The 104,717-nt window shown below is 72.4% G+C and carries 102 protein-coding genes and 4 tRNA genes (1 of these 106 running past the window's edge); 59 read left to right on the plus strand and 47 right to left on the minus strand.

Annotated features, from left to right (window positions below; genetic code table 11):
- From QUV83_RS06630 to QUV83_RS06655, 6 genes are all read right to left on the minus strand, one after another.
- A protein-coding gene (locus tag QUV83_RS06630; RefSeq protein WP_289563404.1) for an ABC transporter substrate-binding protein crosses the window boundary here: on the minus strand, nucleotides 1-53 show its 5' end (the start). It extends 1,459 nt beyond the left edge of the window; the window shows 53 of its 1,512 coding nt (coding positions 1-53); its start codon is at nucleotides 51-53; the stop codon falls past the left edge of the window.
- A gap of 331 nt (nucleotides 54-384) precedes the next feature.
- Nucleotides 385-1,407, minus strand: coding sequence for a DUF2804 domain-containing protein (locus QUV83_RS06635; RefSeq protein WP_289563405.1), 1,023 nt, complete (start codon nucleotides 1,405-1,407; stop codon nucleotides 385-387).
- A gap of 55 nt (nucleotides 1,408-1,462) precedes the next feature.
- Nucleotides 1,463-2,119, minus strand: a complete 657-nt coding sequence (locus QUV83_RS06640; RefSeq protein WP_289563406.1) for a LysE family translocator — start codon at nucleotides 2,117-2,119, stop codon at nucleotides 1,463-1,465.
- A gap of 43 nt (nucleotides 2,120-2,162) precedes the next feature.
- Nucleotides 2,163-2,873, minus strand: a complete 711-nt coding sequence (locus QUV83_RS06645; RefSeq protein WP_289563407.1) for a DUF2599 domain-containing protein — start codon at nucleotides 2,871-2,873, stop codon at nucleotides 2,163-2,165.
- Between the two features lie 248 nt (nucleotides 2,874-3,121).
- Nucleotides 3,122-3,805, minus strand: coding sequence for an ABC transporter ATP-binding protein (locus QUV83_RS06650; protein WP_289563408.1), 684 nt, complete (start codon nucleotides 3,803-3,805; stop codon nucleotides 3,122-3,124).
- Nucleotides 3,802-4,884 (minus strand): ABC transporter permease, encoded by a 1,083-nt coding sequence (locus tag QUV83_RS06655; protein WP_289563409.1) that lies wholly within the window; start codon nucleotides 4,882-4,884, stop codon nucleotides 3,802-3,804. Before QUV83_RS06655 ends, QUV83_RS06650 begins: the two co-directional genes overlap by 4 nt.
- Nucleotides 4,885-5,072: 188 nt before the next feature.
- Between QUV83_RS06655 and QUV83_RS06660 the strand changes: the two genes are divergently transcribed.
- Nucleotides 5,073-6,263: a sensor histidine kinase gene (locus tag QUV83_RS06660; protein ID WP_289563410.1), complete on the plus strand. Its 1,191-nt coding sequence runs from the start codon at nucleotides 5,073-5,075 to the stop codon at nucleotides 6,261-6,263.
- Nucleotides 6,260-6,892 carry a response regulator gene (locus QUV83_RS06665; protein WP_289563411.1) on the plus strand — a complete coding sequence of 211 codons (633 nt, stop codon included), beginning with the start codon at nucleotides 6,260-6,262 and terminating at the stop codon, nucleotides 6,890-6,892. The genes QUV83_RS06660 and QUV83_RS06665 overlap by 4 nt, the downstream gene beginning before the upstream one ends.
- Here the strand turns inward: QUV83_RS06665 and QUV83_RS06670 are convergent.
- Nucleotides 6,879-7,847 carry a DMT family transporter gene (locus QUV83_RS06670; protein ID WP_289563412.1) on the minus strand — a complete coding sequence of 323 codons (969 nt, stop codon included), beginning with the start codon at nucleotides 7,845-7,847 and terminating at the stop codon, nucleotides 6,879-6,881. The genes QUV83_RS06665 and QUV83_RS06670 overlap by 14 nt on opposite strands.
- A 281-nt stretch (nucleotides 7,848-8,128) precedes the next feature.
- Here QUV83_RS06670 and purL point away from each other — a divergent pair, with 281 nt between their 5' ends.
- The 3 genes from purL (at nucleotide 8,129) to QUV83_RS06685 (ending at nucleotide 13,606) form a co-directional block, all read left to right on the plus strand.
- Nucleotides 8,129-10,540, plus strand: coding sequence for a phosphoribosylformylglycinamidine synthase subunit PurL (gene purL, locus QUV83_RS06675; protein ID WP_289563413.1), 2,412 nt, complete (start codon nucleotides 8,129-8,131; stop codon nucleotides 10,538-10,540).
- A gap of 133 nt (nucleotides 10,541-10,673) precedes the next feature.
- The gene (gene gdhA / locus QUV83_RS06680; protein ID WP_436231892.1) at nucleotides 10,674-12,020 is read left to right on the plus strand and encodes an NADP-specific glutamate dehydrogenase; all 1,347 of its coding nucleotides are present in this window, start codon (nucleotides 10,674-10,676) and stop codon (nucleotides 12,018-12,020) included.
- Nucleotides 12,021-12,241: 221 nt separating this feature from the next.
- Nucleotides 12,242-13,606, plus strand: a complete 1,365-nt coding sequence (locus tag QUV83_RS06685; RefSeq protein ID WP_289563414.1) for a glycoside hydrolase family 6 protein — start codon at nucleotides 12,242-12,244, stop codon at nucleotides 13,604-13,606.
- Nucleotides 13,607-13,728: 122 nt separating this feature from the next.
- On the opposite strand, the gene QUV83_RS06690 is transcribed toward QUV83_RS06685, so the two are convergent.
- Nucleotides 13,729-14,304: a DoxX family protein gene (locus QUV83_RS06690; protein WP_289563415.1), complete on the minus strand. Its 576-nt coding sequence runs from the start codon at nucleotides 14,302-14,304 to the stop codon at nucleotides 13,729-13,731.
- Nucleotides 14,305-14,440: 136 nt separating this feature from the next.
- Here QUV83_RS06690 and QUV83_RS06695 point away from each other — a divergent pair, with 136 nt between their 5' ends.
- The 6 genes from QUV83_RS06695 to purM all read left to right on the plus strand — a co-directional run bounded on the left by QUV83_RS06695 (nucleotide 14,441) and on the right by purM (nucleotide 27,074).
- Nucleotides 14,441-14,821, plus strand: a complete 381-nt coding sequence (locus tag QUV83_RS06695; protein WP_289563416.1) for a sterol carrier family protein — start codon at nucleotides 14,441-14,443, stop codon at nucleotides 14,819-14,821.
- A gap of 176 nt (nucleotides 14,822-14,997) precedes the next feature.
- Nucleotides 14,998-19,131, plus strand: a complete 4,134-nt coding sequence (locus QUV83_RS06700) for an ExeM/NucH family extracellular endonuclease (protein ID WP_289563417.1) — start codon at nucleotides 14,998-15,000, stop codon at nucleotides 19,129-19,131.
- A 114-nt stretch (nucleotides 19,132-19,245) separates the two neighbouring features.
- Nucleotides 19,246-19,644: a histidine kinase gene (locus QUV83_RS06705; RefSeq protein WP_289563418.1), complete on the plus strand. Its 399-nt coding sequence runs from the start codon at nucleotides 19,246-19,248 to the stop codon at nucleotides 19,642-19,644.
- Between the two features lie 351 nt (nucleotides 19,645-19,995).
- Entirely contained in the window at nucleotides 19,996-24,225 is a 4,230-nt protein-coding gene (locus tag QUV83_RS06710; protein ID WP_289563419.1) for an endo-1,4-beta-xylanase, read from the plus strand.
- A 177-nt stretch (nucleotides 24,226-24,402) separates the two neighbouring features.
- Nucleotides 24,403-25,950, plus strand: coding sequence for an amidophosphoribosyltransferase (purF, locus tag QUV83_RS06715; protein ID WP_289563420.1), 1,548 nt, complete (start codon nucleotides 24,403-24,405; stop codon nucleotides 25,948-25,950).
- A complete protein-coding gene (gene purM, locus QUV83_RS06720; protein WP_289563421.1) occupies nucleotides 25,947-27,074 on the plus strand; it encodes a phosphoribosylformylglycinamidine cyclo-ligase in 1,128 nt (375 codons plus the stop codon). The genes purF and purM overlap by 4 nt, the downstream gene beginning before the upstream one ends.
- A 245-nt stretch (nucleotides 27,075-27,319) precedes the next feature.
- On the opposite strand, the gene QUV83_RS06725 is transcribed toward purM, so the two are convergent.
- Complete coding sequence (locus QUV83_RS06725) at nucleotides 27,320-27,526, minus strand: DUF3073 domain-containing protein (protein WP_066586455.1); 207 nt, start codon at nucleotides 27,524-27,526, stop codon at nucleotides 27,320-27,322.
- Between the two features lie 453 nt (nucleotides 27,527-27,979).
- Between QUV83_RS06725 and QUV83_RS06730 the strand changes: the two genes are divergently transcribed.
- Complete coding sequence (locus QUV83_RS06730) at nucleotides 27,980-28,189, plus strand: BldC family transcriptional regulator (RefSeq protein WP_066586452.1); 210 nt, start codon at nucleotides 27,980-27,982, stop codon at nucleotides 28,187-28,189.
- A 403-nt stretch (nucleotides 28,190-28,592) separates the two neighbouring features.
- Here the strand turns inward: QUV83_RS06730 and QUV83_RS06735 are convergent, their stop codons facing one another.
- From QUV83_RS06735 to QUV83_RS06745, 3 genes are all read right to left on the minus strand, one after another.
- Entirely contained in the window at nucleotides 28,593-28,859 is a 267-nt protein-coding gene (locus QUV83_RS06735; RefSeq protein WP_289563422.1) for a DUF3618 domain-containing protein, read from the minus strand.
- A complete protein-coding gene (locus QUV83_RS06740) occupies nucleotides 28,856-29,269 on the minus strand; it encodes a phage holin family protein (protein WP_289563423.1) in 414 nt (137 codons plus the stop codon). The genes QUV83_RS06735 and QUV83_RS06740 overlap by 4 nt, the downstream gene beginning before the upstream one ends.
- A gap of 91 nt (nucleotides 29,270-29,360) precedes the next feature.
- Complete coding sequence (locus QUV83_RS06745; RefSeq protein ID WP_289563424.1) at nucleotides 29,361-29,801, minus strand: phage holin family protein; 441 nt, start codon at nucleotides 29,799-29,801, stop codon at nucleotides 29,361-29,363.
- A gap of 260 nt (nucleotides 29,802-30,061) precedes the next feature.
- Here QUV83_RS06745 and QUV83_RS06750 point away from each other — a divergent pair, with 260 nt between their 5' ends.
- Both QUV83_RS06750 and nrdI read left to right on the plus strand, forming a co-directional pair.
- On the plus strand, nucleotides 30,062-30,601 hold the full coding sequence (locus QUV83_RS06750) for a DUF1269 domain-containing protein (RefSeq protein WP_289563425.1): 540 nt from the start codon (nucleotides 30,062-30,064) through the stop codon (nucleotides 30,599-30,601).
- 90 nt (nucleotides 30,602-30,691) lie between these two features.
- On the plus strand, nucleotides 30,692-31,129 hold the full coding sequence (nrdI, locus tag QUV83_RS06755) for a class Ib ribonucleoside-diphosphate reductase assembly flavoprotein NrdI (protein WP_289563426.1): 438 nt from the start codon (nucleotides 30,692-30,694) through the stop codon (nucleotides 31,127-31,129).
- Here nrdI and QUV83_RS06760 read toward each other — a convergent pair.
- The 5 genes from QUV83_RS06760 to QUV83_RS06780 form a co-directional block, all read right to left on the minus strand.
- Nucleotides 31,098-31,913: an alpha/beta fold hydrolase gene (locus QUV83_RS06760; RefSeq protein ID WP_289563427.1), complete on the minus strand. Its 816-nt coding sequence runs from the start codon at nucleotides 31,911-31,913 to the stop codon at nucleotides 31,098-31,100. The genes nrdI and QUV83_RS06760 overlap by 32 nt on opposite strands.
- Nucleotides 31,914-31,970: 57 nt before the next feature.
- On the minus strand, nucleotides 31,971-32,246 hold the full coding sequence (locus QUV83_RS06765; protein WP_289563428.1) for an isoamylase early set domain-containing protein: 276 nt from the start codon (nucleotides 32,244-32,246) through the stop codon (nucleotides 31,971-31,973).
- A 203-nt stretch (nucleotides 32,247-32,449) separates the two neighbouring features.
- A tRNA-Phe gene (locus QUV83_RS06770) sits at nucleotides 32,450-32,522 on the minus strand.
- 41 nt (nucleotides 32,523-32,563) lie between these two features.
- A tRNA-Asp gene (locus QUV83_RS06775) sits at nucleotides 32,564-32,637 on the minus strand.
- A gap of 34 nt (nucleotides 32,638-32,671) precedes the next feature.
- A tRNA-Glu gene (locus tag QUV83_RS06780) sits at nucleotides 32,672-32,744 on the minus strand.
- A gap of 149 nt (nucleotides 32,745-32,893) precedes the next feature.
- On the opposite strand from QUV83_RS06780, the gene QUV83_RS06785 reads away from it, so the two are divergent.
- Entirely contained in the window at nucleotides 32,894-33,247 is a 354-nt protein-coding gene (locus QUV83_RS06785; RefSeq protein ID WP_066587198.1) for a metallopeptidase family protein, read from the plus strand.
- A gap of 45 nt (nucleotides 33,248-33,292) precedes the next feature.
- A complete protein-coding gene (locus QUV83_RS06790; RefSeq protein ID WP_289563429.1) occupies nucleotides 33,293-34,234 on the plus strand; it encodes an LLM class flavin-dependent oxidoreductase in 942 nt (313 codons plus the stop codon).
- Nucleotides 34,235-34,261: 27 nt separating this feature from the next.
- Here the strand turns inward: QUV83_RS06790 and galE are convergent, their stop codons facing one another.
- A complete protein-coding gene (gene galE / locus QUV83_RS06795; RefSeq protein ID WP_289563430.1) occupies nucleotides 34,262-35,218 on the minus strand; it encodes a UDP-glucose 4-epimerase GalE in 957 nt (318 codons plus the stop codon).
- A gap of 124 nt (nucleotides 35,219-35,342) precedes the next feature.
- On the opposite strand from galE, the gene QUV83_RS06800 reads away from it, so the two are divergent.
- Genes QUV83_RS06800 through QUV83_RS06825 form a run of 6 tightly spaced genes read left to right on the plus strand, consistent with a single transcriptional unit; the run spans nucleotide 35,343 to nucleotide 40,608 of the window.
- On the plus strand, nucleotides 35,343-36,431 hold the full coding sequence (locus tag QUV83_RS06800; protein WP_289563431.1) for a polyprenyl synthetase family protein: 1,089 nt from the start codon (nucleotides 35,343-35,345) through the stop codon (nucleotides 36,429-36,431).
- Nucleotides 36,431-37,324 carry a phytoene/squalene synthase family protein gene (locus QUV83_RS06805; RefSeq protein ID WP_289563432.1) on the plus strand — a complete coding sequence of 298 codons (894 nt, stop codon included), beginning with the start codon at nucleotides 36,431-36,433 and terminating at the stop codon, nucleotides 37,322-37,324. Before QUV83_RS06800 ends, QUV83_RS06805 begins: the two co-directional genes overlap by 1 nt.
- Nucleotides 37,321-38,982, plus strand: coding sequence for a phytoene desaturase family protein (gene crtI / locus QUV83_RS06810; protein ID WP_289563433.1), 1,662 nt, complete (start codon nucleotides 37,321-37,323; stop codon nucleotides 38,980-38,982). The genes QUV83_RS06805 and crtI overlap by 4 nt, the downstream gene beginning before the upstream one ends.
- A complete protein-coding gene (locus tag QUV83_RS06815; RefSeq protein ID WP_289563434.1) occupies nucleotides 38,979-39,344 on the plus strand; it encodes a lycopene cyclase domain-containing protein in 366 nt (121 codons plus the stop codon). The genes crtI and QUV83_RS06815 overlap by 4 nt, the downstream gene beginning before the upstream one ends.
- Nucleotides 39,341-39,742, plus strand: a complete 402-nt coding sequence (locus QUV83_RS06820; protein ID WP_289563435.1) for a lycopene cyclase domain-containing protein — start codon at nucleotides 39,341-39,343, stop codon at nucleotides 39,740-39,742. Before QUV83_RS06815 ends, QUV83_RS06820 begins: the two co-directional genes overlap by 4 nt.
- Nucleotides 39,739-40,608 (plus strand): prenyltransferase, encoded by an 870-nt coding sequence (locus QUV83_RS06825; protein WP_289563436.1) that lies wholly within the window; start codon nucleotides 39,739-39,741, stop codon nucleotides 40,606-40,608. Before QUV83_RS06820 ends, QUV83_RS06825 begins: the two co-directional genes overlap by 4 nt.
- A 12-nt stretch (nucleotides 40,609-40,620) precedes the next feature.
- Here the strand turns inward: QUV83_RS06825 and QUV83_RS06830 are convergent, their stop codons facing one another.
- Nucleotides 40,621-41,382 carry a 5'/3'-nucleotidase SurE gene (locus QUV83_RS06830; protein WP_289563437.1) on the minus strand — a complete coding sequence of 254 codons (762 nt, stop codon included), beginning with the start codon at nucleotides 41,380-41,382 and terminating at the stop codon, nucleotides 40,621-40,623.
- A gap of 56 nt (nucleotides 41,383-41,438) precedes the next feature.
- Here QUV83_RS06830 and QUV83_RS06835 point away from each other — a divergent pair, with 56 nt between their 5' ends.
- Nucleotides 41,439-43,295 (plus strand): mechanosensitive ion channel domain-containing protein, encoded by a 1,857-nt coding sequence (locus tag QUV83_RS06835; protein ID WP_289563438.1) that lies wholly within the window; start codon nucleotides 41,439-41,441, stop codon nucleotides 43,293-43,295.
- A 144-nt stretch (nucleotides 43,296-43,439) separates the two neighbouring features.
- On the plus strand, nucleotides 43,440-43,721 hold the full coding sequence (locus tag QUV83_RS06840) for an adhesin (protein ID WP_289563439.1): 282 nt from the start codon (nucleotides 43,440-43,442) through the stop codon (nucleotides 43,719-43,721).
- 71 nt (nucleotides 43,722-43,792) lie between these two features.
- Here the strand turns inward: QUV83_RS06840 and QUV83_RS06845 are convergent, their stop codons facing one another.
- Both QUV83_RS06845 and QUV83_RS06850 read right to left on the minus strand, forming a co-directional pair.
- Nucleotides 43,793-44,566, minus strand: a complete 774-nt coding sequence (locus QUV83_RS06845) for an SDR family NAD(P)-dependent oxidoreductase (RefSeq protein WP_289563440.1) — start codon at nucleotides 44,564-44,566, stop codon at nucleotides 43,793-43,795.
- Nucleotides 44,567-44,595: 29 nt separating this feature from the next.
- The gene (locus QUV83_RS06850; RefSeq protein WP_289563441.1) at nucleotides 44,596-45,063 is read right to left on the minus strand and encodes a hemerythrin domain-containing protein; all 468 of its coding nucleotides are present in this window, start codon (nucleotides 45,061-45,063) and stop codon (nucleotides 44,596-44,598) included.
- Nucleotides 45,064-45,326: 263 nt separating this feature from the next.
- On the opposite strand from QUV83_RS06850, the gene QUV83_RS06855 reads away from it, so the two are divergent.
- Entirely contained in the window at nucleotides 45,327-46,229 is a 903-nt protein-coding gene (locus tag QUV83_RS06855) for a hypothetical protein (RefSeq protein WP_289563442.1), read from the plus strand.
- Here the strand turns inward: QUV83_RS06855 and QUV83_RS06860 are convergent.
- Nucleotides 46,216-46,827: a TetR/AcrR family transcriptional regulator gene (locus QUV83_RS06860; protein ID WP_289563443.1), complete on the minus strand. Its 612-nt coding sequence runs from the start codon at nucleotides 46,825-46,827 to the stop codon at nucleotides 46,216-46,218. The genes QUV83_RS06855 and QUV83_RS06860 overlap by 14 nt on opposite strands.
- Before the next feature lie 105 nt (nucleotides 46,828-46,932).
- Here QUV83_RS06860 and QUV83_RS06865 point away from each other — a divergent pair, with 105 nt between their 5' ends.
- A complete protein-coding gene (locus QUV83_RS06865) occupies nucleotides 46,933-48,012 on the plus strand; it encodes a YhgE/Pip domain-containing protein (protein WP_289563444.1) in 1,080 nt (359 codons plus the stop codon).
- 28 nt (nucleotides 48,013-48,040) lie between these two features.
- On the opposite strand, the gene QUV83_RS06870 is transcribed toward QUV83_RS06865, so the two are convergent.
- On the minus strand, nucleotides 48,041-48,931 hold the full coding sequence (locus QUV83_RS06870; protein ID WP_289563445.1) for an aldo/keto reductase: 891 nt from the start codon (nucleotides 48,929-48,931) through the stop codon (nucleotides 48,041-48,043).
- Nucleotides 48,932-49,099: 168 nt separating this feature from the next.
- Here QUV83_RS06870 and QUV83_RS06875 point away from each other — a divergent pair, with 168 nt between their 5' ends.
- From QUV83_RS06875 to QUV83_RS06895, 5 genes are all read left to right on the plus strand, one after another.
- A complete protein-coding gene (locus QUV83_RS06875; RefSeq protein WP_289563446.1) occupies nucleotides 49,100-49,987 on the plus strand; it encodes an MmyB family transcriptional regulator in 888 nt (295 codons plus the stop codon).
- 1 nt (nucleotide 49,988) lies between these two features.
- Nucleotides 49,989-50,648 (plus strand): flavodoxin, encoded by a 660-nt coding sequence (locus QUV83_RS06880; protein ID WP_289563447.1) that lies wholly within the window; start codon nucleotides 49,989-49,991, stop codon nucleotides 50,646-50,648.
- Between the two features lie 21 nt (nucleotides 50,649-50,669).
- Nucleotides 50,670-51,053 carry a hypothetical protein gene (locus QUV83_RS06885; RefSeq protein ID WP_289563448.1) on the plus strand — a complete coding sequence of 128 codons (384 nt, stop codon included), beginning with the start codon at nucleotides 50,670-50,672 and terminating at the stop codon, nucleotides 51,051-51,053.
- Between the two features lie 149 nt (nucleotides 51,054-51,202).
- Nucleotides 51,203-51,916, plus strand: a complete 714-nt coding sequence (locus QUV83_RS06890) for a LytR/AlgR family response regulator transcription factor (RefSeq protein ID WP_289563449.1) — start codon at nucleotides 51,203-51,205, stop codon at nucleotides 51,914-51,916.
- Complete coding sequence (locus tag QUV83_RS06895; protein ID WP_289563450.1) at nucleotides 51,913-53,337, plus strand: ATP-binding protein; 1,425 nt, start codon at nucleotides 51,913-51,915, stop codon at nucleotides 53,335-53,337. The genes QUV83_RS06890 and QUV83_RS06895 overlap by 4 nt, the downstream gene beginning before the upstream one ends.
- On the opposite strand, the gene glf is transcribed toward QUV83_RS06895, so the two are convergent.
- On the minus strand, nucleotides 53,320-54,498 hold the full coding sequence (gene glf, locus QUV83_RS06900; protein ID WP_289563451.1) for a UDP-galactopyranose mutase: 1,179 nt from the start codon (nucleotides 54,496-54,498) through the stop codon (nucleotides 53,320-53,322). The two genes, QUV83_RS06895 and glf, sit on opposite strands and share 18 nt — an antisense overlap.
- A gap of 249 nt (nucleotides 54,499-54,747) precedes the next feature.
- Between glf and QUV83_RS06905 the strand changes: the two genes are divergently transcribed.
- A complete protein-coding gene (locus QUV83_RS06905) occupies nucleotides 54,748-57,669 on the plus strand; it encodes a glycoside hydrolase family 3 C-terminal domain-containing protein (RefSeq protein ID WP_289563452.1) in 2,922 nt (973 codons plus the stop codon).
- Nucleotides 57,666-58,685, plus strand: coding sequence for a glycosyltransferase family 2 protein (locus QUV83_RS06910; RefSeq protein WP_289563453.1), 1,020 nt, complete (start codon nucleotides 57,666-57,668; stop codon nucleotides 58,683-58,685). Before QUV83_RS06905 ends, QUV83_RS06910 begins: the two co-directional genes overlap by 4 nt.
- Before the next feature lie 72 nt (nucleotides 58,686-58,757).
- On the opposite strand, the gene QUV83_RS06915 is transcribed toward QUV83_RS06910, so the two are convergent.
- From QUV83_RS06915 to QUV83_RS06925, 3 genes are all read right to left on the minus strand, one after another.
- Nucleotides 58,758-58,991, minus strand: a complete 234-nt coding sequence (locus QUV83_RS06915; RefSeq protein WP_289563454.1) for a DUF7455 domain-containing protein — start codon at nucleotides 58,989-58,991, stop codon at nucleotides 58,758-58,760.
- Between the two features lie 164 nt (nucleotides 58,992-59,155).
- Complete coding sequence (locus QUV83_RS06920; protein WP_289563455.1) at nucleotides 59,156-59,569, minus strand: DUF4345 domain-containing protein; 414 nt, start codon at nucleotides 59,567-59,569, stop codon at nucleotides 59,156-59,158.
- A gap of 83 nt (nucleotides 59,570-59,652) precedes the next feature.
- Entirely contained in the window at nucleotides 59,653-60,471 is an 819-nt protein-coding gene (locus QUV83_RS06925) for an NmrA family NAD(P)-binding protein (protein ID WP_289563456.1), read from the minus strand.
- A gap of 169 nt (nucleotides 60,472-60,640) precedes the next feature.
- On the opposite strand from QUV83_RS06925, the gene QUV83_RS06930 reads away from it, so the two are divergent.
- The 5 genes from QUV83_RS06930 to QUV83_RS06950 all read left to right on the plus strand — a co-directional run bounded on the left by QUV83_RS06930 (nucleotide 60,641) and on the right by QUV83_RS06950 (nucleotide 64,411).
- Nucleotides 60,641-61,600: an AraC family transcriptional regulator gene (locus tag QUV83_RS06930; protein WP_289563457.1), complete on the plus strand. Its 960-nt coding sequence runs from the start codon at nucleotides 60,641-60,643 to the stop codon at nucleotides 61,598-61,600.
- A 47-nt stretch (nucleotides 61,601-61,647) separates the two neighbouring features.
- On the plus strand, nucleotides 61,648-62,088 hold the full coding sequence (locus tag QUV83_RS06935; RefSeq protein ID WP_289563458.1) for a nitroreductase family deazaflavin-dependent oxidoreductase: 441 nt from the start codon (nucleotides 61,648-61,650) through the stop codon (nucleotides 62,086-62,088).
- Between the two features lie 71 nt (nucleotides 62,089-62,159).
- Entirely contained in the window at nucleotides 62,160-62,771 is a 612-nt protein-coding gene (locus QUV83_RS06940; RefSeq protein ID WP_289563459.1) for a hypothetical protein, read from the plus strand.
- Between the two features lie 18 nt (nucleotides 62,772-62,789).
- On the plus strand, nucleotides 62,790-63,059 hold the full coding sequence (locus tag QUV83_RS06945) for an acylphosphatase (RefSeq protein ID WP_289563460.1): 270 nt from the start codon (nucleotides 62,790-62,792) through the stop codon (nucleotides 63,057-63,059).
- Between the two features lie 185 nt (nucleotides 63,060-63,244).
- Nucleotides 63,245-64,411, plus strand: a complete 1,167-nt coding sequence (locus QUV83_RS06950; RefSeq protein ID WP_289563461.1) for a GNAT family N-acetyltransferase — start codon at nucleotides 63,245-63,247, stop codon at nucleotides 64,409-64,411.
- A gap of 25 nt (nucleotides 64,412-64,436) precedes the next feature.
- Here QUV83_RS06950 and QUV83_RS06955 read toward each other — a convergent pair.
- From QUV83_RS06955 to QUV83_RS06980, 6 genes are all read right to left on the minus strand, one after another.
- A tRNA-Lys gene (locus QUV83_RS06955) sits at nucleotides 64,437-64,509 on the minus strand.
- Between the two features lie 148 nt (nucleotides 64,510-64,657).
- Complete coding sequence (locus tag QUV83_RS06960; RefSeq protein ID WP_289563462.1) at nucleotides 64,658-65,245, minus strand: hypothetical protein; 588 nt, start codon at nucleotides 65,243-65,245, stop codon at nucleotides 64,658-64,660.
- Between the two features lie 66 nt (nucleotides 65,246-65,311).
- Entirely contained in the window at nucleotides 65,312-66,196 is an 885-nt protein-coding gene (locus tag QUV83_RS06965) for a hypothetical protein (protein ID WP_289563463.1), read from the minus strand.
- Complete coding sequence (locus QUV83_RS06970; protein WP_289563464.1) at nucleotides 66,193-66,810, minus strand: hypothetical protein; 618 nt, start codon at nucleotides 66,808-66,810, stop codon at nucleotides 66,193-66,195. Before QUV83_RS06970 ends, QUV83_RS06965 begins: the two co-directional genes overlap by 4 nt.
- 2 nt (nucleotides 66,811-66,812) lie before the next feature.
- Complete coding sequence (locus tag QUV83_RS06975) at nucleotides 66,813-67,391, minus strand: hypothetical protein (protein WP_289563465.1); 579 nt, start codon at nucleotides 67,389-67,391, stop codon at nucleotides 66,813-66,815.
- 60 nt (nucleotides 67,392-67,451) lie between these two features.
- Nucleotides 67,452-68,726, minus strand: coding sequence for a hypothetical protein (locus tag QUV83_RS06980; protein WP_289563466.1), 1,275 nt, complete (start codon nucleotides 68,724-68,726; stop codon nucleotides 67,452-67,454).
- Nucleotides 68,727-69,102: 376 nt separating this feature from the next.
- Here QUV83_RS06980 and QUV83_RS06985 point away from each other — a divergent pair, with 376 nt between their 5' ends.
- From QUV83_RS06985 to QUV83_RS06990, 3 genes are all read left to right on the plus strand, one after another.
- The gene (locus tag QUV83_RS06985) at nucleotides 69,103-69,579 is read left to right on the plus strand and encodes a hypothetical protein (protein ID WP_289563467.1); all 477 of its coding nucleotides are present in this window, start codon (nucleotides 69,103-69,105) and stop codon (nucleotides 69,577-69,579) included.
- A gap of 118 nt (nucleotides 69,580-69,697) precedes the next feature.
- Nucleotides 69,698-69,952 (plus strand): hypothetical protein, encoded by a 255-nt coding sequence (locus QUV83_RS17660; protein ID WP_354003928.1) that lies wholly within the window; start codon nucleotides 69,698-69,700, stop codon nucleotides 69,950-69,952.
- Nucleotides 69,953-70,513: a hypothetical protein gene (locus QUV83_RS06990; RefSeq protein WP_289563468.1), complete on the plus strand. Its 561-nt coding sequence runs from the start codon at nucleotides 69,953-69,955 to the stop codon at nucleotides 70,511-70,513.
- A gap of 97 nt (nucleotides 70,514-70,610) precedes the next feature.
- Here the strand turns inward: QUV83_RS06990 and QUV83_RS06995 are convergent, their stop codons facing one another.
- Both QUV83_RS06995 and QUV83_RS07000 read right to left on the minus strand, forming a co-directional pair.
- Nucleotides 70,611-72,056, minus strand: a complete 1,446-nt coding sequence (locus QUV83_RS06995; RefSeq protein WP_289563469.1) for an MFS transporter — start codon at nucleotides 72,054-72,056, stop codon at nucleotides 70,611-70,613.
- Between the two features lie 250 nt (nucleotides 72,057-72,306).
- Nucleotides 72,307-73,080: an MBL fold metallo-hydrolase gene (locus QUV83_RS07000; protein ID WP_289563470.1), complete on the minus strand. Its 774-nt coding sequence runs from the start codon at nucleotides 73,078-73,080 to the stop codon at nucleotides 72,307-72,309.
- A gap of 412 nt (nucleotides 73,081-73,492) precedes the next feature.
- Between QUV83_RS07000 and QUV83_RS07005 the strand changes: the two genes are divergently transcribed.
- The 8 genes from QUV83_RS07005 to QUV83_RS07040 all read left to right on the plus strand — a co-directional run bounded on the left by QUV83_RS07005 (nucleotide 73,493) and on the right by QUV83_RS07040 (nucleotide 81,186).
- On the plus strand, nucleotides 73,493-73,879 hold the full coding sequence (locus tag QUV83_RS07005; protein ID WP_289563471.1) for a hypothetical protein: 387 nt from the start codon (nucleotides 73,493-73,495) through the stop codon (nucleotides 73,877-73,879).
- Nucleotides 73,880-74,077: 198 nt separating this feature from the next.
- Nucleotides 74,078-74,893 (plus strand): hypothetical protein, encoded by an 816-nt coding sequence (locus tag QUV83_RS07010; protein WP_289563472.1) that lies wholly within the window; start codon nucleotides 74,078-74,080, stop codon nucleotides 74,891-74,893.
- A complete protein-coding gene (locus QUV83_RS07015; RefSeq protein ID WP_289563473.1) occupies nucleotides 74,886-75,578 on the plus strand; it encodes an HAD family hydrolase in 693 nt (230 codons plus the stop codon). The genes QUV83_RS07010 and QUV83_RS07015 overlap by 8 nt, the downstream gene beginning before the upstream one ends.
- Nucleotides 75,579-75,840: 262 nt before the next feature.
- Nucleotides 75,841-77,592: a BCCT family transporter gene (locus QUV83_RS07020; protein ID WP_289563474.1), complete on the plus strand. Its 1,752-nt coding sequence runs from the start codon at nucleotides 75,841-75,843 to the stop codon at nucleotides 77,590-77,592.
- A gap of 140 nt (nucleotides 77,593-77,732) precedes the next feature.
- Nucleotides 77,733-79,007: a Na+/H+ antiporter NhaA gene (gene nhaA, locus QUV83_RS07025; protein ID WP_289563475.1), complete on the plus strand. Its 1,275-nt coding sequence runs from the start codon at nucleotides 77,733-77,735 to the stop codon at nucleotides 79,005-79,007.
- A gap of 156 nt (nucleotides 79,008-79,163) precedes the next feature.
- Nucleotides 79,164-80,105: a cold-shock protein gene (locus QUV83_RS07030; protein ID WP_289563476.1), complete on the plus strand. Its 942-nt coding sequence runs from the start codon at nucleotides 79,164-79,166 to the stop codon at nucleotides 80,103-80,105.
- On the plus strand, nucleotides 80,102-80,545 hold the full coding sequence (locus QUV83_RS07035; protein WP_289563477.1) for a hypothetical protein: 444 nt from the start codon (nucleotides 80,102-80,104) through the stop codon (nucleotides 80,543-80,545). The genes QUV83_RS07030 and QUV83_RS07035 overlap by 4 nt, the downstream gene beginning before the upstream one ends.
- Before the next feature lie 152 nt (nucleotides 80,546-80,697).
- Nucleotides 80,698-81,186, plus strand: coding sequence for a nitroreductase family deazaflavin-dependent oxidoreductase (locus QUV83_RS07040; RefSeq protein ID WP_289563478.1), 489 nt, complete (start codon nucleotides 80,698-80,700; stop codon nucleotides 81,184-81,186).
- Between the two features lie 52 nt (nucleotides 81,187-81,238).
- Here QUV83_RS07040 and QUV83_RS07045 read toward each other — a convergent pair whose 3' ends face one another.
- The 3 genes from QUV83_RS07045 to QUV83_RS07055 all read right to left on the minus strand — a co-directional run bounded on the left by QUV83_RS07045 (nucleotide 81,239) and on the right by QUV83_RS07055 (nucleotide 83,022).
- Nucleotides 81,239-81,736 carry a DUF3995 domain-containing protein gene (locus QUV83_RS07045; RefSeq protein WP_289563479.1) on the minus strand — a complete coding sequence of 166 codons (498 nt, stop codon included), beginning with the start codon at nucleotides 81,734-81,736 and terminating at the stop codon, nucleotides 81,239-81,241.
- A 32-nt stretch (nucleotides 81,737-81,768) separates the two neighbouring features.
- Complete coding sequence (locus tag QUV83_RS07050) at nucleotides 81,769-82,074, minus strand: DUF2249 domain-containing protein (protein WP_289563480.1); 306 nt, start codon at nucleotides 82,072-82,074, stop codon at nucleotides 81,769-81,771.
- Between the two features lie 267 nt (nucleotides 82,075-82,341).
- Nucleotides 82,342-83,022, minus strand: coding sequence for a hypothetical protein (locus QUV83_RS07055; protein ID WP_289563481.1), 681 nt, complete (start codon nucleotides 83,020-83,022; stop codon nucleotides 82,342-82,344).
- Between the two features lie 354 nt (nucleotides 83,023-83,376).
- Between QUV83_RS07055 and QUV83_RS07060 the strand changes: the two genes are divergently transcribed.
- On the plus strand, nucleotides 83,377-83,799 hold the full coding sequence (locus tag QUV83_RS07060) for a (R)-mandelonitrile lyase (RefSeq protein WP_289563482.1): 423 nt from the start codon (nucleotides 83,377-83,379) through the stop codon (nucleotides 83,797-83,799).
- A gap of 2 nt (nucleotides 83,800-83,801) precedes the next feature.
- Nucleotides 83,802-84,788, plus strand: a complete 987-nt coding sequence (locus tag QUV83_RS07065) for an aldo/keto reductase (RefSeq protein ID WP_289563483.1) — start codon at nucleotides 83,802-83,804, stop codon at nucleotides 84,786-84,788.
- 115 nt (nucleotides 84,789-84,903) lie between these two features.
- On the opposite strand, the gene QUV83_RS07070 is transcribed toward QUV83_RS07065, so the two are convergent.
- Both QUV83_RS07070 and QUV83_RS07075 read right to left on the minus strand, forming a co-directional pair.
- Nucleotides 84,904-86,541: a glycosyl hydrolase family 18 protein gene (locus tag QUV83_RS07070; protein WP_289563484.1), complete on the minus strand. Its 1,638-nt coding sequence runs from the start codon at nucleotides 86,539-86,541 to the stop codon at nucleotides 84,904-84,906.
- Between the two features lie 126 nt (nucleotides 86,542-86,667).
- A complete protein-coding gene (locus QUV83_RS07075) occupies nucleotides 86,668-87,066 on the minus strand; it encodes a VOC family protein (RefSeq protein WP_289563485.1) in 399 nt (132 codons plus the stop codon).
- A gap of 153 nt (nucleotides 87,067-87,219) precedes the next feature.
- On the opposite strand from QUV83_RS07075, the gene QUV83_RS07080 reads away from it, so the two are divergent.
- Together QUV83_RS07080 and QUV83_RS07085 are read left to right on the plus strand one after the other, a co-directional pair.
- Complete coding sequence (locus QUV83_RS07080; RefSeq protein WP_289563486.1) at nucleotides 87,220-88,158, plus strand: serine hydrolase domain-containing protein; 939 nt, start codon at nucleotides 87,220-87,222, stop codon at nucleotides 88,156-88,158.
- A 5-nt stretch (nucleotides 88,159-88,163) separates the two neighbouring features.
- Complete coding sequence (locus QUV83_RS07085; protein ID WP_289563487.1) at nucleotides 88,164-88,682, plus strand: hypothetical protein; 519 nt, start codon at nucleotides 88,164-88,166, stop codon at nucleotides 88,680-88,682.
- Nucleotides 88,683-88,732: 50 nt separating this feature from the next.
- On the opposite strand, the gene QUV83_RS07090 is transcribed toward QUV83_RS07085, so the two are convergent.
- Together QUV83_RS07090 and QUV83_RS07095 are read right to left on the minus strand one after the other, a co-directional pair.
- Nucleotides 88,733-89,638, minus strand: coding sequence for a ketopantoate reductase family protein (locus QUV83_RS07090; RefSeq protein ID WP_289563488.1), 906 nt, complete (start codon nucleotides 89,636-89,638; stop codon nucleotides 88,733-88,735).
- Between the two features lie 43 nt (nucleotides 89,639-89,681).
- Complete coding sequence (locus tag QUV83_RS07095; protein ID WP_289563489.1) at nucleotides 89,682-91,175, minus strand: FAD-dependent monooxygenase; 1,494 nt, start codon at nucleotides 91,173-91,175, stop codon at nucleotides 89,682-89,684.
- 428 nt (nucleotides 91,176-91,603) lie between these two features.
- Between QUV83_RS07095 and QUV83_RS07100 the strand changes: the two genes are divergently transcribed.
- Together QUV83_RS07100 and QUV83_RS07105 are read left to right on the plus strand one after the other, a co-directional pair.
- Nucleotides 91,604-93,571 (plus strand): glycoside hydrolase family 11 protein, encoded by a 1,968-nt coding sequence (locus QUV83_RS07100; protein WP_289563490.1) that lies wholly within the window; start codon nucleotides 91,604-91,606, stop codon nucleotides 93,569-93,571.
- Nucleotides 93,572-93,736: 165 nt separating this feature from the next.
- Entirely contained in the window at nucleotides 93,737-95,191 is a 1,455-nt protein-coding gene (locus QUV83_RS07105; protein ID WP_289563491.1) for a glycosyltransferase family 2 protein, read from the plus strand.
- Between the two features lie 11 nt (nucleotides 95,192-95,202).
- Here the strand turns inward: QUV83_RS07105 and QUV83_RS07110 are convergent, their stop codons facing one another.
- From QUV83_RS07110 to QUV83_RS07120, 3 genes are all read right to left on the minus strand, one after another.
- A complete protein-coding gene (locus QUV83_RS07110; RefSeq protein ID WP_289563492.1) occupies nucleotides 95,203-96,573 on the minus strand; it encodes an MFS transporter in 1,371 nt (456 codons plus the stop codon).
- Between the two features lie 76 nt (nucleotides 96,574-96,649).
- The gene (locus QUV83_RS07115; RefSeq protein ID WP_289563493.1) at nucleotides 96,650-99,226 is read right to left on the minus strand and encodes an MMPL family transporter; all 2,577 of its coding nucleotides are present in this window, start codon (nucleotides 99,224-99,226) and stop codon (nucleotides 96,650-96,652) included.
- A gap of 36 nt (nucleotides 99,227-99,262) precedes the next feature.
- On the minus strand, nucleotides 99,263-99,907 hold the full coding sequence (locus QUV83_RS07120) for a TetR/AcrR family transcriptional regulator (RefSeq protein WP_289563494.1): 645 nt from the start codon (nucleotides 99,905-99,907) through the stop codon (nucleotides 99,263-99,265).
- A 138-nt stretch (nucleotides 99,908-100,045) separates the two neighbouring features.
- Here QUV83_RS07120 and QUV83_RS07125 point away from each other — a divergent pair, with 138 nt between their 5' ends.
- Nucleotides 100,046-100,774: a DUF4389 domain-containing protein gene (locus tag QUV83_RS07125; RefSeq protein WP_354003929.1), complete on the plus strand. Its 729-nt coding sequence runs from the start codon at nucleotides 100,046-100,048 to the stop codon at nucleotides 100,772-100,774.
- A 30-nt stretch (nucleotides 100,775-100,804) separates the two neighbouring features.
- Here the strand turns inward: QUV83_RS07125 and QUV83_RS07130 are convergent, their stop codons facing one another.
- Together QUV83_RS07130 and QUV83_RS07135 are read right to left on the minus strand one after the other, a co-directional pair.
- Nucleotides 100,805-101,263 (minus strand): SRPBCC family protein, encoded by a 459-nt coding sequence (locus QUV83_RS07130; RefSeq protein WP_289563495.1) that lies wholly within the window; start codon nucleotides 101,261-101,263, stop codon nucleotides 100,805-100,807.
- Nucleotides 101,260-101,568, minus strand: a complete 309-nt coding sequence (locus QUV83_RS07135) for an ArsR/SmtB family transcription factor (protein ID WP_289563496.1) — start codon at nucleotides 101,566-101,568, stop codon at nucleotides 101,260-101,262. The genes QUV83_RS07130 and QUV83_RS07135 overlap by 4 nt, the downstream gene beginning before the upstream one ends.
- Before the next feature lie 308 nt (nucleotides 101,569-101,876).
- On the opposite strand from QUV83_RS07135, the gene QUV83_RS07140 reads away from it, so the two are divergent.
- The 3 genes from QUV83_RS07140 (at nucleotide 101,877) to QUV83_RS07150 (ending at nucleotide 104,591) form a co-directional block, all read left to right on the plus strand.
- Nucleotides 101,877-102,917 carry a LacI family DNA-binding transcriptional regulator gene (locus tag QUV83_RS07140; protein ID WP_289563497.1) on the plus strand — a complete coding sequence of 347 codons (1,041 nt, stop codon included), beginning with the start codon at nucleotides 101,877-101,879 and terminating at the stop codon, nucleotides 102,915-102,917.
- Between the two features lie 202 nt (nucleotides 102,918-103,119).
- Nucleotides 103,120-103,569 carry an ABC transporter permease gene (locus QUV83_RS07145; RefSeq protein ID WP_289563498.1) on the plus strand — a complete coding sequence of 150 codons (450 nt, stop codon included), beginning with the start codon at nucleotides 103,120-103,122 and terminating at the stop codon, nucleotides 103,567-103,569.
- Nucleotides 103,569-104,591, plus strand: a complete 1,023-nt coding sequence (locus QUV83_RS07150; protein WP_289563499.1) for a DUF4432 family protein — start codon at nucleotides 103,569-103,571, stop codon at nucleotides 104,589-104,591. Before QUV83_RS07145 ends, QUV83_RS07150 begins: the two co-directional genes overlap by 1 nt.
- Nucleotides 104,592-104,717: the final 126 nt, after the last annotated feature.

The raw sequence follows: 104,717 nt of genomic DNA on the forward strand, positions 1-104,717 counted from the left end.
GCCAGGGAGGCGGCGAGGGCGAGCGCGGCGGCGGGGAACAGTCGGGATCTCATGGTCCGTCCTTGGGTGGGTGGGGTGGGCTCCGCCCTGGGGATGCCAGGAACGGGAGAGGGGGGCGACGGGCGCGCGCCGCATCATCGGAGGAGGGCGCGCGGGGACGTCAGGGATGCCGACGGATCGGCGGGTGAGGCGAGGGCCTCGGGGGAGTGCCGGGGGGTCGCTTCAGCGACCCGCGCTCAGCAAGCGGTCAGCGACAACACCGTGCGCTCGACGCAGAGAAGCTGCGGAGGCACGTGGTGGTGAGGGTCTGAGAGCGCATGATGCCGTGAGGCTACCAGGTGGTAGGCGAAGGTCGGGCCGACGACCTCGTGACGGACGGGCGCCTCACCAGCGGTTCCGCGCCTCCTCGGCCCAGCCCTCCACGCCGTCGACGCGCACCCGCTCGCCGTCGTCAGCGGTCATCCACCCCGCCCACGTGCCGAAGCACTGATGCGTCTCACCTGCGACGACGCCCAGGTTCATCCGGGAGGCGCGCTCGTGGAACGGCGTGAACTCCAGGTCCACGCGCTCGCGGCCCGCGTCGTGGACGCGCCACGGGGCCAGCCAGTCGGAGCGGTCGTACTCCCACACCAGCTCGTCGCTGTTCTTGTGCAGGCGCCCGTCGAGCAGCAGCGCGTTCTCCGTGGAGCCCGTGCCGTCGGTCCACCGGCCGCCCACCTGCACCCCCACCACGGCGCCGTCGACCCTGCCGCTGCCCGCGCCCCAGTTCCAGCGCATCGAGTACGGCCACCGCCCTCGGCCGTGGTCGAGCACCGCCCACGAGGCGCCGTCGGGCACGTCATGGGCCACCCCGTCCACCACGAGCGTGCCCGTGACCGGCCGGGCCACGTCCTTCACGGTGTACTGGAACCGGCGCCCGCTCCACGGCACCACGACCCCGAGGCTCTCGTGGCCGACGTCCGGCATGGACAGCAGGTCCACCGTGACCCGCTCCGTGCGGGCGCGCAGCAGCGTGCGGCTGTCACCCTCGGTGAGCGTGATCTCCAGGCCGCGCGCGGTCGCGCTTGCGGGGCCAAGGCCGAGGCTCGCCGGCAGCACCGCGCCGCGAGCGAAGGGGACCACGGCGACGTGGTCGACCTCCTCGCCGGTCGCGCGATCGAGCACCCACACCTGGTGCTGCGCCGCGTAGTCCAGGCTCGCCACCGTCAGCCCGATGACGTGCGTCGGGGTCATCACCCCCCAGTACTCCCACCGCTTGGCCCGTCCCCAGCCGCGCAGCTCCGTGTGGTGCAGCGGCCGCCGGCTCCACCCGATGGCCGCGGGATTCAGCCGGCCCGACGGCAGGCACAGACTGACGGCCTCAGTGATCTCGCGCTCATGCGCGGTCACCTCATGGTCGGTGGGCACAGCACTCCTTCGCCGGTGTTGCCCACGACCGTAGCCGTCACCACCCCAGGTCAGATCATGCGGCGACACGCCGGGCGGTGAGCGTCACCGCCGCGAGCGCCGCGTAGACGCCCGCCGAGACCCGGTCCAGCACCCGCATTCGCAGCCGGGGCAGGAACCGCCGCACGGCGCCGCCCGCCAGCGCCCACATCGAGTCGAGCACCCACGCCAGCGCGATGAACAGCAGGCCCAAGGTGAGGAGCTGGAGCGACACCGGCCCGGCGGCGGGCACGACGAACTGGGGGAGGAACGCCAGGTAGAACACAGCGGTCTTGGGGTTGAGCGCGCCCACCAGCAGGCCCGCCCGGAACGCCCCGCCCGACGTGGGCGACCTCGCGCCGCCCTTCGCGCCCTCGACGTCCCGGGTGTCGGCGAGCGTGCCCGGCGTCCTGGCCCGCCACGAGCGCACCGCCAACCACACCAGCCACGCCGCGCCCACCACCTTCACGGCCGTGAACATGCTCGCGCTGGCCACCACCACGGCGGACAGCCCTGCCACGGCGGCCAGCACATGCACCAGGTACCCGAGCTCGATCCCGGCGGTGGCGGCGAGGCCCGAGGCGCGGCCGTGCCGCAGCGTCGTCGCGAGGATGAAGCCCACGGACGGGCCGGGCACGAGGATCAGCGAGACGCTCGCCAGCGCGAACAGCACGAGCCGGTCGGTGGGCACCATGCTCCGAGCCTGCCACGGCGGCCCCGGCGCGCGCGGGCGGTTTTCAGGTGGGGTTGCAGCGGGCCGCGAGCGTCGCGAAGGAGCCGACGTCGGGCCGCCACGGCTCGAGGTTCCAGGACTCCTTGTCCGGGGCTCCGAGCGCGTGACAGAGGAACTGGTCGCGCATGCCGTTGGTGTCGGCCTCGGGCTCCTGCGCGACGACGGCCGCCCACACGCCCTCCTGCGCGGCCAGGCCCCCGGCGCGCGCCCACGCGGTGGGCCGCACCGCGAGTGACCGGCCGCCCTCACGCTCACCCCAGTCGGCGGGGCTGTCGAGCATGCGGGCGCCGAGCCACAGCGTCGCGGAGCCCGCCGCCACCGTCGCGTCGCCGGTCAGCGAGGAGACGGTGAGGTCGAGCACATCCTCGGCGACGGCGGAGAACTTCGCCGTGACCGCGCCTTCTGCGGCTCGGGCGGTCGGCGCCGCGAGGCCACCGGCGAACGACCCGTCCGCCGCGCGCAGCACCACCGAGCCGTCCACCTGGACGTCGAACACGCTGCCGGACGGGGCCGCGAGCGTGGCGACCAGCGCAGGCGCCGCCGAGCCGTCCGGGACCTCGAGGGTGAGCCGCGCCGACCCGTCGTCGAGGGCCTCGGCGTCGGGGGTCGCTCCCGGGGTCATCACGGTGAGCGTCACTCCCTCTGCGGTGAGGGGGACGCCCTGGGCGCGGATCTCGTCGGCGGTGGGCCGTGCCGCCTCGGGCGTCGCTGTCATGGTGGGAGCGGAGGTGGCCCCGCTGGTCGGGGGAGTCGTCGTCGGGAGCCCGGTGCATCCCGCGAGCACTGCGGCTCCGAGCGCTGTCACGGCGGCGCACCGCGCACCGCGCCCACCGCCCTGCGCGGGCCAGCCCCGCCTCGCTCGCCCTCGGGCAGCCGCCTGTCTCCGCACGGTGGCACGGTAACCCGCGACGTCCCCTGGAGCGCCCTTCGCGTGGGCGCTCCCGGGGACGTCGAACAGCAGGGTCAGGCCGCCGCCGCGGGCAGCCGCACCCGCCCGTCGAGCATCTCGACCACCTGGTCCACCTCGCCCAGGTGCGCGCGGTCGTGCGTGACGAGCACCGTCGCGACGCCCTGCCGGTGGGTCAGCGTCACCACCAGGTCGATGATCGCGGCGCCGCGCTCGTGGTCGAGCGCGCTGGTGGGCTCGTCGACGAGCAGCACCGCCGGGTCGCCCATGAGGGCGCGGGCGATGTTGACCCGCTGGCGCTGCCCGCCGGAGAGCTGGTGCGGGCGCCGGTCGGCGAAGTCCGCCATGCCGACGGCGTCGAGCAGCTCGAGCGCGCGCGGCCGGGCGGCCCGGGGCGAGTGCCCGGCGAGGTGCGCCATGACCTGGAGCTGCTCGGCGGCGGTCAGCGACGGCAGCAGGTTGGGCTGCTGGAACACGATGCCGACGCGGTCGCGGCGCAGCGTCGTGAGCGCGTCCCGGTCGAGTCCGGTGGTGTCCGTGCCGGCGACGACCACCCGGCCGGAGTCCGGGCTGATCAGCGTCGCGGCGACGGCCAGCAGGCTTGACTTGCCCGAGCCGGACGGGCCCACCACGGCGGTGAGCGTGCCCGCGGGCACGTCCAGGCTCACGTGGTCGAGGGCCGTCAGGCGCGACGTGCCGTCGGGGTAGGTGAGGGTGACGTCGGTCAGGGTGAGGCTCATCGTGCGCTCCCGAGTGCGGTCAGCGGGTCGACGGACGTGATCCGTCGGATGGACAGCCCGGCCCCGGCGGCGCCCAGCGCGATCATGACGAGCGCGGGCACGAGGACAGTGCTGAGGTCGAGGACGAACGGCGCGGAGCCACGGATGGCGAGCCCGACACCGGCGGCGATGGCCGAGCCGATGGCGGTGCCGAGCACGAGCAGCACCACGGCCTGCCCGAGCGCGTCGCGCAGCAGGTACCGGGTGGAGGCGCCCAGGGCCTTCAGCACGGCGACGTCGCCGCTGCGCTGGATGGTCCACACCGTGAAGAAGGCGCCGATGACCAGCGCGGAGATCGCGAACAGGAACCCGCGCATGAGCTGCAGCGAGCCGTTCTCCGAGGTGTAGGAGCCGATCGCGGACAGCGCGTCCCCGGTGGTGACGGTGCTGGTGCCGAGCCGCGCGTCGGCGGCGGCCAGGTCGGCGCCGGAGTCGGTGGTCAGGGCGACGACGGTGGCCGTCGGCGCGTCACCGTCGGCGGCGGCCCCACCCTGCTGGGCGTCGGCCAGGCTCGCCCACACCACGGGGGTGTGGCTGTACCAGTCGTCACCGGCCACGGCCGCGACCTCGACCTGGCGGCCGGCGAGGGTGAGCGTGTCGCCGGGGGCCAGCCCCAGGTCGTCGGCGGCGGCGGTCGAGAGCACCACCGACCCGTGGGCGACGCGGCTGTCAGGCGCCAGCGACGACCCGGGCTCGACGCCGAACGCGGCGACGCTCGCGGCCTTGCCGCCGTCCACGGCCGCCCGCGTCATCGTGATGGCGAGCGGCTCCGCCGACGTCACCCCCGGCACGTCGGCCCACGCCTGCCACGTGGCGGCGTCGACCTGCGAGTCGGTGAACGACACCTTCTCGCCATCGGCCGGGGCGGTGAACGCGAGCCGGTCGGCGCGCAGGTCGGTGATCGCGGAGATGTTCTGATGCGCGAGCCCGGCGGTCAGTCCGGAGACGAGCCCGACGAGCACGGTGATGAGGACGACGACCACCCCCATGAGGGCGAAGCGGCCCTTGGCGAACCGCAGGTCTTTCCAGGCGACGAACACAGATGACGGCCTTTCACGCGAGTGGATGCAGGCGCCGGGACAGGGGCCCGGCGACATCCCCCACGCTCCCCGGAGCGACCCCCCACGGGCATCGCGCTCGCGGTGGGACTGTGATGGCCGGAAGGCGCAGGCCCGCTCCGCCTTTTGATCGATGCCGCGACTCGGGCGGCGACCTAGCCTGGGAGGACGTGAGCGCCCGATCCCTGACCCCCGTGCTGCTGCGCGTCTGCCTGCACCTGCTGGTGGTCGCGCTCCTCGTGCTGGCCGGAGTGCGGGCCGTCGCCGACCAGATGGACGATGCGGGCGCCGTGGTCGCGACGGCCGTCGCGCTCGGCGTCGTCTACCTGGCCGGTCAGGCGGTCCCCGCGGTGCGGCGCTCACGCGGCGCCGCTGTTGTGTGGCTCGGGGTGCTCATCGCCGCGTGGCTGGTGCTGCTCGCGTTGACCCCGGACGGCATCTGGCTGGCGTTCCCGTTGTTCTTCGTCGAGATGCACCTGCTGCGCCCGCGCTGGGGGGTGCTCGCGGTGGCGCTGACCACCGTCGCCGCGATCGCGGGGTTCGGCTGGCACCAGCATGTGCTCACCGCCGCGATGGTCATCGGCCCGGTGCTCGGCGCGGCGGTGTCGGTGGCGGTGGTGCTCGGCTACCAGGCGCTGTACCGGGAGAGCGAGGAGCGCCGCCGGCTCATCGAGCAGCTCCAGGAGGCGCGTGACGACCTCACGGCGGCCGAGCGCACCGCGGGCATGCTCGAGGAGCGTGAGCGGGTCGCCCGCGAGATCCACGACACCCTGGCCCAGGGCCTGTCCAGCATCCAGCTGCTGCTCCGCGCGGCTGAGCGGCGCCTGCCCGACAACCCCGACGAGGCGCTGGCGCACGTCGAGCGGGCCCGGGTGGCGGCGGCCGACAACCTCGCCGAGGCGCGGCGCTTCGTGCGCGACTGGTCGCCCCCCGACCTCGAGGCGGGCGACCTGCCCAGCGCGCTGCGGCGCGTGGGCGCCACCACCGCCGACACGGCGGGGATCGCCGTGCACGTGCAGGTCTCCGGCGAGCCGACCCCGCTGCCGTCGGCGCATGAGCTCGCCTTGCTGCGCATCGCGCAGTCGGCGCTCGCCAACGCCGTCCAGCACGCGCATGCCAGCCGCGTCGAGCTCACGCTGAGCTACATGGGATCCGAGGTGGCGCTCGACGTGGTCGACGACGGCCAGGGCTTCGACCCGGACGCCGTCGACGCGCCCGGCCGGGCCGCCGACGGCGGAGGCTTCGGGCTCGCTGCCATGCGGGCGCGCGCCCGGTCGCTCGGCGGCTCGCTCGCCGTGGAGTCCGCGCCCGGCTCCGGCACGGCCGTGGCCGTGACCCTCCCCGTGGAGGCCGGCGCATGAGCGAGCGCGTGCGCCTGCTGCTCGCCGACGACCACCCGGTGGTCCGCGCCGGGCTGCGCGCCGTCCTCGAGACCGAGCCCGGCTTCGAGGTGGTCGCTGAGGCCACCACCGCCGAGGAGGCCGTCGAGCGCGCCGCCCACGGGGACGTCGACGTGGTGCTCATGGACCTGCAGTTCGGCGCGGGCATGCACGGCACGCAGGCGACTGCGCAGATCACCGCCCAGCCCGGCGGGCCCCGGGTGCTGGTGCTGACCACCTACGACACCGACGCCGACATCCTCGCCGCCATCGAGGCGGGCGCCACCGGCTACCTGCTCAAGGACGCCCCACCCGAGGAGCTCGCAGCAGCCGTCCGCACCGCCGCGGCAGGCCGCTCAGCACTCGCCCCCGCCATCGCGATGCGGCTCATGGACCGCGTCCGGGCGCCGGGCGGCGTGCTCAGCCCTCGCGAGACCGAGGTGCTGCAACTCGTCGCCGAGGGGCTGTCCAACCAGCAGATCAGCCAACGGCTGTTCCTGAGCCAGGCCACCGTGAAGTCCCACCTGGTGCACATCTACACCAAGCTCGGCGTCGACTCCCGCACCGCGGCGGTGGCCGTCGCGACTCAGCGCGGCATCATCCGCCGCTAGGCCGCGCCGCCCCGACCTCACGGGTCTCCGCGCCGGGACCGGTCGGGTGGCTCCCGGGCCGCGCCGGCCCATCCGAGCCCAACCTCTGCGCGCCCAGCGTCGACACCAGCACGATCACGAGCCCGACCCACCCGATCGGGGCGAGCCGGTCGCCAGCCAGCGTGACGCCGACGAGCGCCGCCCACACCGGCTCGGTGCCGAGCAGCAGGCTGACCCGGCTCGGCGACGTGCGACGGACCGCCCACATCTGGACGACGAACGGGAACACGGTGCAGACGACGACGAGGAACACCATCGCCGCCACCTGCCCGGCGTCCATGCGGGGGACGAACGAGGCCACCGACTGCGGCGTGAAGAATGAGGCCGCCACGAAGGCGACGCCGCACACCGCCATCTGCACGAACGTCAGGTTGAACGAGTCGAGCGGCCTGCCCCGCGGCAGCCGGTGCATCATCGTGACGTGGACCGCCCGGACGACGGCGGCGCCGAGCACGAGCCAGTCCCCGAGGCCGAAGGTCGTGACCTCGCCGCCCGCGGTGAGCAGCGCGACCCCGAGGATCGACAGGACGCCCGCGACGTAGTAGATCCCCGCCAGCCGGGTCCGATTCACCACGGACTCGAGGACCGGCGTGAAGATCATCGTGAGGCTGATGATCAGCCCGGCGTTCGTGGCGCTGGTGCCGGCGATGCCGAACGTCTCGAACGCGAAGACCGCCGTGAGGATCACGCCCAGCGTGACGCCGACCGTCAGCTCGCTCCTCGTGACGCGCCGACCGGACAGCAGCAGGCCCGCCCCGAGCAGCACTGTCGTCAGGCCCATCCGCACCCCGAGGACGGCGAGCACCGCGCCACCGGCGACCAGCTCCTTGGCCACCCAGTAGGTCGCGCCCCAAGCGACGGCAACCGACATGACGAGCAGGTCGACGCGCAGGCTAGCCCTGACGGCTGTCGTCATCGACGGCTCGGCCAACGCCGGTGTCGCCGCGGGGCGTGAGGTCGCTGCACGATCTCAGGACGCTAGCCATCAGCGGCCGCGGAGACATCCCCGGTCACATCATGAGATTTGTCGGGTATCGCCCGTTCGCCCCTCATGGGCGCGACTGAGCGTCAGACGGGCCCGCGCCGACCGCCCTCTGGGCGCCCAGCCCGGGCACGCAGTGGACGCCGGTAGCCTGGCCTGGTCTTCCGACGGACCCCGCGGACCCAGCCGTCCGGGCCACCCACTCGAGGGAATCGATGACCAGCGCGCCTCAGCACGACCCCGCCACGCATGCCTCCGACGCCCGGCGTCACTCGGACACGGTGGAGCACGCCGCCGCGACCCCGGATCAGGAGCAGCCCTTCGCGGAGCTGGGCCTCAAGCCCGACGAGTACCAGCGGATCCGCGACATCCTGGGCCGGCGCCCCACGGCCGCCGAGCTGGCGATGTACTCGGTGATGTGGTCCGAGCACTGCTCGTACAAGTCGTCCAAGGTGCATCTGTCGCAGTTCGGCGAGAAGACGACGCCGGAGATGAAGAAGCACCTGCTGGTGGGCATCGGCGAGAACGCGGGCGTCGTGGACATCGGCGACGGCTGGGCTGTGACGTTCAAGGTCGAGTCGCACAACCACCCGTCGTATGTCGAGCCGTACCAGGGCGCGGCGACGGGTGTCGGCGGCATCGTCCGCGACATCATCTCGATGGGCGCGCGCCCGGTGGCGGTCATGGACCAGCTGCGGTTCGGCGCGATCGACCACCCGGACACGGCGCGCGTGGTGCACGGCGTGGTGGCGGGCGTGGGCGGCTACGGCAACTCCCTGGGCCTGCCGAACATCGGCGGCGAGCTCGTGTTCGACGCCTGCTACCAGGGCAACCCGCTGGTCAACGCGCTGTGCGTGGGCGTGCTGCGCCACGAGGACATCCACCTGGCGAACGCGTCGGGCACAGGCAACAAGGTCGTCCTGTTCGGGGCCCGCACGGGCGGCGACGGCATCGGCGGCGCGTCGATCCTCGCAAGCGAGACATTCGACGACGAGAAGCCCTCGAAGCGCCCGTCGGTGCAGGTGGGCGACCCGTTCATGGAGAAGGTGCTCATCGAGTGCTGCCTCGAGCTGTACGCCGCGCGCGTCGTCGAGGGCATCCAGGACCTGGGCGCCGCGGGCATCTCCTGCGCGACGAGCGAGCTGGCGTCCAACGGTGACGGCGGCATGCACGTCGACTTGGAGAACGTGCTGCTGCGCGACCCGACCCTGACGGCCGGCGAGATCCTCATGTCGGAGTCGCAGGAGCGCATGATGGCGGTCGTCACGCCGGAGAAGCTCGACGAGTTCCTGGCCATCACCAGCAAGTGGGACGTCGAGACGGCCATCATCGGCGAGGTCACCGGCACGGGCCGCCTGACCATCGACCACGACGGCGAGCGCATCGTGGATGTGGACCCCAAGACGGTGGCGCACGACGGCCCCGTCTACCACCGCCCGTTCGCCCGCCCGTCCTGGCAGGACGCGCTGAACGCCGACTCGATCAGCGGTGACGCGGCCGACCGCGTCGCCCGCCCGAGCACCCCCGAGGAGCTGCGCGCCACGCTGCTGAGCCTGCTCGGCTCCCCGAACCTGGCCTCTCCGGCGTGGGTGACGGACCAGTACGACAGGTTCGTGCAGGGCAACACGGCGCTGGCCCAGCCCGACGACGCCGGTGTGATCCGGGTCGACGAGGAGACGGGGCTGGGCGTGGCGCTCGCCACCGACGCGAACGGCCGCCACACCAAGCTCGACCCGTACACCGGCGCGCAGCTCGCGCTCGCGGAGGCGTACCGGAACGTCGCGACGACGGGCGCCCGCCCGCTCGCGGTGACCGACTGCTTGAACTTCGGCAGCCCCGAGGACCCGGACGCCATGTGGCAGCTCGTCGAGGCCATCCGCGGCCTCGCGGACGGCTGCCAGGTGCTGGGCGTCCCGGTCACCGGCGGCAACGTCAGCCTGTACAACGGCACCGGCGAGCCGGGCAAGATCGACTCGTCGATCCACCCGACGCCCGTCGTCGGCGTGCTCGGCGTGCTGGACGACGTGGCCGACGCGACCCCGTCGGGATGGACCACCGCTGGCCAGGCCGTCTACCTGCTGGGCACGACGCGTGACGAGCTGGACGGCTCGGCGTGGGCCGATGTCGCGCACCAGCACCTGGGCGGCCTGCCGCCGAAGGTGGACCTGGAGGCCGAGCGCCGCCTGGCCGAGGTGCTGGCGCACGCGAGCCGGGACGACCTGGTCGACGCCGCGCACGACCTCTCCGAGGGCGGCCTCGCGCTGGCGCTCGTCGAGTCGAGCCTGCGGTTCGGCGTGGGCGTCCAGGTGAGCCTCGCCGGGCTGTGCGAGCGGGACGGGGTGACGCCGTTCGCGGCGCTCTTCTCCGAGTCCGGCGCCCGCGCCCTGGTGGCGGTGCCGCGCAGCGAGGAGGTCCGGTTCACGGATCTGTGCACTGCGCGCGGCGTCCCGGCGCTGCGCCTGGGGATCACCGCCGAGACGTGCGCCGCGGGCGCGGGGGCCACGGCGGCCGCGCACGACGACCAGCACGCCCACGTGCCGGCCGTCGAGGTGGAGGGGCTGTTCACGCTGCCCCTCGACGAGGCCCGGACGATCTCCGCCCAGACTCTCCCCGCATACTTCGGGTGATCCAGCCGGGCACGAGAGGCCCGCTGGCGCTGTGGATGCGACGCTCAGAGGGCGGACGTCCCAGGCGGGTGCGGGTCATGAGCCCTAAGGTGCGCAAGGTTTTGTGTGCCGTGGGTACGAACGCTGTGGAGGCATGATCGTGAAGGTTCAGCTCGAGTCGGTCCTGGAGCAGGTGCTACACCGCAACCCCGGGGAGCTGGAGTTTCACCAGGCTGTCCGCGAGGTGTTCGACAGTCTCGGCCCGGTGCTGCACAAGAACCCGCAGTACGTGGACGCGGCGGTGCTCGAGCGCATCTGCGAGCCTGAGCGGCAGATCATCTTCCGGGTGCCGTGGGTGGACGACAAGGGCCACGTGCAGAGCAACCGCGGGTTCCGGGTGGAGTTCAACTCGGCGCTCGGCCCGTACAAGGGCGGCCTGCGCTTCCACCCGTCGGTGTACCTCGGCATCGTGAAGTTCCTCGGCTTCGAGCAGATCTTCAAGAACTCCCTCACGGGCATGCCCATCGGCGGCGGCAAGGGCGGCTCCGACTTCGACCCGCGTGGCAAGTCCGACGGCGAGGTCATGCGCTTCTGCCAGTCGTTCATGACGGAGCTGTACCGCCACATCGGCGAGTACACGGACGTCCCGGCCGGCGACATCGGCGTGGGCGGACGCGAGATCGGCTACCTGTTCGGCCAGTACAAGCGCATCACCAACCGCTACGAGTCGGGTGTGCTCACGGGCAAGGGCGTCTCGTGGGGCGGCTCGCTGGTCCGCACCGAGGCCACCGGCTACGGCACGGTGCTGTTCGCACAGGACATGCTGCGCACCCGCGGCCTGTCGCTCGACGGGCGCCGGGTCGTGGTGTCGGGCTCCGGCAACGTCGCGATCTACGCGATCGACAAGGCCCAGCAGCTCGGCGCGAACGTCGTGGCGTGCTCGGACTCGACCGGCTCGGTCGTGGACGAGAAGGGCATCGACGTCGCGCTGCTCAAGCAGATCAAGGAGGTCGAGCGCCGCCCGATCTCCGTGTACGCCGAGCGCCGTGGCGCCGGGGCTGTGTTCCGCCCGGGCGTGCGGGTGTGGGACATCCAGGCCGACGTGGCGCTGCCCTGCGCCACGCAGAACGAGCTCGACGGGTCTGACGCGCGCCAGCTGATCGACTCCGGCGTGATCGCGGTGGCCGAGGGCGCGAACATGCCGACCACCCCGGACGCGGTGGCGATGTTCCAGGACGCCGGCGTGCTGTTCGCGCCGGGCAAGGCCGCGAACGCCGGCGGTGTCGCGACGTCCGCCCTGGAGATGCAGCAGAACGCGAGCCGTGACGCGTGGTCCTTCGACTACACCGAGGACCGCCTCTCGGCGATCATGTCCGGTATCCACGACCGTTGCGCGTACACCGCCGACGAGTACGGGCACCCGGGCAACTACGTGATGGGCGCGAACATCGCGGGCTTCACCAAGGTGGCCGACGCGATGCTGGCGCTCGGGGTTATCTGACCCGCACACCTCCACTGCCCTCGGAGCCCCCGCCTCGACCTCCTGGTCGGCGGGGGCTTCGTCGTTCGTGGGCCGCACCGCGCTCCGAATCGTTTAGGGCGGAACAGAAAGCGCTCACCTTCTGGCGCTGGCGACGCTGACCGGGTTGTGTCGTCCCGACACTCGCGACCCCGTGCACATCGCCGTCACGTCGGTCGCGCCCCCGAACGATGGAGAGACGCATGTCCCACCGCAGGAAGGCCGCAGCGCTGCTGAGTGCGAGCCTGCTCACCGTGACCGGCATCGGCCTGGTCTCGGCCACCGCGGCACAGGCCGCACCCGCCTGTCGCGTCGACTACGCGATCACCAACCAGTGGCCCACCGGCTTCGGCGCGAACGTGACGGTCACCAACCTCGGTGACCCGCTCACGTCCTGGACTGTCGACTGGACCTACGGCGCCGGGCAGAAGATCTCGCAACTCTGGAACGGCGCCCTCACTCAGAGCGGCGCGAACGTCACCGTCACGAGCCTGCCGTGGAACGGCGCGGTCGCCACCGGCGCCCGCGCGAGCTTCGGGTTCAACGGTTCCTGGAGCGGGTCGAACCCGATCCCCAGCTCCTTCCGGGTCAACGGCACCACCTGCACCGGCACGGCGCCCACGTCGAATCCCACGACAGTGGCGCCCACCCCGACGGTCAGCCCCACCGTGACGCCCACCGTCACGCCGACGGTGACGCCCACCACCAATCCCACGACGCCGCCGCCCCAGACCGGCGACTTCTACGTCGACACCGACACCCAGGCGTACCGCGCCGCCGCAGCCGCGTCAGGGGACACCAAGACGCTGCTCAACAAGATCGCGCAGACGCCGCAGGCCTACTGGGTCGGCGACTGGGACGCCCCCGCCGACGCGCAGGCGGGTGTCCGTGACTACACCTCGCGGGCCGTGGCCGCCGGCAAGACGCCGGTGCTGGTCATCTACGCGATCCCGGGCCGCGACTGCGGCTCGCACTCGGGCGGCGGCGTCGCCGAGAGCGAGTACGCGCGGTGGATCGACACCGTCGCCGCGGGCATCCAGGGCAACCCGTGGGTCGTCCTGGAGCCGGACGCGCTCGCCCAGCTCGGGGACTGCAGCGGCCAGGGCGACCGCGTCGGGTACCTGAAGTACGCCGCGAAGGCCCTGACCCTCAAGGGCGCCCGCGTGTACCTCGACGTCGGCCACTCGGGCTGGCTCGGCACTGCGGAGGCGGCGCGCCGCCTCAACCTGGTGGGCTTCGAGCACGCGGTGGGCTTCGCGCTCAACACCTCGAACTACCAGACGACTGACGCCTCGCGGTCCTACGGCCAGACCATCTCCGGCCTGACGGGTGGCAAGACGTTCGTCATCGACACCTCGCGCAACGGCAACGGCTCCAATGGCGAGTGGTGCAACCCGCGTGGGCGCGCGCTCGGCGAGCGGCCGGCGCGCGTGGGCAGCGGCGCTCTCGACGCGCTGCTCTGGGTGAAGCTGCCCGGTGAGAGCGATGGCGCCTGCAACGGCGGCCCCGCCGCCGGTCAGTGGTGGCCGGAGATCGCGCTCGAGATGGCGCGCAACGCCCGCTGGTGATCGGGGGCGCCCGCCGATGAGCGGGCGCTCCTGACGGGCGTCGGTCGGCCTCTTCCCTGCGGATCAGGCCGGCCGACGCCTGTCGGCAGTCCCGCCGTGCCGTTGGCCGGCGGCACGGCGGGTCAGCGGAGCCAGTGTTGGCGGCCCACCAGCGAGCCCCACCAGCGGCCCAGGCCCCAGGTGTCGCCCGCGTAGAGCACAGCGCAGACGATCATCACGAGTGCGTAGATGACGTGGTAGTCGACGACCGGGTTGCTCGAGCCCTCCAGCGGCGGCCACTCGGCCGCCCACATGCACAGCATGAGGATGGTGCCCGCCACGGCGGTGATCCGCAGCGCGACGCCGGCCATGAGCCCGATGCCGATGCCCAGCAGGGCCGCCATGAACAGCCAGTCGGTGAAGGTGCTCGCGATCGACCCGAAGAAGTCCGCGAACGGTCCCACCGCCGCGAACTTCATGAAGCCCTGGCTGGGCGTCCCGCCGTCGATCCAGGCCACCGATGGCGTGCCCCCCTCGACAGGCGCCCCGGTGCTGTAGTGCAGCCCGAACGTCTTGTCGAGGAACGCCCACAGGAAGATGAACCCCGTCGCGATCCGCAGGACGGCGAGCCAACGCCGCCCGGACCCTGATGTGACCACCCGGCTCTGGACCGACGTGGTGGAGCCCGCAGCGCCCGCCACGGGTGGTGTGCTGGCCATGATGCGCCCCCTGATCGCTTGTGGAACCTGCGATTCCCCCAGTTTCCCCCCGTATCGGCCAGAGCGCGCCGCGCCAGCGGTCAGCGGCCCATGGCGCCCGGTGAGAGGGGCCGCCGCCCTCGGGCATGATCGAGCCATGGGTGTGAGACGGCGGACCGATCCGGCGCTGGGGCGCGAGGCCGTGTGGCAGTGGCGCGACGCTGGTGGGGACGTGCCGGTGGCGGTGCGCCGGATGGCCGTGCGGTTCACGCTTGAGGAGTTGGCGGACGTGGCTCCGGGGCGCTCGGTGGAGGTGCGGGTGCCGCCCGACGGCGCCGTGCAGGCCATCGAGGGGCCACGCCACACGCGGGGCACCCCGCCGAACGTGGTGGAGACCGACGCGCAGACGTGGCTGGGGCTCGCGACCGGCGAGCTCGCGTGGGAGGACGCGGTCGCCGCGGGCAGGGTCTCGGCCTCGGGCGAGCGCGCGGACCTGGCGGCCTGGCTGCCGTTGCAGGCGACGCGCCGACGCGGCTGACCAGCGCGCCAGGTGGCCGGGGCATGTCGTCTCGATGACGTGCGGGTCACCGCTTGGTGACGAGTTACCGACCAGTCCGTTCTGGGGTAGCGGTGGGCGATTCGCCGGGTTTAGCGTGCGAGCACGCCAGGTGCCACCCGCACCGACGGCATGGCTCGGCCAAGGAGGACCGTCCGATGCTCACCCCACGGCGCCACACCAAGCGCCTTCTGCTCCCCGTCTCCACCCTCAGCGCCCTGGCCCTCGTGGTCGGGGCGCTTCCCGCGTCCGCCGATCCGGCGCCTGACGGCTCGACGGCCGCGTCCGCCGACGAGGCCGTCGCCGCCCTCGCCGCGACGCACACCATCGCCGAGGTCCAGGGAACCGGCGCCGCGTCGCCGCTCGTCGGCCAGGAGGTGACAGTCGAGGGCGTCGTCACCGCCGACCACCGCGCCTCGGGCTACCGCGGGCTGTACGTGCAGACGGCAGGCTCGGGCGGCGCGGAGGACGCGACGCCAGGGGCCTCCGACGGCGTCTTCGTCTTCCTGCGCGCGGGCACGACCGACGCGGTGCTCGGCGACGCCGTGAGCGTCACCGGCACGGTCTCCGAGTACTTCGGGCTCACCCAGATCGGCACGTCCACCGTCGGCGCCACCGTCGCCGTCGTCGGGGGCGACGCCACCCCGCCGCTGCCCACCGAGCTGCCCGCGACACTGCTCGGCGCGGACCGCGAGCAGGCCGAGGGCATGCTCGTCGTCCCGCAGGGCGACTACCGGGTGACGTCCACCCACCAGCTCCTCAACTTCGGCACGGTGTGGCTCGCGGCGGGCGACGAGCTGCCCGTCAAGGCGACTGACGTGCTGCGTCCCGGCCCCGAGGCGCAGGCGCTCACCGCGCAGAACCTCGCCCGTCGGCTGTTGCTCGACGATGGCCGCAACGTCACCCTGAGCGACCCCACGGCCCAGCCGTACGCCACGCCCGAGGCGCCGGTCCGCAATGGCGCGGCCGTCGCCTGGCCGCAGGCGCCGTATGTGCTGAGCTACGGCTTCGACGACTGGCGGCTGCACCCGACGCTGCCGATCGACGCGAGCACCCCGGCTGCCCAGAAGGCCGCCTTCACCGGCGCCGAGCGCCCGGCGGCGCCCGAGGCCGTCGGCGGCGACCTGCAGGTGGGCGCCTTCAACGTGCTGAACTACTTCACCACCCTGACATCGGTGGACCCGGACGCCCGAGGGGCCGCCACCGCGGCGCAGTTCGCCGTGCAGCGGTCCAAGATCGTCGCGGCGATCACCGGGCTCGGCGCCGACGTGGTCGCCCTGCAGGAGATCGAGAACTCCACGCAGTTCGGCGACGGGACGCCCGATGTGGCGCTCGCGGACCTGGTGGCCGGCCTCAACGACGCAGCCGGCGCCGAGGAGTGGGCGTATGTGCCGACTCCCAAGGCGCTCGTCGGGCCGGGAGCGCCCGCCACCGACGTCATCCAGAGCGCGATCATCTACCGCCCCGCGGCGGCGACCCCGGTGGGCGACAGCGCCACCCAGGTCGACGAGACGGTGTGGGGCAACGCGCGCGAGCCCATCGCGCAGACGTTCGTCCCGACGGTCGCGGGCGGCGCGGGGAAGGCCGAGCCGTTCACGGTGATCGCCAACCACTTCAAGTCCAAGAGCGGATCCGGCACGCAGCCCGCCGACGGCCAGGGGTTCTTCAACGCCGACCGGATCGCGCAGGCGCAGGCAGTCGTGGCCTTCGCGGACGAGCTGCGGGCGAGCAGCGGATCCGACGACGTGGTGGTGCTCGGCGACCTGAACTCCTACGGCCAGGAGGACCCGGTGCAGGTCTTCGCCGACGCCGGGTGGGTCGACCTCGTCGCCACGCTGGCGCCGCGGGAGGACACCTACACGTTCGACGGGGAGCTCGGCTCGCTGGACCACGCGATCGGCACGCCGTCCTTCGCCGAGCGGGTCACCGGGGCGGATGTGTGGACCATCAACGCGCCCGAGTGGCTGGGCCTGGAGTACACGCGGCCGTGGGCTGACGCGGCGTCGGTGTACCGATCCTCCGACCACGACCCGGTGCTGCTCGGCCTCGACGCCGGGGGTGGTCCGGCCACCGGCACGGCCACCATCGACCTGCTGACTTTCAACGACTTCCACGGCCGGCTCGAGGCGGGCGGCGGCACCAGCCCGGTGGCGGGCGCCGCCGTCGTCGCGGGCGCCATCGAGGCGTTCCGGGCGCAGAACCCGGCGACGCTGGTCGCCTCGGCGGGCGACTCGATCGGGGCGTCCACGTTCACGTCCTTCGTCCAGCAGGACACCCCGACGCTCGACTTCCTCGACCTGATCGGTGTGGACGCGTCCGCCCTCGGCAACCATGAGCTCGATCAGGGCCGCGCGGACATGGACGATCGCGTCATCCCCAGCACGGACTTCCCGTGGCTGGCGGCCAACCTCTACGACCGGGCCACGGGCGCGCCCGCGTTCGACGAGTACGCGCTGAGCGACGTCGACGGCGTGACCGTCGGCTTCATCGGCGCCATCACCGAGGACCTGCCCACACTCGTCACCCCGGCGGGCATCGCCTCGCTCGAGGTGCGCCCGGTGGTCGCCGAGGTCAACCGCGTCGCCGCCGGGCTCACCGACGGCGACCCGGCCAACGGCGAGGCGGATGTCATCGTGCTGCTGGTGCACGAGGGCGCCGCGGGGACTGACCTCGCGGACGTCACCGACGACTCGGCGTTCGGCCGGATCGCCACGCAGGTCAGCGGCGAGGTCGACGCCATCGTCGGCGGCCACACCCACCAGCGGTACCTGCACCGGCTTCCCGTCGAGGGCTGGGCGGAGGGCCTGACCCGCCCCGTGATCCAGTCCAGCCAGTACGGCGAGGCGCTGGGCCACCTCACGTTCACCGTGGACCGGGCCACTGGCGAGGTCACCGGCATCGACGCGGAGAACGTCAGCCTGGCCCCGGGCGGGGTGGCGGCGTTCCCGGCCGACCCGGCGGTGGCCGCGCTGGTCGCCGACGCTGTCGCGGCGGCGAGCGAGCTCGGCTCACGGTCGCTCGGCACGATCGCGGCCGACTTCAACCGGGCGCGTGACACCCCGACCTCCACGAACGCGAACGGGCCGGAGAACCGGGGCGGCGAGTCCACCCTGGGGAACCTGGTGGCCGACGTGCAGCTGTGGTCGACGCGCGAGCTCGGGGCGCAGATCGCCTTCATGAACCCGGGCGGCCTGCGGGCGGACCTGCGCTACGCGTCCACCGGCGCCGGGGACCCTGACGGCAACGTCACCTACCGGGAGGCCGCGACGGTGCAGCCGTTCGCGAACACCCTGGTCACCACGCAGCTCACGGGCGCGCAGGTGCGCCAGGTGCTCGAGGAGCAGTGGCAGCCCGCAGGGTCCAGCCGGCCGTTCCTCAAGCTCGGCGTCTCGCAGGGCCTGAAGTACGTGTACGACCCGACGGCCCCCGCCGGGCAGCACGTCACCCAGGTCACCCTCGACGGCGTGGCCCTGGACCCGGCGGCGGTCTACACCGTCGTGGTGAACTCGTTCCTCGCGTCGGGCGGCGACAACTTCGCCACCCTCGCGCAGGGAGCGGGCGCCCGAGACTCTGGGCGGGTGGACCTGCAGGCCTTCGTGGACTACCTCGCGGCGTCCTCGCCGGTGGGCCCGGACCTCGCCCAGCGGGCTGTGGGCGCACGCGTGACGAGCACTCCCGCGGGTGGCGTCTACGCGCCGGGCGGCACGGTCACGGCCGAGCTGTCGTCACTGCTGTTCAGCGGCGGCGAGACACAGGCGCAGACGGTGGACGTCACCGTCGGCGGGGTCGCGGCGGGCGCGTTCCCCGTCGACCCGACGCGCGTCGACGGCACCGACGAGGTCGGACGGGCGTCGATCTCCGCGACGATCCCCACGACGGCCACGACCGGGCCGGTCGACATCGTCGCGACAGTGCCCGGCACCGGCACGAGCGTCACCCTGACCGTCCAGGTGCAGGCGGCGCCCGTGGCCACCTGCACCGTCGCCTACCGGAAGGCGGGGCTGTGGCCGGGCGGGTTCATCGCCCTCGTCACCCTCACCAACGACTCGGCTGCCACCCTGAACGGCTGGGAGCTGGGCTGGACGTTCACGAAGGGCGAGCGGGTCTACGACGCCTGGAACGGCCGGCTGACGCAGCACGGCGCCCAGGTGACGGTGCGCAACGAGTCGTGGAACCGCACCGTGCGACCAGGACGCTCGGTGAGCTTCGGCTTCCTCGCGTCGGCGCCGCGCACCGGGCCCGGCACTCCCACCGGGTTCACGCTCGGCGGGACGCCCTGCACGGTGTCCTGAGCAGGTCTCGCCGTCGCGGCGCCGGGGAGAACCCGGCGCCGCGACGGCGCAGGCCGACGCGGCGCTGTCCGACGATCGCGCTGTCCGACGATCCTGCTGACCTACGATCGTCAGGTGTCAGACCAGCAGCCCGCGCAGGGCGAGCCCCAGACCCCGCCGCCGTCGCCGCCCGAGCCGCCCACCCGGCCTGAGCCGGAGGTCGAGGGCCCGAAGCCCGTGCCCAGCGAGGCGGAGCTCCGCCGGATCGCGACGCCCGCCACGGTGCGCCGGGCGCCCAAGGTCAGCGCCTTCATGGCCGTCGGCGCGCTCGTGGGCATCGTCGTGGCGATCGTGCTCGTGCAGCTCAGCGCGGGGGACGGCACCCGCGGCTCGGAGGGCGCCGGCTTCATCTCGTTCCTCGACGGCCTCGGTGCTGTCAGGTTCCTCATCGGCCTCGGGCTCGGCGTCCTCGGGGCGTTCGTCGGCGGCGGGATCGCCGTCCTCCTCGATCGGCGTAGTGGCCGCAAGCGCTGATCCGCGTCGTCCCGGGCCCGTCGGGCCGCCTGCCTCCCCGTCTTCTCCGGGGTTCGTGGCGGTTCGGCGGGCTCTGTGCTGTGCGTCCTCGCAGGTCAGACCCGGCGCCGGGCGCGGGGACGGGACGGGATTCCGTATGTCATCTGAACGATCTTCGCTCGCGACACGCCGAGCGGCTCAATAGTTGATCGGGTGAACATATTGCGGAACCCTTGTCCGGATGACCCCTCCTGCGTAGATTCCCAGGTCACATACGTGTGTCGGGATGCGCAAAGGAGCGTCGTCGTGGGTCGGACTCAAGGAACTCGCAGGTTTCTGCGAACTCTCGGAATTAGTTTGGTCATCGGCGGCGTGGCGTCCGCGCAGATGTTGGGGTCCCCACCGCTCCCCGCGAAGGCCGCCGGGCCGGTGGAGGTGCTGTCGGCGAACTTCGACGACGAGACCCTCGGCTCGCTCCAGCAGAGCGGCGGCCCCACGCTCGCCTACGTCGCCGAAGGCGCCGGCAAAGCGCTGAGCGTGACGGGCCGGGCGAACACCTGGGACTCGGTCGGGTCCGCCGAGGGCGTGCTGGAGCACGGGGTGGCCTACACCCTGTCGGCGCGCATCAAGCTCGTCGACGCTGACGCCGACGCCATGGGCCGGTTCACGATGTACGACGGCAGCTACACGGCGGTGGGCGCGGCGGCGTTGAGCACCACCGCGTGGACCACCGTCTCCGGCTCCTACACGCTCCCCGCGGCGGTGGACGCGGCGACGGTCAAGTTCGCGGTCGAGGCCGGCTCGTGGGCCGGGTCCACGCCCGGGTTCCTGCTCGACGACGTGCTCGTCACGAAGGCCGCCACCGGCGGTGGCATCGTCATCGACCCGTCCTTCGTGCCCGGCGGCGCCGTCTCCCCGGTGCTCGCGCCCTCCAAGCTCGCGCGCGGCACGGGCAATGTGTCCGCGCTGACCTTCGACGACGGCCCCAACGGCGCCTACACGACCGACCTGCTGGACTTCCTGGGCGCGAACGACGTCCAGGCGACGTTCTGCGTCATCGGCCAGAACATCCAGGCCACCGGCGGCGCCGACATCCTCAAGCGCATGGTCCGTGAGGGCCACACGCTGTGCAACCACTCCACCGGGTACGCCGACATGGGCTCCATGACGCCGGAGCAGGCGCAGGCCGACCTGATGGCGAACCTCGAGATCATCCGCACCGCGCTCGGCAACCCCAACGCGCAGGTGCCGTACTTCCGGGCGCCCAACGGCAGCTGGGGCCAGACCTCGGCCGTCGCCGTCGCGCTCGGCATGCAGCCGCTGGCCGTCGACAACTTGATCTCCGACTGGGAGACGCAGGATGAGACCCTGCTCACCACGCGGCTCCGCGCGGCCATGAAGCCGGGCGAGATCGTCCTCGTGCACGACGGTGGCGGCGCCCGCGCCGGCTCCGTCGCCGCCACGAAGGCTGTCGTCGCCGAGCGCCTCGCGGCCGGCTGGACCTTCACGCTGCCCGTCGGCGGCGCCCCGGCGCCCGCGGCCCCGTCGCTGCAGGCTGACTTCGAGGACAACACCCTTCAGGGCTGGGGCCCGCGTGACGACGGCAACGGCGCCCCGACGGTGGCCGTCGTCGCCGACGGCCACAACAGCACGTACGCGGCCCGCGTGAGCGACCGCGTGTCCCAGGGCCAGGGCCTCTCGTTCGACGTGTCGGGGCTCCTCACCGCGGGGACCACGTACGAGCTCGAGGCGTGGATCAAGTTCGAGTCCGACCCGGGCGACATGACCTTCAGCTCCGCCACGACGTCGGGCGGAACCACCACGTACTCCAACCTCGTCCAGCTCACGGGCCTGGCCACCGGGTGGACCAAGGTCACGGGCACGTTCACGCTGCCGCAGTTCACCGACTCCGCGTCCGTCTACTTCGAGACGAAGTGGGCGAACAACGCCGCGGGCAACACCTCGACGTTCCTCGTCGACGACATCACCATCCGGCAGCCGGCGCCCAGTGTCATCGAGGACCTCCCGGCGCTGATGGACTCGGTGGGCGTGCCGCTCGGCGTCGCGATCGACAGTCGGGAGACCACCGGATCGGCCAGCGACCTGCTGCTGCGCCACTTCAACCAGATCACCGCCGAGAACCACATGAAGCCCGAGGCCTGGTACGCCGCGGACGGCACGTTCAGCCCGCACGTCGAGGCCGACGCGCTGATGAAGTACTCGCAGGACAACGACCTGCGGATGTACGGGCACGTGCTCGTCTGGCACAGCCAGACGCCCGACTGGTTCTTCCAGGACAGTGCCGGGGCGCCGCTTCCCGCCACGCCGGCCGGACAGCAGATCCTCAAGGACCGGCTGCGCGACCACATCTTCAACGTCGCCGAGCACCTGTCCGACGAGTACGGGGAGTTCGGCTCGGCCACCAACCCGCTCGTCGCCTGGGACGTCGTCAACGAGGTCGTCTCGGACGGCGCGGAGAACCCCGACGGCCTGCGCCGCAGCGAGTGGTTCCGCATCCTCGGCGAGCAGTACATCGACCTCGCGTTCCAGTACGCGGACGAGGCGTTCAACGACGAGTTCGCGTCGGCGAGCGGCCCCGCCCGGCCGGTGGCGCTGTTCATCAACGATTACAACACCGAGCAGAGCGGCAAGCAGCAGCGGTACTTCGACCTCGTCGAGCGCCTGCTCGAGCGGGGCGTGCCGCTGGACGGCGTGGGCCACCAGTTCCACGTGAACCTCGACATGCCGGTCTCCGCGCTCGAGTCCGCGATCACGCGGTTCGAGGGCATGGGCGTGACGCAGGCCGTCACCGAGTTCGACGTGACGACCGGCACCCCGGTCACCCAGGCGCGGCTGATCGACCAGGGCTACTACTTCCGCGACGCGTTCGAGATGTTCCGCGCCCACGAGAGCTCGCTGTTCTCGATCACGGTGTGGGGCCTCACGGACGGACGCAGCTGGCGGGACTCCTCGGGCGCGCCCCTGGTGTTCAACGACGCGCTGCTGGCCAAGCCCGCCTACTACGGCGCCGCCGGGGCCTCGCTCCCGGCCCGCCTGCGCACGGCGGACGTGTTCGGTGGCGACGTCGCAATCACCCCGGAGGCGACCAGCTCGCCCGAGTGGGACCGTCTGCGGCTCCGCGCTGTGGACGACAACTCGGCGTTCCAGCTCCGTTGGGCGCCGGACCACCTCACGGCGTACGTGAAGGTCGCCGACGGCGTCGTGGACGCTGCCGACAAGGTGACGCTCGTCGTCGGAGACGACACGCACACCTTCCACCGGGACGGCAGTGGCGACGTCGACGGCGTCGCGACGGAGGTCGACGGCGGCTGGGTCGCCGTCGTGCACCTGCCCCTCAACGGGGCCGTCGAGGGCAGCACGCTCCAGTTCGACGTCCGCGTCGCCTACGGCTCGTCGACGGGCGCCTGGAACACCCCGGGCGCGATGGGGACGCTCACGCTGCTGGAGCCGATCTCGTACCTCGAGGTCGCGCAGGCTTCGACGGCGCCGGCGATCGACGGCGCGGTCGACGACGTGTGGGCCGACTCCGGCGTCATCGCCACGGACAAGCAGGTCCAGGGCACGGGCGGCGCCATCGCGCAGGTCCGCACGCTCTGGAAGGGCGACACCCTGTACGTCCTGGCGGACGTGACCGACCCGATCGTGGACGTCACGGGCTCCGACCCGTGGATCCAGGACTCGGTGGAGCTCTTCGTCGACGCGGGCAACCACAAGAACGGCGGCTACCGCGCCGAGGACACGCAGATCCGGATCAGCGCCGACAACGTGGTCTCGTTCGGGACGGGTGACGAGAGCGCCCAGAGGGCTCGCCTGGAGTCCGCTGTGGTGCGGACCGCCACCGGCTACCGGGTCGAGGCCGCCGTCGACCTGCTCGGGGAGGGTGGCCTGGCCACGTTCCACGGCCTGGACTTCCAGGTCAACGACGCGTCCGCCGGGGCCCGCACCGGGATCACCAACTGGGCCGACCCCACAGGCGCGGGCTACCAGTCCACCGCCCGCTGGGGTGTGGGCCAGCTCGTCGAGGCGGTCGACCCGCCCGTCGGCCCGCAGGAGCCCGTGCCGTCGATGTCGCTCAGCGACGTCACGGTCGCGCCCGGCGGGGCGTTCGAGGTGCGGCTGGCCGGCTTCACCCCCGGCGACGAGGTCACGATCCAGCTCATCGACGGGACGGCAGAGGACAGTGGCGCCCAGAGGCGTGCCGCTCGGGTACGCGTCGCTCCGGGGCTGACGATCGGCACGGCGGTGGTCGGCGCCGACGGCACCGCCGTCGTGGCCGCCCAGGTCCCGGCGGACACCCCGTTCGGGGTGTACCGGATCGGTGCTGCGGTCAACGGCGTGATCCTGGTGGAGGCGAGCCTCACCGTCGCCGCCGCGGACGCCGGCACACCGGGCACGCCGGGCACACCGGGGGCGCCGGGCACGACGCCAGGGGCGACCACTCCCGGCGGCTGGCTCGCGTCGACGGGCATGGGCCTCGGGCTCGGCCTGCTGGCCGTCGTCCTGGTCATGGCGGGCCTGGTGTTCGTCGTCGTCTCGCGACGGCGCGACGCGCTCCAGGTGAGCGACTCCTCGGGGTCATGACCTCGAGGTGAACCCCGGCTGGGGGCGCCCCACAGCGCCCCCAGCCGTCCCGAAGCCCCACGGGCCGGCCCTGGCTCCCGGCCGCCCCGTGGGGCTTCGTGCTGCCTGTCCGGGGCGCACGATCCGGGTCCCGGATCGTCGCGCCGGGCAGTCGGGCACGTGTGCAACCATGGTGGCGTGGCCCTTCGCGGAGACGGACTCCTGACCCACGACCTGCTACCGGATGAGAAGGGCCCCCAAGACGCCTGTGGCGTCTTCGGGGTCTGGGCTCCGGGTGAAGAGGTCGCCAAACTCACCTACTTCGGGCTCTACGCGCTGCAGCACCGCGGCCAGGAGTCCGCGGGCATCGCGACCTCCAACGGCGAGCAGCTCCTGGTCTACAAGGACATGGGCCTCGTCTCGCAGGTCTTCGACGAGACAGCGCTCAACGCCCTGACCGGCCACCTGGCCATCGGGCACACGCGGTACTCCACCACCGGCGCCAGCACCTGGGAGAACGCGCAGCCCACGCTGGGCGCCACGGCCTCCGGCACCCTGGCCCTGGGCCACAACGGGAACCTCACCAACAGCGCCGAGCTCGTCGAGCTGGTCGCCGAGCGGTACGGCCCGCAGCGCCGCGGCGAGCTGGCCCGCGGCAACACCACCGACACCGCGCTCATCACCGCGCTCTTCGCAGGCGACCCGGACCACACCCTCGAGGCCACGGCGCTCGAGGTGCTGCCGCGCCTGCGGGGCGCCTTCAGCCTCGTCTTCATGGACGAGCACACCCTGTACGCGGCGCGCGACCCGCAGGGGGTGCGCCCGCTCGTCCTGGGCCGCCTGGAGCGCGGCTGGGTCGTCGCCAGCGAGATCCCGGCCCTCGACATCGTCGGCGCGTCCTACGTGCGCGAGGTCGAGCCCGGCGAGTTCATCGCGATCGACTCCGAGGGGCTGCGCACCCAGCGCTTCGCGCCCGTGGAGCGCGCCGGGTGCGTGTTCGAGTACGTCTACCTCGCCCGGCCCGACACGACCATCGCCGGCCGCTCGGTGCACGCCGCGCGCGTCGAGATGGGCCGCCGCCTCGCCGCCGAGCACCCCGTCGAGGCAGACCTCGTCATCCCCGTGCCGGAGTCCGGCACCCCGGCCGCCGTCGGCTACGCGGCCGCGTCGGGCATCCCGTTCGGGCAGGGCCTGACCAAGAACGCCTATGTGGGTCGCACGTTCATCCAGCCGTCGCAGACCCTGCGCCAGCTCGGCATCCGGCTCAAGCTCAACCCGCTGCGCGAGGTCATCCGCGGCAAGCGGCTCGTGGTGGTGGACGACTCGATCGTCCGCGGCAACACGCAGCGCGCCCTGATCCGGATGCTCCGCGAGGCCGGGGCCGCCGAGGTGCACGTGCGGATCAGCTCGCCGCCGGTGAAGTGGCCCTGCTTCTACGGCATCGACTTCGCGACCCGTGCCGAGCTCATCGCCACCGGCTTGGGCGTCGAGGAGATCGGCGCGTCGCTGGGCGCCGACTCCCTCGGCTACATCTCCCAGGAGGCGATGATCGAGGCTACCGAGCAGCCCGCGTCGCAGCTCTGCACCGCGTGCTTCAGCGGCAATTACCCCATCGAGCTTCCGCCCGAGTCTCGGCTCGGCAAGCAGTTGCTCGAGCAGAACGAGCTCCCGCTGGGAGCCCCAGAGGATGGACTGTCAACGTTGATGAGCACCGCGGGTGGCGCGACCGCCCTGGAACAGCCGTGAGCGCCCCGCAGGGCGCCGGCGTCACGTACGCCGCCGCCGGGGTGGACACCCACGCCGGCGACAAGGCCGTGGAGCTGATGAAGGACGCCGTGCGCGCGACGCACGGCCCGCAGGTGATCGGCGGGTTCGGCGGGTTCGCCGGGCTGTACGACGCGTCGGCGCTGGTGGGCTACCGCCGCCCGCTGCTGGCCACGTCCACGGACGGGGTCGGCACCAAGGTCGCCATCGCGCAGGCCATGGACATCCACGACACGATCGGCTTCGACCTGGTCGGCATGGTCGTGGACGACATCGTCGTGGTGGGCGCGAAGCCGCTGTTCATGACCGACTACATCGCCTGTGGCCGCGTGGTGCCGGAGCGGATCGCGGACATCGTGCGCGGTATCGCGGCGGCCTGCGAGGTCGCGGGGACGGCGCTGGTCGGCGGGGAGACCGCTGAGCACCCGGGGCTGCTCGGGCCGGACGAGTACGACGTGGCCGGCGCGGCGACGGGCGTCGTCGAGGCCGATGGGCTGCTGGGGCCGGAGCGGGTGCGCTCGGGCGACGTGCTGATCGCGCTGGGATCCAGCGGCCTGCACTCCAACGGCTACTCGCTGGTGCGCAAGGTGATCGAGGTCGCCGGCTGGGGCCTCGAGCGGCACGTGCCGGAGCTGGGCCGCACGCTCGGCGAGGAGCTGCTGGTCCCGACCCGGGTCTACGCGTCTGACTGCCTGGCGCTGGTGGAGCGGGCCGCGGGCGGCGTGCACGCGTTCTCGCACGTCACGGGTGGCGGGCTGGCGGCCAACGTCGCCCGGGTGCTGCCCGCCGGCCTGGTGGCCGAGGTCGCGCGTGACAGCTGGCAGCTCCCGCCGGTCTTCGACCTGGTCCGGACGCTCGGCGGGGTGCCGTGGAGCGACTTGGAGAACACGCTGAACCTGGGCGTGGGGATGGTCGCGATCGTGGCCCCAGAGGCCGTGGACGGGGTTGTGGCGCACGCTGCCGAGCTGGGCCTCCCGGCCTGGGAGCTCGGCACTGTGAGGGCGCTGGAGGCCCTGCGCGACGCGCTGGAGACCGAGCTGGTGTCTGGCACCAAGGGTGTGCAGGCAGGCGCTGTGCGGATGACGGGCGCCTACCGGACGGCCTGACCCCGTCTGACTCACCGGGTGGGTGTCGCCCCGGGCCTGCGCGTGCGGGCTCGGGGTGGCGCGCTCAACCTGGAGCGTTGCGGCCCACAGGGTCGCCCATTGCCGTGTGCCGCCCACTGGGTGGGCTGAGCGCAACAGGGCTCAGCGTGGGCGGTGTCGTCGTGTGGGCGGTGGCGTCGCGATCCCGTCCAGCACTCTCGTGCTCTTGGGGATCGCGACGTGCCCATGCGCTGACGCTGGAGGCGTCAGCGCTCGTCTGCCCACGGGCGGTAGTCGCCCGACCCGTCCGCGTCGTCGTCTGTGTCCACAGCACGGCGGCTGTCGGTCACGACATCGTTGTGGCCTCGCGACGTGAGCTCTTGCTCGAGTGCTCGGTAGTTGGTCTCCGGGCTGAAGTACTTCAGCTCCCGGGCAACCTTCGTCTGCTTAGCCTTCTGACGGCCGCGCCCCATGGCATCGACCCCCTCTTACGTGGATGCGGGGCGGCACCGTGCGTACACGTGCGGCCCCGGGGTGCTGAATCGTCTCTTCGTGGGGCAACGGTACATGCTCGGCTGCTATTCCGACCACTCGCGCCCAGGGGCGGGGGCGTCGATGCCCGGTTGGGGGCCAAGGAGTGGCCTGGGGCTGCACTGACCGGACGGTAGGGATTACTCTAGTTGTGACCGATACGCACCGTCTGCATGAGACGTTCGTGAGAAAGAGCCGCAGAGGGCGTGAACCTTATGCGGCTTTCGACCGGGTACGACATGCTGGACAACAGCGCTGCAGGGGGCAGGGCATCACCTGGCTTCCGCTTGCGGACGCTGCGGTGGCGCCTCGGTCGGAAGCACGGCACACGAGACTGCACGGCCCACGGGACACACGTTCCGGAACGCGGGCCGTGCGCCACCTGGAGGCAGTCGATGTCCGCACACCCCGCAGAGTCCGAGGCCCTGCTCACCCCATCCGAGGTCGCGACGCTGTTCCGGGTCGACCCGAAGACAGTGACGCGGTGGGCGAAGGCGGGCAAGCTCTCGTCGATCCGCACGCTCGGCGGACACCGCCGGTACCGCGAGTCCGAGGTTCGCGAGCTCCTCAACGGTGTCCCGCAGCCGCGCGAGGGCAAGGCCTGACGTTCTCGGCGCCGCGCATGTGCGCGCCGCACCGTCCACCAGGCGCTGCCATCTCGTCCGCATGCTGATCGCTCCCTGGCTCAGGGAGCGATCACGCGACGCGGTGTGAGTGCCCGGTGGGCATTCGGATGATTCCCCGGACGCTGACGTGACGCACGCCACCACGGCACACGACGCTCGGCTGCCGCACTGGCAGTCGTTCGACGTCGCCGCCTGATTCAGGCACGTCAGCGACCGGGCGATACCCGCTTCGACGTCGCCAGCGAGGCCTCCAGCGGTGGCGCGCACCCAGGTGGGGACCACGAGGTGACGCGACGTGCTCTCGGGGCGCGCGGGCACGCACAGCACCTGGAATCGGCCTGGTTCGCCCGCGTTGACCGGTCAGGCCGGCCATCCCACCGCGCTAGAGCTTGCGGATGATCCCCGCGACGAGCAGCCCAGCAGCGGCGCCCGCCACCCCCAGGATCACCCGGGCGCGCTTGCGTGCGGCGGGGTCCGTCTGCGGGTCATTGCCGACGGCCTCGTGCACGAGGCGCTTGCTGTTCTCGACTGCCTCAGCCGCCTGCCGGCGCGGGTCGAGCCGCGTGCTGAGCTCGTCCACGGTCGCGGCCAACTGCTCGCGGGTGGCGCGGAGCTCGGACTCCAGCGCTGCGATCTTGGGGTCGGTCATGACCGGATGCCTCCCTTGACGGCCTCGACGTCGAGCTTCAGGTTCTCCTTGGCGGAGTCGGGTGTCGGCGGCATGCCAGCCTGCAGGCGGTTCTTGCCGAGCAGGCCGAGGATCGCGGTGATGAGCAGCAGCGCCACCCCCACGATCAGCGCGGCCAGCCAGGCGTCGAGGGCGGTCGCCAGGCCGAGCACCGCCGTGGCGATGAGGGTCGCGAAGGCGAAGAAGCCGAAGAGCCCCGCGCCGACGAGCAAGCCGATGCCGATGCCCGCCTGCTTCGCCCGCGCCGCCATCTCCGCCTTGGCGAGATCGATTTCCGCGCGCACCAGGCGCGCGCCCTGCTCGCTCAGTTGGCTGACGAGCCGACCGATCGAGTGGCGATCCTCCGTCTCGCGCTGCGATCCCGTGACCATGAACTCACCCTCCGTCCGCACCAGGCGTGCGTGCCATGCCCCAGTCTGCTGGTCACAGGCCCGACACGCGCGTTCAGCGCGCCGGACGACCTCAGTCGGCCCAGGGGTGGACCTGCTCCTCGATGACCGGGTCCGGCGCCGGCGGGGCGAGCCGGGCCGGCTGCGGCAAGTGGCTGCGACCCCAGGCGGCGAACGCCGCGGCGAGCAGGATGACGGCCACGCCGACGAGGATGAACGACAGCCAGAGCCACACCACGTGCGCGAGGCCGACCACGGCTCCTCCGAGCAGCAGCGCGGCGCCCAGCACGGTGAGCAGCGCCGCGGCGGCGAACGCGAGGGCGCTGGGGCGGACCTCGACGGCCTTGGCCCGCACCGCGCGGGAGACCACGTCGATCTCGGCTTGCACCGAGGCGCGCACCTTGTCCTCGACCTGCCCGATCTTGTCGCGGGCCATCCCGGCGATCGGCTCGGTGAACCGATCGAAGAATCGGCCGGAGCGGGTGGTGCGCTCGGGGCCGGGGGACTCACTCACGGAAACCTCCGCCATCGCCATGGTGCGCCAGCGTCGTCGCCGCGCGCGCGACAGCCTAGGCCCCGCGCCAGCCCGATTCCCGCATAGACGTGCAGGTAAGACGCGGGAGTCCATCCGCCGGGACGGCGCCACGGGGTCGGCCGGGGGGCGGCGTGCGCGCCCAGGGATCCGTCGGCCGGTTGCGGGTCCTGGGGAGCGGCCTTGAATGAAGTGGCAGAGGTGTTGATCTCAGCGCCTCACGACCGCGATGGAGCCACGTCATGCCACTGGACACCTACGTGATCATCATCAACACCTACGACAACACCGACGACGCACTCGCCGACTACGACGCCGCGCGGACCCTCTACGAGGACTGGAACCTGGGGGACACCTACGACGCCGCAGTCGTCACCCGCCGCGATGACGGCAAGGTCAAGATCGTCAAGCGCCACGAGCAGCCCGTGATCCAGGGCGGGGTCGCCGGGCTCGGCATCGGCCTCGCGGTGGGCGCGATCAGCGCGCTCTTCCCGGCGGTGGTCATCGGCGCCGGGCTGGCCTGGGGCGCAGGCGGGGGGCTGGTGTTGGGCGCGCTCACCGGGCACGTCGTCGGCGGGGTGAGCCGCAAGGACCTCAAGGAGCTCGGGGAGGAGCTCGACAGCGGCCAGAGCGCCGTGCTGATCGTCGCGGCCGAGGACGTGGAGGCCCGGGTCGACGCCGCGTTGTCGCGGGGGAACAAGATCCTCAAGAAGCAGCTCAAGGCCGATCACAAGGAGCTGGAGAAGGCGATCGCCGAGGCCAAGGCGGAGCAGGGCGGCTGAGCCCCACCCGGCGGGCAGTGGCCGGCGACACGTCGCTGCCGGGACGATCGTCCTGGCAGCGACGCCGTCGCGCCCTGGTTGCATCGAAGGATGCGACAGACCCCGCTCTACTACTACTCGAGTGCCAGCGGGCTCGTGCGCTCCTTCGCTGAGCGGCTGGAGCGGCCGGTGTTCAACCTCGCTGAGCGCGAGCACCGCCTGAGCGAGGTCGATGGGCCCTGGGTGCTGCTCACGCCCTCCTACAAGACCGGCAACGACAGCAACGACACGATCCCGGAGGCCGTGCGGCGCTTCCTGCGCTCCGAGGTGAACCGCCGGGGGCTCGTGGGGGTCATGGGATCGGGCAACCGGAACTTCGGGCAGCACTACCAGATGGCCGCGCGGGAGATCGCCCGACGATCCGGGCGGCCGATGCTGTTCGAGTTCGAGCTCGCCGGCACCCCGTGGGACGTGGCCGAGGGGCGCGACATCTTGGAGCGGCTCGACGAGGCCCTCTTCACCGCGCACCAGCCCGCGCCGGGGCGGTAGCGGCGGGCGCCGCGAGCGCCACCCGCGCGAGCCACTCCTGGAGCAACGCGGCCACGAGCGCGGGTTGGTCGAGGTGCACGTTGTGGCCGGCGTCGTCCAGCAGTGCGAACGTCGACCGCGGGTAGTGGGGGAGCAGCGCCAGGGCATCGCGGTAGCCGACCACCTGGTCGTGGCGTGCGGTGACGACGAGGGTCGGGCCCGGGTACGAGTACCCCTCGGCCTCGGGGCGCCGGGACAGCGCGTAGCGGGCGCGGAGGCGTGCCAGAGCGGCCTGGTCGGCGGCGCGGATGCCGGGCAGCGCGTGGTCGCGGAACAGCGCCCAGGCCTCGGGCGTCTGCCGCACCGCCATCTCCGCGAACTCCGCGGCGTCCGCCGGGTCCAGCTGGGCGAGCAGTGCGGGGTCCGCTTGGACGACGTGCCTCGGCGGCGCGTCAGGGGCGCCGTCGCCGTCGGTGGCGAGCGGCGCCAGCAGCGCGAGGCCCCTCACCTGGTCGGGCAGCCGGGCGGCGAGGGCCCGCGCCATGAGCCCGCCGTACGACGAGCCCACCACGGCGAAGGGCTCGCCGATCTGCGCGGCCGCGAGCTCCGTGAGCGCGTCCAGCACATCGTCCGAGCTCGACACCGGATCGGTGCTCTGGCCCATGCCGGGCAGGTCGACGTACACCCGCCGCCACGGCCCCGCGGCAGCGATCGCCCCGTCGAGGCTGGTGAGCAGCCGATGATCGACGCCGAAGCCGTGGATGAGCAGGATCGGGCGGCCCTCGCCACGCGTCACGGTGTGCATGTGCGCACCGTAGTGACGGGCGCCGACACGCCTGGGCGCATGACCTGCGCCGCTGGCTCAGGCCAGCACGACTCCGCCGTCAGCGGTGATCTCGTCGGCGTCGGCGTCGTCGAACCAGAGCCCGTTGTCGCCCAGGTACCGGAACCGCACAGTCGTCCCCACCGGGACCGTCACGGACGTGCTGGCCGTCCCGTTGGAGCGGCGGCGCAGCGGGTGGGCCCCCGGCGTCCAGTCGTTGAACGTGCCGACGACGCTCACGGGCAGCGTGGACGCCGGCAGGGCGAAGGTGAGCGTGCAGGTGGCGGACGCGGCGGAACGGGACTTCTTGAGCACGGGCGGACCACACTTTCCCTCGGACGAGCGAAGCGGACAAATGCATCGTGGCGTGCCGATGTTTCCGGGGCCACTCGGGCAGGTGAGCGCCATGTGACGGGACGGGGTCGACGCCGCGCCCGTCGCGGGCCCGCGCGTGATCCGGAGACGACGAAGCCCCGCGCCGGGACTCCGGGCGGGGCTCGTTCTGTGGTTCTGCTCTGTGGCCACTGGCAGGGTCGAACTGCCGACCTTTCGATTTTCAGTCGAACGCTCTACCAACTGAGCTAAGTGGCCGAACCGACAACGCCCGGCCAAATGACCGGGCGTATATCGAGCGACCCCGACGGGACTTGAACCCGCGACCTCCGCCGTGACAGGGCGGCGCGCTAACCAACTGCGCTACGGGGCCTTGTGGTGAGACAAGGTTCCTGCAGTACTGCTCGTACCCCCAACGGGATTCGAACCCGTGCTACCGCCGTGAAAGGGCGGGGTCCTAGGCCGCTAGACGATGGGGGCGGGACTGCCCCTGACGTCGAGGCGTCTTCTGACCGGTGATAACCATAAGGTGTGGGAGCCAGGAACACCAAAACCGCAGGTCAGAAGGGGTGTGACCCCCTGTCGCGCAGTGGTTCCGGGGCCCGGTGCGGCGCGGCAGGATGGTCGTCATGGTGGAGATGTCACGCGAGGACTTCGAGGTGGCCGTCGGCGATGCGCTCGACCTGATCCCCCCGGAGCTGGCCGCGCAGATCGACAACGTGGTGGTGCTGGTCGAGGACGACCCGCCCGAGGGTGAGCCCGACCTGCTCGGAGTCTACGACGGGACGCCGCTGACCGAACGTGGGGAGTGGTGGGCGATGGGGTCCCTGCCGGACCGCATCACGATCTTCCGCAACCCGACCCTGGCGATCTGTGAGGACCGCGATGAGGTGGTCGAGGAGGTCGCGGTGACTGTGGTGCACGAGATCGCCCACCACTTCGGCATCGACGACGCGCGCTTGCACGAGCTCGGCTGGGACTGAGCGGCTGAGGCCGAGGGCGGTGACGTCCACGGATAGCGTGAGCCCATGAGCGAACCGTTGCGCCTGGGCGTGGTGCTGCTGCCGCAGGATCGTTGGAGCAAGGCCCGCGAGCGCTGGCAGCGGGCCGAGGAGTACGGCTTCGACCACGCCTGGACCTACGACCACCTGGCGTGGCGGTCGCTGGCCGACGAGCCGTGGTTCGCGACGGTCCCGTTGCTGGCGGCGGCTGCCGCGGTGACCGAGCGGATCGGGCTGGGCACCTGGGTGGCGTCGCCGAACTTCCGGCACCCCGTGCCGTTCGCCAAGGACGTGATGGGCCTCGACGACATCAGCGGCGGGCGGTTCCTGCTCGGCGTCGGGGCGGGCGGGGAGGGGTTCGACGCGTCGGTGCTGGGGCCGCCGCCGACGCGGGGCGTCCGCACCCGGCGGTTCGAGGAGTTCGTGAGCCTGCTCGACCAACTGCTCACGCACCCGGTCACCGAGCACGTCGGCGAGTTCTACGAGGCGCATGACGCCCGCATGTTGCCGGGCGCCCTGGCCCGGCCCCGGCCGCCGTTCGTCGTGGCGGCCAACGGGCCGAGGGCGATGCGGGTGGCCGCGCGGCACGGGCAGGGGTGGGCGACGTACGGCCCGACGTTCGGGCCGGAGGACGAGGGCCTGCCGCCCGAGCAGGCGCAGGAGCGCTGGTGGGCCGGGCTGGCGACCATGGCCTCCGACTTCGACGACGTGCTGGCCGCGGAACGCGCGTCGGCGGGGCCGGACGCGGGCCCGCTGCGGCGCTACCTGAACCTCGACGGCGCGCCGATGTACTCGCTGGACTCCGTGGACCTGCTGATGGAGGGGGTGGAGCGGGCGACGGCGCTGGGCTTCACCGACGTCGTCGTGCACTGGCCGCGCGACAGCGGCGTCTACGCCGGCTCGGAGAAGGTGCTGGAGCGGGTGGCGGCCAGGCTCGACGACCTGCGCGGGGACGATCTGCGCGGGTAGGCGCGCCGCGGGCAGGGGCGCCGCGGGTCAGCGCGCGTGGGCCTGCCAGGCGGAGGCGACCATGTCGGCGAGGGTGTGGCGCATCTTCCAGTCGAGGTCCCGAGCGGCCAGGGCGCCGGACGCGACGATGCGCGCCGGGTCGCCGGGCCGGCGGGGGGCCACCTCGGGGGTGAACTCGATGCCGGTGGCGTCGGCCATCGCCGTCATGATCTGCCGCACCGAGACGCCGTCGCCGCTGCCCAGGTTGTAGACGGGCTCGAGCGCGCGACCCTCGGCCAGCGCCTGGGCGGCGGCGACATGCGAGACGGCCAGGTCGGCGACGTGCACGTAGTCGCGCACGCAGGTGCCGTCGGGGGTGGGGTAGTCGTCGCCGTTGATGCGGGGCGTGCGGCCTGCGGCGAGCGCGTCGAGCACCAGCGGGAACAGGTTGTGCGGGCTGGAGTCGTACAGCGTGGGGGAGCCGGAGCCGACCACGTTGAAGTACCGCAGTGACGTGTGGCGCAGTCCGGTGGCGCGGCCCTGGTCCCGCAGCAGCCACTCGCCGATGAGCTTGGACTCGCCGTAGGGCGACTCGGGCGCGGTGGCGGTCTGCTCGGTCACCAGGTCGGTGTCGGGGGTGCCGTAGACGGCCGCGCTGGACGAGAAGACGATCGCGTCGACGCCGGCGGTGGCCATCGCGGCGAGCAGGTGGCTGGTGCCGGTGACGTTCTGCTCGTAGGTGTGCAGCGGCCGGTCGACGGAGACTCCGGCGTACTTGAACCCCGCGAGGTGCACCACGCCGGTGACGTGGTGCTCGGCGAGGGCGCCCGCGACGAGGTCGGTGTCGAGGATGGAGCCGCGGATCAGGGGCACGTCGTCGGGCACGAACTCGGCGTGCCCGCTCGAGAGGTCGTCGAGGACGACCACGCCGAGGCCAACGTCCCGGAACGCCTGGACGACATGCGATCCGATGTACCCGGCGCCGCCGGTGACCAGCCAGTTCATGCGCCCACCCTACCGCCGGACATTTCGGGCCTGCCGAGGATCGCCGCAGGTGGGAGCCTGGAGCACGGGTTAGCGATCTAGGCGATCCTCAGTATGCTGAGCATCCCGATGTGAGGAGGGGGCCGTGAACGAACAGGTCAGCACCGCCGAGTCCCGCACCTCTGCCCGGGAGGTCGACGCTGGCATGGCCGCGACCACCGCAGTGCTCGACCGGTACCTCGCGGGCCGCCGGGACCGCGCCGCGCACGTCGCCCAGCCCTACGCGCAGCTCTGGGCGGACGTCTCCGACCAGGTGGGCGGCAAGCTCATGCGCCCCCGGCTCACCCTCACGGCGTACCTCGGCCTCGGCGGCACGGACCTCGACGCCGTCGCGCCCGTCGCCGCCGCGCAGGAGCTCGTGCACACCGCGATGCTCACCCACGACGACCTCCTCGACCATGACGAGGTGCGCCGGGGCCGGCCCAACATCGCCGGCGCCCACCGCGCCCGGCTCGCGGCGGCCGGCGTGGTCGGACCCGTGGCCGACGACCAGGTGCTGGCCGCCGGGCTGCTCGGCGGGGACTTGGCCCTGGTGTCCGCGTTCGACCTCGTCGCACAGGCCCCCGTCGACCCCGCGCTGCGGGTGGCAGTCGTCGCGCTCATGGCCCGCACCCTCGGCGCCACCGTGGCAGGCGAGCTGTTGGACGTCGGCGCGGAGCTGCGCGACCCCTCCGACGTCGACCCGCTGCGGATCGCCGAGCTGAAGACCTCTGCATACTCGTTCACGGCGCCCCTCGTCGCCGGCGCGCTGCTCGCCCGGGCTCCAGCCGAGACGCATAGCCGGCTCGAACGGTTCGGCGACGCGCTGGGAGTGGCGTTCCAACTCGTCGACGACGACCTCGGCGTGTTCGGCGACCCGGCGCGCACCGGCAAGTCAGCGCTCTCCGACCTGCGCGAGGGCAAACGCACCGAGCTGCTGCGCCTGACATACCTGCTCGCCGACGACGACGGGCGCGCGCTGCTGGACCGACGCGTGGGCGACCCCGGGCTGGATGAGGACGGCGCCGCCCAGGTCCGCGCCCTGATGACCGTGTGCGGAGCGCGGGACCGGGCGCTCGCGCTGGCCGGGGGAGCGGCGCGTGCCGCCCGGGAGTGCGCGGAGCAGACCCTGCCCGACCCCCTCGCGGGAAGCCTCGTCGCGCTGGTCGACGAGTTGGACGGGCGGGGAAGCTGATGCGCGGCACGGCAGTCGACCTCTACGACCGGACCGCGGCACGAGCCAGCCGCGTGGTGCTCGCCGGGTACTCGACGTCCTTCGGGATGGGCGCCCGGCTGCTCGGGCGGCAGGCCCGCCATGACATCGAGGCCGTCTACGCGCTGGTGCGGATCGCCGACGAGGTGGTCGACACCCATCGCGGCGCGGACGCCGGGCCGCTGCTGGACGAGCTCGAGGCGCAGACCGCCCGCGCCCTCGAGTCGGGCTACTCCACGAACCTCGTGGTGCACGCCTTCGCCGCCACGGCCGCGCGCACCGGCATCGGGCATGCCGAGCTCGACCCGTTCTTCGCGTCCATGCGCGCCGACCTGACGGTGCGGGTGCACGACCAGGAGAGCTACGCGCGGTACGTGTACGGGTCCGCGGAGGTGGTCGGGCTCATGTGCCTGGCGGTGTTCCTCAACGCCGATCGGCCCCCGGGCGAGCCTGTGCGGCGGCCCGACGCGGCGCTCTCGGCGGGCGCCCGGGCCCTGGGCGCCGCGTTCCAGAAGATCAACTTCCTGCGCGACCTGGGCGCGGACTCCGGGGAGCTCGGCCGCTGCTACTTCCCGGGGGTGCGGCCGGGGGCCCTGCGCCAGGAGGATCTCGACCAGATCCTCGAGGAGATCGGGCAGGACGTGCGGGTGGCCAGGGCCGCCCTGCCCGGGCTGCCGCACCGCGCGCGGATGGCCGTCGCCGCGACCCTCGGGCTCTACGAGGCGCTCCTGACCCGGCTGGCGGCCACCCCACCGGACGAGCTGCTGGAGCGCAGGCTGCGGCTGGGGGGACCGCGCAAGGTGGCGGTGGTGGTGCGGGCAGTGGCCGGCCAGGCGGGCGGCAAGCCGCCGCAGGGGATGAGGGTGGGCGCATGAGGCGGGTCGTGGTCGTCGGCGGCGGCATCGGAGGGCTCGCGACGGCGGCGCTGTTGGCGCGCGGCGGCGCGGACGTCACGCTGCTGGAGCGGCACGCGCAGGTCGGCGGCAGGGTGGGCTCCGCGTCCTTCGACGGGTTCCGCTTCGACACCGGGCCGTCCTGGTACTTCATGCCGGAGGTCGTCGAGCACCTGTTCGCGCTGCTCGGCGAGCGCGTCGAGGACCACCTGGACTTGGTGCGACTCGACCCGGCCTACCGGGTGTTCCCGGAGCCCGCGGGCCCCGGTCCCGCCGCGATACTGGAGGTCGCAGCCGACGCCGAGCTGAACTGGAAGGCCTTCGACGCGCTCGAGCCCGGCGCCGGCGAGGCGATGCGCGCCTACGCCGCCGAGTCCAGCGAGGCGTACCGGATCGCGCTGGACCACTTCCTCTACACGACGTTCCAGCGGCCTGACCGAGCGCTGTCCGCCGAGGTGCTGCGTCGGGCGGGGACCCTCGCGGGGCTGCTCACCCGGCCCCTCGCTGACAAGGTGGCCGACGTCGTCGAGCACCCGGTGCTGCGCCAGGTGCTCGGATACCACGCGGTCTTCCTGGGCTCGTCGCCCTACCGGGTGCCCGCCCTGTACTCGCTGATGAGCCACCTCGACCTGGTGGACGGCGTGCGCTACCCGCGCGGGGGGATGTACACGCTGATCGAGGCGCTGCAGCGCATTGCCCGCGACCAGGGCGTGCGCATCCGCACCGGCGCCGATGTCGCGTCCATCGAGGTGGAGCCCGCCACGCGCAGCCTGCGGCATCCTCGGCGCACCGGCGTCGCATGCGGTGTGCGCCTCGCGTCCGGCGAGCTGGTCGAGGCCGACTTCGTGGTGTCCGGGGCCGACCGGCACCACACCGAGACCGCGCTGCTGGGCGCCCGCCACCGCTCCCTGCCCGAGCCGTGGTGGCGCGACCGCGGGCCGGGGATCTCGTCGATGCTGGTCATGGCGGGCGTGCGGGGCGAGCTGCCCGAGCTGGCGCACCACTCGCTGTTCTTCACGCGCGACTGGACCGGGAACTTCGACGACATCCTGGGCCGGCGCAAGGGCGCGGACCCCTCGACGCTGCGCGTGCCGCAAGTCGCCTCCGCGTACGTGTCGCGGACCACCGCCACCGACCCCAGCGCCGCGCCGCCCGGCCACGAGAACCTGTTCCTGCTGGTCCCGTTCCCGGCCGACCCCACGCTGGGCGCCGACGCGGACTCCCGCGCGCGGCTCGAGGCGCACGCCGACAGGTTCCTCGACCAGGTGGGCGCATGGGCGGGCATCGACGACCTGCGCGGACGTGTCGTCACCCGGCGGGTGGTGGGGCCCGCGGACTTCGCACGGGACTTCTCCGCATGGCGGGGCACGGCCCTCGGCATGGAGCACACGCTGCGGCAGAGCGCGATGTTCCGACCCGGCGACGCGTCGCCGCGCGTCCCCAACCTGCTGCACGTCGGGGCTGGCACGATTCCCGGGGTGGGACTGCCGATGTGCCTGATCAGCGCCGAGCTCGTGGCCAAGCGCCTGCTCGGCGAGACGTCGCCGCGCCCGCTTCCGGCGCCCCTGCGCCGCGGGTTCCTGGACGCCGCGCTGCCCCGCGGCCTGTGGTCCCAAGCCGCCACCGGCAGGCGCCCGTGATAGGCCTCTCCTACCTCGGCGCCCTGCTGGTCTCCCTGGGCGGGCTCGCGCTGCTGGACCGCGCCCACCGGCTCGCGTTCTGGTCCGACTGGCGGCGGTCCGCCCTGTGCGTGGGCATAGGCGTCGTGGGATTCCTGGCGTGGGACGGCGCGGGGCTGCTGCTCGGCATCTTCGCGCGCGGCGACAGCCCGCATATGACGGGCCTGCTGCTGGCGCCCGAGCTGCCAGTGGAGGAGGCGTTCTTCCTCGCGCTGCTCTGCTACCTGGCGCTGCTCGCATGGCGCTGGTTCGACAGGTCCGCCGCCGGGCGGGAGCACGGCCAGAGGGCCGAGCCCAGCGAGACGGCGGAGCGCGACCGATGACCAACGCCGTGCTCAACGTCGCGGTGCTCGCCGCACTGTGCCTGGTGTGCGCGCCGGTGCTGCGCCGGCTGCGCGGCTGGGCGGTGGTCTGGACGGTGGCGCACCTGCTGATGCTCACGGTCATCTTCGACACCCTGATGATCGACGTGGGCCTGTACGCCTACGAGCCCTCGAAGATCCTGGGCGTGTGGGTGTGGGGCGCCCCGATCGAGGACTTCGCCTACCCGGTCGCCGCGGGCATCGCCATGCCGGTGCTGTGGACGGTGCTGGGGCGCCGGCGGCGCGACCGGGCCTCCGACGCGCGCGCGCCAGGCCACTCGTCCGACAGCTCGGCGTCCGACAACTCGGCCGCTGACAGGCTGGCGGCCGACAGGCCAGTCGACGGGACCGACGTGTGAGGCAGGTGGTCGCCGCCTCGCGGCCGTTCTCCTGGATCAACACCGCCTACCCGTTCGCCGCCGGGTACCTCGTCGCCACGGGCGGCCGCGTTGACGCGCTGCTCATCGTCGGCACGCTGTTCTTCCTGGCGCCCTACAACCTGCTGATGTACGGCGTGAACGACGTCTTCGACTATGCCTCCGACCTGCGCAACCCGCGCAAGGGCGGCATCGAGGGGGCGCTCGCGGACCCCGCCGTCGCGCAGAAAGTGCACCGGCGCATTTTGTGGGCCTGCGTGGTGACGACGGCGCCGTTCACGGTGTGGCTGCTCGGCCAGGGCTCCGTGGGCGCGGGGATCACGCTGCTGGCAGTGCTGTTCCTGGTGGTCGCGTACTCGGCGCCGGGGCTCCGCTTCAAGGAGCGGCCCGTGCTCGACTCGTTCACCTCGGCGATGCACTTCGTCGGGCCGCTGCTGTACGCGCTGGTGCTGGTGGGCGCGGACCTGGCGGCGCGCGCCGTGTGGCCGGTGCTGGTCGCGTTCACGCTGTGGGGCATGGCGTCCCACGCCTTCGGCGCCGTGCAGGACGTCCGGGCGGACCGCGAGGGCGGCATCGCGTCGGTGGCGACAGTGCTGGGCGCCCACGCCACAGTCGTCGCGGCCACCGGCGCCTACCTGCTCGCGGCCGCGGTGCTCGCGGTGCTCCCGTGGCCGGGTTGGCTGGCGGCGCTGCTGCCGCTGCCCTACGCGCTGAACGCGGCGGTCTTCTGGTCGGTGCGCGACGCGGACTGCGAGCGCGCGAACCGCGGGTGGCGGCGCTTCCTGTGGCTCAACCTGGTCACCGGGTTCCTGGTGACGATGCTGCTCATCGCGGACGCGCTCGGCTGACGCGCCGACGGCTCAGCCGGGCAGCGTGACCGGCCCGAGCGGCGAGGCGTCGTCGGAGGTCGGTGGGTTCACCAGGGTCAGGGTGGCCCAGCCGCGTTTGAGCAGCGCCGCGTCCGTGTCGTCGTCGGGCGACTCGTCGGGCCCCGAGTAGGTCACCACCACCTCGCCGCCGTCACGCTCCTCCACATGGGCCTGCGCGGCCCCGAACTCCGCGAGCCGCGCGCGCCGCACCCCGAGCAGCTCCGACAGGGGCAGGTCGGGCACGTTGAGGTTCGCCACCCGCCCCCGCGAGCGGGCGGAGAGCAGCACGCGCAACGTGGCGAGCGCGCATGCCTCGGCGGTGTCCCAGTGCTCGGGATCGGCCGCCGCCAACGACACGGCGAGGCCCTCGATGCCATGCGTCGCGGCCGTGAACACCGCGCCCACAGTGCCCGAGTGCAGCACCGCCCGGCCCGTGTTGGGCCCGCGGTTGACGCCCGAGAGCACGAAGTCCGGGGGCAGGCCGAACCGGCCCCGGGCGGCGGCGAGGGTGATCAGCCCGGGGGTGGCGTCGACGGCGACGCACGGCACACCCTCGGGGAGGCCAGGCGCGCGGGCCTCCACCGCCTCGATGCGGCCGAAGTGCTCGGCCCCGGTCAGCGCCGCGCTCGAACCCGACGCGTCGTGCGCGGGCGCCGCCACCAGCACCTCGGCGCCCAGGGCTTGCGCCGCGCGGGCCAGCACCGCGAGGCCGGGCGACGCGACCCCGTCGTCATTCGTCACCAGGACGCGCATGGCATGACCCCTTCCGCCCATGGGCGGCCGCCGCCCACCGTGCTTACGCTGACATGATGACCCTGGCCTTCGCGGTCGACGATCCGAGCGAGGTCGTCGTCCCGGCTCTCGTGCTGGTCGCGTGCGCCGTCGGAGCCCTCCTCGCGGCCGCGATCGTCTCCATCATCGCGCGGCGCGTGGCGCGGCGGTACGCGATCGCGGCCGACCTGACCAGGCGGTCCCGGGCGCCCCTGCAAGTGACTTTCCTGCTGATCTCCGTGTGGATCGGCATCTGGCTCTCCACCGACCCGGCACGCTGGACCCGCGTCGTCGGGCACGCGTTGTTCATCTCCCTCATCGTGTCCGTGTCCTGGCTGGTCGGCACGCTCGCGTTCGTGGCCGAGGACGCGATGCTCAACCGGTACCGGATGGACGTGCCCGACAACCGTCAGGTGCGCCGCATCCGCACCCAGATCACCGTGGTCCGCCGCATCACCGTGGCCGTCCTGGTGATCTGCGCGTTCGCGGGCATCCTCATGACGTTCCCGGAGGCCCGCGGCGTCGGCGCGAGCGTGTTCGCCTCGGCCGGGCTGCTGTCGATCGTCGCGGGCCTCGCCGCGCAGAGCTCCCTGGCGAACTTCTTCGCCGGCGTGCAGCTCGCGTTCACCGACGCGATCCGGGTCGACGACGTGGTGATCGTCCTCAAAGAGTGGGGGCGCATCGAGGAGATCACGCTGACGTACGTCGTGGTGCACATCTGGGACGACCGGCGCCTGATCCTGCCGTCCACCTACTTCACCACCACCCCGTTCGAGAACTGGACGCGGCGGGCGGCCGACCTGCTCGGCACCGTCGAGATCGACGTGGACTGGGACGTGCCCGTCGAGGAGGTGCGCGCCGAGATGTCCCGGCTGCTCGCCAGCACTCCCCTGTGGGACCGCCGGGTGGGCGTCATGCAGGTGACCGACGCGACGCTGGGCTACGTGCGGCTGCGCGCGCTGGCGAGCGCCCGTGACGCCGGCACGCTGTTCGACCTGCGCTGCTTCCTGCGTGAGGGGCTGGTCGAATGGCTCCGGACCGAGGCGCCGCAGTCCCTCCCGCGCACTCGCACCGTGGCCGTGGTGACCATGGCGGACGAGGGCGAGGCGGACGAGGGCGAGGCGGACGAGGGCGAGGGGGACGTCGAGGCGTCGGCGCCGCGCGGCCTGCGCCGGTGGGTCCCGACCTCCCGGGCGCCTGCCGGCCCGGCGCCCGAGCGGGCCGCCGCCCCGACGACGGCGGCGGCGAAGGGCGCGACGGCCGGGCACGCGCCACCCGGCATCGTGGGGCGCCGCAGTGCGAAGGTGGCAACACGCGCGCGGGCCGAGCAGCCTGAGCCGCGCGGCTCGGATGAGACGCAACGCATCGACCTCACCAGCGACTCGAGCCTGTTCACGGGGAGCATCGAGGCCATCGAGAGGTCTCGGGCGTTCTCGGGCCCGGGGGAAGGCGTGATCGCCGAGCGCGAGGAGCACGCCGCGCGAGACGAGGCGCGGCGTCGCGAGGCCGCGGGGCAGCACGAGGCGGGGCAGCCCGAGGCAGGACAGAAGGAGGCGGGACAGGAGGAGGCGGGCGATGGCGAGGCGGGGGAGGGCGACGGTGCTCGACCCGAGGGGCCTGCCGGGCGCGAGGAGGGCGGGGACGTCGAAGGGCGCGGCGAGGACACCCGGCTGGGCGAGGAGCGGGCCCGAGCTCAGGGCCTCCAGCCGCGTCCGAGCAAGCCGCCCGTCGTCCCGCCCCCGGGGCGCCCCCCACGCCGTTCGGCCCTCCCCGAGCAACGCTCCCTCGGGGAGGGGCCACTCGGCGGCGGCTCCGACGGGCCTGGCGAAGGGGCTGGCGACGGGCCTGGTGACGGGCCCGGCGAGGGGTCGGGAGGCGGCGGCGAGCAGTCCTGAGGCGCGGGATCGGGTCTCGCTCAGCGGACACCCGGTTGCGCCCCCGAGGGGTCCTTGTGACGGTGGACGGGTCCGAAGGCGCCTGCTGCTGCCGCACCCCGGTGCGGTGTCGCGGCGTCCTCACCGGAAACGAGAGGAGCACCCGTGCTCACCCTGACCGAGAACGCCCGCAGTGCAGTCGCCGATCTCACCTCGAAGGCGGGCCTGCCCGACTCGGGCGGTCTGCGGATCGCGGAGTCACCCGACCAGATCGGCAGTTTCGAGCTCTCGCTCGTCACCGAGCCCGTGCCCGGCGACGACGTGATCACGGAGGGGGCGGCACACGTGTTCGTCTCGCCGGAGACCTCGACGACCCTCGCCGACCAGGAGCTCGACGTGGAGAGCACGGCGGGCAGCGCGGGGTTCCGACTCACCCCGCAGGCGTAGGCCAGCACACGTCGGCACAGGGCGGCGCCCGAAGGGGCGCCGCCCTGTGCTGTGCTCGGGGGACGGCGGGATCAGTCCGGGCTCATGCCGCAGGTGAGGTTCACGATCGCCCCGTTCATGGCCCGGGCGCCGCCCTCGGCCAAGAAGACCGCCATCTGCGCCACGTCGGCCAACGTGGGCAGCGACTTGCTGCTGGTGAGCGACTCGAGGAATTGCGCGAACTCGTCGACCGGCATCGGCAGGTCGGGGGTGTCGCCCAGGGTGTCGAGGATGCGCTGCGGCCGCAGGCAGACCACGCGCACGCCCGAGGGGCCGACTTCAGCGGCGAACGTGCGGGTGAGGGCCTCGACGGCCGCGCAGGCGGCGGCGAACCCTCCGACGCCCGCGATCGACATCCGCGCGGGGGAGGCGGAGAGCGTCAGGATGGTCCCGCTGCCCTGCGACGTCATCTGACGGGCCGCGGCCCGCGTGGTGAGGAACTGCGTCCGGAGCCAGCTCGCAGCGGGCGCGAGCACGTCGTCCAGGCTGATCTCCAGCAGCGGGACGCCCTGGACCAGCGGGATGCCCGCCGCGTTCAGCATCACGTCGAGGCTGCCAGCGGCCGCGACCACCGCCTCGGTGTGCGCTGTCACGGCTGCCTCGTCGGACGCGTCGACCTCGGCGACATGCACGGGGGCGGAGGTCAGCGCGCGCACCCGGCCCGCCGTCGCGTCGACGGCCTCGGCGTGGCGGCCGGCGAGGAAGAGCTCCGCCCCCCGACGCGCGAACTCCTCGGTGACGGCCGCGCCGATCGCGCCGCCCGCCCCGTGGATGACGACCTTCTGCGGGTGTGCGCCAGTGGCCATGGGGTCGCTCCGTTTCCTGGTGAGGCGGTTCAGAGCGGGCCGAGAACCGCCTGGGGCTCCGCGTCGAGCTCCAAGGTGGAGAGGATGTCGAGGAGCTGGCGCTCCTCATAGCGGAAATGCGACTCCATGATCGCGGCGAGCCCGTCCAGGTGCTGCTGGAGCTCTTCCACCGGGGCGGAACGGCCGAGGGCCCGGTCGAGCCGCCCGAGCAGTGACGCGATCGTGTCGTGGTCCTCCCGCAGCCTCGCGATCGTGGGCCGCAGCGCCGGCCAACGCGCGGACAGCTCGGGGAACAGCGCGACGTCCTCGCTGGCGTGGTGGGCGCTGAGGGCGGTGCAGAACCCGTGGCAGTACAACAGCAGGTCGGTGCGCGCCGAGCCTGTGTCGCCGGAGTCGAGCGCGTCGCGCGTCACACGCAGCGCGTCGCGCAGCCGCTGATGGGCCGCCGCCAGCTCACGGTTCCAGGCGACGAGCCTGCTCTTCTCCTGCTCGGTCACGTGCCCACCTGCCGGGTCCGACGCCTCCATGCCTGGCGCAGTCCGCCATCGACACGCGACGCTGCGCAAAACGTATCAATCCCACCGGAAGTCGGCACTGGCGGCCTCCCGTCACTGGAACGCGCGCGCCGCTCACCCGTCGCCCTGGCGCCATTCCCGCCCGTGGGCGATGTGGGCCGCGATAGGTTCCGGGCTTCACTCCGACCTCGACCCGGCCGATCCTCGGCCGGCCAGCGGGCATCGGCGCAGAGAGGGCGGTGCTCGTGGGCTGGTTCGGTCGGCGCAAGGGCGAGCAGGAGGGGCCTGCCGACGAGGCCCTGCCGATGCTCACCGTGGAGCAGGCGGCGCGGTTCACCGCCGCGGCTCAGCGGGCGTTCGCGGAGGCGGGTATGGAGACCGTCCTGGACGGCGGTGTGCTGCGGGCGTCGGAGGGCGTCCTGCCCCTCCACAGCATCGCCACCAGGGCCGCCGCGGTCCCTGAGCGGGAGTGGCCAGCGCTCCTGGCCCAGCACGCTGGCGTGATGGCGCCTGCCCTGCGGGGCTCGCTCGACCCGGAGCCCATCCGTGACGAGCAGGTCTACCTGCGGGTCCTCGAGCGCGACGCGATCCCGGGCGGCATGGAGGTGGGCGACGACGTGGCCGGCGACCTGGTGGCGGTGCTCGGCGTCGACTACCCGGACCGTGTGGAGACGCTGAGCGGCGCGAAAGCGGTCGACAAGCTCGGCGGGTGGGAGTCGGTCCGCGAGACCGGGCTGCGCAATCTCCGGGCGCTGGCCGCCGAGCAGGTGAAGGCGTACGCCCTCAACACCGGGGGCGACCTGCACGTCAGCACCGGCGGGTACTTCCACGCCAGCCGACTCCTCGTGCTCGGGGACGTGCTCGCCGCCGACTTCAAACTCGAGCGCCCCCGCCACGGCGTGCTGGTCGCGGCGCCGAACCACTCCTTGATCATCGTGCACCCCATCGAGGGCCTCTCGGTGCTCGACGCGATGCGGACGCTGATCGGCATGGCCGCCGATCAGTCCAACGGTCCCGGCGGGCTCAGCGACAACGTGTTCTTCTGGCGGGACGGCGTCCTCGAGCAGGTCACCCGCCGATCCGAGGACGGTGGCGTCACGGTCGCCGCGACGGGGGCGTTCGGGGAGGTCCTCGCTACGTTCGGCTGACGGCGTCGTCCTCGCGCCCGGCGGTCAGCAGGGGGAGGCAGAGGGTGTCGACGAGGTCCGCCATAGTCGCCTCGTCGACGCGACCGGCGAAGAGCAGCTCGTGGCGCATGAGGGCGAGGGGGAGCGAGACGACGCGCGGCGGCAGCTCGCCGGGCGGGATCTCGCCGCGCTCGCGGGCGGCGTCGATCACGGCGCCGAGGATCTCGTTCGCCGCGGCGGACGTCATCTCGGCGAGCTGGGGCAGCAGGTCGTCGCCGACCTCGGCGATGAGGCCGCGCAGGGTGTCCAGGCCGATGAGCTCGAACCGCTGCACGAACGCGGCCCCGACGGCCAGGAGGTCGCCGCGCAGGCTGCCGGTGCTGGCCCGGGGCAGGTCGGCCACGGTGTGCCTGACCCAGGCGTCCACCACCATCTGCGCGCGCGAGGAGTAGCGGCGGTAGATCACGGGCTTGCCCGTCCGGGCCCGCCGCGCGACGCCCTCGAAGGTCAGGCCGGCGTAGCCGCGCTCGGCGAGCTCGCCGCGCACGGCCTCGCGGATCGCCTCGTCGAGCTCGTCGCCGTTGCGGCGCGTGGCCTTGGCCGCCTCGTCAGTCGTCACCCTCACCACATCCCCGTAGGTACGTTGCGTTCCCTCGGGTGGGCAGTCTACCGTCGGACCGTCAGCACGGTACGTGCCGTGTCGTAAGCCCGGAGAGGCCACCCCATGAACACCTCGGCGCCGCAGCCCTCCCGGCTGCGCTGGATCAAGCCGTTCGCCGTCCTGCTGGCCGCGCTCGGCATGGGCGCCCTGCTGATGGCCCCCATGGTCGGGATGGAGCCGCGCGACCTGCCGATCGCGCTCGTCAACCTCGACGAGGGCGTCAGCACCGCGCAGGGGCGGCTCGACGCCGGCGCCCAGGTGGTCGACGCGATCGGGGGCGACGACGCCGACGGGATGATCGCCTGGCAGGCACTGAGCGACCAGGCGGCGCTCGATCAGGCGCTCGAGGACAACGACGTGTACGCCGCGTTCGTCGTGCCCGCCGACTTCAGCGCCTCGCAGATCGCCGCCACGCTGGGCCAGGGCGAGGCGAGCCCGGTGACGCTCGTCGTCAACGAGGGCAAGAACCTGATGGTCACCAACCTGCTGTCCGGCCAGATCGCCGCGCTGACCGCGGGCTCCGACCTGGCGCTCGCCACCCAGGCCCACCACGAGGTGCCCGACTCGCTCGCCCTGCTCGCGAGCTTCCTGCCGATGGTCTTCATGATCCTCGCGTACATCTCCTCGTACGCCACGGGCATCGTCATCCGCTCGACGTTCCCGCTGGGCGCCACCGGCCGGGTGCGGACGATGGCCACGCAGCTCGCCGTCGCCGCGCTCGCGGCCATCGCCATCGGCATCGCCGGATCGGCCATCCTCACCGCCATGGTCGACGTGGACATGTCCGTGCTCGACGCCGCGCCGTTCATGGCGATCGCGTCCTTCGCGCTCATGACGCTGGTGATCGGCTCGGTGAACTGGATCGGCATGGCGGGGATGGCCGTGCCCGTGGCGATCCTCGTGCTGGGCCTCGGCACCGCCAACCTGCCCTTCGAGTTCCTGCCGGGCTTCTGGCAGGACCTCGTCTACCCCTGGAACCCGCTGCGGCTCCTGGCGGAGGGCGCCCGGGCCCTGCTGTTCCAGGGCGCCGGATGGTGGAACGCCGCCACGCCCGGGCTGGTGGCCACGGCCGTCGTGGGGGTCGGGCTCGTGACGACCTCCGTGCTCGCACGGCGGCGGACCCGCGAGGCGGCTGCCGCCTGACGGGTCCGCCGGGACGCGGCGAGGACGCTCAGGCCTCGGGGATGGGGCGGCCGAACGACTCCAGGGTGATGTCCGCCGGGTCGGGCCCGCGGCGCACGCCCTGGTCGAGCGCGTCGACCTGGGCGATCTCCTCGCCGGTGAGCTCGAAGTCCAGCACATCGAAGTTCTCCCGGATGCGGGCGGGCTTCGTCGACTTGGGGATCGCGGAACGGCCCTCCTGCAGGTGCCAGCGCAGCATCACCTGCGCTGGGGTCTTGCCGTGCGCCTCGGCGATGCGGGTGATGGTCGGGTCGTCGAACGTGCGCGTGCCCGTCTCGCGGTAGGCGGTGATGCCGCCGATCGGCGACCAGGCCTGCGTGACGATGCCGCTCGCCGCGTCGGTGGACTGCACATCGGGCTGCTGGAAGTACGGGTGCACCTCGACCTGGTTGACCGCGGGCACGACGCTCGCCGACGCCAGCAGCCGGTCCAGGTGCTCGGGCATGAAGTTGCTGACGCCGATCGCGCGGACCCGGCCATCGGCCAGCAGCGCCTCCAAGGCGCGGTACGCCTCGATGGTGAGGTCGAAGCGGCTCGGCAGCGCCTGATGCAAGATCAGCAGGTCGATCTGGTCGAGCCCCAGCTTGGCCGCGGACTTGTCGAACGCGTGCAGCGTCTGGTCGTAGCCGTAGTCGCTGATCCACACCTTCGTCTCCACGAAGACCTCGGCCCGGTCGATCCCCGACTCGGCGATCGCGCGGCCGACCTCACGCTCGTTGCCGTACGCCGCGGCCGTGTCGATCAAGCGGTAGCCGGTGTCCAGCGCGGTGCGGACGCTGGCGACCGTCTCCTCGGGCGGGGTCTGGAAGACGCCGAAGCCCAGCGCCGGCATGGTGACGCCGCCCGTCAGCGTGATGGTCGGCACGGAGGTGGTGGTCATGAGTGCTCCTGTCGTGGTGGGGGACGCGGGCCCCTGGTCGGGCCCCGCTGGCGCGCTCCGTCCAGCAGATCAGACGCGGGACGCCTCCGCCCTATGGGTGGGGAGCCCTGCTGATAGGGGTACTGGCAGTGCGTGGCTACCGCGCCGCCGGGCTCGTACCGTCGAGGGATGGACCATCGAGAAGAGGTGCGGGACTTCCTGGCCTCCCGTCGCGCGCGACTGACGCCTGCCGACGTGGGGCTGCCCGCGACGATGGGGAGGCGGCGGGTGCCAGGGCTGCGGCGCGACGAGGTCGCGGTGCTCGCCGGCGTCTCCTCCGAGTACTACGCCCGACTGGAGCGCGGGAACCTCGCAGGCGCCTCAGACGCCGTGCTGGACGCGCTGGCCGCGGCGCTGCGCCTCGACGAGGCCGAGCAGCTCCACCTGCGCAATCTCGCGCACGCCGCCAACCAGCCGGCCCGCAAACGGTGCACGCCAACCCGGGCGGCCTCCGTCCCGCCGTCCTTGCAGCGCGTGCTCGACTCGATGACCACCGCGCCCGCGTACCTGCACGACACCCGGCTCGACATCGTCGCCGCGAACGACCTGGCCCGAGAGCTCCACGCACCGGTCTACGACTTCGCGCGCGCCACCGGCGCCCCGCCGAACACCGCCCGGTTCGCGTTCCTCGACCCCGCGGGACGCTCGTTCTACGCCGACTGGGAGCAGGTCAGCCGCGACTGCGTGGCCGCCCTGCACAGCGCAGCCGGGCGCAACCCGTTCGACAAGCCGCTCAGCGACCTCGTCGGCGAGCTCTCCACCCGCTCGGACCACTTCCGCGCGCTCTGGGCCACACACGACGTGCGGCTGCACCGCACCGGGGTCAAGCGCCTGCGCCACCCCGATGTCGGCGTGCTGGCCCTCGACTACGACGTGATGCAGGTCGTCCAGGAGCCCGGCCTGATGCTGGTCGCCTACAGCGCCGCGCCCGGCTCGGCCGAGGCGGACGGGCTCGCGCTACTCGCCTCGCTCGCGGCGACCCGCCGGGACGCCGCCACCACGGCGCCCGGGGCGTGACGTGGCGATCACCCGCCGCGCAGCCCTGCACACCGCCCTCGCCAGCGCGGCCGCCCTCGCGCTCGCCGCATGCGCCAACCCCGAGGGCCGCGCCCCGACCACCACGGAGCCGTCACCCATGACCACGCCGACCAGCGGCCGCACGCTGCTCGTGTGCTTCTCACGCACCGGCGAGAACTACTGGGACGGCGGCCGCCGCGACCTCGACGTCGGCAACACCGAGGCCCTCGCCGTGATGATCGCCGCCCGCACGGGCTGCGACCTGCACCGCATCGAGGCCGCCGACCCGTACCCGCACGGCTACGACGACACCGTCGCGCGCAACGTGCGCGAGCAGGACGCCGACGCGCGGCCGGCCATCGCCGGCGACCTGCCAGACCTCGCCGGCTACGACACGGTGATCCTCGCCAGCCCGATCTGGAACGTGCGCCCGCCGATGATCATGTCGACCTTCGCCGAGTCCGTGCCGCTCGGCGGCAGGACGCTGCTGCCCGTCACCACCCACGCCATGAGCGGGCTCGGCCGCGCCGTGGAGGTCTACGCGGCGCTGGCCCCTGAGGCGACGATCGGCGAGGGGCTGGCGGTGCGCGGCGAGCAGGTCGCGGAGGCCGGGCCGGAACTGGACCGGTGGCTGAGCGTGGTTGGGCTCATCCCGGCCTGACCACCCGCTAGCCTCGGCGCCGTGCAGACAGTGGCGGCGACGACCGCGTGTGTGACCCTCGGCGCCCTGAGCGTCTTCCAGCTCTGCCTCGCGCTCGGCGCGCCCTGGGGGCGGTTCGCGTGGGGCGGGCAGCACGAGCGGGCCCTGCCGACCCGGTTGCGGGTGGGAAGTGCGGTCTCGGTGCTGGTCTACGCGGTCTTCGCGGTGGTGCTGTTGGATCGGGCTGGCATGGTCGACGTGCTCCCGGACGGGTTCACGCGGCCGGCGTCGTGGGTGCTGACGGCCTACTTCGCGGTCGGCGTGGTGATGAACGGGATCTCCCGGAGCCGGTCGGAGCGGGCCGTCATGACGCCTGTGGTGCTGGTCCTGGCGGTGTGCTCGCTGATCGTGAGCCTGGGGAGCTGACCCGGGATCTGGCCCGCTGCCCGGCGGCTAGGCGGGCCGACGGCGTCAGCGGGCCCGCCTGCCTGCTCGGATGACACCCCGGATGCCCGTCGCCTACCATCGCCTCGGACTCGCCAGACCGGCGCGCACGACCACGTCGGGGAAGCACAGTGATCAGGATCGGCATCGTCGAGGACGATGCAGCGAGCTCGGCCCTCTTGGTCGACTACCTGCGTCGGTACCAGGACGAGCACCACGAGCCGTTCGACATCTCGATGTTCACGGACGGCAGCCAGGTGGTGTCCGGCTACCGGCCGGTCTTCGACATCCTGCTGCTCGACGTGCAGATGCCGAACCTCGACGGGTTCAGCGCCGCGGAGCGCATCCGGCAGGTCGACCAGGACGTGGTGATCGTGTTCATCACCAACATGACCCAGCACGCCATCCGGGGCTATGAGGTCGACGCGTTGAGCTACGTGCTCAAGCCGGTGTCGTATTTCGCGTTCTCGCAGGAGATCAAGCGGTCGATCTCCCGGTTGCGGCGCCGGGCCGCCGACTATGTGCTGCTGACCGTCGACGGGGGGCTGGTGCGCGTCGCGACGAGCGACATCGTGTACCTCGAGAGCGCGAAGCACCGCACGCTCGTGCACACCATCGACGGCAGGTACTCGGTGGTGGCGCCGCTCAAGACGATGGAGGCCGAGCTCGAGGGCCGCGGCTTCTTCCGCAGCAACAGCGGGTACCTGGTGAACCTGCGCCATGTCCTGGCCGTCCGGCAGAACAGCGCCGAGATGGTGGGCGGCCATGACCTGCTGATCAGCCGCCCCCGCAAGAAGGCGTTCCTCGCGGCGCTCACCGACTACATCGGCGAGCGGAACGCGTGATCCTCGAGACGCTCCCGGACATCCCCCGGGTCCTCACCGGGCTGGCCGAGTGGCTGGCGTGCCTGCTGTACGTGCTGCTGCGCCGCAACCGGGTGCATGGCTCACGGCTCGTGCTGCTCGCGGTGGTGGCGCTGGCCGCGCAGATCGGTGTGCAGGAGCTCGCGGGGACGCTTCCCCTGGCCCTCTGGCCTGTGGGGATGTTCGCCGCGGTGGCCTGCATGTACGGGTTCATCGTGACGGCGACCCGGGTGTCGGCGCGTGACGCGGGGTACTTCTGCGCCCGGGCCCTCGTCCTCGCCGAACTCGTCGCGGCCCTGCACTGGCAGATGCACTGCTTCTTCTTCCTCCACGACGAGAGCTCGTGGCTCGGGGGGAAGGGCATGTTCTTCGTCGCCGTGTACGCGTCGGCGTTCTGCGCGGTGTTCCTCATGGAGTCGCGGCATTTCCGCCGCGCGCAGCCGCTGGACGTGAGCCTCAGCGAGCTCGCCTCCGCGGGCGCCATCGCCCTGGTGACGTTCTTCATGAGCAACATCAGCTTCCTGAACGCGAACACCCCGTTCAGCGGGCGGCTCGGGCTGGAGATCTTCTACATCCGCACCCTGGTGGATCTGTGCGGCTTCGTGGCGCTGTACGCCCAGCAGGGGCAGCGACTGCAGCAGCGCGCCCGCGCCGAGGTGAAGTCGATCGACGGGATCCTGCGGATCCAGCATGAGCAGTACCTGCAGTCCAAGCGCAGCATGGAGGTCGTCGAGCGCAAGTACCACGACCTCAAACACCAGATCGGCGTGATCCGCGCGGAGGGCGACCCGCAGAAGAGGGCGTCCTTCCTCGACGACCTCGAGGCCAGCATCAGGGACTACGGGGCGCAGGCGGACACCGGCAACGGGGTGCTCGACGTCATCCTCACCACCAAGGCCATGGAATGCGCGGAACGGGGCGTCGACCTCACGTACGTGGCCGACGGCGCGCTGCTCGAGTTCATGTCGGCGATGGACGTCTCGGCGGTGTTCGGCAACGCGCTCGACAACGCCATCGACGGCGCGATGCAGGTGTCCGACCCGGACCGCCGGCTGATCAAGATGGCGCTGTTCGCCCGCGACAGCTTCGTGGTGATCACGTTCGAGAACTCGTTCACCGGCGAGCTGCGGATCGAGAACGGCGACATCGTGACCCGCAGGGCGGACCGTGACCGGCACGGCTACGGGCTCAAGTCGATTCGCTACACCGCGGAGAAGTACGGCGGCTCGATGACCGTCAACACCGAGGACGACTGGTTCGTGCTGCGGATCCTGCTGCCGATGCCGGCGGCGCGCCCGAGGCCCGGCGCCTGGCGGTCGCACGCCACCCGGTCCGTCGGCTCAGCGCCCGCCGGCTCAGCGCCCGCCGGCTCAGAATCCGCCGGCTCAGCGCCCTCGCGCTGAGCGGAGCCCGGTCCCTGCCGTGACCGCCCCCTGGCCCCAGAACTGCAGCGCCGACGCGATGGCCATGTGCATGTCGAGGTACAGGTAGCTGCCGAGCCGCCCGCCGAAGTGCACTCCGGGCTCGTCCTCGGCGAGCTCGCGGTACTGGCGCAGGCGCTCGCGGTCGGCGGGGGTGCTCACCGGGTAGTACGGCTCGTCGTCGGGCCCGGCGGGCCGGGAGAACTCGCGGGCGATGACAGTCCGGTCCTGCGCGTGGCGGTCCTCCCGCTCGGGGTGGAAGTGCCGGAACTCGTGGATGCGCGTGTACGGCACGTCCAGGTCCGGGTAGTTCATGACGCTGGTGCCCTGGAAGTCGCGCACGGGCAGGGTCTGCGTCTCGAGGTCCAGGGTGCGCCAGGCGAGCGGCCCCGCGCTGTGGTCGAAGTACCTGTCGACGGGCCCGGTGTAGACGATGGGCGCCTGCCCGCGCACGCGGTCCTTGGAGAACGGCTGGGTGGGGTCGAAGAAGTCGACGCCGAGCCGCACATCGATGCGCGGGTGGGACGCCATGGCCTCGAGCCAGGGGCCGTACCCGTGGGCGGGCAGGCCCTCATATGTGTCGGAGAAGTAGCGGTTGTCGTACGTGTACCGCACGGGCAGCCGGGCGATGACCGACGCCGGCAGCTCGCGCGGGTCGGTCTGCCACTGCTTGTGGGTGTACCCGCGGATGAACGCCTCGTACAGCGGGCGGCCGATGAGCGCGACGGCCTTGTCCTCGAGGTTGGCGGCGGACTCGGCGTCGACGCCGGCCTGCGCGGCCTGCTCTGCGATGAGCGCCTGCGCGGCGGCGGGGCCCATCGCGGCGTGGAAGAACTGGTTGAGGGTGCCCAGGTTGATGGGCAGCGGGTACACCGTCCCGGCGTGCGTGCTGAAGACGCGGTGCCGGTAGTCGGTGAACGCCGTGAAGCGCCGCACGTACTGCCACACCCGTTCGTTCGAGGTGTGGAAGATGTGCGACCCGTAGCGGTGCACCTCGATGCCGGTGGCCTCGTCGACTGAGCTGTAGGCGTTGCCGCCCAGGTGGTCGCGTCGGTCGATGACGACGACGTCGAGACCGGACTGGGCCGCCTGCTCGGCGACCGTCAGGCCGTACAAGCCGGCGCCGACGACGAGCAGGTCCATCTGGGGCCTCCGGATCGGGTGGGGGTGGGTGGCGGGAGCGTCCCGCGTGGCGGCAGCAGTCTAGGTCGCCTCCCCGTGCGCTCCCTCGGCGGCCACCTCGGCGGCCTCGCGCAGGCTCGTGTGGTCTACTCCGGCCGCGCCCACGCACTCGCCCGCGCCCCCGTCCTCGGAGGGCGTGGCCGAGCCGCGCCCGGGCGCTGCCGCCGGATCACAGCGGCATTCGATGAGAGTGTGCGAAGGAGTCTCTTCGTGAGCAGCGAAGTGGCGAAGAGGCCGATGTCCCACCGGAAGCACCTGGCCGTGTGGGTCCCCGTGCTCGGGGGCGGCCTCGTCCTCGTGGTCGCCGCGAACGTCCTGCTCGGGGTCTACTCCCATTGGGTCGCCTCGCAGCTCGGCGCGGGAACCCACACGATCACCAACGCCGACGCCGCGGCGGGCTGGGACACCGCCTACTACGCGTCGGACCACGCGACTGCCGAGGAGGCGACGGCCGCGGCCGAGGCCGTGGCGGAGTCGATCGAGGCCGAGGGCGTCGTCCTGCTCAAGAACGCCGCGCATGCCCTCCCGCTCAGGGGCGACGGGCTCAGGGGCGACGGGCTCAAGGTGACGCTGCTGGGCCGCGGCGCGGCGGACCCGGTGTACGGCGGCGCGGGCTCGGGCTCCACCGACACGAGCACGGCGGTGGACGTGCGCGCGGGCTTGGAGCGTGCGGGCCTCGAGGTGAACGGCACGGTCTACGACCTGCTGGCCGACCACGCCGACGCGCACCCCCGCGGGAGCATCGCCATGGACTCGCCCGCCGAGTCGACCCACCACATCGGCGAGATGCCCGTCGCGGGCTACACCGACGCCGCTGTCGCGAGCTTCGCGGACTACGGCGACGCGGCGGTGGTGGTGGTCAGCCGCGCGGGCGGCGAGGGCGGCGACCTGGCGACGAGCATGGCGGGCTGGGATGAGCACCACGTCGCCAGCCAGCACCAGCTCGAGTTGAGCCTTGACGAGCGGCAGACGATCGCGCTCGCGGAGCAGCACTTCGAGACGGTGGTCGTGCTCGTGAACGCGAGCACCAGCATGGAGCTGGGCCCCGTGCAGGACGACCCGGGCGTCGACGCCGTGCTGCAGGTCGGCTCGCCGGGCCAGAGCGGCTTCATCGCCGTCGGCCAGGTGCTGACGGGGGCGGTCAACCCGTCCGGTCGCACCGTGGACCTCTACGCGGCGGACTTCACGCAGGACCCCACGTTCCCCAACGTCGGCGACTTCCAGTACACGGGACTCGACAGCCCCACGGGCGACGGCTACCTGGTGCAGTACGAGGAGGGCGTCTACCTCGGCTACCGCTACTACGAGACCGCCGCCGTCGAGGGCTTCCTCGACTACGACCAAGCCGTGGTGTACCCGTTCGGCCACGGCCTGAGCTACACCTCGTTCGACTGGCAGGTCACCGGCACGTCGCTGGGCGGCGTCGACGGGCGCATCTCCGTGGACGTCGAGGTGGCCAACACCGGCGCCGTCGCGGGCAAGGACGTCGTCGAGCTGTACTACTCGCCGCCGTACACCCCGGGCGGCATCGAGAAGCCCGCGGTGGTGCTGGGCGCCTTCGAGAAGACCCGCCTGCTGGCGCCAGGGGAATCGCAGACGCTCACGCTCGACTTGGCCGTCGAGGACCTGGCGTCCTACGACCACCGGGGCGAGCGGGCGTACGTGCTCGAGGCCGGGGACTACCAGGTCACCCTGCGGACGGACTCGCACACCGTCGCGGCGGGCATCGAGCCGATCACGTACACGGTCGACGAGACGGTCGTCTACCGCGGCGCGAACCACCGCTCCAGCGACGACGTCGAGGCCACGAACCAGTTCGACGACGTCTCCGCGGCGTTCACGGACACCCCGGAAGAGGGCAAGGGCCTCAACCTGTCGCGCGCGGACTTCGCCGGCACATTCCCGACGGCCCCGACGTCCGCCGACCTGGCCGCGTCCGACGAGGTCGTCGCCGGGTTCGCCGCCTACGACCACGCCGCCGCCGCGGCGGCCTCGGACGCCGAGATGCCGACGCAGGGCGCCGCGGGGGACCTGGGCCTCATCGACCTGCGCGGCCTGGACCACGACGACCCGCAGTGGGAGTCCCTGCTCGACCAGCTCACCGTCGAGGAGATGACCGACGTCATCCTCAACGGCGCGTACCAGACCGGGGCGATCGGCAGCATCGCCAAGCAGGCCACCAGTGACGTCGACGGCCCGGCCGGGTTCAGCTCGTTCATCAACGACGCGGTCTCCGGTGTCGCCTACCCGTCGCAGGTCGTCGTCGGGCAGACCTGGAACACGGGCCTCGCCCACGCGATGGGCGTCGCGATCGGCGACGAGGGCCTGGCCCTGGGCGCCAACGGCTGGTACGCGCCGGCGGTCAACCTGCACCGCTCCCCGTTCGGCGGCCGCAACTTCGAGTACTACTCCGAGGACCCGGTGCTCTCCGGCGAGCTGGCCGCGCAGGTCGTCTCGGGCGCCGCGTCCCAGGGCGTCTACGCCTTCGTCAAGCACTTCGCGTTGAACGACCAGGAGGCGCACCGCGTCGATAACGGCATCGCGACGTGGGCCAACGAGCAGGCGATCCGCGAGATCTACCTCAAGCCGTTCGAGATCGCGCTGAAGAACGCCTCGGCGCAGCTCGAGTACCTCGCCGATGACGAGGGGACCGTCGCCACGCGCGAGATCGGGGCGACGGCGGTCATGAGCTCGTTCAACCGCATCGGCGCCACCTGGGCCGGGGGTTCCGAGGCGCTCATGAGCACCGTCCTGCGGGACGAGTGGGGCTTTCGCGGCATGGCGATCACGGACTTCAACCTCTACGGGCACATGGACCCCGACCAGGGGCTCAAGGCCGGCTCCGACCTGATGCTCACCTTCCAGCCGATGAAGTCGCTCGCCGACACCACCAGCGCCGAAGCCGTCTCGAACATCCGCGAGGCAACGCACAACATCCTGTACACCGTCGCGAACTCGAACGCCATGAACGGCATCGCGCCCGGCGCGGAGCTCCACTACTCGCCGCCGGCCTGGCGCTACTGGCAGGTCGCCGTCAGCGCCGTCGTCGGCATCCTGCTGGCGCTCGGCACGGTGAGGGTCGTCCGCCGGGTCCGCACGGGCTCGGACCTGTCGGGATCGGTGTCGTCATGACGCCGGTGCTCACCGTCGTCGTCCCCGCCTACAACGCCGAGGCGTATCTGCGCCGCAGCCTCGACTCGATCGTGGGCGCCGGGCCGCTCGTCGAAGTGCTCGTCGTCGACGACGGCTCCACCGACGGCACCGCCGCACTCGCCCAGGAGTACGTCGACGCGCATCCCGACGCGGTCCGCCTGCTGCGCAAGCCGAACGGCGGGCACGGGTCGGCGATCAACACCGGCCTCGCGCACGCTCGGGGGCACTACCTCAAGGTGCTCGACGCCGACGACTGGCTCGACGCCGACGCCTTCGCCGAGGTGCTGGCCACCCTGGCGGGGTTCATCGCCGGGGGACGCGGGGTCGACCTGCTGGTCAGCAACTTCGTCTACGAGAAGCAGGGCAAGAGGAACAAGACCGTCGTGCGGTACGACGGCGCCCTGCCGCGGCGCCGCGAGCTGCGCTGGTCCCAGACCCGGCGGTTCGGCAAACGCCAATACCTGATGATGCACGCCCTGATCTACCGCACCGACGTGCTGCGCGCCGCGGGCCTGCGCCTGCCCGAGCACACGTTCTACGTCGACAGCCTCTACGCGCTGGTGCCGCTGGCCCACGTGCGGACCCTGTACTACCTGGACGTCGACCTGTACCGGTACTTCATCGGCCGCGAGGACCAATCGGTGCAGGAGGCCGTGATGCTCCGGCGCCTCGACCAGCAGCTCCGGGTCAACTGGCTGCTGCTCGAGCACGTCCGCACCACCCCGGTGGCCGACCGGCGGCTGCGCGCGTACCTGCTGCACTACACGGCGATCATCTGCGCCGTGTCATCGATCCTGCTGATCCGCGCGAACACCCGGCAGAGCCTCGCGGAGCGGGACCGGCTGTGGCGCGAGCTGCGGGCCGCCGACCCGCGGCTGTACCGCCGTGTGCGGTGGAGCGTGTTCGGCCAGGTCAGCAACCTGCCCGGGCCGGCCGGCCGACGGGTGTCGGTGCTGGCCTACCGCGTCGCGCAGCGGATGGTCGGGTTCAGCTAGGCGCGCCATGGCCCGGACGTGGCGGCGCCCCCAGGCCCGTCATGGGCCCAGGGGCGCCGTCGCCTGCGGCGGTCAGTCGCTCGCGGACTCCTGGTCGATGCGGTGGCGCTCGTCGTGGATGGTCGCGCCCGACCCGACGAGCCCCGCCTCGAAGGCGCGGAAGTGGTGGCCGCAGAACAGGAGGTCCAGGCCGTCGGTGGCCGGGATCGTCGCCCGGACGTACGCCTGCGCGCCGCAGCGGTCGCAACGGTCGCGGCGGGTCAGCGCTGCCGTGGGGGCGGACGCCTCGAGGGTGGGAGCTGTCATCGGGTCGTACCTCGTCTCGGTGCGGTGATCGGTCTCGCGCCCCGCGGTGCGGGATGCGCGACACCGGCCAGAACCGTTGGCGGGCGGCCGGCATTCCGGCGGCCGTGGCGTGTTCGCCCACCGGGGAAACCGGCGCCCGCCGACGCGCTGCCGCCCGGGGAGGCTCAGCCGCCCGACCGCGCCCGGCGCCGCAGGAGCGTGACGGCGCAGGCCACGCCGATCACCCCCTCGACCACCCCGGCGGTGAGCAGGCTCGGCCCTGGCCAGCCGTCGGCCGCCCACGCGACGGCGCGCCCCACCGCGTAGGACAGGTACAGCGCGGAGCCCGCGAAGAGCGCGGGCCCGGCCAGACGCGGGCGCGCGACGCCCGCGAGCAGTCCGATCCCCGCGGCGAGCACCACGCCCGATGCCGCGCGCAACTCGCTCAGCAGCCCCGCGTCGTCGCCCACCACCACCCCCGACGCGGCGTGAAACGCGTCCGGGGCGACGAGCCCTGCCGCCCCCACGGCGACGGCGACTCCTCCGGCGGCGAGCAGCGCGGCGATGGCGGGCATGTCCCGGCGCGGGGGCGCGGCCACTGGCGCCAGGGGAGTCGGCGCGGCCACTGGCGCCAGGGGAGTCGGCGCGGCCACCGGTGCCAGGGGAGCTGGCGCGGCGCTCATCAGGCCCACGCCCCGGCGGCCGCCGCCGCGCGGCACACGTCCGCGAAGTCCCGGGGCTCGCGGCCCAACGCCTCCTGCACCCCGCGGCCCAGCGACTCGTTGCGGCCGTCGAAGACCTCGACGCACAACCCCGTCAGCAGGTCGGCGTGCGCGGCGCCCACCTGCTCCGTGAGCGCCTGCCGGAACGTCTCCGCGTCGATCGGCACATAGGCCAGCGGGGCGCCCGTCACGGCGCTGATCTCCTGGGCGGCGGTGTCGAAGGACAGCAGCCGGGGGCCGGTGAGCTCGTAGACCCGGCCGCCGTGGCGCGGCTCGGTGAGCGCGGCGACGGCCACGTCCGCGATGTCGTCAGCGTCCACGAACGGCTCGACCACGTCGCCGGCGGGCAGGGCGAGCACCCCGCCGAGCACCGACTCATGGAGCTGGCCCTCGGTGAAGTTCTGGGCGAACCAGGACGCCCGCACCACCGTGTGGTCGATTCCGGAGGCGCGCACGATGTCCTCGCAGCGCTGCGCGCCGGCCTCGCCGCGGCCCGCGAGCAGGACGATCCGCTCGACGCCCGCCTCGCGTGCGACGGCGGTGAGCGCCTCGATGGCCGCAGGCGCCTGGGGCGCGACCAGGTCCGGGTAGTACGACACGTACAGGCCGCGCACCCCGGCGAGGGCGTCAGGCCACGCCGACGGCTCATCCCAGTCGAAGCGCGGGGTGGTGCGCCGGGACAGCGGTCGCACGTCATGGCCGAGGGCGGTGAGCCGCTCGACGATGCGGCGGCCGGTGGTGCCGGTCGCGCCGATGACTGCCAGCTGCGGGCTCTGCATGATGCCTCCTGCGATGTGGGTGCTGCTCCGGCGCGACGTCTGGGGCGTCTCCGGCGTCTGTCCACCGTCGCTGGGGCGGCCGGGGCGGCGCCATCGCCTGGCGTCCGGCCCTGTATGCCGTTCGTCCACAGGCCTGGATGACTGGCACACCGCATGCGAAGGTCGTGGAGTGCCCCAGCCGCCGCGCCCGCTGCCCGCCGCCGACCCGCTCGGCGAGTCGCTGCACCTGCTGCGCCTGACCGGCACCCTCTACTGCCGGGCCGAGCTCGGGGCGCCCTGGGGCGTCGAGGTGCCGCCCCTCGACTCGTGCATGGTCCTGATCGTCGTCACCGCCGGGCAGTGCCTCCTCGACACCGGCGGGGCCGCCCCGCGAACCCTCGACGCCGGGTCCGTCGCGCTCCTCACCCGTGGCGCCGCCCACACGCTGCGCAGCGCCGCCGGCGACCCCGTGGTCCCTCTTTTCGACATCCCCGTCGACCAGGTCAGCGACCGGTACGAGGTCATGCGCGTGGACGGTGGCGGCGCGCTCACCCGGGTGACGTACGCGGTGCTGTCCGTCGAGAGCGGCAGCACCCGCAGGCTGGTGGAGCAGCTCCCCGAGGTGATCCAGGTCGACGCCTGGGGCGACGCGAGCGCCGGGGCGTTCCACGACGTGCTCCGCATCGTCGCCGCCGAGGCCGAGACCAGCCGCCCCGGCGGGGAGACGGTCATGACCCGGCTCGCCGACGTGCTCGTCGTGCAGCTCATGCGCTCCTGGCTCGACCACGCCCCCGAGGCGCGGCTCGGCTGGATCGCCGCGCTGCGCGACCCGCACCTGGGCCGGGTGCTCGGCGCCGTGCACCACGCCCCCGAGCACCCGTGGTCGCTCCAGGTGCTCGCCCGCGAGGCGCGCATGTCGCGCTCCGCGTTCGCCGCCCGGTTCGCCGAGCTCGTCGGCATGCCGCCGATGCGCTACGTCACCGCCTGGCGCCTGCAGGTCGCGCACGACCACCTCACCGCCGGCGCCGACCCGCTCCCCGTCATCGCCCAGCAGGTCGGGTACCTCTCTGAGGCCGCGTTCTGCCGGGCGTTCCGCCGCGAGTACGGCGTGTCACCGGGGAGCCTGCGGCGTGTGAGAGCCGCCGCCTGACGGGATGGGCATGGACAAGGCCACCGCGGGGGGAGTACTGAGGGGGCATGCCTCTCATCGGTGAGTACGAGCCCAGCCCCAGCTCCTGGGCCGCCCAGCAGGTCGAGAAGTACGAGAGCTCGGGCGGCACCGAGGGGACGACGATGCGCGGCATGCCCGTCGTCATCCTCACCACCCGCGGCGCCCGCAGCGGCAAGCTCCGCAAGACGCCGCTGATGCGCGTCGAGCACAACGGCGACTACGCCGTCGTCGCGTCGCTCGGCGGGGCCGCGAAGAACCCCGTCTGGTACTACAACGTCGTCGCCGACCCGCACGTCGAACTGCAGGACGGCCCGCAGAAATGGGACATGATCGCCCGCGAGGCCAAGGGCGAGGAGAAGGACCTGTGGTGGGCGCGCGCCGTCGAGGCGTACCCCGACTACGCCGACTACCAGCGCAAGACCGACCGGGAGATCCCGGTGTTCGTGCTCGAGCACGCCGAGGGCTGATGTCGCGGCATCGGGCAGACCGGGACGAAAGCCTCATGAGTGCGTCGCCACGGCATCGCTAGCGTGACCAGATGGGCGTCGACGCACAGGCCAGCGCTGGCAGCGCTGACATCGACCTGAGCCGGGCCTGGGCGCCCGCCATGACCGACGCGGCCGTAGTCCATCTCGTGCTGATCTCCGAGTGCGCCGCCCCCGACCCGCAGGACGACTACGACGGATCGCCCGGCTCGCTGTTCGACACCACGACCCTCGAGGCGTTCGCCGCCGCAGGCCTACCCGTGCGAACTGCCGCGGACCTGACCGCCCTTGGCATCCACCGCACCGTCGCGGTACGGCACCCCAAGACGGCATCGGGCATCAGCGCGGCCACGGTCCGTGAACACGCCGGTGTCCTGGCCGACGAGCTCGCCAGGATGCCCGCAGCCCGCGCCTACCTGCTCATGGGAGACGTCGCGATCGCCGCCGTCAACCACATCGCCCGGGAACGGACTGGCAAGCGCGCGGTCCCCGCCGGCTCGACGTACAGGATCCGTGGCGGCGCGCACGAGCTGGGCGGCGTTCGCCTGTTCCCGTCCTACCTCCAGGCCGGGCCCGCATGGCGCATCGAGGCCTCCAAGCGGCAGATGATCGCCGAGGACATCGCCGCCGCCCTCGTGGTCGCGGGAATCCCCGCCGCCGCCTGATCGGCGCAGAATGGACCCGTGATCGCTCGCCAGCTCGTCGTGCGGGGCGTCGTGCAGGGGGTCGGCTACCGCGCGGCGCTCGTCGCCGAGGCGCGGCGGCTCGGGGTGGCCGGCTGGGTGCGCAACCGTCCCGACGGGGCGGTGGAGGCGCATGTCATCGGGGAGGCCGACGCGGTGGAGGCGCTGGTCGGCTGGGCGCGCCTGGGCCCACGGCTCGCGGCGGTGAGCAACGTCGAGGTCAGCGAGACGACGCCAGATGGCAGCGTGGCGTTCACCGTCGAGCGGTGACCCCGGCGAAGCGCGGCATGGGGCCTCGCTGCCCCGCGAGCTGGAGGGCGTTGAGCAGGATCTCCGCCAGCGCCGCATCGCGCAAAGGGCCGAGACCGCGCGCCATCAGCGTCGAAAAGAGGTAGACAAGGGGCTGGGCCCGATTTGTCCGATCCGGCCCTCCACGAAGCCCAATGGAGGACCTCGTGCACATACGGCTCATCCCGCTGTCCCGGGTCACGGAGACCGATGCCCAGGCCTGGCGGCGACTCGCCGACCTGGCAGTCGAGCCCAATCTGTACCTGGACCCGCGCTTCCTCATCCCCGCTCGGGCGCGTCCGGAGTCCGACGGCATGCAGATCGTCGTCGTGGAGGAGCGCGGGCAGTGGCTAGCGGCACTGGCCGTCACCACCAAGGAGGTCGCCAACGGGGCGCGGGTGCGCGCGGCGACCACGGGCGGGCCATTCATGACGCCGCACTCCGACCGCCACCACCCGCTCGTGCGGCGGGGCGACGTCGTCGGCGCGCTCACGCTCCTGCTGCGCGGGATGACCTCCATTGGGCTGCCCGGGCTGGTCCAGCTCCAGCGGTTCCCGGCCGAGGGCGTCCTCGCGGAGGCGCTCGCAGAAGCGGTGAACCAGACCTCCATGCTGGTCCACGAGCGGCGTCGGGAGGTCACCGCCTTCGCACGCCGGGCCAGCCTGCCGGTCCCGCCAGGCGATGGGCTCGCAACCGTTCCCGTGCTGGTCACCAGCCACCTGGCCAAGAACGAGCGGAAGCAGACGGGCCGCTGCGCACGCGGGTTGGAACGCATCGCCGGCGGGCCGCTCGAGTTACGGGACCGGAGCGCAGACCCCACCGTCGACGAGGAGTTCCTCGACCTGCAGGCATCCGGCTGGAAAGGCGACCACAGTCGTGGCGGCGCCGCCCTGCGGCTGAACCCGCAGAACGAACGGTGGTTCCGTGACGTGACGTCACGATTCCGGCGCGACGGAGACCTGCTCGTCACCCAGCTCGCGGCAGCCGGCCAGACGCTGTGGATCGGCTACGTCCTGCGATCCGGTGGCGCGTGCTTCGGATTCCTGGACGCCTACGCCCAGGAGCACGCCAAGTACAGCCCCGGGTCGATCGGCCGCAACGCGGAGATGACCCAGGTCTTCCGGGTCACCGACGCACCGTTCTTCGACCCCGCCTTCGACGCGCGCTACGCCACCGCCACGCGGATCTTCCCCGACCGGCGCACCCAAGTCGACCTGCTCGTCGCCACCCGGGGACTGGCCGCGCGCACCCTGCTACGTGCGGCGCCCCTGGCTCAACGGTGGAGTGCCGAGGCTGTCAGGCGGCAGGCGCCGGCGTCGGCCACGCGCCCCTGACGGGCCGATGTCCGCGACGACTGAGTGGGCCCCGTGGGGCTCGAACCCACGACCCGCGGATTAAAAGTCCGCTGCTCTGCCAACTGAGCTAGAGGCCCGGGTGATGAGTGGATTCACTCGTGGAACCCACCGGAGAACACCCGTGTCGTTCGCCGGGGCGGTGGGGCCGCCCTGGTGCCGACGGGATCCAAGGTACCGCCTTGTCAGGGGGACGTTCTGCTGGGTATCCGACGGAGTGCCGGCTCGTCAGACGTCGGGGCGGGTCGACCGCAGCGTCGCGACGAGCTGCTGGACTTGCAGGTGCGAGGCCGGCAGGACACCACCGTTGGCTCGTGCGCACGGCGTCACGACGAGCTGCCCGCCGACCATGTCGAGCCCCAGGGCCGGGCGCCCGGTGGAGCCTGCGAAGCCCCTAGTCACAGTCACCGAGTCAACGTGGGACCAGGTCGCAGCGACGAGCTGACGCGGCTGGGCACCCGTCCGCCACAGCGCGACCCCCGCAGCCGACCATCCGATCACCACCGGGCTGCCCGGTCGGAGCCCGCGCTCCCAGGTGCCGGACCGCACAAGCTGCGTAGCCAGCGAGGCGTCCGCCCAGCCGCAGTGCAGCGACCAACCTGGCAGTGCGGCGGTCAGCTCGCGGTGAGCCGTGCGTGCGCGACGCACGACGACGGCGGTCCCGAGCCATACGCCTCCAAGGACGAACGCCAGCGTGACGACCGCCGCTCCGCGCGTGCCGGCGTCGGCGTCAGCCAAACCCGTCCAGGCGAGCACCACGAGCACTGCCGCGCCGACCGCTGTGAGAGCGAGGGTGGCACGACCGGCCCCGGTCACGTCCCGGCCTCGTCGGGTAGGGAGGTCACTGCGACCAATCGGCCAGTCGCGGCCCGCGGTGAGGGGTCAGCGGACGTCACGGCGGTCCGCCCAGCCAACGGTGACGGCCAGCGTCGCGAGGGTCGCCGCGGCGGCGACCGTCAGGCCGCCGAGCACGTCCCACGTCATGCCGAGCGCCCGCGGCAGCCCATCTGCCGAGGCGAGCGCGAGCACCCCCGGGATGGCGAGCGCGGCCGCCTGCAGCACGAACGCGGTCGCGGATCGCTGCGCAAGCTGGGCGGCGAGGTCCTGGCTGCCGTCGGCGGGCGGCCACGCCTCGCGCAGCCGGCGCGTCCACATGACCTCGGAGACCGGCAGCCCTGCCCGTGCGCACGCGTCGACAATCGGCCCCCGGTCGGATGACGGGAACCACGTCGGCCACCCGAGCGAGGCGCGTGCCGCCCCCGCCGCGTCGACGAGGTCGAACCGGACCGGGTCCCCCTTGATCGTGACGATCCGCGCGGCCTCGACGGCGCCCTCGCCGCTGCGGGGCCAGGAGTGGTGCGCGTGCAGCCATGTCGCGACGCCGACGCGTTCCGGCTCGATCCACAGCCGTGTCCGTCGGGCAAGGCCGAGCGGGGTGCCGATGTGCCCGACTTGCCCGGGCACGAGCTCCACGGATCGGGGCGCGGCCGGCCGGGGTGCGAGGACCGTGACGGCGGTGGTTGGCACGCGGGGGCGGCGCAGGAACCGGGCGTGCTCGACGGCGAGGCCACCGAGCACGGCCACCGTGCAGCAGAGCGTGAGCGCGGCCAGCATGGCCAGGGACGTGCTGGTGGTCGCCGCCGCTGCCGGGACGACCACGAGGCCGAGCACTCCGCCGGTGAGCGCCGTCAGATGCACCCGTGGCGGGAGCGCGGGGGAGGCGCCCGGCAGCACGGGGCCGGGCCACCTGGCCTGCGACCGGATCACGGCGCCACGTCGTCCGGACCGACCGACGAGGCCACGGTGTCGAACAGGTCGAGCAGCGCGGCCGCCACCTGGACCATCGGGGAGGAGAACGTGAGCTGGACGACCGGGCCGCCATCCCCGGCGTCGAGCCAGTAGTCGACCACCAGCATCGTGATCTCCGTCGCCCCGAGGTCGTCGTCACCCGCGCGGCGGCACACCCGGCGGACCACGGGGCCGAACTGCCCGGGAGCGATGTCGAGCGCGTCGGGCACGGCGTCGGACGAGGCCAACGCGTCCACGAGAGTGCTGAGGCCTGCGTCGTCGAGCGTGAGGCCTGGCACCCGGTACGTCGTCATCGTCGCGGGCACCGGCACACCCTCAACAGTCATCAGGGAGATCGCCATGAGCGTGCCGCCTGCCGCGGCGGCTTGCGCGGCTGACGCTGTGAGCCGTGCGCGCAGCGCGGCGCGCAGCGCAGCGTCCTGGTCGCGGCGCCCGACCTGCTCGTCCACGAGGTCCGCGACCGATCGCCGCAGGCCCACGTCGTCGCCGAGCGCGATGACCCACCACGACGCGGGGACGAGCAGGGTCATCCCCGCGGTGGACGCGAGCCTCGCCTCCGGCGGGTTCGCCACGCTCATACCGCCTGGCCCAGCGTCACGGTCAGGCGGTTGACCGTGTCGACGCTCTCGTCCGCGAGCGCCTGGGCGAACTCCGCGACCGGCGTGCCGAAGACGATCTGCACGGCGTCGGTCGCCCCAGGCGGGAACACCGTCCACTCGATCTCGTTGAGCACCACGCGCGTCTTGCGGTCGGCCTGGGCGCGCGTCACCACCACGGCAGGACCGGCGTCGACCTCTGCCGCGGCGCTGTCGTGGTGGAACACCTTGACGCTCCGGTCGCGCGGCGGCTTGCGCACCGCGGCGAGGAAGTCGGCTGCGCTCGGAGCATCGACGCGCAGCTCGAGGACCATCGTGCCGTAGACCTCGCCCGTGGATCGGTCTGGGACCCACACGCCGAGCTGCAGCAAGGCAGCTTTGGCCTCGCGCATCTCCGCGTCGACCGCCTGCACCGCAGCGCGCACCCGGTCCTGGGCGGCAGGCCCGTCGGCGAGCCGCTCGGCGACCGCGTCGGCATCGACAGGGACCTCTCCCGGCTGCCACCCGCCCCACGTCGGGCTCACCCCGAGCTTCCATCCCACGATCTGCTGCGTCATTGCTCCGTCTTTCTTGCTCGTGGTCCGCTCAGCCTGCCGGCGCCAGCACCTCGGCGGGGCTCAGCGCAGGCCGAGCTGCTCTGCCGGCGACGGTCCGAACCCGAATGTCTCGCTGATCGCGACGAACGGGCTGACGATAGCCGCCGGGCTGTTGCCGCCGGACATCCAGTCGACCGTCGCGGACACGCCGACCGTCTGGTCGTACGCACCCACACCGACCGTCGCCCCCGAGGTCGCGTAGGCCGCGTTGGCCACCCCGAGTGCACGGGCCGTCGTGGGCGCGACCTGGGTGAGGACCGGCGCGATGTCAGGCAGGGTCGAAGCGGCCGTCGTCAGGGCATGGTCAGCCTGCAGCGCACCGACGAGGGCGCGCGGATCGGGCCAGGCGGACGCAAGGTGGGTGGCGCCCGACCCGAAGGCGGAGCTCCAGCCCTGCGCGGAGGTACCGAGCGAACGCACCGCGGCGACGTCGCTCCAGATCGCCTGCGGCTTGAGCGTGGCCCATACCTCGGGGCGCCGCAGCGCCTGCAGCAGGCTCGTGCTGGCCTGCTGCGCAAGGGGGCGCGCCTGCAATCGCGACAGCGCGCCCGCGACGTCGCCGACGAGGTCCGTGATCGTGGCTGCTGAGCTGCCGGTCGGCAGGCCCTGTGCCGCGCGGGACGCGACGGACTGCGCCGCGAGGCGACCTGCGTCGAGCCGAGCAACCCCCTGGGCCCCCGTACCCGCGGACCGGGCCACGGCGCCGAGGACCCGGCCCGCCCCGAACGTCGCGAGCGCGAATGCGTCCCAGCCGATGTCGCCCCACGAGCCCTCGCCGTTGGCGAGCAGGACGATGTCCGCGACCAGCTTGACCGCCGTCGCGATCGCGGCCACGGCAGCCAGCGCCTGGCCGAGGACGGGGACCCAGCACAGGACGAGCGCGAGGATGCCGGTGACACCGGCGACGATGCCGGCGACCTGAGAGATCGCGCCGAACACGGCGGAGCCCCAGTTGTCCCACCATGAGTCGCGGAGCCCGTCGTTGTCCGTCGTCCCGCGGATCGTGTCGACCGCACGTCGGGCCCCGTCGTCGCGCAGCGACGTCGCCGCCTGCAGGTCGGCGCGGGCGAGCTCGAGCGCGGCCTCGGCCGCGTCCCGGTCCCTGCGCGCGGAGGCCAGCGCCCCGCGCAGCGGGGCGAGCGCCGCGGACGTCGCATCAGCCGGTGCGTCGTCGAGCGCAGCGTCGGCCCGCCGCACCTGACCCTGCGCGGCCGTCAGGGCGTGCTCGGCGTTCTGCGCGTCGCGGAGCGCCTGCTCCGACTCCGACTGTCGCGTTCTGCGTGCCCCGAGGTTCACGTTCCCGATACGGCTCGGTCGCGCTCTGGGAAAGTGAGGGGAGCGTCGCACGCGATGCGCGGTATCGCAGGTCAGAGTTAATCCACTCATCACCCAGAGGCCCGGGTGATGAGTGGATTGACTCGTGGAACCCACGGGAGAACACCCGTGTCGTTCGCCGGGGCGGTGGGGCCGCCCTGGTGCCGACGGGATCCAAGGTACCGCCTCGTCAGGGGGCGGTTCTGCTGGGGCGTGCGCGCGTATGGCCGTTCGTGGCGCGTCGGTGGAACCTCGGGAGAACTGTGCCACTGCCCGAACCGGACGGCGGGACGGCGGTCGTCCACACCGAACCTTCCCCCGTCGCGTCGGCAGCGACCCCCGAGAGACTGGAGACGGTATGACTTTCCGTGAAGTGCGGCACGCCTCAGCGGGTGCCCGAGTGGCCATCGTCGGAGTCGGCGTGGTCGTCGCGGTCAGTGCTCTGCTGCCCCAGTGGGCAAGCACGACGTCGGACTCCGAGCGGGCCCTGTTGGTCGCCCTCATGGCCTTCGTCGTCGGCCTCTGCCTGTTGGCCGCGGGGATGTCCTCGGTCACAGAGGTGACCACCGAGGGTGTTGAACTGACATTCCGCCTCGTGATCCCGATCTGGCATCGGCGCATCCCCTGGGACGACTTGTCCGTCGACGGTGTCGAGCGGGTCGGCGTCATCCGGGCAGGGGGCCTTGGGCTGCGCTACCTGGGAGGCGGTCGCGTCGCGGTGCTAGTGCGCCCGGGGCCGGGTGTGGTCCTTCACACCCGTGGGGGCGAACGAACGTACGTCGTCGGGAGCGACCGGTCCACCGAGCTCATCGACACGCTCACCGCGCACCGCTGAGCACGCTCACAGCGGCTGCGACGGTTCGCACTGAGGGGTGCGCCGGTATCCCCACCGCAGGGACTGCACTCCGCCGGTGCAAACACCGGAGCCGCGGAGTACGGCGTGGCCCAGGGGGATGGTCCGGTTGAGTGAAAGTAGCGCGGGTTGTCCACAGGGGCGGGGTGCGGCCCTAGGTTCCGAGCACATCGCTGGGGCGCGGGGCGACGGTGACGACCACATTGAAGGGGGCGAGGGCAATGACGTGCTCTACGGCGAGGCCGGTGACGACACACTCCTGGGCGGAGGAGGGAACGACACCCTCGACGGAGGGCCCGGTCGCGACGTTCTGGACGGTGGCAACCGTCGCGATGTCCTGCGTGACGAGCCGTAGGTGAGCACCCCGCGGCGTGTTGCGCTCACGGTCCTGCTCACCGTCGTGCTGGGGGCTGCGGGCGCCCTCGGCGGTGTGGCGTTCCACTGGTACGTGGTGCAGCCCAGCGACGAGGAGTTGCTCGCCGCCTCGCGCGAGGTCGACCTCGGCGGGCTCAGCCCGACGACGACTCCCGTGATCACTGGCAGGTGGGCGCCGTCACTCGCACGCGGGGCGGCCGAGTGGTCCGCCAGTTCCGGTGACGTGGACTCCTTGGTCGACGTGGTGGACGACCTGGAGGCGGAGGGCTGGACCGTCGACCGGGTCGTGGGGCAAGGGGCGATGGGGAGGGTGCACGCTTCTCGGGGCGGTGTGGACGTCGGCGTCTGGCTGCGCGCCTCAGACGAGGGCGGCGCCGAGGCGACGGTCGCCCTTGCCCGGGGGAACGCTGTGCCGTCACTGACGGTCACTGTCGTCCTGGGCGCTGTCGCGGGCGCGCTCGCCGGTGTCACCCTCGGTCTGGCGGTTCGGCGTCCGCGCGGAGGTCCCGGGAAGCCGGCGTCCTACCCGACGTGCCCATAGCGGACACCGTCGAATTGGGCTTAGGCGCGATCGCGACGCTCGGGAGGCGCCGCCTCGCTGGCAGGCCCCGTGGAGGGCCGGCCAGCGGGGCGCCGGATCACGCGAGGTGCAAGACCGGGGACCGGTCGGCGTGCGCCGCGTCCTGCATGGTGTCCTTTCCGATCAACGCGGCTGCGAGGACAGCGGCGCCGACGAGGAGCCCGGCGGCCAGCAGGAACACCGCGGAGTAGCCGTCGACCGCGGCGGCGGGCGAGCTCGGGTCCCCCGCGCCGTCGACGACTGCCACGTACAGGGCGGTGACAACGGCGAGGCCGATCGAGCCGCCGATCTGGTTGGACGCGTTGGCCGTGGCGGCGGCCGCGCCCGCGTCGTGCGGCGCCACACCGAGCAGCGACAGGTTCTGCAGCGGGACGAAGGTGAAGCCCAGGCCCACGCCCATCACCAAGACGCCAGGGAAGACATGCGACCAGTACCCGCCGTCGACGGTGATGAAGCTGAGGTAGGCGATGCCCGCCGCGGCGATGAGCGGGCCGAAGATCAACTGACGGCGCGGGCCGATCTGGTTCAGAAGCCTCGTGGCGAACGGGACCGTGATCATGATGCCCGCGGTGATCGGCAGCGTGGCCAGGCCCGCGAACAGCGGGCTCAGCCCCAGCACGATCTGCAGGTGGAAGGTCAGGTAGAGCATCGCGCCGATCATCACGGCGCCGGTGAGGGCCTGGAGCGAGAAAGCGGCCGCGCGGGCGCGGTTCCGCACAACGCGCAGCGGCAGCAGCGGGTGGCTGGACCGTGCCTCGACGACGACGAAAAGCACCAGTAGCAGTACTCCGAGCGCGAGCAGGCCGAGCGTGCCGATGGACGTCCACGACTCCTCGGCCAGGGTGAGGCCGTAGACGAGCGAGGCGAGCCCGGCGGTGACGGCCACTGCGCCCAGCACGTCGTAGCGCCGGTCGCCCTCGGCGCGGCTCTCGGTGAGCAGGGTGAGCGCGCCGACGACGCCGAGCACGACGAACGGCAAGTTCACCAGGAGGCACCACCGCCAGTTGAGGTACTCGGTCAGCACGCCGCCCAGCAGCAGCCCGACAGCCGAGCCGGCGCCGGCGACCGATCCGAAGATCGCGAACGCCGTGTTGCGCTCCCGCCCGGAGGGGAACGTCACGGTCATGATCGCCAGCGCGGCGGGCGCCATGAGCGCAGCGGCGACGCCCTGGGCGCCGCGGGCGATCAGCAGCTCGCCGGCCGAGTGCGCCAGGCCACCCCATGCGGAGCCGGCGCCGAACAGGACGAGGCCGAGCACGAACGTGCGGCGTCGGCCCCAGAAGTCGGCGATGCGGCCGCCGAGGAGTAGCAGCGCGCCGAATGCGAGGGCGTAGGCGGTGATGACCCACTGGCGGGACGTGTCCGACAGGCCGAGGTCGGCCTGCGCGCTGGGCAGCGCGACGTTCACGATGGTGCCGTCGAGGACGACGAGCAGCTGGGTCAGCGAGACGGTGGCGAGGATCCACCAGCGCCGCGTGGGCGCGTTCGGAGCAGGGGTCGGCACAGGAGGCCCTTCGACGGCAGTGGGTGGCGTCCGGGGTTTCCAGCCCCGATCGGCGCCCACAGGAGCCAGACCAAACCCGACGCTCTCGTCGGTCAGACAGCGAAGAAACGGTACATCGCTCGGCGCCCGGCGGTCGGCCGAGGCGGCCGTGCGGCGCCTCACTCCACTCGCCGTGCAGCAACGCGCCGGCGCGCCGCTTCCGGTGCGCCGCCCGGCAGTGGCGCACCGGCGCGAGACCACCGAGAGCGAGTCAGCGCAGCGGGATCACAGCGCCTTCCTCGGCGAGCAGGACCTCCCCGCCGTACACCTGTTGAGCCGCGGCCAGCGACAGCGCCCTGTCATGGTCCGGCCAGAAGTGCGTCAGCAGCAGCCGTCGCGCGCCGCACACCTCCGCGACCTCGCCCGCCTCCCGGGCGCTGAGGTGCACGGGGTCCACCGCCGTGGGAGACCCGAGCGGGCGGTCAGTGGCATCGACGATGAACAGATCCGCGTCGCGACCGAGATCGACCAGGTCAGGGGAGGGGCCGCTGTCCCCGGTGAAGGCGACCACGAGACCGTCGGCGGTGGTCAGGCGGACCCCGGCGTTCGGCACCTGGTGCGGGAGCAGCCAGCTCTCGAGGCGGAACGGTCCGACCTGGGACTCCGGGGCGGGGAGCGGGCGCCAGTCGAAGACCTGGTCGACGGCTCCCGTGTCGTGCTCCTCGAGTCCCAGCACCCGCTCGCGCACGCCCTCGGCGGCGTAGGTCGGCAGAGCGGGGGCCTCGGCCGCGGGCCAGCCGAGCCACCGAGCACGGAAGAGCCCGTGCAGGTCGTTCATGTGGTCAGGGTGTCGGTGCGTGATGATGACGGCGTCGAGCCCGAGCGCGGTCGTCGAGCCCAGATGCTCCAACAAGCGCGCAAGGGTGTCGTAGCCCAGGTCGATGACTACCCGGAAACCCTCGTGCTCGAACAGGAACCCGGTGCAGGCCCGGCGCGGCTCGGGCCATGCGCCACAACTTCCCAGCACGACCACGCGACTGCTCATCACCACACCGTCGCCCGGTCGCCGTGGTGGCGCAACAAGTCGACAACGCGGATCGAGCCGCACGTGTCACGGATGGCTCTGGTCCGGCTGAGTGAAAGTCACGCGGTTTGTCCCCGAGCCTCGACGGTGCGGCCCTAGGTTCCGAGCAACGTCGCATCGGGGCCACGCCCGCCCGACGTGCCCTCGACATCCTGGAGGCGCAGTGACCGCGTCCGCCACGGACACCCGCGTGACGAGCCGTAGGTGAGCACCCCGAGGCGCGTGGCGCTCACGGTTCTGCTCGCCCTCGTGATGGGGGTCGCGGGCGCCCTCGGCGGGGCGGCGCTCCACTGGTATGTGGTGCAGCTCAGCGACGAGGAACTGCTCGCCGCGGGAGGTCGACCTCGAGGGGCTCGGTCCGACGAGGCCTCTGGTGATCACCGGCAAGTGGGCGCCATCGCTCGATCGCGGGAGGGTCATGTGGGACGCCGAGTCCGACGGCGCGCATTCCGGGGCTGACGTGATGGCCGAGCTGGAGGCGGAGGGCTGGACCGTCGACCGGGTGGCGGAGCGCGGAGCGGCAGATCTGGTGAGCGCCTCCCGCGATGGGGCGGAGCTCGACGTCCGGCTGCGCGCGTCGGACGGGGGTGGCACCGAGGCAACGGTCAGCCTCGCCCGGGGACACGCTGTGCCGTCGCTGACGACCACTATCGTCCTGGGCGCCGTCGCGGGCGTGCTCGTCGGTGTCGCCCTCGGTCTGTCGGTTCGGCGTCCGCGCAGATCTCCCGGGAAGTCGGCGTCCCCCCTGACGCGCCCATAGCGGACACAGTCGAAGAGGGCTTCGGTGGAGCGGCGCGTTGCTGAACGTGGACAGCAGCGGTGCGGACATTTCGCTGTTCGACCAGCTCAGAAGCCGCTCGGCCGCGCGCGCGAGGTAGCCTCCCTCTCCGTGACGACCTGCGCTTTCACCTCCGATGACCGCGGTGTGCTCGCCGCGTCGGCTAAGCAGCGCTGAGCGATGCGCGACTCGGATCGGCGCGCCCGGCGGCGGCTCCTGGGGGCGCTGTCCGGCGGTGTCGGGCTCCTCGCGCTGCTCACGCTCGCGGACTTCGTCCCACCCGGGGCGGACTGGTACGCCGCGCACCCCATGACGGCCAGCACCGTGACCACTGTCGTCACGTTCGTCGCGGTCAGCCTGCTGGTGGAGCAGTGGCTCAAGGAGCGGTCGGCCGCGCAGCTGCGGCTCGTCTCGAGCGTGGCCTACCGCAGCCTCGCGCAGGTGGTGAACGACGCTGGCAGGTCGTTGCTGGCGCCCCTGGTCGGAGCCGACCTGCAAGCTCTGGCTATCCCGGCCGGCAGCGACGACGTGGCGGCGGCGCGCGCCCGCTTGCTCCGGCACGGTCTGGAGCCGACCTTCGACCAGACGACGGGCTCGTGGCGCGGGATCGGCGCCGCCAGCCACGACGAGGTCCTGCGCGCGCTGTGCACCGAGCCCGCGTACGTGCAGATGCTGTTCCGCACGGCCGCGAACGGGAGGCGGCGGCTGCATGACGGCACCGCGATGTGGGCGCCCGTGATGCTGGGCGCCCGCTCCACGTCGGACGACCTGGGCGCCCTGCGCCGGCTCACGGACGCGATGGAGCTGCTGCAGGAACGGTGCCGGCTCGGCGGCGTCATCGGCCGGGACCTCCCCGACTGGGCGCCCGACCCGGGCTGGCTGGACGCCCTCTCGCGCGACTTCTGGGCGGCTGTCTCGACGTACGAGAGCCTGCGCGACGACTTCGCGGAGCTGGCCGAGCTTCCCAGTGACGAGATCGTGCTCCGACGTGCGTGAGGAGCGCCCGCGGGCCGTGCTGTTCGACATCGACGGGACCCTGGCCGTCGGGTCGAGTGCTCACCTGGCCGCGCTCGTCGCGACGGCGTGGGATGTGCTGCGTCTGCGGGCGGACATCCAGATGGTGGGGGAGCGCCCTCACCTCGACGACCAGGACGTCACCGGATGGATCGACTCCCAGGTGCTGCGCCTGCTCCGGGACCGTGCTCAGGCCGAGGGCCGGGTGCCGCTCGATGCCCTCGTCGAGCGCTACGTCGCGACCTACGCGGACGCGCTCGCGGACGGGACCGCCCTCGTCGGACAACCGGTCCCCGGAGCGGCGCACGTCCTCGACGCGCTCCGGTCGCGCGGGACGCCACTGGGCCTCGTGACGGGCAACGTGCACGGCGTGGCGCGGCTCAAGCTCACCGGTCTGGGCCTGGATCGCGGGTTCTCCTTTCACCGGGACGGGGGCTTCGGGGACTGGCGGGCGAGCCGTGCGGAACTGCCCGCGGCCGCGGGCCAGAGGCTGGGCATCGCCCTCGGACCGGAGGTCTGGCTCGTCGGCGACACCTGCGCCGACATGGCCGGCGCCAAGGGAGCGGGCCTGACGGCCGTGGGCGTGCTCACGGGCGGTGACGACGAGGAGGAGCTCCGGGCCGCCGGCGCCGACGTCGTGCTGCGCTCGGTCGCTGATCTGCCCTGACCGTCCACCGCGTCGACGCGCCGCTCCCCTAGGCGTTCATGTATGGTCCTTGACCGTTTCTTGACCGCCAAAGAAGGGTCACCCCATGGTGAGCGACCGTCGTACGGGATCGACCGAAGGCGAGGCCGGCCATTCTCTGGTCCCACAACGGGCACGCGCAGCACGCATTCTGAAGGAGGTCACCTCTCCCGAGACGGTCGGCAGCCCTCATCCCGCACTGCTGCCAGGCATCGGCGTCGAGCAGACCCATCGGTCGTTCGGCGTGGACCGGATCGTGTTCGGGGTGGCGGCGGCCTTCGTGGTCGGGGTCATCGCCTGGGGTGTGCTGTCGCCGGATGGGCTGGCGGACTTCGCAGCTGCCGGGTTCGTTTTCGTCACCACGGATTTCGGGTGGCTCTTCGGCGTCCTGACGGTCGTCGTCTTCCTGTTCATGATGTGGCTGGGATTCGGCCGGCACCGCGTCGTCCGGCTGGGACAGGACGACGAGAAGCCCGAGTTCTCGACGATCTCGTGGGTCGCGATGCTGTTCTCCGCGGGCATCGGCATCGGGCTGCTGTTCTACGGCCCGCTCGAGCCGATGACGTTCTTCCTCGACCTGCCGCCGGCGTTCGCGGACACCACACCCGGCAGCGACGGCGCCATGCACATCGCGCTCGCGCAGACGTTGTTCCACTGGGGGCCGGTCGCGTGGGCGTACTACGCGCTAGTCGGCGGGGCCGTCGCGTACGCGGCCTACCGCAAGGGCCGCACACCGCTGATGTCCGCGTTGCTCGAGCCGATCTTCGGGCAGCGAAGCCACGGCGTGCTCGGCAAGGTCGTCGACGTGTTCTCGATCGTCGTCACGCTGTTCGGAACTGCCGTCTCGCTTGGCATCGGCGCGCTGCAGATCGGTCGCGGGATCGAGATCGTCGGCGGTGTCGGCCCGCTCGGCAACGCCGTGATCGTGGGCGTCATCGCCGTGCTCTCCGTGGCGTTCATCCTCTCCGCGGTCTCTGGGTTGAAGCGCGGCATCCGCGCGCTCTCGAACATCAATATGGCCCTCGCTGGAGTGCTGGCACTCTTCGTCCTCGTGGTGGGGCCGACCGTCCTGCTGTTGAACCTCATCCCCGGTGTGCTCATGACCTTCGTGGGCGAGCTGCCGGCACTGATGGCGCAGTCCGCCGCGACATCCCCGGATGCCCAGGGGTTCATGAGCGCCTGGACCACCTACTACTGGGCGTGGTGGGTGTCGTGGACGCCGTTCGTCGGGATGTTCATCGCGAAGATCAGCCGCGGACGCACGCTCCGTGAGTTCGTCACCACGGTCATCGTGGTGCCGAGCGTCGTATGCCTGATCTGGTTCACGATCGTCGGTGGCACCACCATGTGGCTCGAGCAGACCGGGGCGGCGATCAGCGAGGCGGCGTCAGGCCAGGACATGTTGTTCACGGTGCTGAACGAGCTCCCGTTCGGGGCCGTGACGTCTGTGCTCGCGATGGTCTCCATCGTGATCTTCTTCGTCACCAGCGCCGACTCGGCGTCCATCGTCATGGCGAGCCTGTCAGAGCAGGGCAACCCGACTCCCCGTCGCTGGACCATCGTCGTGTGGGGCGTCGCACTGGCGTCGATCGCGGCGGTGCTCCTCGTCGGCGGCGGCCAGGTCGCCCTCTCAGGCCTGCAGAGCCTCATGATCGTGTCGGCTCTGCCCTTCGCCATCGTGGTCATCCTCGTCATGCTCGCGTGGGCCAAGGACCTGGCCCGCGACCCGTTGACCATCCGGCGGCGGTACGCGCGCGAGGCCCTGGACCAAGGGGTGCGGGCCGGGATCGAGGAGCACGGGGACGATTTCGTCCTCGGGGTCGTCGCGACGGCGCCGGACGAGGGGGCAGGCGCCTGGCTCGACACCGAGGACCCCGCGCTGACCGACTGGTATCGGCCGGGAGCGGCCGAGCGCGAGCCCGCCATGAGTGAGGCCTCTGCGAGCGTGACGGCGGAGTCCGTCCCGGCGTCATCGGCAGGCAGCACCGAATCGTGAGCCGCTGGGCGTACGCCGGCGCGTCACCGGGCCGCTGTCGCCCTGTGCCGTAGAGTTCCGGGCTGGTGTGCCGGGAAGTCTGGTCGGCGTCTTCGTCTGCGACCCCGCGGCGGAGCTAGACGTCGCACCCAGGAGCGCCCATGGCCCATCAGCGCACTCATCCGCCTGCCCAGTCCTCGCTGCGACGCTGGGCGTCGCGCGAGACCACCGGTGGGGCCCTCCTCATCGGCGCCGCCGTGGTGGCGTTGGTGTGGGCGAACTCGCCGTGGCGCTCTGCCTACGAGACTCTCTCGCACCTCGTCGTGGGGCCCAGGTCCCTGCACCTCGACCTCGACCTGGCGCATTGGGCGGCGGACGGGCTGCTGGCGGTGTTCTTCCTCACCGTCGGACTCGAGCTGAAGCGCGAGATCGTCGTCGGCTCGCTGAGGGATCCGCGTCGGGCTGCCGTTCCCGTCGTCGCGGCGGTCGGGGGCATGCTGGCGCCGGCGGCGATCTACGTCGGTGTGCTGGCGGTCGCGGGCGACCCGGCGGCACGTTCCGGGTGGGCCATCCCGACGGCCACTGACATCGCCTTCGCCCTGGCGGTCCTCGCGATCTTCGGGCGCGGCCTGCCGGTGGCGATCAGGACGTTCCTGCTCACGCTCGCTGTGGTCGACGACCTCCTGGCGATCCTGGTGATCGCGGTGTTCTACACCGACACCGTGTCTGTCGGGATGCTGGCGCTCGCCGTGGTCGCCGTGGCGGCTTTCGCCGCGCTGGCGCGGTCGCCCTATGCGCACCCCTGGCTGTTGGCGCCGCTCGCCGTGATCGCTTGGGGATTCATGCACGCCTCGGGCGTGCATGCCACCATCGCCGGCGTCCTCCTCGGGCTGAGCGTGCCAGCGCGTCCGGTGAACGGAGAACTGGATGACCGGGCGCACCGCTACGAGCAGGCCGTCCGCCCGTGGTCTGCCATCGCCGCCCTGCCGCTGTTCGCGTTCTTCTCGGCTGGAGTCACGCTGGTGGGCGGCGACGGGTCTACTTCCCCGCTAGCCCAGGCGGTGGTCCCTGCCGTGGTGCTCGGCCTGGTCGTCGGCAAGATCACGGGGATCTTGGGCTCGGTGGTGCTGGTGACCAGGTGGTCGCGACTTCGCCTGCCCGAGGGGATCGGTGTGCGCGACCTGGTCCCCGTTGGAGTCCTCGCCGGCATCGGCTTCACCGTGTCGCTGCTGATCGCCGAGTTGTCGTTCACGGACGGGGCCACTGCGGCGGGGGCCAAGATCGCCGTGCTGGCCGGCACCACGATCTCCGCGGTGGCGGCCGCCGTCCTGCTGCGTTGGGACAGCCGCAAGGCGCGGCGGGCCGACATGAACGACGACGGCGTGCCCGATGCGCCGCAGCCGACCGTCGGCGAAGTCACGGAGACGTCCGCGTAGCGCCCTCGCCTCCTCCGGCGGGGCGACCTCCCGGGGGCGCAGGTCAGGTCGTCGCGGGTCGCGCGGGGCGTTGAACGGCCGCCCGGTGGGCGAGGTCTGGTGATTTCGTCAGTCACACTGGAGAGGTCAACGTAGTTTTTCGAGGAGGAGTCACACGTGCCGCAGGGGACTGTCCGCTGGTTCGACACCGACCGGGGGTTCGGCTTCATCGCCCTCGAGGACGAGGCCGACGACCTGTTCGTGCATGCGTCCGAGATCGTCGGCCAGGACGGGCTGAAGGCGCTCCGCGAGGGGCAGGCGGTCGAGTTCGAGGTGGGCGAGGGGGACCGCGGCCCGCAGGCGCGCCGGGTCCGCGTCACGGGCGACCAGGCCGCTGACGCGCCGGTCGGCGTGCTCGGCACCGTCACCTGGTACGAGCCGGCCAAGGGGTACGGCTTCATCACGCCCGACGGCGGCGGCGCGGAGATCTTCCTGCACAGCTCGGCCATCGTGGGCGGCGGTGTCGTCTCGGAGGGCCAGCGGGTCGCGTTCATGGTCGTCGAGGGCGAGAAGGGGCCGCAGGCCGACCACCTGCTGCCGCTCGGGGCCGATGCCGCCGCGCAGGCCGGCGGGTCCGACGGCGCGGATGGCACGGTGTCCTGGTACGACCTGGAGAAGGGCTATGGCTTCGTTGCTCCCGATTCCGGCGGCGCGGACGTCTTCGTCCACTACCGTGCGCTGGCCGGTGGGCTCGCCGAGCTGTACGAGGGCGACCGGGTGACGTACGACGTCGTCGCGAGCGAGCGGGGCCCGCAGGCCCGCGACGTGCAGCTCGTGCGCGGCTCTGCGCCTCAGGGTGCGCCCGCGGGCCCGCCGCCCGGCCGATCGGGGCGCCAGGCGGCCTCTGGTGCGCCTGTGCGCGGCGGCGAGGGCGTGGTCGCGCGCTACGACGCGGATCGCGGTTTCGGCTTCATCACCCCCGATGCCGGGGGAGAGGACCTGTTCGTGCATGTGTCGGTCGTCCGAGGCTCCGAGGCGCTGGAGGAGGGCGATCGAGTTCGGTACGACGTCCGCCAGGGTGACCGGGGGCCGCAGGCCGACCGCGTCGAGGTGCTGTGAGCACCCTGGACGAGGTCGGCACGCGAGACGCCTGGCGATGCTGGCTGTGCGACGAGCCGGTCGACCCCGACGCGTCCGTCAACTCCGACCGCGGCCCGAGCATCGACGGCGGCGCGACGCCCAAGGGCAAGAAGGCGGCGCCGGGCTCCGAGCGGCTCGCGCATCGGGCCTGCAACACGCGCAAGGGCGCGGTCAAGCCCGTTGTGGCCTGGTCGCCGTCGCTGTTCGTCGTGGAGCCGGCGCCGATCGTGTCGACCGTCGAGCGGCTGACCCGCAAGGGTGGGCGCGAGGTCGTGGCCCGCTGCCCCACCAAGGCGGACGGTGAGAAGGCCGCCGCCTGGCTCGTGGACCGGCTCTCGCGGTTCGCCCCCGACCTTCGCGTGACCGCCGCCGTCGAACCCGGCGGTGGGCAGTTCCTCCTCGTGCTCCGCACAGTCTGAGCCTGCCGGGACGCCCCGACGGGCTTCCGCGAACCCTGACGATCATCGGCACGCCTGATCCGCTTGACGACAGCGAGGCCTGGATGTCCGGTTCGTCACTCGGTACGGTGCGAAGGGCGCCAGCGGTGGCGCGAGCCGGACGGGGGCGCGTCATGGGCGACAGCGGGACCGCACACACCTCACCGCAGGACCGTCGTCCGTGGCTGCCGCCGCGGTGGTTCATCCGCACCGCCTGGGTGGTCCACCGGGCAATCCTGCGGGTGTCCCGCGGCAGGTGGGGGCTGTGGCCGCCCCGGGACGACCGCTACGGGACGATGGTGCTGCACACCGTGGGCCGCCGCACCGGCCGTCCGCACGACGTCATCGTCGGCTACGCGCAGGAGGGCCCCGACGTCGTGACGGTCGCGATGAACGGTTGGGGCGAGGGGCACCCGGCGTGGTGGCTCAACCTCCAGGCCAACCCCGAGACGACCGTCGACTTGCCGGAAGGGCCGCGGGCGGTGCGGGCCCGCGCCGCGCGCGGTGACGAGCGGGACCGGCTGTGGCGCACATGGCTGCGGTTCGATCCGAAGTTCGACGCGTACGTGGCGCACCGCCGCACCGAGACAGTCCTCGTCGTGCTCGAGCCACGCCTGGAGTGAGCGGTGGCATGACCGGGCACGCGGCGAGCGTGCCCGGGGCGCCAGAAGCCCTTCACCCCGCCCGACGACGGCCCTCTGCTGGGCCCGAGGAGAGTCGCAGCCACAGGATCAGCGCGGCTCCCCAGATCACGAAGAGCGGATCCCACAGCAGCGCGTGACCGACCATCGCCTCGGTGTCGTACCCGCCGGCCGGCGTCACGACGCCGAGGAGGACGGCGCTGCTCACTGCGACGTTGACGGCGCCGTAGAGCACGAGGAACGCTCCTCCGACCCAGCAGGCCGCCCGCCAGAACCGGGTCCAGGGCAGGCGGCCCCTCGCGACGCCGACGGGGATCAGCGCGGCCAGTGCTTTGACGGCAGCGATGGCGCCCAACAGCAGGCCCGCCTGGACGGGCGAGCGGTCGACGGCCCTCACTGCCCATTCGCCAACAGTGGGGAGCAGCCAACGCCCCCCGAGTGCCCAGTACAGGCTGAACGCCGCATGGATGAGGCCAGCCGCGCAGGCGACGAGGACCGCTGAGTTCGCGGCAGAAGCGCGTCCTGTGGTCATAGGGCTCCTCTGCCCCCGCCGCCCGCTCGGGCTCAGGCCTCGGCGCGGCGCGTGATCCGCACGTGCCAGGCGTCGGGGCCCTCGACGAGGTACTCGACGTCCACGGGCGCGCGCTCGGCGAGCTGCGCGAGCAGTGGCAGCGGGGCGTGCGGAGCGACGATCACGAGCGACGCGCCGGGAGCGATCGCGTCGAATGCGCCGAAGACGGTGGCATGGCGGATCGCGTGCGGGATCGTGCGCACGTCGAGCACGGGGTCAGCGTCGTCGTGACCTCCGCAACCGCAGGAGTGCCCGGCAGGCTCGGGGGCGGTGGGCAGGATCTCGACGGGCTGGCTCATGGCTCTCCTTCGATGGTCGCGCGCCGAGTGGCGCGCTCAGGGGCCGGGGCGCCGGCGGCGCCGGCCCCGACAGAGCGGTAGTTGTCGGTCGTCACGCCTCACCTGCTCCCGGTCGGATGCCGCGGACTCAAGGCCCGCGTGTCCTTCGTCGTCATTAAACGCAGACTTGCCGTGGAAAAGGCCGGGACCAGAGTCCCTGGCCCATGTTGAGGTCCGCCACGTGCGCGGATGCCCTGTCGGCGGTAAGGCGGCGCCGACGAATGTGAGTCAGCGCTGGCGGTCGTGAGGGTACGGGCCCGGGCCGTGCGCGAACGGTCCGGGGTGGCCGTACAGGTACGGCGCCGGCATGGCGGGCTGGCGACGCCAGTACTGGGTGAGCTTCAGGGCGCCGAACCCCATGCCGGTGATGAGGATCCCGAACACCACTGACACGACCCCCGCCGACGTCCGGGCCGTCGAGGACATGCCCTTGTCCTCGGTGACGGCGAACGTCTCCACGCCGTCCCCACGGCACGTCACGTAGTCGATGCCCATCCAGCCCGAGCCCCCAGCGGTGGTCACGGCCGGGCGGTACTCGACGCCGCTGCGGGTGTCGGTGACCACGGGCTCCACACCTTCGACGGCAACGGGCTCGACGGTCCCCGACTCCTGCTCTCCGGTGCTGTACACCCGGCTCTTCCACTCGCACGTCACAGCGGACGGGTCCACGGTCGCGGGGAGGGCCAGGATCATGAAGTCTCCCGTGCGGAGGTCGACGGCGTCCTTGCCGCGGACCTTGACCTCCTCACCCGGTGCGAACTGTGCGCGGACGGAGACGGTGCTGTGGGGGGCGAAAGGGCCGAACGCCGTGAAGGCGGCCACTGCCACGAGCAACGTGAACGGCCCGCCGATCAGGCCGACGAAGATCCACATCGCCACGATGATGCGCAAGCGTTCTCTGAGGCTCACCAGCGGGCCCTCTCTCGTCGCGACGGTGGTGTCACCGTCCGGGTCTCACCTGCCCCAGATCCCACCTGCAAGGCGCAGCGGCCCTGACGACACGAGCGCCGTGGCACCTTGCTCATTGGCGCGGGCTGGGCCCTGCGGGCAGCACTCTAGGGCCCGCTGGCCGCGTCAGCTGCCGACCACACCGCGCCCGACGTCCAGGTCAGGTCATCGCGTGTTCCCCTGGAGCCTCCACGATCGGATGACCGTGCATCCGACGGAGGGGTGTCCTGTCAGGGCATCCCACGGCCGGGAGGCCCGGCGTAGCGTCGATCGCATGGACAACCGTCAGGAGGCGCGCGACGTGAAGAGGGAACCATGAGGAAGCTGTCGAGATCCGCGACCACGAAGAACCCGCCCGAGCTGTTCACCGGCGACGTCTGGCTGGACCCGATCGCGTCGCCGCAGGAGGGCGACCAGCGCATGACGGTCGCGCTGGTGCGGTTCGCCCCGGGCGCGCGCACCGCATGGCACTCCCACGCCCGCGGGCAGACGCTGCACGTGGTCTCCGGTATCGCGCTCGTGCAGTCCCGCGGCGAGGTGGCCGTCGAGGTGCACCCCGGTGAGACGGTGTACTGCCCCCCGGATGAGGAGCACTGGCACGGCGCCGTGCCGGATGCCTTCATGGAGCACCTCGCGATGCTCGAGAACGGTGACGACCCGGCCACCACGACGACGTGGGCGGAGCACGTCACGGATGACGACTACCTCCGCGCACATCACACGGCGACGGGGGCCTGAGCATGCACACCAGAACTCTCGGACAAGGGCTGGAGGTCTCGGCCATCGGGCTGGGCGCGATGGGCATGTCCCAGAGCTACGGCCCCAACCCGGGCGACCGCGACGAGATGATCGCCGTGCTGCGCTCCGCCGTCGACTACGGCGTCACCTTCTACGACACCGCCGAGGTCTACGGCCCCTACGTCAACGAGGAGCTCGTCGGCGAGGCGCTTGAGCCCATCCGCGACCAGGTCACGATCGCCACGAAGTTCGGCTGGGACATCCGTGACGGGAAGAGTGTCGGCCTGGACAGCAGGCCCGAGCAGATCCGCCGTGTCGCCGACGCGTCGCTCCAGCGGCTCCGCACCGATGTGATCGACCTGTTCTACCAGCACCGGGTCGACCCTGAGGTGCCCATCGAGGACGTCGCAGGCGCTGTGGGCGAGCTCGTCGCCGCGGGCAAGGTCCGCCATTTCGGACTGTCCGAGGCCTCCGCGCAGACCATCCGCGCCGCGCACGCGGTCTACCCGGTGACCGCGCTGCAGAGCGAGTACTCCCTGTGGACGCGGGACCCCGAGCCGGAGGTCCTGCCGACCCTCGCCGAGCTCGGCATCGGCCTGGTCCCGTTCAGCCCGCTCGGCAAGGGATTCCTGACCGGCGCCGTCGACACCTCCACGCCGTTCACCGAGGGCGACATCCGCAACCGGATCCCTCGGTTCACCCCGGAGAATCTGAGCGCGAACCAGGCCCTCGTCGAGCACGTCAAGGCACTCGCCGAGGCGAAGGGAGTCACCCCCGGCCAGGTCGCACTGGCCTGGCTGCTCGCCCAGCACCCGTGGATCGTGCCCATCCCCGGCACCCGGCGCAGCTCCCGCATCCAGGAGAACGCCGGAGCCACCACGGTCGGCCTCTCCGCCGACGAGCGTGCGGACCTCGACACCCTCACCCAACGCGAGGGCGTCCACGGCGACCGCTACGACGCGACCCACATGGGCTACGTCAACCGCTGACCCTCACCCGGCGCCTCGCGGTGGGCGGCTGACGGCCGGTGGTCCGTCGCGCACGCCCGAAGCCCGGACGCCGGGGGAGAAGGGCCGGCGCCCGGGCTTCGGGGGTCTACTGGGCCTACTTCAACCCGTTGGACAGCGCGCTGATCAGCTCGCCGTTCGCGGTGTCACCGGACAACTCCCAGAAGAAGGCTCCGCCGAGCCCCTTGCCCTTGGCCCAGGACGTCTTCCCCGCGAGCGTGCTGGGGGTGTCGTAGCCCCACCACTCGGAGCCGCACTTGGCGTACGCGGTGCCGCCGACTGTGCCCGTCGCCGGGCACTTCGTCTTCAGCACCTTGTAGTCCTCGATGCCGGCCTCGTAGGCGCCTGGCGCGGCGCCCGTCGCCGAGCCGCCTGGCGCCGTCTGCGTGACCCCGGTCCAGCCGCGGCCGTAGAAGCCGACGCCCAGCAGGATCTTGTTGGCCGGGATGCCCTTGCCGATGAGCTTGTCCACCGCCGCCTCGGTGTTGAAGCCCGCCTGCGGGATGCCCGCGTAGGACGTGAGCGGCGAGTGCGGCGCCGTCGGGCCTGTCGGGTTGAACGCCCCGAAGTAGTCGTAGGACATCGGCATGATCCAGTCGAGCTTCAGCGCTCCACCGGCGTAGTCGGCGGCGTCGATCTTGCCGCCGCTGCTGCCGTCCGCGGTGATGGCCGCGGTGATCAGCGTGCTGGCGCCGAACTTGTTGCGCAGCGCGGTGATGACGTTGTTGAACGCCGCGGGACCGCTCGAGTCGCATGTCAGGCCGCACGCGTTCGGGTACTCCCAGTCGATGTCGATGCCGTCGAACAGCCCGGCCCACCGCGGGTCGTTGAGCAGCTGGTGGCAGGACTCGGCGAACGCCGTCGGGTTGGCCGCGGCCTGCGTGAAGCCGGACGACCAGGTCCAGCCGCCGAACGACCAGATGACCTTGAGGCCCGGGTTCATCGCCTTGAGCTTCTTGAGCTGGTTGAAGTTGCCGCGCAGCGGCTGGTCCCACGTGTCGGCGACGCCGTCGACGGAGTCAGCCGCGGTGTACGCCTTGTCGTAGGCCGCGTAGGAGTCGCCGATCGAGCACTTGCCGCCGGTGGTGTTGCCGAACGCGTAGAGGATGTGGGTCAGCTTCGATGCCGACCCGCTCGTCGCGACGTTCTTCGCGTGGTAGTTGCGGCCGTACACGCCCCACTCGGTGAAGTAGCCGACGAGCTTCTTGCCACCCGGCTGCGGCGTGGTGGTGGGCGTCGGCGTCGGCGTCGGGGTGGGCGTGGTCGTCGGTGTCGGTGTGGGCGAGGTGGTGGGTGTGCCACCGGTACAGGCCACGCCGTTGATGCTGCACGCGGTCGGCGACGCGAACGGCCCGGTGGCCACGTAGCCCCAGGTGAACGAGGCCCCGGGCGCCAGCGTGGCGGACCAGCCCTTGTTCTTCGCCGTGTAGTGGTTGCCGGCCCGGGTGACGTCGGCGTCCCACGAGCTGCTGAGGGCGTTCCCGGCGGGGAGGTCGAACTCGAGGGTCCACCCGTTCACGGGCGTGGTTCCGGAGTTGGTGACCTTGACGTTGACCTGGTGGCCGGTGCCCCAGTCGCCGGCGGAGGTGAAGGTGGCGCTGATCGTGCCTGCCGCGAACGCGGGCTGGGCCACGGCCAGTGTGGCGAGCAGTGCGGCCACCGCGGCCAGCGCTGTGGTGATCAGGACGGGACGTCGTCGTCCCGTCGGTATGCGGCTGTGTCGGATGAAAGCCATTGCGCGATCCCCTGTCCATCGTCGGACGAATATGTAAGGAAGGTGTACGAATGGTTCATAAGCGACACTAACAAAAGTCACAGAACGTGGTCAACGGCCTGTCGGCGAACTCGAAACGTTCAGGAATCACGCTGACGCGACGAGCTCCACCTCGAATCCGTCGCGATTCTCGAGGTAGGCGGCGTAGTGGTGTGGGCCCCCTGCATGCGGGTGACGGTCGGCGAACAGCAGTGACCAGCCGTGACGCCGGGACTCCTGTGTCAGGCCATCGACGTCGCTCTCGCTTCCGGCGTGGAAGGCCAGGTGGTTCACACCAGGACGCCGACGGTCGTGGTGCTCGCCGCGAACGTCTGGGCCGGATTCGATGACGATGTACGAGGCGCCGTGGACCCAACTCGATCCTTGCGGCCACGTGTCCCGCGGTTGGTATCCGAGTGCGCTCAGGAGCCAGCCGAGCGATCTCTGCGCTTCGGCGAGGTCGGCAACCCACACCTCGACGTGATGCAGCGTGCCCGGCGTCGTCATGGCCCCATCGTGCGGGGGCAACGCCCGCTCGTGCGTCGTTCGACCGGTGGATGTCCCGGTCCGGTCAGTCGCCGCGGGTCGCCGCGATGATGCGATGCTGCTGGCCACCTCAGACCCGTGCGCAGCCATGGCTCGCGCAACGACAGGAGCGACATGACGCTGCGAGCGAGCACCGCGGCCGCCATCCACATGCCAGGCGGCGCGCAAGACGCGTCGTACGGGCGCTGGCACTCGCCTACGGCGGTCGTGTGCTGGGCTTCTGGCGCCAAGGTGTTCACCGCAGGCCTCGCCAGAGCCCTGGTGGCCGCGGGCGAGCTCGCTTGGGACTCTCACGTCCCCACCCTGCTCGGGGTCCCCGGGCCCGAGCACCTCACCATCGCCGCACTGGTGGAGCACCGTGGCGGGCTCGCCCGCACCTTGCCCGAACAGCGTGCGACGCTGCCCGACCCGTACCGGGAATGGACCACCGAGCGGTTCGACGAACGCGTCCTGCCTGACCTGGAGGCCCTGGCAACCGCCGTGAGCCCAGGCGTCGAGGCGTACTCGAACACGGGCTATGCGCTGCTGGGCCGCGCGTTGGAGGTCAGTCAGCGCCAGGGCTGGATCGACCTGGTGCGCGAGCGCCTGATAGCGCCACTCGGAATGCGTGAAGAGGTCATGACTGTCGCCCCGCCGGACTCCCCACGCGCCGAGGCATCCCCAGGTGCGGGCGCCGTCGCCCTCGCCTCGCGCGACCTGCGCGAGCGCCCAGTCGCGGACTGGGACGTCTCGACGGGCCCGTTCGCGGCAGCCGGCGGGCTGTGCTCGACCGTCCCGTCCATGCTCGCGGTGCTCAGCGCAGCACTGGAGGCCTCCAGCCCGTTGGCGCCGGGCGCCGGACCGCACGCATGGACGCAGGCAGGGGCGCTGGCCGCGCACCAAGGCGCGCTGTCGCGGTCCGGCAGTTTGCTCGTCGTCAACACTGAGCTCGGATCCGTGGGGGTCGCGCACGCGGTCGGGGGCCTCCCCGGCCATGGGGCCAGGCGCGCCGAGAGAGCGCTCAGCAATCTGATCTCCCGCCAGGCGCCAGCAGGCGCGAGAGCTGCGCCATGAGGCCCGTGACTGCACCCCGCGTCGCCCTCGCTACACGGCTGCTGGTGGTCGGCGGAGCAGTCGGCGCGCTGGTCGGCCTCGTCGTGGGCTGGCTGCTGCTGCGTCCGAGTGGGGGCGACCTCGTCGCGGCAGCGCACGATCTGGTGCCGGGCGGCTTCGCCGTCCAGGGCGAGGGCCTGCAGCGCGGCAATCTGCTGCTGGGCTGGGAGGACATCGGCGGGGTCGTCGCGACCGACCCCGACGTGAGGTGGGATGAGATCGCCGTCGAGGAGATCGCGCGGGCAGCCGGGTGGACCGTGGTGCGACACCAGCCGGCTGCCGCGAGGACGTTGACCCTGCTCGAGCGCCCTGGGCTCGAGGCGGATGTCGTCGTCCGCACGGAGGATGGCGACGCCGAGGTCACGGTGATGGTCCAGCGCGACGGTTCCGAGTGGCTGCGTGTGGCCACGGGCGTGTTGGCCGGGGCAGGCCTGGGCGGCGTCGTCGTCGGCGTGGTGCGCAGGCACAGGACCGTGCCGTCCTGATCCCTCCCGTGTGCGCTTGACCCCTCGCCGTCACGGGGTGCAGGGCGGGCTCAGGCGAGCTGCGCCACCAAGCGGGCGGTGGTTGGCGCGGGAATGCCGTGCGACCGCGCCGCGCGCAGCACGGCGCCGCCGATCGCGTCCAGCTCGATCGGCCGCCCGGCCTCGGCGTCGCGTTGCATGGAGGACCGGGCGCCGGGTGGGAACCCCTCGGAGAACGACAGGGCGGCCTCGATGGTGACGGTGCCGCCGCTCGCGCGTCCCACCGTGGCCACCTCGGTGACGAGCTCGACGAGCTCGTCACGGTGGGCGGTCCGCACCTCGCCGATGGGCGCCCGGTGCCGGGTGGTGAGCAGCGCGAACGGCGCGAGGACCGTCAGCTTGTCCCAGAGCATCGCCTGCTCGTCGTCACGGGTCCGTGTGGTGAGGCCGGCCCCGCGCAGGATCTCCGCCGCCGAGTCGACCCGGGCCGGCGGGGCCGTGCGGCTGGCGAGGTCGACCTGGGCGAACGGGCTGCCGTGCACGATGCGCCCGGGCGCCGTCCGAGTGGACTCGACCCGGATGACCCCTGCGGCGACCGACGCGGGGTCGAACACCTGCCGCAGGGTGTCGACGTGCTCGACGCCGTTGAGCAGCGGGAGCACGAGCCCGTCGGACACCAGACTGGCGGGCACGCGGTCGAGGGCGGCGGGGAGCGCCGTGTGCTTGACGGCGACGACGCACAGGTCCACCGGGTCGCGGAGCACGGTGTCCGCCTCGACGGGCACGGTGAAGTCTCCGAACAGCGTGCTGGTGACGCTCACCCCGTCGGCGCGGAGCGCCTCGACTGTGGGCGGTCCGGCGAGGAACACCACGCGGTGCCCGGCCCGGGCCGCCAGCGCGCCGACGAGCCCGCCCACGCCCCCTGGCCCGAGGATCGCGACGGTCTTGCGCGGCGTTGTCGGCTGCATGTCCACCATCAGCCCATCCTCGCCGTTCCCCCGAGCCGCCGCGGCAGCGCCGTCACAGGGCGGCTGTTCCGAACCAGGCGCCCAGTGCGTGGGGCAGCTCGGGGTCGGCGAGGTCGCCGGCCCAGGCGACGTGCCCGTCGGGCCGGATGAGCACGGCCATCGGCGCGGGGACCTGGCCGATGACCGGCAGCTCCCATTCGCCGTCGTGTGTGGCGTCGACCCATCGGACCCGATCCGGCCAGGGGGAGATCTCGAGGCCGCCGGGCTCGCCGAAGTTGAGGAGCAGGGGCCGGGCGTTGTGCAGCAGGGCGTAGACGCGGGTGGGGCCGTCGGCGCCGCCGAGGTCGAGGTCGGGCATGCGGCGCCCGATCAGCGGGTGGCCCTCGCCGAGGTCGTAGTGGATGCCGAGCCCGGAGAGCTCCGCGACGGTGCGGCGGCGCGGCTCGTCCATCGCCAGCAGGCTCGCGAGCGTCTCGCGGAGGGCGTCGTGGCGATCGTCGGGGGTGCTGAGCGCGACCTGCGCCATCGTGTTCCGCAGCACCTGGGCGCCGACGGGGTGGCGTTCGGCGTGGTAGGTGTCCAGCAGGCTCGTGGGCGACGTCCCGCGGATCACCTGGGCGAGCTTCCAGCCGAGGTTCACGGCGTCCTGCACGCCCGTGTTGAGCCCTTGGCCGCCCTGCGGCGGGTGCACGTGGGCGGCGTCCCCGGCGAGCAGCACCCGCCCCGCCCGGTAGGCGGCGGCCTGTCGCGTCGCGTCGGTGAAGCGGGAGATCCAGTTCGGGCTGTGCGCGCCGTAGTCGGTTCCGTAGGCGGCGGCCAGCGCGTCGCGGACGTGCCGCAGCGTGGGCTCGCCCGGCTGGTCGACGAGCGGCTCCTTGAGGACCACCCGGTATGGCCCGCCGCCGGTGTCCCGGTTGACGGGTCCGATGCCCCCGCCCTCGCGCCGCATGCCGATCTCGGGCTCCTGGTCCATCTCGACCTCGGCGATGAGCCAGGAGGTTGTGGCGTCCCAGCCGGGGAAGTCGATGCCGGCGGCTTTGCGGACGACGCTGCGCCCACCGTCGCAGCCGACGAGGTAGGGCGCCCGCAGGATGCTGCCGTCGGACAGGCGCACGTCGACCCCGGCGTCGTCCTGCGTGTGGCCCGTCACCTCGCGCTCCCGGAGGATCGGCACGCCCAGCTCGCCCACCCACTCGGCGAGCAGGCGCTCGATGTGGCCCTGCCAGAGCGCCAGCCCGTAGTTGTGGCGGGTGGGGAAGTCGCTGAGGTCCAGCGGGATGCCGGCGAAGCCCTGGATCTGCATCGTCTGCCCCGCCGCGAGGAATCGGTCGGCGATGCCGCGCTGGTCCAGCACTTCGATGGTGCGGGAGTGCAGGCCGCCGGCCCGCGAGCCGTCCACGACCTGGCTGGCGCGTCGTTCGACGAGGGTGGCGTCGATGCCCGCCAGCGCGAGCTCGCCCGCCAGCATCAGCCCGGTGGGGCCGGCGCCGGCGATCACGACGTCGTGGTCGGAGGTCCGGGTTGCTGCCCCGGTCGTCTCTGGCATGCGCATGCCTCCTGAGATCGCGGCCGCTGCTGATGGGCGGTGTGAGGCCGGGGCGCGAGGGGCGCGGTGTTCGGCAGCGTAGGCGGTGTCGGCGCCGATGGCCCTGTGGGTCGAAACGCATCGATCTTTGACTCGAAAGTATCGGCCTGCTTATCCGGCGGCGAGGGCAATAGCGCATCCCCCGCCGCTGCCGGTCGCAGATTGCCAACTTAAACGTTTCGCCACCCGAAAGGTGCGTTTCAAACGCCTTGCCGGGCTGTGCTGGGCACAGCAAAGTGGGCGGCACGGCTCCGCGCGGCGACGCCCCTCGATGGGTGGCCGGTGGCGCCGGGCCCACCCATCGAGCCAAACCGGCCTGATGGCAGTCGCAAGTTTCGACACCGATTCGCAGATCCGATTCGCAAACCGATCGCACAAAGGGGTGCACCATGTCCGACCGACTAGTCCTCGACCGAGCGATGCCCAGGCATCGCCGGCTGGCACGAGCGCTGCTGAGTGTCAGCGCCGCCGCTGCCATGGTGGCTGGCGGCCTGGTGGCTGCTGCTGGACCCGCCGCCGCCGTCAGCTCGAACGAGACCGGCAACAACGGCGGCTACTTCTACTCGTTCTGGACCGACGCCCCAGGAACCGTCTCCATGGACCTGGGCGCGGGCGGCAACTACAGCACGCAATGGAGCAACACCGGCAACTTCGTCGCGGGCAAGGGCTGGAGCACCGGCGGCCGCAAGACGGTCAACTACTCCGGCTCGTTCAACCCGTCCGGCAATGCGTACCTGACCCTCTACGGGTGGAGCACCAACCCGCTCGTCGAGTACTACATCGTCGACAACTGGGGCACCTACCGGCCCACGGGCACCTTCAAGGGCACCGTCACCAGTGACGGCGGCACCTACGACATCTACGAGACCACCCGCACCAACCAGCCCTCGATCGAGGGCACCGCGACGTTCAAGCAGTTCTGGAGCGTGCGGCAGGCGAAGCGCACCGGCGGCGCCATCACCACCGGCAACCACTTCGACGCGTGGGCCAGCAAGGGCATGAACCTCGGCACCCACAACTACATGATCATGGCCACCGAGGGGTACCAGAGCAGCGGCAACTCCAACATCACCGTGAGCGAGGGCTCAGGCGGCGGCGGCAACCCGACGCCCACCCCGACGAGCGGCGGCGGGGGCAGCAGCGGCTGCACCGTCACCGCCACGCGCGGCGACGAGTGGTCCGACCGGTTCAACGTGTCCTACGCGGTCAGCGGCAGCAGCAGCTGGACCGTCAACCTGGGCCTCAACGGCAGCCAGAGCATCCAGAACAGCTGGAACGCCAACGTCTCCGGCAGCGGCTCCACCCGGACCGTGACGCCCAACGGCAACGGCAACACCTTCGGTGTGACGGTCATGAAGAACGGCAACAGCACCACGCCGTCCGCCACCTGCTCGGGCGGGGGCGGCAGCACGCCGACGCCGACGACGCAGCCGACCACGACGCCCACCACCCCCAGCACCGGCGGATGGACGGGCAGCTGCTCGGCCGGGTACGTCGGGCTGACCTTCGATGACGGGCCCACCTCGGGCACGTCGAGCCAGCTCATCAACACCCTCAAGCAGAACGGCGCCACGGCGACGGTCTTCCCGACGGGCCAGAACGCCCAGAACAACGCCTCGCTCATGCGGGCGTACGCGGACGCCGGGCTGCAGATCGGCAACCACAGCTGGGACCACCCGCACCTGATCAACTTGAGCAGCAGCGAGATCCAGTCGCAGCTCTCGCGGACGCAGACGGCGATCCAGCAGACCTCGGGCGTCACGCCCAAGCTGTTCCGGCCGCCGTACGGCGAGACCAACGCGACGCTCAAGCAGGTCGAGTCCTCGCTGGGCCTGCGGGAGATCATCTGGGACGTCGACTCGAAGGACTACGACAACGTCAGCGCCGACCAGATCCGCCAGGCCGCCCAGCGGCTGACCAACGGCCAGATCATCCTCATGCACGACTGGCCGGCCAACACCATCGCGGCCCTGCCGAACATCCTGCAGGACCTCAAGTCGCGCAACCTGTGCCCGGGCATCATCTCGACTGACACCGGGCGAGCGGTCGCCCCGGGCACGAGCACGGGCGGCGGCACGGGTGGCGGTGGCAGCACCGGCTCGTGCACCGTCACCGCGACCCGCGGCGACGAGTGGTCCGACCGGTTCAACGTCACGTACTCGGTGAGCGGGAGCTCGGCCTGGACCGTCAACCTGGCGCTCAACGGCAGCCAGGGCATCCAGAGCAGCTGGAACGCCAACGTCTCCGGCAGCGGCTCCACCCGGACCGTGACGCCCAACGGCAATGGCAACTCGTTCGGTGTGACAGTCATGAAGAACGGGAACAGCTCCACGCCGGGCGCCACCTGCTCCGGCTAGCACCTGCCCCATCTGCTCAGGGCGGGCTGCCGACACTGACCGGCAGCCCGCCCTGAGCGGCGCATCCGCCAGAGAGCGCGGGTGAATCCGCAGGCCGGACCCGTTTTCACCTTCGGGTCCCATCGAAACCAGGCGCGCGCGGCCGAACAGGCAGACGTGTCTGGGTTGATCGATCCCTCTGCTCCGGCGGGAGCCCGCCGCCACTCCACCGAGGGCCGGCACGAGCCGTCCTCGGGCGTCCCCCCGAACTCCCTGTCGCAGCTGTTCGAGCTCGACGACCTCACCGACCCCGCCGCGCCGGCCACTCCCGCCGGGCGGCGCCTCTATGTCCCGGTCGCCACCAAGTTCCTGCTCGCGGTGCTCGGGACCGTGCTGTGGGTGGGCCTGTCGGTGTGGATCTCCCAGGCCTGGATCAACGAGCTGACCGACGTGGTGGGGGTGCTGCTCGCCTGGGTCGTCGTCTGCCTTGTCGCGTACTTGCCGGGCGCCGTCGTGGCGTTCATGGCGTTCTCCCTCGCGATGGACCGCCAGCCGCCGCTGCGGGTCGCGGAGCCCACCACGCCGCTCACCGTGATCATCGCCGCGCGGAACGAGGAGCAGGGCATCGGGCCGACGATCGCCGCTGTGCACCGCACCGACTACGCGGGTCCCGTGCACGTGATCCTGGCGGACAACGGCTCCACAGACGGCACCGCCGAGGCGGCCCGCCGCACCGCCGACGAGCTGGGGGTGAGCCTGTCGGTGGTGCGCGAGGAGCGCCCCGGCAAGGCGAACGCCCTCAACACCGCGTTGGAGACGGTCGCCACCGAGTACGTGGTGACGGTGGACGCGGACACGCTGCTGCACGTCGAGTCGCTGCGCCGGCTCGTGTCCCGGCTGGAGTCGGCGCCCGACGACACCGTCGCGGTGGCGGGCGCGGTGCTGGTCCGCAACTCCCGGGAGAACCTGCTGGCGCGGATGCAGGAGTGGGACTACTACCTGGGCATCGCCGCGGTGAAGCGCATGCAGGGGCTGTACCAGGCGACGCTCGTCGCGCAGGGCGCGTTCTCCATCTACCTCACGGCGGACCTGCGCCGCATCGGCGGCTGGCCGGACGCGATCGGCGAGGACATCGTGGTCACCTGGCGGCTCATGGAGCATGGCCAGCGGGTCTTCTTCGAGCCGACGGCCGTCGCGTTCACCGATGTGCCGACGAAGGTGCGGCACTTCATGCGGCAACGGGCCCGGTGGGCGCGCGGGATGTTCGAGGGGCTCGCGGCGGTGCCGCCGTGGCGCCAGCGGCGGCCGATGACCCGGTTCGTGGCGGGCATCGACCTACTGATCCCCGGGCTGGACATCGGGTACGCGCTGATCTGGATGCCGGGCATCGTGCTGTTCCTGCTCGGCTACCCGTGGGTGGTGTCGGCCTGGACGCTGGTGGTGCTGCCGCTCACCGTGCTGGTGTACGGCAGCCTGCGCCGCTACCAGTCGCGGAACGTGTTCGGGCCGCTCAACCTGCGGGTGCGCCGCAACCGCGGCGGCTACCTAGCGTTCCTGCTGCTGTACCAGGCGCTGTGCTCCTGGGCGTCGCTCGCCGGCTACGCCCAGCACCTGTTCGGCGCCAGGCGCCGCTGGAAGTGAGCGGTGGGCCGTCAGACTGCAGTGCTGCTGCTTGACTCCTCGTGGTCGCGCACGGCCTGCGCGGCCTGGCGGCCCGACGGAGCCAGCATCGCGAGCACCACGACCACGAGGATCACCGCGCCGGTGGCGATCAGCAGCGACTCGACGCTGAACCGGTCGGCGAGCGGCCCCAGCACCGCCATGCCGAACGGCATCGCGAGTGCCATGACGATGCCCATGATCCCGAAGACCCGGCCCTGGCGCTCCGGCTCGACCGTCTCCTGCAGGAGGGTCATGGAGGTGGTGGAGAAGAACGGCACCGCGAGGCCGAAGCCGAACATGAACGCGAAGAAGACCCACATGTTCGTGGAGAAGCCCATGCCGATGGACAGGGCGCCGAAGACGAGGGTGGTCCCCACGATCATCGTCATGCGGTTCTTCAGGCCGCCCCACGTCGCCAGCAGCACGCCGCCGAGCGTCATCCCGATGGAGAACGAGAGCTCGGTGACGGTGAGCTTCCACACCTCGTCGCCGAAGGTGCGGACCACCATGAGCGGGGTCAGGTTGGACGGCGCGACGACGAGGACGAACACGACCGCGAACAGGCCCAGCAGCCAGCGGACGAACCCGTGGCGGTGCACGTACCGCAGCCCGCCGACCAGGTCCGCGAAGTAGCCGGCCTTCTCGCCGTCGGCCAGGTCGGCGCGCACCACCCGGCCGACGCGCAGCAGGGCCAGCAGCGCGATCCCGATCGCGGCGGTCACCACGTCGATGAAGAAGATCGCGACGATGGACGCGCTCGCGTAGACGGCCGCCGCGACGGCCGGGGTGACCAGCACCATCGCGGACTGGATGGAGCCGTTGATCCCGTTGACCCGCATGAGCTTGCTCGTCGGCACGAGCTGCGGCAGGAGCGCGGCCACCGCTGGCATCTGGACCCCGGCCCCGACGGAGCGGATGGCCAGCGCCGCGTAGATGAGCCACAGGTCGTCGCTGCCCCCGACCATCAGCAGCGCCAGCACCAGGGTGGTCGCCGCGATGGAGGCGTCCGCCGCGATGATCATCGCCTTGCGGTTGAGCCGGTCCGCCCAGACTCCCGCGAAGACCGACACGATCGCCTGCGGCAGGAAGCCGAACACCGCGGCCAGGGCGAGCACGCCACCGGACTTCGTCTCGAGGGTGAGGTGCCACATGATCGCGTACTGCACGAGCATCGAGCCGAACAGCGAGACGGTCTGGCCGCCTAAGAACAGGGTGGCGTCCCGCCGCCACTGCGGCTTCTCGGCCTCGTCGGGCACGGGCGCCGGGGCGGCCCCGTCCACGGCGATCGTCGTGTCGGGCGCCCCGGGGAGCCCTTCGCCGTCGGTCGGCGTCAGGTCGGCGTCGGTGCGCGGCGGATTCACCGGTCCATCTTGAGGGCAGCGCGGGGCGGCGTCACGCGATTTCACGCCGCCCCGCAGGTGGCCTTGGTGCGAACGCTCAGGGCGTCGGGGCGGTCACCGGCTCCTCGCGGTGGGGGTGGCGGCGCTCGAGGGAGGCGCCCTCCACGTCGACGTCGGGCAGGATGCGCTGCAGCCAGCCCGGCAGCCACCACGCCTTGTCGCCCACCAGGTGCATGAGCGCCGGGACGAGCAGCATCCGCACGACGAACGCGTCGAGCAGCACCCCGAAGGCCAGCGCGAAGCCGATCGGCCTGATCATCGCGCTGTGGGAGAAGATGAACCCGCCGAACACCGCCGCCATGATGATGGCCGCAGCGGTCACGACCGCGCGTCCGGCGCGCACCCCCTCGACGATGGCGCGGCGCGACGGCGCCCCGTGGGCGTACGCCTCGCGCATGCCGGAGCCGAGGAAGAGCTGGTAGTCCATCGCGAGCCCGAACAGGATGCCGAGCAGCAGCGTGGGCAGGAAGTTCAGGATCGGCCCGGGGGAGTCGACGCCGAACACCGAGCCCAGCCACCCCCACTGGTAGATGGCCACGACCCCGCCGAGCGACGCGAAGAACGACAGGATGAACCCGAACGTCGCGATCACCGGCACCAGGATCGAGCGGAACACGATGATCAGGATGATCAGCGACAGGCCCACCACGACGGCCAGGTACAGCGGCAGCGCCGCGGAGAGCTTGTCGGAGATGTCGATGTTGCCGCTGGCCTGGCCCGCGACGGCGATCTCGATGTCGCCGCCCACCGGCGGCAGCGCGCGCAGGTCGTGCACCAGGTCCTCGGTGGACAGGGCTGTGGGGCCGCCCACGGGGATGACCTGGAAGGCCGCCACCGTGAGGTCCTCGGACGTGCCGATCGGGGCCACGGCCACCACGCCGTCCTGGGCGTAGAGCTCCTCGGCGACCTGCGTCTGGAGCGCGAGGGCCTCACCCTCGGTGACGCCCTCCGGCAGGTCCGCGACCACCAGCAGCGGGCCGTTCTGCCCGGCGCCGAACTTCTCGGCCACCGTCGTGTAGGCCTGGTACTGCGTGGACTCTGGCGCCTCGGAGGAGCCGTCGGGCAGGTTGAGCTGCAGCGACGTCGCAGGCAGGGCCACCACCACGAGCGCGCCAATACAGGCGAGCGCGCGGATCACGGCGCCCGGTGTCGACATGGGCTTGGCGGGGGCGGCCAGCGGGGCGGGCGCCGCCGCGGTGGCCGTGGAGCCGAGGCGGGCGCGCTCACGGCGGCTGAGGATGCGCATGCCCGCCAGCGACAGCAGCGCCGGGGTGAGGGTCACGGCGACGAGGACGGCGACCAGGATGCACGCGGCGCCGACGGTGCCCATCAGCCCGAGGAACGGGATGCCCGTGACGTTGAGCGCGAGCAGCGCGATCAGCACCGTCGCCCCCGCGAACACCACGGCATTGCCCGACGTGCCGTTCGCCAGCGCGATGGACTCCTCGACCTCGTAGCCCTGCTTGAGCTGGCGCCGGTGCCTGTTGATGATGAACAGCGAGTAGTCGATGCCCACGGCGAGCCCGAGCATCACGCCGAGGATGGGCGTCACGGACACCATGTCGACGACGCCGGAGAAGGACATCGCGGCGAGCACGCCGATGCCGACGCCGACCAGCGCGGTGAGCAGCGGCAGCCCGGCGCCCACGAGCGTGCCGAGCATGACCACGAGCACCAGTGCGGCGACGACCAGGCCGACGACCTCCCCGACGCCGAGGATGTCGGGGACGCCCGCGGCGATCTCCGCGGACACGTCCGTCTCGACGCCCGGGACCGCGTCGCTGGGGAAGACGGCGGCGACGGCGTCCTTGGTTTCCTGCGTGATGGACATCTGCTGCTCGGTGAACGTCACCGGCGCGATCGCGGCGCTGCCGTCCGCGGAGACGGTGCGGATCTCCGAGGCCATCTGGAGCAGGGACGACGAGTCCTCGAGCAGCGCCTGCTGGGCGTCGAGCTCGGCGCGGCCGGCGTCGAGCTGTGCCTGCTGGGCGTCGAGCGCGGACTGCTGCGCGTCGAGCGCCGCCTGCTGCGCGTCGAGCTGTGCCTGCTGGGCGGTGAGCTGCGGCTCGGCCTGGGCCAGCGCGCCCGCGGCCTCGGCCTGAGCGCGCGCCGCGTCGAGCTGCGCCTGGCCCGCGTCGAGTTGGGCTTGGCCTGTGGTGAGCTGCGCCTGGCCGGCGTCGAGCTGGGACTGCCCGTCCTCGAGCTGCGTGCGGGCGGCGTCGAGCTGGGCCTGGCCGCCCTCGAGCTGCTGCGCCTGCTCGGCCCGCTGCGCCTCGGTGGCGAACGGGTCGATCACGGCCTCCACGCCGGGGACCTCAGCGGCCTCGGCGACCTTGGCGCTGATCGCGGCCTGCTGCTCGGCGGTGAACGCGGATCCGTCGGCGGTGCTGAACACCACGCTCCCGGTGCCGCCCGACGCCTCGGGGAAGGCCGTCTGCAGGCGCTGGGTCACCTCCTCGGTGGGGGTGCCGGGGATGGTGAAGCTCGTCGCGAGGGCTCCCGCGCCCAGCAGGTACGCGGCGCCGACGGCCACGAGCACCGCGAGCCAGGTGACGAGGACCGTGCGGGCGCGTCGCGCTGCCGTACGGCCGAGGCGGTAGAGGAGCTCAGCCATGGGGGTCCTTCGAGGTGCCGGTCGGGGGCGGTCGGGTCAGTGGTGGTGCGGGCCGTGGGAGGCGGCGGCGCGGTGGGACTCGATCATGCGGTCCACGAGGGCGGTCCACACGAGCCGGGAGGCGTCGTCGTCCGACGCGCCGGTCTGCTCGGCCCAGCGGCGGTGGACCGCGGCCAGGCCGCCCATCAGCGACGCGACGAGCACGTCGACGTCGAAGCGGTCGATCTCGGGGTGGCGTCGGGCCAGCCGTTCCGCGAGGCGGTCGCTCACGTCGGCCGCCGCGCGCAGCACGAGCAGTGCCTGGCCGGGGGAGGTGCGCGCGCCGCGGGCCCCGACGACACGCGTCAGGTAGGAGAGCGGGGTGACGAGGTCTGCGGAGCGCAGGGCCTCGGCGAGCTCGTCCAGCAACGAGGCGTCGCTGGCCGGGGCGTCGGGGGCATCGGCCGCGAGGTCGTCGACGACGGCGCCGAGGACGTCCACGCACACGGCGGTGACGATGTCCTCCACCGAGGCGAAGTGGTTGAAGACGGTGCGTCGTGAGACGTCGGCGCGCGCGGCGAGCTCGTCGACGGTGAACCCGGCGCCGCCGGTCTCGCGGATCAGGGCGGCCGCGGCGTCGACGATCGCCCGATGGCTCCGCTGCTTCGACGCCGCTCGGCGGTCGATCGGGGCGGCAGTCATGGGATGACACTAAGTGCATCGATGCACTGAGTGCAATCTGGCGAATGGGCGGGTGCGCGGCCTCGCAGCGCCCCGACGCCTTCACAGTGCGAGGGTGGGACGACGGACCTTGCCCGCCCACCCCTCGTGAGGTGAGACATGAGTGCTCCGACCTACCCGCTGCGCCTCGAAGGCCAGATCGACCCCGGCCTCAACAGGTGGCTGTGGCTGCTGAAATGGCTGCTCGTCATCCCGCACGTCATCGTGCTGTTCGTGCTGTGGCTCGTCTTCCTCGTCCTGACGTTCATCGCCGGGGTGATGATCCTGATCACGGCCCAGTACCCGCGCCCGCTCTTCGACTTCAACGTCGGCGTGCTGCGCTGGGGGTGGCGGGTGTCCTTCTACGCCTACGGGGCGCTCGGCACCGACAGGTACCCGCCGTTCACACTGGAGGACGTGCCCGACTACCCGGCCCGGCTCACCGTCGACTACCCCGAGCGGCTGTCCCGCGGGCTCGTGCTGGTCAAGTGGTGGCTGCTGGTGTTCCCGCAGCTCCTGATCGTCGGCATCCTCACCGGCGCCCCGTGGGGCGGCACGTGGGACGGCGACAACTCGTGGGACGACGGCGGCGGCGCCTGGCAGTCGGGCGGCGGGCTGATCAGCCTGCTCGTGCTGTTCGCGGCCATCGCGTTGTTGTTCAGCGGCCGCTACCCGCGCTCGCTGTTCGACCTGGTCATCGGGCTGCAGCGCTGGGTGCAGCGCGTCGCGGTGTACTCGGCGTTGATGACTGACGAGTACCCGCCGTTCCGCCTCGACCAGGGCGGGGCGGACCCCGGCCTCAGCCAGGGCCCGCCCCAGCCCTCGGCGCCCCGGCCTGATCTGGCCTAGCGGGCGCCGGGCTCGACGGGTGGCCGCCCGTCAGGGGGCGGCGCCTGCGGTGACGTGCGCGTCGAGCTCGTCGAGCGCGCTGTCCCAGCCGTCGTAGACGTTGCCGTCGCCTCGCGCGGCGTCGAACCCGCGCAGGTCGAACGTCATGCGGGTGCCGGGCCCGGAGGGCTCGAGCGTGACGGTGATGAGCGGCGCGTCGTCCGGGTCGTCGTCGGGGGAGCCCCAGGTGAAGACGAGCCGCTCGGGCTCGACGACCTCCCGGTAGACGCCGCCCGTCGGGTACTTCTCGCCGGTCTCGTCGTTCACCATCGTGTAGGCGTACCGGCCGCCGACGCGGGCGTCGATGGCGACGGTCTCGCGTGGGGTGTGCACGCCGCTGGGGTGCCACCACGCGGCGGCCTCGTCGGGGTCGGTCCAGGCGCGCCACAGGTCCTGCGGGGTGGCGTCGAAGTCGCGCACGAGCGTGAAGCCCTTGGCCATGTCGATCATCGCTGGTCCTTTCTGCGGGAGCGGAGGTGCTCCTCGAGGGTGTCGAACCGCGCGGTCCAGTCGGCGCGTTGCCGTGCGATCCACTGGGAGGCGTCGTCGAGCCCTTCCTCGCGGACGGCGCACAGCCGCCATTGCGCGTCCACCGTGCGGGTGAGCAGCCCGGCGGCCTCGAGGACCGCGAGGTGCTGGGAGACCGCGGGGCGGCTGATCGGGTAGTGCCCGGCCAGCTCGCCCACGGTGCGTGGCCCGTCGGCCAGTCGCGTGAGGATGTCTCTGCGGGTGGGGTCCGCCAGCGCGCTGAACACCCGGCTGAGTGGATCGTCCGCCGCCCGCACTTCACCGCCTCCTTATGTAAGCCATTGCTTACACGCTACGCCGTCGAGGTGGCGCGCGCCAGGGGTGGCGGCCCGCCGATCTGCCGCGTGATCTCGCGGCAGGGGCCGCCGTGCCCGGCCGCGCGGAGGCGTGGGGCGGAGGCGTCGGCCCAGGTGGCCGGTGATCCGCCGGTAGTATCCGAAGCCGTGCCCTCGCGGGGTGCGCTGCCACAGGTGCGCAGCGGAGTGCAGGAACAGCGACGACGGTGATGTCGGGACGGACGGGGGCGCGGGTGCCGATGGGCGCGGATTCAGGGGCGTGGGAACGCCCCGGGCGCTCGGTCGGTGTGCGGGACGTCGCCGCGCTCGCCGGGGTGTCGCTCGGCACGGTCTCCAACGTCATGAACCACCCCGAGCGGGTCGGGCCGGAGACGCGCGACCGCGTCGAGGCGGCGATGCGCTCCCTTGGATTCGTCCCGTCGCGCGCGGCCGGACAGCTCCGCAGCCGCCGGTCGGAGCTCATCGGCCTGGTGGTCCCGGACGTGGGCAACCCGTTCTGGGCGACGATGCTGCGCGGCGTCGAGACGGTGGCCGACGCGGCGGGGTTGACCATGGTGGTGGGCTCCACACACCAGGACCCGGAGCGGCAGCGGCACGTGCTGCGCGTGCTGGAGAGCCAGGGCGTGGACGGGCTGGTGATCGCCCCCATCGTGGACCGGGCCTCTGACTGGGCCTCGTTCGAGGACCGCAGGTTCGGCGTGGTGACGCTCGAGCGGCAGGCCGCCGGCTCCACCGGCGCGTGGGTGAGCCTGGACAACGTCGAGGGCGCCCGGCTGGCGATGGGCCACCTGGTCGACCTGGGGCATCGGCGCATCGCGCTGGTGAACGGGCCGCCGTCGGTGTCGTGGTGCGCCGAGCGGCGTGAGGGCGCGGTGTTGGCGATCTCCGAGCGCGGGCTCGAGGCCGAGGTCGTGCTGGTGGACGTGGTCGTGGACGACCTCACCGTCGCGGAGGGCGCCGCGGCGGTCGCCCCGCTGCTGGACGATCGCAGTGTCACCGCCGTCATGTGCGTGAACGACATGCTCGCGCTCGGCGCCCTGCTGGCGATGCAGGAGCGCGGGCTGCGCACGCCCGAGGACGTGACGCTCGTGGGGTACGACGACGCCGACTTCGCGCCGGCCCTGAACCCGCCGCTGACCACCGTGCGGCAGCCGGCCTTCGACATGGGCGTGGCGGCGGCGGGGCTGCTGCTGCGCGCCGACCAGCGCGCGCCCGGTGAGCACGTCCGGTTCGAGCCGAGGCTCGTCGTCCGGGGCTCCAGCGGACCGGCCCCGGGGTGATTCCTCCCGCCTGACCCGTTCTCGCGACGCCTCTCGCAGAGTCGTCACCGAACTGTGACCTGGCTCATTTGACTTCCGACGGGACGCGAGCGAGTCTTGAACCGGTTCAGCGTGAACCGGTTCAATCGACACACGCCGGGCCGCTCCACCGTGCCGATGGCGTCACTCGCCGAGGCACCCGCACGATCCAACGGAGGATTCTGTGACCCGGGACCACGTGACCCGTCGCGAGTACGACGACTTCGGCCGCACCGTGCGGGCCTTCGGCTCGAATGAGCGGGCGGCGGTCCTCGCGGGGATGCCGGTCAACCGCTCCAAGGTGATCGTGTTCATCGTGGCGGGCGTGTGCTTCGCGCTGGCCGGGGTGTTCATGGCCGGGCGGCTCTCCTCCGCCGAGGGCAACATGGCCACCGGCTTCGAGATGAACGTCATCGCGGCGGTCGTCGTGGGCGGCACGGCGCTGCGCGGCGGGCGGGGCACGATGTTCGGCACCGTCGTCGGCTCGGTGCTGTTCGCGGTGCTCGCCAACGCGCTCAACCTGCTCGGCGTGGCGTCGTACTGGCAGTACGTCCTCACCGGCGCGGTGCTCATCGCGGCTATCGCCGTCGGAGCCCGGCGGTCCTCGGCCGCCGAGGTGCGTGGGGCCGGCTGATGGGTTTCGGAGCGGACTCCGCCCCGGTCGGCGACGCTGTCCGCCGGCTCGTGGGCGCCCCCGACCAGCTCGTCTCGGTGGACCGCATGGTCCGCGACGAGGGAGCTGGCCGGGGGGCCCCGGTCCTCGTGGTGCGCAACCCCCAGGGGATCTCCTTCGAGGTGCTGCTCGACCGCGCGCTGGACATCGGCTGGGCCGACGCGCCGGGCCTGCCGCTCGCGTGGCGCTCGGCACGGGGCCCTGTGGAGTCCTCGCGCTACGAGCCCGAGGGCGCGGGCTGGACCCGGACCTTCGGCGGCGGACTGCTCACCACCTGCGGGCTCAGCGCGACCGGGGCGCCGTCCACCGTGGACGGCACTCACCACGGCCTGCACGGGCGGGTGGGGCACGTCCCCGCCGAGAACGTCCGCTGGGGCCTGGTCGAGGACGGCGACGACGGCCTGGCCGTCGAGGTCACGGGCGACGTGGTCGAGACCGCGTTGGGCTCGCCCACGCTGCGGCTGCGGCGGCGCATCGTCGCCAGCACGACCCGCCCCGAGCTGCGCGTCGAGGACGTCGTCACCAACGACGGCTTCGCCCCCGCCGGGCACATGTTCCGGCACCACCTCAACCTCGGGTACCCGCTGGTGGGCCCGGGCACCGTCGTGGCGGCGACGGCCGAGCCGCTCGCCGAGCGCGACCGCCCCGGCGAGGAGCCGCGCACGCTGCCGTGGACGCTGGACCTGGGCGAGGACGGCTCCACGCCCGAGGTCGTCCTGTACTGCGCCCCCGAGCCGGGCCCGACGGCCACCGTCATGGTGATGGCCACCGACGGGGCCTGGGCGCAGATCGAGCAGGCCGTCGACGGGTGGCCGCTGCTGGTGCTGTGGCGCGACGCGAAGCCGGGGGTGAACGTCCTGGGTGTCGAGCCCTCGACCTCCCGTGACGGCGGCCGCGAGCAGGCCGAACGGGACGGCGAGGTCATCTGGCTGGCGCCGGGGGAGTCCCGCCGCTACACGACAGTGGTGCGCGCCGGCCGCTGACGCCGCCCGCCCCGCCCTCACCGCCCCGCCCCCGTCTCCTATACACAACCCCCAGGCCACGGGACGCTACGCTCCATCGTATGCCGTCTTCCGCTTGTAAAAAAAAAAAAAGGAGCGTAGGCTTAG

Origin of the sequence: Cellulomonas cellasea (assembly GCF_030372105.1) — a bacterium.
Lineage (GTDB): Bacteria > Actinomycetota > Actinomycetes > Actinomycetales > Cellulomonadaceae > Cellulomonas_A > Cellulomonas_A cellasea_A.

Coding starts and splice junctions, on each gene's coding strand:
- QUV83_RS06645 (WP_289563407.1), bottom strand. CDS start 2,873: ATGACAGCGACGCCCGAGGCGGCACGGCCCACCGCCGACGAGATCCGC.
- QUV83_RS06685 (WP_289563414.1), top strand. CDS start 12,242: ATGTCCCACCGCAGGAAGGCCGCAGCGCTGCTGAGTGCGAGCCTGCTC.
- QUV83_RS06820 (WP_289563435.1), top strand. CDS start 39,341: ATGACCAACGCCGTGCTCAACGTCGCGGTGCTCGCCGCACTGTGCCTG.
- QUV83_RS06785 (WP_066587198.1), top strand. CDS start 32,894: ATGGTGGAGATGTCACGCGAGGACTTCGAGGTGGCCGTCGGCGATGCG.
- QUV83_RS07120 (WP_289563494.1), bottom strand. CDS start 99,907: ATGACTGCCGCCCCGATCGACCGCCGAGCGGCGTCGAAGCAGCGGAGC.
- QUV83_RS07045 (WP_289563479.1), bottom strand. CDS start 81,736: ATGACCACAGGACGCGCTTCTGCCGCGAACTCAGCGGTCCTCGTCGCC.
- QUV83_RS07090 (WP_289563488.1), bottom strand. CDS start 89,638: ATGGTGGACATGCAGCCGACAACGCCGCGCAAGACCGTCGCGATCCTC.
- QUV83_RS06910 (WP_289563453.1), top strand. CDS start 57,666: ATGACGCCGGTGCTCACCGTCGTCGTCCCCGCCTACAACGCCGAGGCG.
- QUV83_RS07060 (WP_289563482.1), top strand. CDS start 83,377: ATGAGGAAGCTGTCGAGATCCGCGACCACGAAGAACCCGCCCGAGCTG.
- QUV83_RS06665 (WP_289563411.1), top strand. CDS start 6,260: ATGAGCGAGCGCGTGCGCCTGCTGCTCGCCGACGACCACCCGGTGGTC.
- QUV83_RS06915 (WP_289563454.1), bottom strand. CDS start 58,991: ATGACAGCTCCCACCCTCGAGGCGTCCGCCCCCACGGCAGCGCTGACC.
- QUV83_RS06805 (WP_289563432.1), top strand. CDS start 36,431: ATGCGCGGCACGGCAGTCGACCTCTACGACCGGACCGCGGCACGAGCC.
- QUV83_RS06790 (WP_289563429.1), top strand. CDS start 33,293: ATGAGCGAACCGTTGCGCCTGGGCGTGGTGCTGCTGCCGCAGGATCGT.
- QUV83_RS06750 (WP_289563425.1), top strand. CDS start 30,062: ATGCCACTGGACACCTACGTGATCATCATCAACACCTACGACAACACC.
- QUV83_RS07050 (WP_289563480.1), bottom strand. CDS start 82,074: ATGAGCCAGCCCGTCGAGATCCTGCCCACCGCCCCCGAGCCTGCCGGG.
- QUV83_RS07150 (WP_289563499.1), top strand. CDS start 103,569: ATGGGTTTCGGAGCGGACTCCGCCCCGGTCGGCGACGCTGTCCGCCGG.
- QUV83_RS06925 (WP_289563456.1), bottom strand. CDS start 60,471: ATGCAGAGCCCGCAGCTGGCAGTCATCGGCGCGACCGGCACCACCGGC.
- purL (WP_289563413.1), top strand. CDS start 8,129: ATGACCAGCGCGCCTCAGCACGACCCCGCCACGCATGCCTCCGACGCC.
- QUV83_RS17660 (WP_354003928.1), top strand. CDS start 69,698: ATGGTCCGGTTGAGTGAAAGTAGCGCGGGTTGTCCACAGGGGCGGGGT.
- QUV83_RS06845 (WP_289563440.1), bottom strand. CDS start 44,566: ATGGCCACTGGCGCACACCCGCAGAAGGTCGTCATCCACGGGGCGGGC.
- QUV83_RS07075 (WP_289563485.1), bottom strand. CDS start 87,066: ATGACGACGCCGGGCACGCTGCATCACGTCGAGGTGTGGGTTGCCGAC.
- QUV83_RS07115 (WP_289563493.1), bottom strand. CDS start 99,226: ATGGCTGAGCTCCTCTACCGCCTCGGCCGTACGGCAGCGCGACGCGCC.
- QUV83_RS07070 (WP_289563484.1), bottom strand. CDS start 86,541: ATGGCTTTCATCCGACACAGCCGCATACCGACGGGACGACGACGTCCC.
- QUV83_RS06700 (WP_289563417.1), top strand. CDS start 14,998: ATGCTCACCCCACGGCGCCACACCAAGCGCCTTCTGCTCCCCGTCTCC.
- QUV83_RS06935 (WP_289563458.1), top strand. CDS start 61,648: ATGCCTCTCATCGGTGAGTACGAGCCCAGCCCCAGCTCCTGGGCCGCC.
- QUV83_RS07130 (WP_289563495.1), bottom strand. CDS start 101,263: ATGATCGACATGGCCAAGGGCTTCACGCTCGTGCGCGACTTCGACGCC.
- QUV83_RS07100 (WP_289563490.1), top strand. CDS start 91,604: ATGTCCGACCGACTAGTCCTCGACCGAGCGATGCCCAGGCATCGCCGG.
- QUV83_RS06835 (WP_289563438.1), top strand. CDS start 41,439: ATGACCCTGGCCTTCGCGGTCGACGATCCGAGCGAGGTCGTCGTCCCG.
- QUV83_RS06875 (WP_289563446.1), top strand. CDS start 49,100: ATGGACCATCGAGAAGAGGTGCGGGACTTCCTGGCCTCCCGTCGCGCG.
- QUV83_RS06940 (WP_289563459.1), top strand. CDS start 62,160: ATGGGCGTCGACGCACAGGCCAGCGCTGGCAGCGCTGACATCGACCTG.
- QUV83_RS06870 (WP_289563445.1), bottom strand. CDS start 48,931: ATGACCACCACCTCCGTGCCGACCATCACGCTGACGGGCGGCGTCACC.
- nhaA (WP_289563475.1), top strand. CDS start 77,733: ATGGCCCATCAGCGCACTCATCCGCCTGCCCAGTCCTCGCTGCGACGC.
- QUV83_RS06725 (WP_066586455.1), bottom strand. CDS start 27,526: ATGGGGCGCGGCCGTCAGAAGGCTAAGCAGACGAAGGTTGCCCGGGAG.
- QUV83_RS06760 (WP_289563427.1), bottom strand. CDS start 31,913: ATGCACACCGTGACGCGTGGCGAGGGCCGCCCGATCCTGCTCATCCAC.
- glf (WP_289563451.1), bottom strand. CDS start 54,498: ATGGACCTGCTCGTCGTCGGCGCCGGCTTGTACGGCCTGACGGTCGCC.
- QUV83_RS06640 (WP_289563406.1), bottom strand. CDS start 2,119: ATGGTGCCCACCGACCGGCTCGTGCTGTTCGCGCTGGCGAGCGTCTCG.
- QUV83_RS06670 (WP_289563412.1), bottom strand. CDS start 7,847: ATGACGACAGCCGTCAGGGCTAGCCTGCGCGTCGACCTGCTCGTCATG.
- QUV83_RS06735 (WP_289563422.1), bottom strand. CDS start 28,859: ATGACCGACCCCAAGATCGCAGCGCTGGAGTCCGAGCTCCGCGCCACC.
- galE (WP_289563430.1), bottom strand. CDS start 35,218: ATGAACTGGCTGGTCACCGGCGGCGCCGGGTACATCGGATCGCATGTC.
- QUV83_RS06730 (WP_066586452.1), top strand. CDS start 27,980: ATGTCCGCACACCCCGCAGAGTCCGAGGCCCTGCTCACCCCATCCGAG.
- gdhA (WP_436231892.1), top strand. CDS start 10,674: ATGATCGTGAAGGTTCAGCTCGAGTCGGTCCTGGAGCAGGTGCTACAC.
- crtI (WP_289563433.1), top strand. CDS start 37,321: ATGAGGCGGGTCGTGGTCGTCGGCGGCGGCATCGGAGGGCTCGCGACG.
- QUV83_RS07000 (WP_289563470.1), bottom strand. CDS start 73,080: ATGAGCAGTCGCGTGGTCGTGCTGGGAAGTTGTGGCGCATGGCCCGAG.
- QUV83_RS07095 (WP_289563489.1), bottom strand. CDS start 91,175: ATGCCAGAGACGACCGGGGCAGCAACCCGGACCTCCGACCACGACGTC.
- QUV83_RS06740 (WP_289563423.1), bottom strand. CDS start 29,269: ATGGTCACGGGATCGCAGCGCGAGACGGAGGATCGCCACTCGATCGGT.
- QUV83_RS07140 (WP_289563497.1), top strand. CDS start 101,877: ATGGGCGCGGATTCAGGGGCGTGGGAACGCCCCGGGCGCTCGGTCGGT.
- QUV83_RS07080 (WP_289563486.1), top strand. CDS start 87,220: ATGACGCTGCGAGCGAGCACCGCGGCCGCCATCCACATGCCAGGCGGC.
- QUV83_RS06650 (WP_289563408.1), bottom strand. CDS start 3,805: ATGAGCCTCACCCTGACCGACGTCACCCTCACCTACCCCGACGGCACG.
- QUV83_RS06985 (WP_289563467.1), top strand. CDS start 69,103: ATGACTTTCCGTGAAGTGCGGCACGCCTCAGCGGGTGCCCGAGTGGCC.
- QUV83_RS06975 (WP_289563465.1), bottom strand. CDS start 67,391: ATGACGCAGCAGATCGTGGGATGGAAGCTCGGGGTGAGCCCGACGTGG.
- QUV83_RS07065 (WP_289563483.1), top strand. CDS start 83,802: ATGCACACCAGAACTCTCGGACAAGGGCTGGAGGTCTCGGCCATCGGG.
- QUV83_RS06695 (WP_289563416.1), top strand. CDS start 14,441: ATGGGTGTGAGACGGCGGACCGATCCGGCGCTGGGGCGCGAGGCCGTG.
- QUV83_RS07125 (WP_354003929.1), top strand. CDS start 100,046: ATGAGTGCTCCGACCTACCCGCTGCGCCTCGAAGGCCAGATCGACCCC.
- QUV83_RS07010 (WP_289563472.1), top strand. CDS start 74,078: ATGCGCGACTCGGATCGGCGCGCCCGGCGGCGGCTCCTGGGGGCGCTG.
- nrdI (WP_289563426.1), top strand. CDS start 30,692: ATGCGACAGACCCCGCTCTACTACTACTCGAGTGCCAGCGGGCTCGTG.
- QUV83_RS06830 (WP_289563437.1), bottom strand. CDS start 41,382: ATGCGCGTCCTGGTGACGAATGACGACGGGGTCGCGTCGCCCGGCCTC.
- QUV83_RS07040 (WP_289563478.1), top strand. CDS start 80,698: ATGGGCGACAGCGGGACCGCACACACCTCACCGCAGGACCGTCGTCCG.
- QUV83_RS06865 (WP_289563444.1), top strand. CDS start 46,933: ATGAACACCTCGGCGCCGCAGCCCTCCCGGCTGCGCTGGATCAAGCCG.
- QUV83_RS06690 (WP_289563415.1), bottom strand. CDS start 14,304: ATGGCCAGCACACCACCCGTGGCGGGCGCTGCGGGCTCCACCACGTCG.